At 63.1% G+C, this 115,343-nt stretch carries 97 protein-coding genes (1 of these 97 running past the window's edge); 26 read left to right on the top strand and 71 right to left on the bottom strand.

Annotation, left to right across the window (positions count from 1 at the left end; translation table 11 throughout):
• The 4 genes from RMR13_RS12740 to RMR13_RS12725 form a co-directional block, all read left to right on the top strand.
• Positions 1 to 1,030, top strand: partial view of an MFS transporter gene (locus RMR13_RS12740; RefSeq protein WP_310601006.1) — the 3' portion only. It extends 845 nt beyond the left edge of the window; 1,030 of the gene's 1,875 nt are visible here — the last part of the coding sequence; its start codon lies beyond the left edge, outside the window; the stop codon is at positions 1,028 to 1,030.
• 588 nt (positions 1,031 to 1,618) lie between these two features.
• Positions 1,619 to 2,131: a GNAT family N-acetyltransferase gene (locus tag RMR13_RS12735; protein ID WP_310601005.1), complete on the top strand. Its 513-nt coding sequence runs from the start codon at positions 1,619 to 1,621 to the stop codon at positions 2,129 to 2,131.
• 79 nt (positions 2,132 to 2,210) lie between these two features.
• Entirely contained in the window at positions 2,211 to 2,495 is a 285-nt protein-coding gene (locus RMR13_RS12730; protein ID WP_310601004.1) for a DUF5334 family protein, read from the top strand.
• 20 nt (positions 2,496 to 2,515) lie between these two features.
• The gene (locus RMR13_RS12725; RefSeq protein ID WP_409070295.1) at positions 2,516 to 4,267 is read left to right on the top strand and encodes a YgiQ family radical SAM protein; all 1,752 of its coding nucleotides are present in this window, start codon (positions 2,516 to 2,518) and stop codon (positions 4,265 to 4,267) included.
• A gap of 32 nt (positions 4,268 to 4,299) precedes the next feature.
• Here the strand turns inward: RMR13_RS12725 and RMR13_RS12720 are convergent, their stop codons facing one another.
• The gene (locus RMR13_RS12720) at positions 4,300 to 5,013 is read right to left on the bottom strand and encodes a M15 family metallopeptidase (protein WP_310601002.1); all 714 of its coding nucleotides are present in this window, start codon (positions 5,011 to 5,013) and stop codon (positions 4,300 to 4,302) included.
• Positions 5,014 to 5,242: 229 nt separating this feature from the next.
• Here RMR13_RS12720 and RMR13_RS12715 point away from each other — a divergent pair, with 229 nt between their 5' ends.
• Positions 5,243 to 6,325 (top strand): HAD family hydrolase, encoded by a 1,083-nt coding sequence (locus RMR13_RS12715; protein WP_310601001.1) that lies wholly within the window; start codon positions 5,243 to 5,245, stop codon positions 6,323 to 6,325.
• 59 nt (positions 6,326 to 6,384) lie between these two features.
• On the opposite strand, the gene nadA is transcribed toward RMR13_RS12715, so the two are convergent.
• Complete coding sequence (gene nadA, locus RMR13_RS12710) at positions 6,385 to 7,443, bottom strand: quinolinate synthase NadA (protein WP_310601000.1); 1,059 nt, start codon at positions 7,441 to 7,443, stop codon at positions 6,385 to 6,387.
• Between the two features lie 249 nt (positions 7,444 to 7,692).
• Here nadA and RMR13_RS12705 point away from each other — a divergent pair, with 249 nt between their 5' ends.
• Positions 7,693 to 9,021 (top strand): putative sensor domain DACNV-containing protein, encoded by a 1,329-nt coding sequence (locus tag RMR13_RS12705; RefSeq protein ID WP_310600999.1) that lies wholly within the window; start codon positions 7,693 to 7,695, stop codon positions 9,019 to 9,021.
• 24 nt (positions 9,022 to 9,045) lie between these two features.
• Here the strand turns inward: RMR13_RS12705 and RMR13_RS12700 are convergent, their stop codons facing one another.
• From RMR13_RS12700 to recN, 26 genes are all read right to left on the bottom strand, one after another.
• Complete coding sequence (locus tag RMR13_RS12700) at positions 9,046 to 10,239, bottom strand: multidrug effflux MFS transporter (RefSeq protein ID WP_310600998.1); 1,194 nt, start codon at positions 10,237 to 10,239, stop codon at positions 9,046 to 9,048.
• Positions 10,240 to 10,341: 102 nt separating this feature from the next.
• The gene (locus tag RMR13_RS12695) at positions 10,342 to 12,066 is read right to left on the bottom strand and encodes an ATP-binding protein (RefSeq protein WP_310600997.1); all 1,725 of its coding nucleotides are present in this window, start codon (positions 12,064 to 12,066) and stop codon (positions 10,342 to 10,344) included.
• Between the two features lie 249 nt (positions 12,067 to 12,315).
• Positions 12,316 to 14,007 carry an ATP-binding protein gene (locus RMR13_RS12690; RefSeq protein WP_310600996.1) on the bottom strand — a complete coding sequence of 564 codons (1,692 nt, stop codon included), beginning with the start codon at positions 14,005 to 14,007 and terminating at the stop codon, positions 12,316 to 12,318.
• A complete protein-coding gene (locus tag RMR13_RS12685) occupies positions 13,994 to 15,745 on the bottom strand; it encodes a radical SAM protein (RefSeq protein WP_310600995.1) in 1,752 nt (583 codons plus the stop codon). Before RMR13_RS12685 ends, RMR13_RS12690 begins: the two co-directional genes overlap by 14 nt.
• A gap of 153 nt (positions 15,746 to 15,898) precedes the next feature.
• A complete protein-coding gene (gene ftsZ, locus RMR13_RS12680) occupies positions 15,899 to 17,122 on the bottom strand; it encodes a cell division protein FtsZ (protein ID WP_310600994.1) in 1,224 nt (407 codons plus the stop codon).
• Positions 17,123 to 17,207: 85 nt separating this feature from the next.
• Positions 17,208 to 18,443: a cell division protein FtsA gene (gene ftsA, locus RMR13_RS12675; RefSeq protein WP_310600993.1), complete on the bottom strand. Its 1,236-nt coding sequence runs from the start codon at positions 18,441 to 18,443 to the stop codon at positions 17,208 to 17,210.
• Positions 18,436 to 19,380, bottom strand: coding sequence for an FtsQ-type POTRA domain-containing protein (locus RMR13_RS12670; RefSeq protein ID WP_310600992.1), 945 nt, complete (start codon positions 19,378 to 19,380; stop codon positions 18,436 to 18,438). Before RMR13_RS12670 ends, ftsA begins: the two co-directional genes overlap by 8 nt.
• 18 nt (positions 19,381 to 19,398) lie before the next feature.
• Positions 19,399 to 20,316 carry a UDP-N-acetylmuramate dehydrogenase gene (murB, locus tag RMR13_RS12665; protein WP_310600991.1) on the bottom strand — a complete coding sequence of 306 codons (918 nt, stop codon included), beginning with the start codon at positions 20,314 to 20,316 and terminating at the stop codon, positions 19,399 to 19,401.
• On the bottom strand, positions 20,313 to 21,731 hold the full coding sequence (murC, locus tag RMR13_RS12660) for a UDP-N-acetylmuramate--L-alanine ligase (RefSeq protein ID WP_310600990.1): 1,419 nt from the start codon (positions 21,729 to 21,731) through the stop codon (positions 20,313 to 20,315). Before murC ends, murB begins: the two co-directional genes overlap by 4 nt.
• A gap of 27 nt (positions 21,732 to 21,758) precedes the next feature.
• Complete coding sequence (murG, locus tag RMR13_RS12655) at positions 21,759 to 22,850, bottom strand: undecaprenyldiphospho-muramoylpentapeptide beta-N-acetylglucosaminyltransferase (protein WP_310600989.1); 1,092 nt, start codon at positions 22,848 to 22,850, stop codon at positions 21,759 to 21,761.
• Entirely contained in the window at positions 22,850 to 23,062 is a 213-nt protein-coding gene (locus RMR13_RS12650; RefSeq protein WP_310600988.1) for a hypothetical protein, read from the bottom strand. The genes murG and RMR13_RS12650 overlap by 1 nt, the downstream gene beginning before the upstream one ends.
• Positions 23,063 to 23,069: 7 nt before the next feature.
• Positions 23,070 to 24,449, bottom strand: coding sequence for a UDP-N-acetylmuramoyl-L-alanine--D-glutamate ligase (gene murD, locus RMR13_RS12645; RefSeq protein ID WP_310600987.1), 1,380 nt, complete (start codon positions 24,447 to 24,449; stop codon positions 23,070 to 23,072).
• 2 nt (positions 24,450 to 24,451) lie between these two features.
• Entirely contained in the window at positions 24,452 to 25,531 is a 1,080-nt protein-coding gene (gene mraY, locus RMR13_RS12640) for a phospho-N-acetylmuramoyl-pentapeptide-transferase (protein ID WP_310600986.1), read from the bottom strand.
• Positions 25,532 to 25,541: 10 nt separating this feature from the next.
• Positions 25,542 to 28,559, bottom strand: coding sequence for a UDP-N-acetylmuramoyl-L-alanyl-D-glutamate--2,6-diaminopimelate ligase (locus RMR13_RS12635; RefSeq protein ID WP_310600985.1), 3,018 nt, complete (start codon positions 28,557 to 28,559; stop codon positions 25,542 to 25,544).
• A 13-nt stretch (positions 28,560 to 28,572) separates the two neighbouring features.
• A complete protein-coding gene (locus RMR13_RS12630) occupies positions 28,573 to 30,396 on the bottom strand; it encodes a PASTA domain-containing protein (RefSeq protein ID WP_310600984.1) in 1,824 nt (607 codons plus the stop codon).
• A gap of 7 nt (positions 30,397 to 30,403) precedes the next feature.
• Entirely contained in the window at positions 30,404 to 30,724 is a 321-nt protein-coding gene (locus RMR13_RS12625) for a hypothetical protein (RefSeq protein ID WP_310600983.1), read from the bottom strand.
• Positions 30,725 to 30,817: 93 nt separating this feature from the next.
• On the bottom strand, positions 30,818 to 31,711 hold the full coding sequence (rsmH, locus tag RMR13_RS12620) for a 16S rRNA (cytosine(1402)-N(4))-methyltransferase RsmH (protein WP_310600982.1): 894 nt from the start codon (positions 31,709 to 31,711) through the stop codon (positions 30,818 to 30,820).
• Between the two features lie 13 nt (positions 31,712 to 31,724).
• On the bottom strand, positions 31,725 to 32,177 hold the full coding sequence (gene mraZ / locus RMR13_RS12615) for a division/cell wall cluster transcriptional repressor MraZ (RefSeq protein WP_310600981.1): 453 nt from the start codon (positions 32,175 to 32,177) through the stop codon (positions 31,725 to 31,727).
• 359 nt (positions 32,178 to 32,536) lie between these two features.
• On the bottom strand, positions 32,537 to 33,604 hold the full coding sequence (gene ruvB, locus RMR13_RS12610; protein ID WP_310600980.1) for a Holliday junction branch migration DNA helicase RuvB: 1,068 nt from the start codon (positions 33,602 to 33,604) through the stop codon (positions 32,537 to 32,539).
• 33 nt (positions 33,605 to 33,637) lie between these two features.
• On the bottom strand, positions 33,638 to 34,267 hold the full coding sequence (gene ruvA / locus RMR13_RS12605) for a Holliday junction branch migration protein RuvA (RefSeq protein ID WP_310600979.1): 630 nt from the start codon (positions 34,265 to 34,267) through the stop codon (positions 33,638 to 33,640).
• A gap of 51 nt (positions 34,268 to 34,318) precedes the next feature.
• Positions 34,319 to 34,813, bottom strand: coding sequence for a crossover junction endodeoxyribonuclease RuvC (gene ruvC, locus RMR13_RS12600; RefSeq protein ID WP_409070294.1), 495 nt, complete (start codon positions 34,811 to 34,813; stop codon positions 34,319 to 34,321).
• 21 nt (positions 34,814 to 34,834) lie between these two features.
• Positions 34,835 to 35,584, bottom strand: coding sequence for a YebC/PmpR family DNA-binding transcriptional regulator (locus tag RMR13_RS12595; RefSeq protein ID WP_310600977.1), 750 nt, complete (start codon positions 35,582 to 35,584; stop codon positions 34,835 to 34,837).
• Positions 35,585 to 35,619: 35 nt separating this feature from the next.
• Positions 35,620 to 36,222 carry an RlmE family RNA methyltransferase gene (locus RMR13_RS12590; RefSeq protein ID WP_310600976.1) on the bottom strand — a complete coding sequence of 201 codons (603 nt, stop codon included), beginning with the start codon at positions 36,220 to 36,222 and terminating at the stop codon, positions 35,620 to 35,622.
• 2 nt (positions 36,223 to 36,224) lie between these two features.
• Positions 36,225 to 37,742 carry an HD domain-containing protein gene (locus RMR13_RS12585; protein ID WP_310600975.1) on the bottom strand — a complete coding sequence of 506 codons (1,518 nt, stop codon included), beginning with the start codon at positions 37,740 to 37,742 and terminating at the stop codon, positions 36,225 to 36,227.
• Between the two features lies 1 nt (position 37,743).
• A complete protein-coding gene (locus tag RMR13_RS12580; protein WP_310600974.1) occupies positions 37,744 to 38,787 on the bottom strand; it encodes a thiamine biosynthesis protein in 1,044 nt (347 codons plus the stop codon).
• Positions 38,784 to 40,478, bottom strand: coding sequence for a DNA repair protein RecN (gene recN / locus RMR13_RS12575; protein ID WP_310600973.1), 1,695 nt, complete (start codon positions 40,476 to 40,478; stop codon positions 38,784 to 38,786). The genes RMR13_RS12580 and recN overlap by 4 nt, the downstream gene beginning before the upstream one ends.
• Positions 40,479 to 40,593: 115 nt before the next feature.
• Between recN and RMR13_RS12570 the strand changes: the two genes are divergently transcribed.
• On the top strand, positions 40,594 to 41,106 hold the full coding sequence (locus RMR13_RS12570; protein WP_310600972.1) for a metal-dependent transcriptional regulator: 513 nt from the start codon (positions 40,594 to 40,596) through the stop codon (positions 41,104 to 41,106).
• A 115-nt stretch (positions 41,107 to 41,221) separates the two neighbouring features.
• A complete protein-coding gene (gspF, locus tag RMR13_RS12565) occupies positions 41,222 to 42,445 on the top strand; it encodes a type II secretion system inner membrane protein GspF (protein ID WP_310600971.1) in 1,224 nt (407 codons plus the stop codon).
• Here the strand turns inward: gspF and gspE are convergent.
• The 13 genes from gspE to RMR13_RS12500 form a co-directional block, all read right to left on the bottom strand.
• On the bottom strand, positions 42,438 to 44,129 hold the full coding sequence (gene gspE, locus RMR13_RS12560) for a type II secretion system ATPase GspE (protein WP_310600970.1): 1,692 nt from the start codon (positions 44,127 to 44,129) through the stop codon (positions 42,438 to 42,440). The genes gspF and gspE overlap by 8 nt on opposite strands.
• Positions 44,130 to 44,206: 77 nt before the next feature.
• The gene (gene gspD / locus RMR13_RS12555) at positions 44,207 to 46,432 is read right to left on the bottom strand and encodes a type II secretion system secretin GspD (protein WP_310600969.1); all 2,226 of its coding nucleotides are present in this window, start codon (positions 46,430 to 46,432) and stop codon (positions 44,207 to 44,209) included.
• Between the two features lie 90 nt (positions 46,433 to 46,522).
• Positions 46,523 to 47,338 carry a type II secretion system protein N gene (locus RMR13_RS12550; RefSeq protein ID WP_310600968.1) on the bottom strand — a complete coding sequence of 272 codons (816 nt, stop codon included), beginning with the start codon at positions 47,336 to 47,338 and terminating at the stop codon, positions 46,523 to 46,525.
• A gap of 2 nt (positions 47,339 to 47,340) precedes the next feature.
• Complete coding sequence (gene gspN / locus RMR13_RS12545; protein WP_310600967.1) at positions 47,341 to 48,252, bottom strand: type II secretion system protein GspN; 912 nt, start codon at positions 48,250 to 48,252, stop codon at positions 47,341 to 47,343.
• 45 nt (positions 48,253 to 48,297) lie between these two features.
• Positions 48,298 to 48,846: a type 4a pilus biogenesis protein PilO gene (gene pilO, locus RMR13_RS12540; RefSeq protein WP_310600966.1), complete on the bottom strand. Its 549-nt coding sequence runs from the start codon at positions 48,844 to 48,846 to the stop codon at positions 48,298 to 48,300.
• Entirely contained in the window at positions 48,843 to 50,366 is a 1,524-nt protein-coding gene (gene gspL, locus RMR13_RS12535; protein ID WP_310600965.1) for a type II secretion system protein GspL, read from the bottom strand. Before gspL ends, pilO begins: the two co-directional genes overlap by 4 nt.
• A 43-nt stretch (positions 50,367 to 50,409) precedes the next feature.
• Positions 50,410 to 51,396: a type II secretion system minor pseudopilin GspK gene (gene gspK, locus RMR13_RS12530; RefSeq protein WP_310600964.1), complete on the bottom strand. Its 987-nt coding sequence runs from the start codon at positions 51,394 to 51,396 to the stop codon at positions 50,410 to 50,412.
• Positions 51,386 to 52,207 (bottom strand): type II secretion system protein, encoded by an 822-nt coding sequence (locus RMR13_RS12525; RefSeq protein ID WP_310600963.1) that lies wholly within the window; start codon positions 52,205 to 52,207, stop codon positions 51,386 to 51,388. Before RMR13_RS12525 ends, gspK begins: the two co-directional genes overlap by 11 nt.
• Positions 52,204 to 52,758 (bottom strand): prepilin-type N-terminal cleavage/methylation domain-containing protein, encoded by a 555-nt coding sequence (locus RMR13_RS12520; protein WP_310600962.1) that lies wholly within the window; start codon positions 52,756 to 52,758, stop codon positions 52,204 to 52,206. Before RMR13_RS12520 ends, RMR13_RS12525 begins: the two co-directional genes overlap by 4 nt.
• Entirely contained in the window at positions 52,724 to 53,284 is a 561-nt protein-coding gene (locus tag RMR13_RS12515) for a prepilin-type N-terminal cleavage/methylation domain-containing protein (RefSeq protein WP_310600961.1), read from the bottom strand. Before RMR13_RS12515 ends, RMR13_RS12520 begins: the two co-directional genes overlap by 35 nt.
• Positions 53,285 to 53,292: 8 nt before the next feature.
• Positions 53,293 to 53,754 carry a type II secretion system major pseudopilin GspG gene (gspG, locus tag RMR13_RS12510; RefSeq protein ID WP_310600960.1) on the bottom strand — a complete coding sequence of 154 codons (462 nt, stop codon included), beginning with the start codon at positions 53,752 to 53,754 and terminating at the stop codon, positions 53,293 to 53,295.
• Between the two features lie 51 nt (positions 53,755 to 53,805).
• Complete coding sequence (locus RMR13_RS12505; protein ID WP_310600959.1) at positions 53,806 to 56,160, bottom strand: delta-60 repeat domain-containing protein; 2,355 nt, start codon at positions 56,158 to 56,160, stop codon at positions 53,806 to 53,808.
• Between the two features lie 509 nt (positions 56,161 to 56,669).
• A complete protein-coding gene (locus RMR13_RS12500) occupies positions 56,670 to 57,713 on the bottom strand; it encodes a molybdopterin-binding protein (RefSeq protein WP_310600958.1) in 1,044 nt (347 codons plus the stop codon).
• Between the two features lie 361 nt (positions 57,714 to 58,074).
• Here RMR13_RS12500 and RMR13_RS12495 point away from each other — a divergent pair, with 361 nt between their 5' ends.
• The gene (locus RMR13_RS12495) at positions 58,075 to 59,772 is read left to right on the top strand and encodes a carbon starvation protein A (RefSeq protein WP_310600957.1); all 1,698 of its coding nucleotides are present in this window, start codon (positions 58,075 to 58,077) and stop codon (positions 59,770 to 59,772) included.
• A 155-nt stretch (positions 59,773 to 59,927) separates the two neighbouring features.
• A complete protein-coding gene (locus tag RMR13_RS12490) occupies positions 59,928 to 60,107 on the top strand; it encodes a Trm112 family protein (RefSeq protein WP_310600956.1) in 180 nt (59 codons plus the stop codon).
• Between the two features lie 104 nt (positions 60,108 to 60,211).
• Here the strand turns inward: RMR13_RS12490 and ppsA are convergent, their stop codons facing one another.
• Positions 60,212 to 62,662, bottom strand: a complete 2,451-nt coding sequence (ppsA, locus tag RMR13_RS12485) for a phosphoenolpyruvate synthase (protein ID WP_310600955.1) — start codon at positions 62,660 to 62,662, stop codon at positions 60,212 to 60,214.
• A 264-nt stretch (positions 62,663 to 62,926) separates the two neighbouring features.
• On the opposite strand from ppsA, the gene RMR13_RS12480 reads away from it, so the two are divergent.
• From RMR13_RS12480 to RMR13_RS12455, 6 genes are all read left to right on the top strand, one after another.
• The gene (locus tag RMR13_RS12480; RefSeq protein ID WP_310600954.1) at positions 62,927 to 64,684 is read left to right on the top strand and encodes a phosphoglucomutase; all 1,758 of its coding nucleotides are present in this window, start codon (positions 62,927 to 62,929) and stop codon (positions 64,682 to 64,684) included.
• Positions 64,685 to 64,765: 81 nt separating this feature from the next.
• Positions 64,766 to 65,602 carry a Fe-S cluster assembly protein NifU gene (gene nifU / locus RMR13_RS12475; protein WP_310600953.1) on the top strand — a complete coding sequence of 279 codons (837 nt, stop codon included), beginning with the start codon at positions 64,766 to 64,768 and terminating at the stop codon, positions 65,600 to 65,602.
• On the top strand, positions 65,602 to 66,786 hold the full coding sequence (gene nifS, locus RMR13_RS12470; RefSeq protein ID WP_310600952.1) for a cysteine desulfurase NifS: 1,185 nt from the start codon (positions 65,602 to 65,604) through the stop codon (positions 66,784 to 66,786). Before nifU ends, nifS begins: the two co-directional genes overlap by 1 nt.
• A gap of 72 nt (positions 66,787 to 66,858) precedes the next feature.
• Positions 66,859 to 67,794: an FAD-dependent thymidylate synthase gene (locus RMR13_RS12465; protein WP_310600951.1), complete on the top strand. Its 936-nt coding sequence runs from the start codon at positions 66,859 to 66,861 to the stop codon at positions 67,792 to 67,794.
• A gap of 232 nt (positions 67,795 to 68,026) precedes the next feature.
• A complete protein-coding gene (gene pilB, locus RMR13_RS12460) occupies positions 68,027 to 70,225 on the top strand; it encodes a type IV-A pilus assembly ATPase PilB (RefSeq protein ID WP_310600950.1) in 2,199 nt (732 codons plus the stop codon).
• Positions 70,222 to 71,025 carry a glycosyltransferase family 2 protein gene (locus tag RMR13_RS12455; RefSeq protein ID WP_310600949.1) on the top strand — a complete coding sequence of 268 codons (804 nt, stop codon included), beginning with the start codon at positions 70,222 to 70,224 and terminating at the stop codon, positions 71,023 to 71,025. The genes pilB and RMR13_RS12455 overlap by 4 nt, the downstream gene beginning before the upstream one ends.
• Here RMR13_RS12455 and RMR13_RS12450 read toward each other — a convergent pair.
• The 9 genes from RMR13_RS12450 to RMR13_RS12410 form a co-directional block, all read right to left on the bottom strand.
• Complete coding sequence (locus RMR13_RS12450) at positions 71,012 to 72,097, bottom strand: glycosyltransferase family 9 protein (protein ID WP_310600948.1); 1,086 nt, start codon at positions 72,095 to 72,097, stop codon at positions 71,012 to 71,014. The genes RMR13_RS12455 and RMR13_RS12450 overlap by 14 nt on opposite strands.
• A 45-nt stretch (positions 72,098 to 72,142) precedes the next feature.
• The gene (locus RMR13_RS12445; RefSeq protein WP_310601074.1) at positions 72,143 to 73,375 is read right to left on the bottom strand and encodes an O-antigen ligase family protein; all 1,233 of its coding nucleotides are present in this window, start codon (positions 73,373 to 73,375) and stop codon (positions 72,143 to 72,145) included.
• Positions 73,375 to 75,126: a lipid A export permease/ATP-binding protein MsbA gene (gene msbA / locus RMR13_RS12440; RefSeq protein WP_310600947.1), complete on the bottom strand. Its 1,752-nt coding sequence runs from the start codon at positions 75,124 to 75,126 to the stop codon at positions 73,375 to 73,377. The genes RMR13_RS12445 and msbA overlap by 1 nt, the downstream gene beginning before the upstream one ends.
• A 199-nt stretch (positions 75,127 to 75,325) precedes the next feature.
• Positions 75,326 to 77,620, bottom strand: coding sequence for a peptidase U32 family protein (locus tag RMR13_RS12435; protein ID WP_310600946.1), 2,295 nt, complete (start codon positions 77,618 to 77,620; stop codon positions 75,326 to 75,328).
• 83 nt (positions 77,621 to 77,703) lie between these two features.
• Positions 77,704 to 79,164, bottom strand: coding sequence for a HAMP domain-containing sensor histidine kinase (locus RMR13_RS12430; RefSeq protein ID WP_310600945.1), 1,461 nt, complete (start codon positions 79,162 to 79,164; stop codon positions 77,704 to 77,706).
• 50 nt (positions 79,165 to 79,214) lie between these two features.
• A complete protein-coding gene (pyrR, locus tag RMR13_RS12425) occupies positions 79,215 to 79,748 on the bottom strand; it encodes a bifunctional pyr operon transcriptional regulator/uracil phosphoribosyltransferase PyrR (protein WP_310600944.1) in 534 nt (177 codons plus the stop codon).
• Positions 79,745 to 80,326, bottom strand: a complete 582-nt coding sequence (locus tag RMR13_RS12420) for a formyltransferase family protein (protein WP_310600943.1) — start codon at positions 80,324 to 80,326, stop codon at positions 79,745 to 79,747. The genes pyrR and RMR13_RS12420 overlap by 4 nt, the downstream gene beginning before the upstream one ends.
• Positions 80,319 to 80,948: an IMP cyclohydrolase gene (locus RMR13_RS12415; protein ID WP_310600942.1), complete on the bottom strand. Its 630-nt coding sequence runs from the start codon at positions 80,946 to 80,948 to the stop codon at positions 80,319 to 80,321. The genes RMR13_RS12420 and RMR13_RS12415 overlap by 8 nt, the downstream gene beginning before the upstream one ends.
• A gap of 17 nt (positions 80,949 to 80,965) precedes the next feature.
• Positions 80,966 to 81,355, bottom strand: coding sequence for a S4 domain-containing protein (locus RMR13_RS12410; protein WP_310600941.1), 390 nt, complete (start codon positions 81,353 to 81,355; stop codon positions 80,966 to 80,968).
• A gap of 203 nt (positions 81,356 to 81,558) precedes the next feature.
• On the opposite strand from RMR13_RS12410, the gene RMR13_RS12405 reads away from it, so the two are divergent.
• Positions 81,559 to 82,314: a GTP cyclohydrolase, FolE2/MptA family gene (locus RMR13_RS12405; RefSeq protein WP_309410816.1), complete on the top strand. Its 756-nt coding sequence runs from the start codon at positions 81,559 to 81,561 to the stop codon at positions 82,312 to 82,314.
• 7 nt (positions 82,315 to 82,321) lie between these two features.
• Here RMR13_RS12405 and RMR13_RS12400 read toward each other — a convergent pair whose 3' ends face one another.
• The gene (locus tag RMR13_RS12400) at positions 82,322 to 83,785 is read right to left on the bottom strand and encodes an NAD-dependent succinate-semialdehyde dehydrogenase (RefSeq protein WP_310600940.1); all 1,464 of its coding nucleotides are present in this window, start codon (positions 83,783 to 83,785) and stop codon (positions 82,322 to 82,324) included.
• Between the two features lie 190 nt (positions 83,786 to 83,975).
• On the opposite strand from RMR13_RS12400, the gene RMR13_RS12395 reads away from it, so the two are divergent.
• Positions 83,976 to 84,419, top strand: coding sequence for a PilZ domain-containing protein (locus RMR13_RS12395; protein WP_310600939.1), 444 nt, complete (start codon positions 83,976 to 83,978; stop codon positions 84,417 to 84,419).
• Positions 84,420 to 84,452: 33 nt separating this feature from the next.
• Here RMR13_RS12395 and RMR13_RS12390 read toward each other — a convergent pair whose 3' ends face one another.
• The gene (locus tag RMR13_RS12390; protein WP_310600938.1) at positions 84,453 to 86,006 is read right to left on the bottom strand and encodes a GAF domain-containing protein; all 1,554 of its coding nucleotides are present in this window, start codon (positions 86,004 to 86,006) and stop codon (positions 84,453 to 84,455) included.
• Positions 86,007 to 86,151: 145 nt separating this feature from the next.
• Here RMR13_RS12390 and RMR13_RS12385 point away from each other — a divergent pair, with 145 nt between their 5' ends.
• From RMR13_RS12385 to RMR13_RS12375, 3 genes are read left to right on the top strand one after another with little or no spacing between them, the layout of a single operon-like run.
• The gene (locus tag RMR13_RS12385; RefSeq protein WP_310600937.1) at positions 86,152 to 87,510 is read left to right on the top strand and encodes a replication-associated recombination protein A; all 1,359 of its coding nucleotides are present in this window, start codon (positions 86,152 to 86,154) and stop codon (positions 87,508 to 87,510) included.
• Positions 87,485 to 87,634, top strand: coding sequence for a hypothetical protein (locus RMR13_RS12380; protein WP_309410821.1), 150 nt, complete (start codon positions 87,485 to 87,487; stop codon positions 87,632 to 87,634). The genes RMR13_RS12385 and RMR13_RS12380 overlap by 26 nt, the downstream gene beginning before the upstream one ends.
• A gap of 39 nt (positions 87,635 to 87,673) precedes the next feature.
• Positions 87,674 to 88,492 (top strand): hypothetical protein, encoded by an 819-nt coding sequence (locus RMR13_RS12375; protein WP_310600936.1) that lies wholly within the window; start codon positions 87,674 to 87,676, stop codon positions 88,490 to 88,492.
• Positions 88,493 to 88,573: 81 nt separating this feature from the next.
• Here RMR13_RS12375 and RMR13_RS12370 read toward each other — a convergent pair whose 3' ends face one another.
• From RMR13_RS12370 to RMR13_RS12345, 6 genes are all read right to left on the bottom strand, one after another.
• On the bottom strand, positions 88,574 to 89,494 hold the full coding sequence (locus RMR13_RS12370) for a manganese-dependent inorganic pyrophosphatase (protein WP_310600935.1): 921 nt from the start codon (positions 89,492 to 89,494) through the stop codon (positions 88,574 to 88,576).
• Between the two features lie 229 nt (positions 89,495 to 89,723).
• On the bottom strand, positions 89,724 to 90,437 hold the full coding sequence (locus tag RMR13_RS12365) for a Bax inhibitor-1/YccA family protein (protein ID WP_310600934.1): 714 nt from the start codon (positions 90,435 to 90,437) through the stop codon (positions 89,724 to 89,726).
• 278 nt (positions 90,438 to 90,715) lie between these two features.
• Positions 90,716 to 92,773, bottom strand: a complete 2,058-nt coding sequence (locus RMR13_RS12360) for a response regulator (protein WP_310600933.1) — start codon at positions 92,771 to 92,773, stop codon at positions 90,716 to 90,718.
• Positions 92,745 to 93,155: a response regulator gene (locus tag RMR13_RS12355; protein WP_310600932.1), complete on the bottom strand. Its 411-nt coding sequence runs from the start codon at positions 93,153 to 93,155 to the stop codon at positions 92,745 to 92,747. The genes RMR13_RS12360 and RMR13_RS12355 overlap by 29 nt, the downstream gene beginning before the upstream one ends.
• Positions 93,152 to 96,070 carry a PAS domain S-box protein gene (locus tag RMR13_RS12350; RefSeq protein ID WP_310600931.1) on the bottom strand — a complete coding sequence of 973 codons (2,919 nt, stop codon included), beginning with the start codon at positions 96,068 to 96,070 and terminating at the stop codon, positions 93,152 to 93,154. The genes RMR13_RS12355 and RMR13_RS12350 overlap by 4 nt, the downstream gene beginning before the upstream one ends.
• 624 nt (positions 96,071 to 96,694) lie before the next feature.
• Positions 96,695 to 97,915, bottom strand: coding sequence for an MFS transporter (locus RMR13_RS12345; RefSeq protein ID WP_310600930.1), 1,221 nt, complete (start codon positions 97,913 to 97,915; stop codon positions 96,695 to 96,697).
• A 132-nt stretch (positions 97,916 to 98,047) separates the two neighbouring features.
• On the opposite strand from RMR13_RS12345, the gene RMR13_RS12340 reads away from it, so the two are divergent.
• From RMR13_RS12340 to RMR13_RS12330, 3 genes are all read left to right on the top strand, one after another.
• On the top strand, positions 98,048 to 98,941 hold the full coding sequence (locus tag RMR13_RS12340; RefSeq protein WP_310600929.1) for a LysR family transcriptional regulator: 894 nt from the start codon (positions 98,048 to 98,050) through the stop codon (positions 98,939 to 98,941).
• A gap of 173 nt (positions 98,942 to 99,114) precedes the next feature.
• On the top strand, positions 99,115 to 100,236 hold the full coding sequence (locus tag RMR13_RS12335) for a metallophosphoesterase (RefSeq protein WP_310600928.1): 1,122 nt from the start codon (positions 99,115 to 99,117) through the stop codon (positions 100,234 to 100,236).
• A 297-nt stretch (positions 100,237 to 100,533) separates the two neighbouring features.
• Entirely contained in the window at positions 100,534 to 101,064 is a 531-nt protein-coding gene (locus RMR13_RS12330) for an acyloxyacyl hydrolase (RefSeq protein WP_310600927.1), read from the top strand.
• A 28-nt stretch (positions 101,065 to 101,092) separates the two neighbouring features.
• Here the strand turns inward: RMR13_RS12330 and RMR13_RS12325 are convergent, their stop codons facing one another.
• The 12 genes from RMR13_RS12325 to RMR13_RS12270 all read right to left on the bottom strand — a co-directional run bounded on the left by RMR13_RS12325 (position 101,093) and on the right by RMR13_RS12270 (position 113,387).
• Positions 101,093 to 102,166, bottom strand: a complete 1,074-nt coding sequence (locus RMR13_RS12325) for a radical SAM/SPASM domain-containing protein (RefSeq protein ID WP_310600926.1) — start codon at positions 102,164 to 102,166, stop codon at positions 101,093 to 101,095.
• 2 nt (positions 102,167 to 102,168) lie between these two features.
• Positions 102,169 to 103,659 carry a B12-binding domain-containing radical SAM protein gene (locus RMR13_RS12320; protein ID WP_310600925.1) on the bottom strand — a complete coding sequence of 497 codons (1,491 nt, stop codon included), beginning with the start codon at positions 103,657 to 103,659 and terminating at the stop codon, positions 102,169 to 102,171.
• Positions 103,656 to 104,477, bottom strand: coding sequence for a lysophospholipid acyltransferase family protein (locus tag RMR13_RS12315; RefSeq protein ID WP_310600924.1), 822 nt, complete (start codon positions 104,475 to 104,477; stop codon positions 103,656 to 103,658). The genes RMR13_RS12320 and RMR13_RS12315 overlap by 4 nt, the downstream gene beginning before the upstream one ends.
• Before the next feature lie 2 nt (positions 104,478 to 104,479).
• Positions 104,480 to 105,724, bottom strand: coding sequence for a beta-ketoacyl synthase N-terminal-like domain-containing protein (locus RMR13_RS12310; RefSeq protein ID WP_310600923.1), 1,245 nt, complete (start codon positions 105,722 to 105,724; stop codon positions 104,480 to 104,482).
• Between the two features lie 18 nt (positions 105,725 to 105,742).
• Positions 105,743 to 106,000 (bottom strand): phosphopantetheine-binding protein, encoded by a 258-nt coding sequence (locus tag RMR13_RS12305; protein ID WP_310600922.1) that lies wholly within the window; start codon positions 105,998 to 106,000, stop codon positions 105,743 to 105,745.
• A 129-nt stretch (positions 106,001 to 106,129) separates the two neighbouring features.
• Positions 106,130 to 107,017 carry a lysophospholipid acyltransferase family protein gene (locus RMR13_RS12300; RefSeq protein ID WP_310600921.1) on the bottom strand — a complete coding sequence of 296 codons (888 nt, stop codon included), beginning with the start codon at positions 107,015 to 107,017 and terminating at the stop codon, positions 106,130 to 106,132.
• On the bottom strand, positions 107,014 to 107,721 hold the full coding sequence (locus RMR13_RS12295; protein WP_310600920.1) for a glycosyltransferase family 2 protein: 708 nt from the start codon (positions 107,719 to 107,721) through the stop codon (positions 107,014 to 107,016). Before RMR13_RS12295 ends, RMR13_RS12300 begins: the two co-directional genes overlap by 4 nt.
• 1 nt (position 107,722) lies before the next feature.
• Positions 107,723 to 109,438, bottom strand: coding sequence for a DegV family protein (locus RMR13_RS12290; protein ID WP_310600919.1), 1,716 nt, complete (start codon positions 109,436 to 109,438; stop codon positions 107,723 to 107,725).
• The gene (locus tag RMR13_RS12285) at positions 109,435 to 110,799 is read right to left on the bottom strand and encodes a fatty acid--CoA ligase family protein (RefSeq protein ID WP_310600918.1); all 1,365 of its coding nucleotides are present in this window, start codon (positions 110,797 to 110,799) and stop codon (positions 109,435 to 109,437) included. Before RMR13_RS12285 ends, RMR13_RS12290 begins: the two co-directional genes overlap by 4 nt.
• Positions 110,796 to 112,064: a cobalamin-dependent protein gene (locus RMR13_RS12280; RefSeq protein WP_310600917.1), complete on the bottom strand. Its 1,269-nt coding sequence runs from the start codon at positions 112,062 to 112,064 to the stop codon at positions 110,796 to 110,798. The genes RMR13_RS12285 and RMR13_RS12280 overlap by 4 nt, the downstream gene beginning before the upstream one ends.
• A gap of 18 nt (positions 112,065 to 112,082) precedes the next feature.
• The gene (locus tag RMR13_RS12275) at positions 112,083 to 112,838 is read right to left on the bottom strand and encodes a hypothetical protein (RefSeq protein WP_310600916.1); all 756 of its coding nucleotides are present in this window, start codon (positions 112,836 to 112,838) and stop codon (positions 112,083 to 112,085) included.
• Positions 112,839 to 112,841: 3 nt separating this feature from the next.
• Positions 112,842 to 113,387 (bottom strand): ankyrin repeat domain-containing protein, encoded by a 546-nt coding sequence (locus RMR13_RS12270; protein WP_310600915.1) that lies wholly within the window; start codon positions 113,385 to 113,387, stop codon positions 112,842 to 112,844.
• A gap of 350 nt (positions 113,388 to 113,737) precedes the next feature.
• Between RMR13_RS12270 and RMR13_RS12265 the strand changes: the two genes are divergently transcribed.
• Positions 113,738 to 114,769: a hypothetical protein gene (locus tag RMR13_RS12265; RefSeq protein WP_310600914.1), complete on the top strand. Its 1,032-nt coding sequence runs from the start codon at positions 113,738 to 113,740 to the stop codon at positions 114,767 to 114,769.
• Positions 114,770 to 115,048: 279 nt separating this feature from the next.
• The coding region (locus RMR13_RS15400) for a hypothetical protein (RefSeq protein ID WP_409070292.1) at positions 115,049 to 115,343 on the top strand (295 nt) is incomplete at its 3' end.

Below are 115,343 nucleotides of genomic sequence, written 5' to 3'. Positions count from 1 at the left end.
GCGGATGGCGGGCAAACGCATAGAAATCGGCCTGGTCCCCTTCGGTTCCATCGGCCTGACCCTGTTCGCCCTGGACCTTGCGCTGGCCTCTCCCGCGAATCCGGTGATCGGCGCCCACCTTGGCCTCTGGGCGCTGCTTGGCCAATTCTCGACCTGGCGCCTGCTGATCGACTTGCTTTTGATCGGCATGTTCGGAGGTTTTTTCATCGTTCCTCTTTACGCCCTGGTCCAGGTGCGCAGCGATAGCGGACACCGGGCTCGGATCATCGCCGCCAACAATATCCTCAACGCCTTGTTTATGGTCGTGGGGTCGATCGCGGCGGCGGCCATGTTGAGCGCGGGTTTGACCATTCCATGGTTGTTTGCCGTTGCCGCCGCCTGCAATGCCGCCGTCGCCTGTTACATTTACGGGCTGGTGCCGGAATTTCTCCTCCGCTTCCTGGCCTGGTTGCTGGCACATTGCCTTTATCGGCTGGACACGCAAGGCACGGAACATCTTCCCGAGGAAGGAGCGGCAATGCTGGCCTGCAATCATGTCAGTTTTGCCGATATTCCGATCATTTTGGCCGCCTCCCCACGGCCGGTCCGCTTTCTCGTGGAGCGTCGTTACGTGCAGCAGCCGCTGATCGGCTCTCTTTTGCGCCGCAGCGGGGCTATCGCTTTCCTCCATGGCGACGAACAGGAAGTACGGACCCAGGTGCTCGACCAAGCGGCAGAGGCCCTGGCCAAGGGCGAATTGTTGGCGCTGTTTCCGGAGATAACCCATACGCCGGACGGTGAAATACAGCCGTTCCAACCACTGGCCAGCCACATCCTGGCGCGTTGCCCCGTACCGGTCATTCCCATGGCTTTGCAGGGATTATGGGGCAGTGTTTTCTCGCGGATCGGCAAAAAAGCCCAGCGTTTCCTCGGCCGACGCGGCCTGTTCTCGCACATCGCCTTGACGGTCGGCGAGGCAATCCTTCCGGCCGACGCCACTCCGGAACACCTGCGAGCCGAGGTGATTCGACTGCGGGGCGAGCGTCGCTGACCGGAGTGTCTGCCGCAGGCAGGCAATCTCTCCGGCACACCTCTGTCAACGCAAGACGGAAGAAGGTGTGGCGGACATGCTGGAAACCGATTGTCACTCACATTCAGTCGATTGCATCCTGGAGGGTCTTCTGCCGATACTTCTGAGATCTCTCCGCACTGCGCTCGTCGAAACGACCAACAAAGGACGTCGAAACAAGGAGAACGTTGACACACGATCATCTCGAACGCAGCGAAAGATCTCGTTTGCTCGACCGGCCTCCCGGAGCGTCAAGAACACCGCCGATTGCCGGCAAACGAGCTTGGCTGAGGTTCGATGGTCATCAGATACTAAAAAAGGGATATCGTCCGGTCCTCAATTGAAGGACCAAGAATGTCCGCTGCACGTTTACCCAAGGACGTAACTCGGCTTTGCGGTTATAGAAAAATTCTATCCCCTTGCAGGGCAAACAAGATTATATTCGCCGAAGGGCTCCGCGGTCGCGAGCCATGGACCCTGGCCGCACCTGCCCTGCTTTCCCGGCCCCAGGAGGTGCCGAGGGCTTGCCCGGCCCGAACTCCACCGGGCCGGGCAAAACTTTGGGGGACGATGAACAAAGAGAAAGAGAGCTTCTCCGAACAGCGCATGCGCATAGTAACAGCAACTGAAAGGCCGCCTTCACTCACCAAGGCCCTTCTTGATATTTGGGAGGCCTCGGTTACGGCCACGCATCATTTTCTCTCATCCGACAACATTCAATCCATCAAACCTGTCGTTGCAACCGCGTTGGAGGCAATACCCTTGCTTGCCTATGCGGTGGATGCGGATAATATGCCGCTCGGTTTCATGGGTATCGACGGCAAGAAGATCGAAATGCTGTTCATCGGGCCGGAGCACAGGGGCCTGGGGCTTGGCCGCCTCTTCATTCATCATGCAGTCACAGGCCTTGGCGCGCAGTATGTCGACGTCAACGAGGAAAACGTTCAAGGAACGGCATTTTATCAGCACATGGGATTCCAGGTATGCAAACGCTCGGAGCATGACAGCCAAGGCAATCCCTTTCCCATTCTGCATATGAAGATGGAAATCCCGCCCGAGCATGCAAGCGGGCAAGGTCCTTGAATGCTCATCGCTCAGGAACCGAGCCAACAGGCATCGATCTTCCCTCCGGATTTTCATCAAAATTTGAATGCGCAATGAAATGAAATTATTTCCTGGCTCGACCACAGCAATCTGCACCATGCTCGCCTTCGCATCTCCCGCCGCGGCGTGGGAAGGCTACGACCGCAAGACCGGCACCTACATTGAAATCGAGGAAGGCCAAACCGTGCACTCGAGGCGGGAAATCGAGTATTACGATTTCGGCCGACGCGAATATCGCCGGGGAAGCGTCGAATCCGTCCACGATGACGGCGCATCCGTGGAGATCGAGGTGTACGACCGGCACTCGGGGGAATACCGAACCTTCGAGATGGAAAGCGAGTGAAACCGCAGCCGCCCCCTCCCCTGTTCCTGCCCTGCACCCGTGAAGAGATGGCCGAGTTGGGCTGGGAAACGCTCGACGTCATCCTGGTCACCGGCGATGCCTACATCGACTCGCCCTTCATCGGGGTGGCGGTGATCGGCAAGCTTTTGCTCCAACACGGCTTCAAGGTGGGGATCGTCGCCCAGCCCGACTGCCGTTCGGCCGAGGATATCTGCCGGCTCGGCCAGCCCCGCCTTTTTTGGGGGATCACCGGCGGCTCCATCGATTCCATGGTCGCCAACCGCACCGCTTCCGGCCGCAAGCGCCACACCGACGACTACACCCCCGGCGGCGACAACACCCGCCGGCCGGACCGGGCGGTGATTGCCTACGCCAACCTGATCCGCCAGCATTGCAAGCGCACCGCGCCCCTGGTGCTGGGCGGCATCGAGGCCAGCCTGCGGCGCCTGGCCCATTACGACGCCTGGGACCGGCGGGTACGGCGCTCGATTCTCGTCGACGCCAAGGCCGATTACCTGCTCTACGGCATGGCCGAGCGCAGCGTGGTCGAGCTGGCCCGGGCCCTGGCGGCCGGGCAATCGCCAACCGCCATCCGCGGCCTGTGCCACCTTGCCCAAGAGCCGCCGGCCGAGGCCCTGCTTTTACCCTCGCACCAGGAGACCGCCACCGACCACCAGGCCTTTGCCGCCATGTTCCGCGCCTTCTACGACCACAACGATCCGCTCACCGCCCGGCCCCTGGCCCAGCAGCAGGACAGCCGCTACCTCGTCCACAACCCGCCGCAGCCGGTGCTGACCACGGCGGAACTCGACGCGATCCACGAACTGGAATTCGCCCGCGATCTCCACCCCTGCCATCGCCAGGACGGGCCGGTCCGGGCGCTCGACACCATCCGCTTTGCCTTGACCACCCACCGGGGCTGCTACGGCGAGTGCAATTTCTGCGCGATTGCCGTGCACCAGGGCCGCACCGTCCAGAGCCGGAGCATCGATTCCCTGGTGCGGGAAGCGACCCGCCTTGCCGCCCATCCGGCATTCAAGGGAGTGATCGCCGATGTCGGCGGCCCGACCGCCAACATGTACGGTTTCGAGTGCGCCAAGAAACTGGCCAAGGGCGCCTGCCGCGACCGGCGCTGTCTGTTCCCCGAGGTCTGCCCGAGCCTCAAGCCGAACCACGGGCCGCTGATCGAACTGCTCCGCCGGCTGCGCGCCATCGCCAAGATCAAAAAGATCGCCGTGGCCTCGGGCCTGCGCCACGACCTGATCCTCGCCGACCGGACCCACGGCCTCGCCTATCTGCGCGAGATCGTCCGCCACCACGTCTCGGGGCAGCTGAAAATCGCGCCGGAACATAGCAGCGATGCCGTGCTGGCGGCCATGGGCAAGCCGGGCACCGAGGCGCTGCTGCGCTTCCGGAGCCTGTTCAACCGCCTGACCAGGGAAGAGGGGCTTGAGCAATACCTCACCTACTATCTGATCGCCGCCCACCCCGGCTGCACCCAGGCGGACATGGAGGAGCTGCGGGCCTTTTGCCTGCGCCGGCTGCATCTGCTGCCTCGCCAAGTGCAGCTGTTCACCCCCACGCCCTGCACCTGGTCCACCCTCATGTACTGGACCGGGATCGATCCGTTCACCGGCGAGGCCTGTTTCGTCGAAAAGAGTGAGGCCGGCCGGGAGCGGCAGAAGGCGGCCATCACCGGCCAAGCGCAGCAGCGGCCAAGCCGCCGGCCGCCGGGTCCGGCTGCGCCCCCCCGCCGAAAACGATCCTCCTGACCGGGCATTTCCGCCGCCACGCCACAGCCGCCCTAGTGCACCGGAAAATCGAAAAAGGTTGTCGGAAAGGGCTCGTTGTCGAGGGTGAAGTGCCACCACTCCCTGGCATACGGCGCAAAACCGTGCTTTTGCATGAGCTGTCGCAACAGCAGGCGGTGCGCCCGGGCCGCGGCGGGCACCGAGGGGCTGTCCGGCCAGGACTTGGGAGCAAACAGGTCAAACCCTGACCCCATGTCCAAACCGGGGTCGGAGGGACCGGCGGCACTGGCGGTGAGGGTCACGTCCACCGTGCTGCCGCGGCTGTGGCTCGACTTTGCGGCGATGTACCCCTCCTTGAACAGGTTTTCCTTGCCCAGCTCCGGATAGAATTCCCCTTGCATGCGCGTATCGCGCGGATCTTCGGCCCAACGGACGAAATGCTCCACCGCCCGCTGAGGCCGGTAGCCGTCGAACACCTTCAGGCTAAGACCGAAGGGACGCAACTCGTCCTGGACCGCCTTGAGCGCCAGGGCCGCCTTTTCGGTGAGGATGCAGCGGGGACGCAGGTAGCCGTCGATGGGCCTTCCCACGAAATTGTGGGCGGTGGCATAGCGAAGCTCGATCTTGATGTCGGGTATCACCCGGTCCAGATAGACGAATCCGGTCGGCAGGCCCGGTTCCTGTCCGCCCCCCCACGCAGTCGTCCCGAACAGGCAGGCGAGCGCGAAGCAGAGCCTGCGGAGAAAAAGAGTTTTTTTGATTTCCATGTCACGCTTCCTGGCGGACCGGTTGTCCGGGCATGGCTCGATTGCGGGCGCGGGCGGCCAGGCCGGAATCGAGACCGCCGGATCGAGGTTGCTGCCAGGCAGGCACAAAAAAGAAGAGAGCACAAACACCGCTTTGAAAATTCGCTCATTTATCGTATATAAGCCGACACAATCGGCCGGCTGCCCGATGCGGCCCGCCCGCTCGTCGATACTCTCCGTAACCGAAGCGATGCCCACTTCCTCCTCCTCATCGGCGGCCCAGTCCGCCGTCAACGTCGACGATGCCGGCGACTGGTTTCCGGAAAACCTGGCGCGGATCAACGCGCGGCTGATGCAGCTTGCCGCCCATTCTTCCGTTGCCAGGCCGGCGGCGGTGTTTGATTTCGACAACACCTGCATTTTCCGCGATGTGGGCCAGGCCGTATTCTGCTATCAACTGCAACATCTCCACTATCGCCTTGCCCCGGAGCAACTGGCCGCGATCCTGCCCCGGCCCGAGGGCCAACTGGCCGGCCGGCCGTTGGCCGCCATCGTCGCCACCCTGGTTCAAGCCTACCGGACGCTTTTTCCGCTGCTGCTCGCCGGCCGCACGGCAAAGGCCCTGAGCCTGCCCGAGGCCCGGATTTTTGCCGCCCTGCTGCTCTGGTTCACCATCCAGGCCCGCAAGGACGAACGGCTGGGACCGCTCTACGTGCTGCCGTTCATGGCCAAGCTGCTGGCCGGGTTCACCACCGTTGAATTGCGATTCCTGGCCATGGACGTGGTGCAGGCGGCAGGCCTGGAGCCGCTCGACGAGGCCACCCTGAGCGCAGAGGCGCCGGCCCCGATCGGCCGCATCGAGGCGAGCTATCCCCGCGGGCTGCACCCCTATCCGGAAATGCTGGCACTGATGCGGCGATTGGCTGGGCTGGGCATCGAACGGTACGTTATTTCGGCGAGCGCCGAATGGCTGGTGGAGGGGGCGGCGAGCTGGCTGGGCTTTCCGGTGGAGGCGGAGCGGGTATTCGGCATCCGGGTCGGCCTGGATGCGGGCGAAGTGCTCACCATCAGCGATCCCCTCGATTATCCGGTCACCTACCGCGAGGGCAAAACCGAAGTCATCCGCCGCTGGATCGGCTCCCGCCCGATGCTCGTGGCCGGGGACGCCGACACCGACTACGAGATGCTAACCCTGCCCGAGGTCGATCTCCGCCTGCTGCTCAACCGGCGGCAACGCGGTCTAATCGCCACCCTGTACGAGGAGCGGCACGTCCTGGTGCAAGGGCTGGACCTGGCCACCGGCCGCTTCCGGCCAGCGCGGGAGTCGATCTAGACCGAAAAGACCGTGCCCCGGCGCCGGATTTCCCGGACAACACGACCCTTGGACTTGCCTTATTTCTTCAAGGCCGCGGCGAAATCGAGCATCCGCTGGATCGGGATGCGGGCCCGGGCCGCCAGTTCCGGCGCCACCTGGATCTCGCCCTCGCCGGTTTCCAGCACCCGCGCCAATTTCTGCAAGCTATTCATCTCCATCCAGGGGCAGCGGGCGCAACTCTCGCAAGTGGCGCCCTCGCCGGCGGTCGGCGCGCCCAGCAGGATCTTGTCCGGCGCCAGTTGCCGCATCTTGTTGAAGATGCCGGCGTCGGTGGCCACGATGAATTCCCGGTTGGGCAAATCCCGCACCGCCTGGATCAGGGCGGTGGTGGAGCCGACCACATCCGCCTGCGCCACCACCTCTTCCGGCGATTCCGGATGCACCAGCACCGCGGCCTGGGGATGGAGCGCGCGCAGGCGCGTCAGCCCCTCGGCCTTGAAATCCTCGTGCACCACGCAGGAACCCGGCCAAAGAATCATCTCCACCCCGGTCAGACGCTGGACGTACCGGCCGAGGTGCCGGTCCGGCCCCCAGAGGATTTTTTCCCCCTTCTCGGCCAGGTGCTTGACCACCGACAGGGCGATGCCCGAAGTCACCACCCAATGGGAGCGGGCCTTGACCTCGGCGCTGGTATTGGCATAGACCACGACGGTGTGGTCGGGATGACGGTCGCAGAAGTCGGTGAACAGATCGATCGGGCACCCCTCGTCAAGGGAGCAAGTGGCCTCGGGCGCGGGCATCAGCACCCGCTTTTCGTTGCTGAGGATCTTGGAGGTCTCGCCCATGAACCGGACTCCGGCCACCACCAGGGTTTGGGCCGGATGGGCGGCGGCGAACCGGGCCATTTCCAAGGAGTCGGCCACGCAGCCGCCGGTGGCCTCGGCCAGATCCTGCAGATCCCCGTCGGTATAGTAATGGGCCACCAGGACCGCATTCTGTTGGCGCAGCATGGCCGCGATCCGCTCCTTCAGCGCCTCCTTGTCCGCGGCGGGCAGCTCGGGCTTGAAAGGATGCGGCGGGACCGCGATCCGGGGAAGGATGACATCCGCCAGGGTTTCTCGTGCTCCGTTCTTCATGGCAAGTTCCAGGGTCGTAAGTTCGATCAAAAAACCGGGGCATTCCCGCCGCCGGGCGCAACGCGAGGCTCCCTACTACCGCAAAATACCGCGCCCGACAACCATTTTCACCGCAGCCTCCGACCACTTTCCTCCTCGGTCCGGAAAGCGTTGCCGGCGGATGCACAAAGTCGAATTCCGTGGTTCCCTGTCGGCGCATCGTACGTTATACTATCGACATCCAGGCAACCCGTTTCCCCGTGATTAGCCATGCATGTCTACCCCTCAGAACTCGTCGCGCTCATCACTCAGCGTTGGGAAGCCATGTCCGCGGCGGCCGAAGGCGGCGGCGAACCGGGCACCGGCGTGCTGCCGGGCAAGGAAGCACTGGAGCGGCTGATCTCCACCTGCTATCAGGTCAGCATGATGCGCGAGGAGGACCGGCCGGTGACCCTGCGCCTGATCCTGGCGCCCTCCACCCTCTTTCCACCCGACCAGGGGCCGCCCAAGGGCTTTCTCCGCCTGCTCTTCTCCAGCCCCCGCCCCTTCCACGAATACGAGCTGCGGCGGCTTTCCCCGGCCATCGATTTCGAACGCTCCCTGATCGCGGTCGAGCCGCATCCGGAAAGGACCTTCCAGATCTGGGGGGTGGTCAACTCGGGCATCCGCTGGCTCCAGGAGGAGCGCGGCGGCAACAAGAAGACCAAGCAGCTGCCCGATGTCTTTGTGGTCCATGTCACCGGGCCGGGCATGCTCACCCTCTGCCGGGGGCTCAAGATCATCGCCACCCTCAACGGCGGCAGGATCATCGATTCCACCGCCAATGCCTTCCATTCCATGTGGATGAACAAGCTGTTCACCAAGGAACGGAACCTCCTGCTGCAATTGCACGAGCAGTTCCGGGCCAGCGTGCTCTATCCGGTGGCCCGGATTCAGGACGACTTCATCGAGAACCTGCAGTTTCAAATCCTGAAGCGGGTGCTGAGCGTCAGCCGGATGTCGCGCCACGGCGGCACCTTCATCGTCTTTGCCGATGAGCATCCACTCGAATGGGCCACCGGCGACAATCCCTACCTCCTGATCAAGTACCGTTTCCGGCAGGACGAGGCCATCCAGCGCCAGCAGAACCTGATGATCCGGACCATCCGCCTGGCCACCACCGCCCTGGGCGACATCAAGGATCCGGACAAGGTCATCACCTGGAAGGATTACGTGGATCTCCGCCATGAATCGTCGGTCTATGACCTCGAGGAAGCCTTGTACGAGCACGCCCAGTTCGTGGCCAACCTGGCCGCGGTCGACGGCGCGGTGGTGATCAGCAACAGGGGGCCGATCGGCTTCGGGGCCATGATCGTCGGCTCGCTCGACAAACTGACCGAAGTCGCCATCGCCAGCGACGCCGAAGGCAAGATGGTCAGCCTGGTCAAGATCGAAGGCTACGGCTCACGGCATCGTTCCGTCTACCACCTGTGCAACACCCTCCACCAGGTGATGGCCATCGTCGTCTCCCAGGACGGCAACATCCAGCTGGCCAAGTGGCGCAACGGCATCGTCACCTGCTGGGATTTGACCACCCAGATGTTCATCGGCGATACCTGACCGCCCACCTCTCACCCCGCCGTCTCAATCGACCACCTGCCGCAGCCGCCGTTTCGCCACCGGCCACAGGGCCAGGGTGCAGCCGACCGCCGCCACCCCCATCCAGCCCAGCATCCGGATCTTGTCCGGCCATTCGAGCGAGAACAGCCACATGGACAGGGCGCCGACCATGAAATAGAAGAAGACCATCAGCGACGAGGCCGCGCCGGTATCCCGATCGACCTGTTCGAGGATCAGGTTGTTGCTCGCCGGCCGGCAGAAGGAAAAGGCAAAGGTGAGGCCGAACATCGGCAGGGTCAGCCGCCAGGGCAGGGGGATCCAGGGGCAGAGCAGCAGCAGCGAGGCCGCGAGCATGCCGGTGAAGGCCCAGGGCAGTAGCCGGGTGACCGAGGTATACCGAGCCACCCGGGAAAAGGTCAGGGGCGCCAGGACGAAGGCCAGGGCGTTGAAGCCGAAAAAGTAGCTGAACTGGCGCTCGCTAAACCCCAGCCGGGTGATGTAGAGATCGGGCGAGCCGCCGATGAAGGCAAAAACCGGCACGCAGGTGAAGGAAAGGGTCAGCAGCAGGAGCATGTAGCGGCGGTTGGCAAAGAGGCGCAGGTAGCTGGCCGCCACCTGGATCAGGCTGGGAGCCAGACGCTGCCGCAGGGATTCGTCCATGCGCCACACCCCGACCAGGGCCACGCCCCCCAGCAAGGCCTGGAGCAGGAAAATCCAGCGCCAGGAAAACAGGGTGAGGGTCCAACCGCCGAGGATCGGGGCGATCATCGGCGCGGCGGCGACAATGGCCCCGATCTGGACAAAAACCCGCTGCCGCTGCAGGCCGGAGAACCGGTCCTTGCTGACCGCGAACACGATGGCCGAGGCGGCCGCCGCTCCCGCCCCCTGGAGAATCCGGCCCCAGATGAGCATGGCCGGGCTTTGCGCCACCGAGCAGAGCAGGCAGGCAACGATGAACACCGCCACCCCGACGAGCAGGGGCGGCCGGCGGCCATAGCGGTCGGAAAGCGGGCCGTACAGCAACAGAAAGGCGCAGTAGGTCACGAAAAAGGCGACCAGGGTCAGGTTGATCGTCACCAGCGGCGCCTGCCATTCGTGCTGCAGCAGGGGCAGGGCCGGCAGATACATGTCGGTGGCCAGCGGCGGAAAGGCCGACAGCAGCGCCAACAGCAAAATGATCGGAGGAAAATGCTTCCTGAGCATACCGAGAAGTCCCATCCGGCCTGTTTCCTTTCTCGTGCAATGGGCAGGGCGAAACGGGAAACCGGAACCTCCGGGATGGTTTCCCTCCCGGCTTCTGCTTTCGCCCAATAAGAGGAATCAGTGGGGCGCGGCTGCGAAAAGCTCGTCCAACGACTCCTGCAGGTTGGTCATGGCATAGGGCTTGGCCAGCACGCCGGCAAAGCCGTGGGCCTGGTATTCTTCCATCACCGGATCGTGAGAATAGCCGCTGGACACGATCAGGCGGGCATCGGCATCCAGGGCCAGGATTTGGTTCGCGGCCTCCAGCCCTCCCATGCTGCCGGGAACGGTCAGGTCCATCAGCACCGCCGAATAGGGCGTCCCCTGTGCCATGGCCTCCGCATACAGGCGGACGGCCTCGCCACCGTCGGCACAGGCGCGAGCCTCGTACCCCAGGTGTTTCAGCATGGTCGCGGCCAGGTTGCGGATGATCACCTCGTCGTCCATGACCAGGATTGAGTGTTTCCGCTGGTCGTGGGCCGCGCGATCATCGGTCGGGGGCAGGGAGGCGCCCTCCGGCAGGATCTTGTCGGTGGCCGGCAGCAGAATGGTGCAGACGGCGCCCTTGCCGGCCGCCGACTCGACGCCGATATGGCCGCCGTGCCGGTTGACGATCGAGTAGGCCGCCGCCAGTCCCAAGCCGCTGGCCGTTGCCTTGGTGGTGAAGAACGGATCGAAGATACGCCCCATGATCGACTCGGGAATGCCGTCGCCCTCGTCGGCGACCGCAATCCGCACATAATCGCCTGTGGGCAGGGCCAGGGTGTTGTCGGCCTCGAGCCGGGCGTTGTCGGCACTGATGCGGATCGCGCCGCCGTTCGGCATCGCCTGGACCGCATTGGCGATGACGTTGTTGAGTACCTGGGCCATCTGGCCGGCATCGGCCTTGATCGACCGCACCGCCCCTTGTACCTGGATTTCGGCCCGGACATCCTTTTTCCGCAGCATCATTGCCGCCGCCTCGTCGATCAGCGGCCGGACCGCCATCACGTTTTTGACCGGGCCGCCGCCCTGGGCAAAGGTCAACAACTGGCGGGTCAATTCGGTCGCCCGCCTGGTGGCGTCCTCGGCCATATCCAGGGTGGGCCGGGCCGCGTGCGCCGGGTCGAGCAGGGTCCGGGCATAGGACAGATTGCCCATGATCCCTGTCAGAATGTTGTTGAAATCGTGGGCGATACCCCCGGCCAACGCCCCGATGGATTCCAATTTCTGCACCTTGACCAACTCGTTGTGCAGGTGTTCCCGCTCGGTGATATCGGTAAAGATGATCATGATCCGGTTATTGATCAACTGGGTGTTGGCGATGACATGGCGGATCTGGCCGTTCTTGCAGGCCACCTTGACCTCGTAAGGACGGGCCGGCTCGCCGCCCTGCTCGAGGCGTTTGACCGCGTTCCGCCAGAGAGAAAGCACTTCCTTGCGGTAGTCGGGATCGGGATAGGCCAGCAGAAACCACTGGTCGTCGGTGGGGATTTCGTCGAGGCTGTAGCCGAACCGTTCGGAGAAATTGACATTGATATATTCGACGGTGCGGCCGCTGGTCAGGCCGACTCCCACCGGCATGGCATCGAGGATGTCGAGGAGTTCCTGCCGGCTTTTGCGCAGATGGTCCATGGTTTCCCGGCTGGCGCCGATTTCCCGTTTCAGCGTCAGATACAACAGCCAGGCGGTCACCAGCACGAACAACCAGTCTTTGAAGATATCCGCCGCGGCGTGGAGTACCGGTCTGTCGATAAGCAAGTCGACGGCCAGGTCAGAAAAAAAGGTCCAGGGTATGGCAACGGTCAGATACAGGGCGACCATGGACAGCGGCCTTTGAATCCGACCTGCTAACGCATTTATTTCCATGTGTTTTGGTGGTTGCGACCAAGCAAAGGCAAGACTGAAAACGAAGCGTTCTTCCTGCGAAGGACGCCGGGGTGGACATTTTATTGTAGCAAGGAACAGGGGACGGGACAATCGCTTCCCGCACCTGATCCGGAAAGATTCCTACCGAATTACCTCTTCATCTTGCCCGCGGCGGCAGGCCCGGATGTGGCGCGGCGACGCCGGTCAGGCATCCAACGGCAAAATGACCCTAAAGACGCTGCCCTCGCCGACGCGGCTGCTGACCGTGATGCTGCCCTGGTGTTTTTCGACGATGTTTTTGGCAATGGGCAGGCCCAGGCCGGTTCCCCGGTTCTTGTCGGTGTAGAAGGGCGCGAAGACCTGTTCGAGTTTCTCCGGTGGAATGCCGAGCCCGGTATCGGCCACCTCCAGCATCACCGCGTTTTCCGCCACCAGGAAGGCGGTCTCCAGATACAGATCGCCGCCCTCGGGCATGGCCTGGATGGCGTTGAACGCCATGTTGAGGGCCACCTGATACATTTGTTCGGCATCGAACAGAATATCGGGCAGGTCATCGGCCAGGGCGGTGTGCACCCGCACGCCCTTGTGCTGGAACTCGGATTCCATGAACGACACCAGCCGTTCGACCACCGAATTGAGCGAGCCGGAGGAACGGTACAGATCCCTGGGGCGGGCGAAATCGAGGAACTGGCGGACAATGCCGTCCAGCCGCGAGGTCTCCTGGACGATGATGTCCGCCAATTTTTCGTTTCCCGGCGCCACCTTGCCGATCCGGTTGCCGAGGATTTCCGCGGTCGAGCGGACGATGCCCAGCGGATTCTTGATCTCGTGGGAAACCGCCGCCACCATCTTGCCCAGGGTGGCAAGGCGTTGGGCCTCGCCCAACTGCTCTTCCAGCCGCAGCCGTTCCTCGGCGCGCTCGGCCATGATCCGGTTGGCCCGGACCACGATCAGGCTGAGGATGGTGAACAGCACGGACATGATCACCAGCGACAGCACGATAACCCGGGACTGGAGCATGATGATGGCCTCGAAGTCCTCGGACAGGTCCTGAACGACCTCGATCACCCCCATGATCTCGCCGGTGCGCTCGCCCAGCTTGTTTTCCTGGCGAAAGGGCACGTAGGTCTTCAGGGTGCAGAACACCTCGGCATTGCCCGGCAGCAGGTTGAGCAGGCTGCCGCCGGTGATCAGCATCGAATTGCTCTCGCCCCTGGCCGCCTTCTGGTATTCCAGGCCGCCCATGTCGCGCTTGCCCATCAACGCGGTGACGGTGGAATAGGCGATCCTGTTCTGCTCCGGTTCGTAAATGGTGACCGATTCGATCCGCATGCCGCGGGTGATGTTGGTGATGATCTGATCCAGGCGTTCGAACTGGTCTTTCTCGGACAGCGATATTTTGCCGGAACGCACCACGGTGGGCAGGACGAACTGCAAAAACACCTGCCGGTTGACATAGTCGGCAAACAGGCGGGAATAGGCTTCGCTCCGCTGAAGCAGCACGCTCTTGGCGTTGGCGGCGATCATCCAGGACAGGAGGAAGGAGGCGATCAGGATCAGCACCAGCGAGGTGAAGGCGAAGTACTTGACCAGTTCGAACGGCAGGAGCGTGTCGCTCTTGTCGCGGCGCCGGATGGTGCGCCAGATTTTGCACACCACCGGAATCCGCAGCCGCTTGCGCAGGTTTTTCAGCCAAAATACCCGCAGCAGCCGCCACCAACGCGACGGATCCGGCCATTGCCACCCCTGCCAAAGTCGGGAGACGTCGGGGAGTTTCGGAACGTTCGTCCGTTGCGGCAATTTCAACCATTGCGGCAGCCGAGGCCACTTGAGGAGCTGCCGCAAGCGCAACAGCTTGCCCTTTCTGGGCTTTTGCGAGCGCCTACGGACGTGCATGGCAGACTCCGCAGCGGCTGCAGATCGCCGGTTCGCACGGGCCGGTCGCGCGTCCGTGCAAGGCCCGTTGATACTCCTCCCAGAGATAGCCGGGCCGGATGCCCTGGTCGATCACCTCCCAGCACATCCGTTCTTCCCGGCCCCGTGGCCGGATCGCGAACTGCCAGGGATCGAGTCGGTTGTGCTTGCAGGCCTGCTTGAACCCCTGGCCGGTGCCGATGGCCAGCAAGACCGGACCGATCCTGCGATCGGCCCTGGCGTACACCGCCTGGTGCAGGGCCTGCTCGGGATGGTCGAATTTGAGGCGGAGATTGGCTTTGGCGCTCAGCATCCGGCGAAGATACCTGATTTTTTCCTTCAGCGCCAGCAGGGCCGTAGCCTCGGTGGCCGTGGCGGCCTCGGCCGCGGTCAGGCCGCCGAAAGCACAGTACTGGAACGGGGTCCACGGTTTGGGGACAAAGCAGTTGATCGACAGGGTCAACACCGACACCCGGCCCCGATTCCGGCCGATCGGCAGGATGCCGGCCTGCAACCGTTCGACCAGACGGACCAGCTCCTCCAGGTCGGCGGGGGTCTCGGAGGGCAGGCCGATCATCACGTAGAGCTTGAGATGGAGGATGCCAGCCCGCACCAGGCGTTCGGCTGCGGCCAGGAGGTCGTCTTCGCCCAGTCCCTTGTTGATCAGCAACCGCAGCCGCTCCGAGGCCCCGTCCGCGGCGATGGCCACGCTTTTCAGGTTCGAGGCGGCAAGCAGCTCCAGGGTTTGGTCGGAGATGCGGTCGGCCCGGAGCGACGAAAAGGAAAGGGAGCAGTTGTGCTCCTTGAGATAGCCGGCGATCCGGTCGACGGTCTCGCCACCGGCCATCTCCATGCCCAGAAGCCCGATGCGGTCGACCGCCGGGGGCCGCTCCTCCAAGCCGTTGAGGATGGCCTCGGCCGACCAGAGCCGGGGCGGCCGGTAAATGAAGCCGGCGGCGCAAAACCGGCAGCCCCGGCTGCAGCCCCGCCCCAACTCCACCATGTACATGCCCAGCTCCGCCTCGGGCGACAACAGGGTCGAGTGGGCGGCCCGTTCCGGCTCCGAAGCAATGACCTTGCTCACCCGTGGCGGCAGTTCCGCCGGCGCCTCGATCGCCGTGACCGCGCCATCGGCCGACCAGGTGAAGCGATAGCTGCCCGGCGCATAGCAGCCCGGTAGGCTGGAGGCGATCGCAAGCAGCAGCCGGTCGCGGGGCGTGTCGCCATATCCGGCCAGGGCCTGCATCAGGGGCTTCAGGATGGGTTCGGCCTCGCCGATCACCATCAAATCGGCGAACAGGGCCAGGGGCTCGGGATTGAGGAAGACCCCGACCCCGCCCAGCACCACCAGGGGATTGCCCGGCCCCACGGTCTGGCCGCGGTCGGCGGCATAGGCCGGCAAGCCGCCCGCGGCCAGCATGGCGGCCAGTCGGGGATAGTCGTGCTCGAAACTGATCGAGCCGAACACCAGGGGGAAATCGTGCAGCGGCCGGGAGGACTCCAAGGAGCGCAGGGGCTGGTGGTCGGCGGGATAGACAAAGCGTTCGCACACCACGCCTTCGTCGCGGTTGAGCAGGCTGTAGACCAACTGGAAACCGAGATTGGAGACCGCCACCGGATAGGTGTTGGGGTAGAGCAGCGCCACCGGCATCCGGTCCTTCCATTTCTTGCGGACCGTGCCCGTTTCGGCGGCAAGGGGTGATGGGGCGCTGGCAATCATGGATCCGAGGGTCGATGGCGAAAAAGCATGGATAAACGAGGGGCAAGCGGCAAGTCGCGGCCGGTCAAGACAAAACGGGGGAATATCCCGCGGACATTCCCCCGTTGCAAACCAAGATGGCGCCGGCGTCGATCCCCCGGCCCGCTCCCGTTTTCAGTTGGCCTTCTTGCGGAGATAGGCAGGCTCGTCGTAGTCGTTGTTGATGTCGTGCTCATCGAAGATCGGTTTGGGCATGCGCGGCAGCCCTTTGGGCAGAAGATTGGGCTTGGCGATGCTGACCGGTGTAGTCTCGGAGAGAACGGCCTCCTCGTCGAAGATCCGGGGCAAGCGACTCCTGCTGCTGCCGGCTGCCGGGGCCTGCTGCTGCCCTCCCTGCCGGGGCCGCTTCACCTCGATCTGCGACACCTCGGGCTCCTCGATGCTGGAGATGCCGGTGGCGATCACCGTGACCCGCAATTCCTCGCCCAACGACTCGTCGAACAGGGCGCCGATGATAATGTTGGCGTCGTCGTGCGCCTTCTCCTGGATCAGGGCCGACGCCTCCATGAACTCGTTCATGGTCAGGGTTTCCTTGGCCGCCGAGATGTTGATCAGGATGCCGCGGGCCCCGTCGATGCCCACGTCCTCGAGCAGCTGGTTGTCGATGGCGCGCTTGGCCGCCTCGGTGGCGCGGTTGTCGCCCACCGCCGAGCCGGTGCCCATGATCGCCGGCCCGACCTCCTTCATGACCGTCTTGAGGTCGGCGAAGTCGACGTTGATGTGCCCCGGCAGATTGATCAGGTCGGTGATGCCCTTGACCGCCTGCAGCAGGACATTGTCCACCATCTGCATCATGTCGACCAGGGTGGAATTCTTGTTCATCAGGCTCAGGAGCCGGTCGTTGGGCACGGTGATGATGGTATCCGAGAATTCCTTCAGCCGCTCCCAGCCGGACTCGGCGTTGCGCATCCGCTTTTTCGCCTCGAAATAAAACGGCTTGGTGACAACCGAAACCGTCAACGCACCGGATTCCTTGCTTAATTTGGCGATAACCGGTGCCGCGCCAGTGCCGGTGCCACCGCCCAGGCCGGCGGTGATGAAGACCATGTCCGCCCCCTTGAGCACGGCCTGCAGGTCTTCGTAGCTTTCCTGGGCAGCCTCCCGGCCCATTTCCGGTTCGGCCCCGGCCCCCATTCCCTTGGTGATTCCCGGCCCCAACTGCAGCCGGATATCGGCACGGGATTTTTCAAGGGCCTGCATATCCGTGTTAGCCGCAATGAACTGCACGCCCGCCAACCGGCTCTCGACCATGGTATTGATGGCGTTGCCACCACCGCCGCCGACTCCGATCACCTTGATTACAGCTACAGTTTCCTCTTCGGCCATCCTGAAAGCCATGAGTCTCTCCCAAGAAAAATTTCCGATAAAATTCCCTGAAATATACCACCGGTCCCGGTGATGCTAAAGGGAAAACACCGTTGGTTCAGACGATATTCTTCATCCACTTTTTCAGCTTGGTGACCATGTTGCCGGCTTCCTTCGGCACATAGGTCTTGGCCTTGCTGCCATACAACACCAGCCCGACCCCGGTGGTACATCGGGGCGAGCGGATATCCTCGATCCGGCCGGACACTCCCTGCGGGTAGCCGATCCGGACCGGTAAGTCGAAAATCTGTTCCGCCATCTCGACAATATTGGCCAGGAGCGCGGTGCCGCCGGTGATGACGATGCCGGCGTTGATCCGGTTCCGGTATCCGGAGGCACAGATGTTCTTGTTGACCATCTGCAGGATCTCCTCCATCCTGGCCTCGAGGATTTCCACCATGATCCGCTGCGAAACCTTGCGCGGCTTGCGGTCGCCGACCGTGGGCACCTCGATGATGTGGTTCTCCTTGATCATCGAGGAGAGCGCCCCACCGTACAGGTATTTCAGCTCTTCCGCCTCCTGCAGCGGCGTGCGCAGCCCCACCGACAGGTCGCTGGTGAGGTTGTTGCCGCCCAGGGCCAGCTCCCAGGTGTGCTTGATGGTGCCGTTGCAGAAGATGGCCAGGTCGGTGGTGCCGCCGCCGATGTCGATCAGGGCCACGCCCAACTCCATTTCGTCCTTGCCGAGCACGGTCAGGGACGAGGCCACCGACTCGAGCACGATTTCGGCCACGTTGAGGCTGGCCCGGTTGCAGCTGGTCACCACATTGTGTAGCGCGGTGACATCGGCGGTGACGATATGGACGTTGGTCACCAGGCGAACCCCGGTCATGCCCAGGGGGTTCTGGATGCCGGTGTGGTCGTCCACCATGTACTCCTGCGGCAGGACGTGGATGATCTGCTGGTTATCCGATATCTTGACCGTCTGGGCCGCCTGGATGACGGCCTCGATGTCCTTTTCCTTGATTTCCTGGTTGTTGATGGCAATGATGCCCGGCGAATTGAAGCCCTTGATGTGGTTGCCGGCGATGCCGACATACACCGACTCGATGTCGCAGCCGGCCATGTCCGAGGCGGCTTCCACGGCCTGGCGGATCGACTTGACCGTGGATTCGATATTGACCACCACCCCCTTCTTCATGCCCGACGAAGCGGCGGTGCCGACACCGATGACTTCCACCCGGTCCTCGAAGACCTCGCCGATCATGGCGCAGACCTTGGTCGTGCCTATATCCAGGCCTGCGACCAGTTCTCCGGGCTCACGCGGTTCGTGCTCCTCAAACTCCTCATCCATCAATTTGGACTCCGGTAACCAAGACTTTATCATCTAAATAATCCATTCGAATTTCTTTAACGCCATCCACCTGCTTCTTCGCGTACAACTGCTCCAGCACCTTGATCAGCCGGCTGTATTTCAGCTGGAACCGGTCCACCCCGAAGTAGACGGGAAAGGGACGGTCGACCAGGTACAGGATCAAACCCTGCTTTTGGTCGACATGGATCTCGGAAATCGCCTGGATGGGCAAAATGGCGTTTCCCCTGGCCGCCAATGCCAGCAGGCTGCACGCCGCCTCGGCCAGCGTGCCCCGGGCCAGACGGCCCGCTTCCACATCCTTGTCGGCCCGGATGCCGGTGATCACCGGAAAATCCAACTCCTGCCCCTGGCCGGCCTCGGCGAACAGGTGGCCGGAGCGGTTGACATAGTACAGGCGGCGTTCCTTGGCCTCTTCCAGATTCACCAGGGCAAAGGGTTGATGCTCAACGACCGCGATCTCCATCGACGAAGGCCAGTTGGTCTTGATCTCCGCCCGTTCCACCCAGGGATGGGCTTCGATCCGGGCCGCCGCCGCCTTGGCGTCGAACCGCAGCAGGCTGCCCCCTTGCTGCAATCCGGCGAGATCGAGAATCTGCCGCTGGGTGGCGACGCGGGCGCCGGTCACCTTGATGTCGGTCAGCCGGAAAATGGTCGACCGGAACAGCAGCTGGGTCGCCCCCCAGATCCCCACACTCACGACGGCCGCCAGCAGCCCGACCAGGACCGTTCCCCGGAACAGCCGTTTCCATTTCCACAGCCGTTGCGCCCCGGCCACCATCACCTGGGGTCGGAGCGATTTACCGGGCCCGCTCTTCTTCCGCCGGAACAGCCAGGAAAAAAAACCGCTCTTTTTGCCGGACTTCGTTCCTCCCTTACGGGAACGGGACGGGGTCTTCCGGGGAGTGTAGATCGCCATCGGCCCGCACGTCCCCGCCTAGTAAATGCGCACTTCGGGTTCCAGCAGGACGCCCGAATGCTCGAAAACCTTCTGCCGGACTTCCTCCATCAGCCCGACGATATCCTCGGGCACCGCGCCGCCGGTATTGACGATGAAGTTGGCATGTTGGGGCGACACCATCGCCCTGCCGATGGTCCTGCCCTTCAATCCCGCCTGCTCGATGAGGCGGCCGGCAAAGTCGCCTTGCGGATTCTTGAAAAACGAGCCCGCCGACCCCACTCCCTGGGGCTGCTTGCTCCGCCGCTGGGCGATGATCTCCCGGCACTGGGCGGTCACCCGGAAGCCGTCGGCCGCCTGCAGGCGAAACACGCCTTCGGTGATCACCATCCGCACCTGGGGTTCCGCGGGCAAACGGGTGAAACGATAGGAAAAAACCGCCTCGTCCCGAGTCACCGTCACGGGCTCGCCCCGTTCGTTCAAACACTGGATCGCAGCCAGGGCATCGCCGATGGCGTGGCCGAAAGCTCCGGCGTTCATGCGAATGGCGCCGCCGACGCTGCCGGGAATGCCGGCCATGAATTCCAGGCCGCCAAGATTGCCGCGGGCGCACCAACCCAGCAGGGCGGCCAGGTTGCACCCGGCCGAGACCCGCACCAGAAACGAGTCGCCGTCCCGCTCGTATCGGTTGGTCCGCACCGTGCCGCGCAGTCTGATGAACACCCCTTCGCGGTACCGACCGGTCACCAGGATGTTGGAACCGCCGCCGACCACATGCCAGGGAATGCGTTCCCGGTGCAGCCATCGCAGCAGGGCCGCCAACTCCTCCACGCTTTCGGTCTCGACCATGGCCTCGACAATGCCGCCGGCGCGGAAGGTGGAGTGGGCCGCCATGTCGACATCCCAGCGCACGGTGCGGCAGAGGGAGCCGAGTTCGAGTTGCTGTTGCCCGTTCATCGCGTCTCTCCCGCGGGCTGAGCCTGCCCGGCCGCATCCGGCGGCGCCAACAGGGTCAGCAGATGTTCGCCGACGCGGACGATGTTGCCGGCCCCCAGGGTCAGCACCAGGTCGCCGGGGGCGATCAGCGGCAGCAGGCTCTGGGCCTGCTGCACCAGTTCGGGAATATAGTGGACCTGCCGCTGGCCGTGCTGCTTGATGGCCTCCTGCAGCCGCTCCGAGGTGACCCCCTCGATCGGTTGTTCGCTGGCCGCGTAGATGTCGGTGAGCACCAGCAGGTCGGCGCGGCGGAAGGCGGTGACGAAATCGGCGAACAGCCCCTGGGTCCGGGTGTAGCGGTGGGGCTGGAAGAGCACCGCCACTCGCCGGTCCGGCCAGCCTTCGCGCACCGCGTCGAGGGTGGCCCGGATTTCGGTGGGGTGATGGCCGTAATCGTCCACAACCAGGACCCCGCCGGCTTCTCCCTTCACCTGGAGCCTACGCTGCACGCCCTGGAATTTCTCCAGGGCGCGGGCAATCACCGGAAAATCGATTTCCAACTCCAGGCCGACGCTGACGGCGGCCAGGCTGTTGTAGATCAGGTGTCGTCCGGGCCGATTGAGGCGGATGCTGCCCAACTCGCCGGCGCGGCTGCGCACCGTGAAGGTGGAGGTACCGTTGCCGGTGACGATCTTGATAGCCTGGAGATCGGCCTGCTCGGTCAGGCCATAGGTGAAGATGCGCTTCTGGATGCGGGGCAGGATCTGGGCGACATGGTCGTTGTCGATGCAGACCACGGCCACCCCGTAAAAGGGCAGACGGTCGATGAACTCCAGGAAGATATCCTTGATGTGCTCGATGTCGCGGTAATAATCGAGGTGTTCGAGATCGATGTTGGTCACCACCTCGATCACCGGCGACAGCTTGAGGAACGAACCGTCGCTCTCGTCGGCCTCGGCAACCAGAAATTCGCCCTCGCCCAGCTTGGCGTTGCTGCCCAGCCCGTGCACCTTGCCGCCGACCACCACCGTGGGATCGAGGCCGGCCTCGGCCAGAACGGCGGCCACCATCGACGTCGTCGAGGTCTTGCCATGGCTGCCGGCCACGGCGATGCCGTACTTCTTCAGCCGCATCAACTCGGCCAGCATTTCGGCGCGCTGCACCACCGGCACATACGCCTCCTTGGCGGCCAGCACCTCTGGGTTGTCGGCCGGGATGGCCGTGGAGGTCACCACCACGTCCGCCCCGGCTACCCAGGCCGCCTCATGGCCCTGATACACCACCCCGCCCAGCTGTTCCAGCCGTCTGGTGGTGTCGGTGGCCCGCAGGTCGGAGCCGCTGACCTTGTACCCCAGGCTCAACAGCAGCTCGGCGATGCCCGACATGCCGATACCGCCGATGCCGACAAAGTGGATATGCTTGGTTTTTCTGTACATGAAGGCCCTATATCGCTGAGTAGAAGGTCATGTTCGCCGCCCCCGGCGAGCAATGAGCCGAATGCATGCATCCACGATTTGTTCCGTGGCATCCGGCATGGCCATGGCCTTCATGTCGGCCGCCATTGTATGTAACTCTGCCCTGTTCTGCAAGTACTCGCTGATGGCGCCGGCAAGAATTTCACCGGTCAAACCCGATTCGCGCAACAGCCGGCACCCACCTCCTTTTACATAATATTCCCCGTTAGTTACCTGATGATCGTCGGCCGCGAACGGATAGGGGATCAACAGGGCCGGCAGCCCCATGGCCGCCAGCTCGGCGCAGGTGGTGGCCCCGGCCCGGGAGACCGCCAGATCGGCCTGGCCGTAGATGCCGGCCATGTCCCGGATAAAAGCCGAAACCTCGGCCTCGATCCCGAGCTGGGCGTAGCAGTTGGCCACCTGCTCGCGGTCGGCCTCGCCGGTCTGGTGGATCAGGCGAAAGGGGATCTGCTGCGCCTGCAACCGTTCCACGGCCGCCATCATCAGTACATTGACCCGATGCGCCCCCTGGCTGCCACCGAGGACCAGCACGGTCGGCACGGCCGCCGCCTCCTTTTCCCGGCTGGCCGCGGCCAGGATTTCCCGCCGCAGGGGATTGCCGGTCTGCATGGTTTTGTGCGCCGGAAACGGCGGCGTGCACGGCAACGAGATCAGGACCAGATCCGCCAGTTTGCCGGCCAATCGGTTGGCCATTCCCGGCACCGAGTTTTGCTCGTGGATGGCAATGGGGATCCGCAGCAGCTTGGCGGCCAGCAAAACCGGACCGGTCACGTAGCCGCCGACGCCGAACACCAGATCCGGCTGGAAGCGGCGCAACATCCTCAGGGCGGCGACCACCGCCTTGGGCATCAGCGCCAGGCTGCGCAGCCGGGTGGCCCAGGCCAGCCCCTTGACGCCGCCGCACTCCAAAGCCGCCAATTCGAAGCCGAGCCCGGCCAGGGCCTGTTGATCCAGCAGGCGCGAGGTACCGATGAACAGGACCTGCGACTCGGGCAACCGCTCGCGCACCGCCGTGGCCACGGCAATGCCGGGGAAGAGATGTCCGCCGGTTCCGCCGCCGGCCACGATCAGGCGCATCAGCCTCGCTGCCCCCCCACAGTGGACCGGGATTCGACGCCCAAGGTCCTCTGCGCCGCAATCCCGCAAAATTCCTCGATTTCGGCCATGGCCTCGGCGAAACAATCCGGGCAATAGCCATGGGTCAGCCGCTGGTGCTCGGCCAGGAAAAGGCCCGCGTGCCACGTTCCTTGCCGCTCGACTCGATGACAGACGCAACAGATCCGAATCATGATGCCATCACCCGTTCGTTGTCCGTTCCCGGCCAAGCAGCAGGACCTGTTCGGCAAAAACCCGGCCCCGTTCCGCATACCCGGAAAACATGTCGAAACTGGCACAACCCGGCGCCAGCAACACCAGATCGCCGCTGACCGCGGCAGCCATGGCCCTGCGCACCGCCTCGGCCATGGAGCCCACCGTTTCGGTCGGCACCACCGTCTCCAGGGCGGCCCGCATGATCCCGGCCGCCTCGCCCAACAAGACCAGGTGCTTAACCCTGCGCCCGACCACCTTTCGCAGCAGGGTATAGTCGCTGCCCTTGTCGCGGCCGCCGGCAATGAGCACCACCGGGGCCTCGCATCCGCCCAGGGCCGCCTCCAGGGCGCCGATATTGGTGGCCTTGGAATCGTCGATGAAACGGACCCCGTCGATGGTGGCCACCTCGGCCATGCGATGGGGCGGCGGCTCGAAACCCAGCAGGCCGCGCGCAATCGCTTCGGGCGCGCAGCCGAGCTGCGCCACCGCCAGCACCGCGGCGGCGGCATTCAGCTGGTTGACCGAGGAGTGCAGCCGGGTCGGACCGAGATCGAATTGCGCCCGGCCCTCCGCTTTGTCCATGCCCACGTGCAGCTCCACCCGGCCGGCAACAATCCGGGCGGAGCATGCCTCGCCCCGCCCGAAGGTGTGACGCCGGACCTCCGGCCTAGTCGGGGTGGCATCGGCCAGCGGATCGTCGGTGCCGAGAATGGCGCAATCGCCCGCCACCTGGTGCGCGAACAGTTTCATTTTGGCGCCGGCATAGGCGTCGAAGCTGCCATGGCGATCCAGATGGTCCGGCGACAGGTTGAGCAGCAGGCCGACATCGGGCCGGAAGGAACCGGCCAAATCGAGCTGGAAACTGGACAATTCCAGCACCACGCAATCGTAGCGGTCCGGCTCGGCGAAATAGTCCAGCAGCGGCGTGCCGATGTTGCCACCGACAAAGGGCTTTTTGTCCGCCGCCCGCAGCAGGTGGCCGATCAGGCTGGTGACCGTGGTCTTGCCGTTGGAGCCGGTTATCGCGATCACCGGCACCCGGTACTGCCCGGCGGCCAGCGCCAGCTCGCCCCAAATCGGCAGCCCCTGCTCCCGGGCCGCCTGGAGCACCGGCAGATTCAGCGGCACCCCCGGGCCGGGAATGACCGCCTCGGCACCGGCTAGAAAGGCTGCGGTGTGGCCTCCGTGCTCCAGCGACACGCCGTGTTCCCGCAGCCAGGCCACGGTGGCCGGCTCGATCTGGTCCAGTCCGCGCTGGTCGGAAACCCGTACCCGCGCCCCCCTGGCCACCAGATAGCGCACCGTGGACAGCCCCGCCGCTCCCAATCCGATCACCGCTGCCTGTAAACCGTCGCGTATCCGCATGGCTATCTCAACTTGAGGGTTGCCAAGGCCATCAGCCCCAGAATGATGGAGACGATCCAGAAACGGACCACCACCTTGGGTTCCAACCAGCCCTTTTTTTCGAAATGGTGGTGAAAGGGCGCCATGAGAAAGATTCGCTTGCCACCAGTCATCTTGAAGTATCCGACCTGGAGGATGACCGACACCGCTTCCATGACGAAGATGCCGCCGACCAGGACCAACAGGAATTCCTGCTTGGTGATCACCGAAACCACGCCCAGGGTGCCGCCCAGGGCAAGGGAGCCGACATCGCCCATGAAGATCTCCGCCGGGTAGCAGTTGAACCACAGGAAGCCCAGGCAGGCGCCGACAATGGCGCCGCAATACACCGTGACCTCGCCGGCGCCGGACACGAAGGGAATCTGGAGATAGCTGGCCACCACCGCGTTGCCGGCCACATATGAGAAGATGAGGTAGGTCGAGGCGGTGATGACGATCGGTCCGCAGGCCAGGCCGTCGAGGCCGTCGGTGAGGTTGACCGCGTTGGAGGCGCCCACGATCACCAGCACGGCAAAGGGCAGATACCACCAGTTGAGATCGGGGTGGAAGGTTTTGAAGAACGGCACGTTGAGCACGCCGTCGTGCCCCTTGGTCCACAACAAAAAGGCGCCGACCGCCAAGGCGCCGCCGATCTGGAGCACCAGCTTTTCCCTGGCGGTCAAGCCCCGGGAATTGTTCTTGCGGATTTTCTTGATGTCGTCGGCCGCGCCGATGGCGCCGAAAAACAGGCTAATGCCGATCAACATCCAGACCAGCGAACTCCGCAGATCGGTCCACAGCAGGGCCGAGGCGGTCATGGCGAACAGGATCAACACCCCACCCATGGTCGGCACCCCTTTCTTGGAGAAATGGGTTTCCGGTCCGTCGTCCCGAATCACCTGGCCGATCTGCCTTTGCTGGAGCCAGGCGATCAGGCGGGGCCCGATGATCACCACCAGCAGAAAGGCGGTCACCGCGCTGCCGATGGAGCGGAAGGTGATATACCGAAAAACGTTGAGCCAGCTCAACTCGGTATGGAAGGGATAGAGCAGATTGTAAAACATGTGGCCCCGGTTATTGGTTGGTTTGCAGTCGTTGCTCCAACTGGTCGAGGAGCCGTTCCATGCGCATGCCGCGCGATCCTTTGATGAAAAGCCAGTCGCCCCGGCCCAGCCCGCCGTTCGTCAGCAATTGGCAGAGGGTTGCGGCCATGTCGTCCAGGTTGGGGCAGATCCGCACCTGTTCCGGCCGCATACCGCCCGCAAGCGCGGCCTCGATCGTGTGGGGCGCCTGGGTGCCGATGGCGAACAGATAGTCGTATTGCAGCTGGGCGGCCAGGGCGCCGATGCCGGCATGGAGCTGTGCCGAGGCCTCGCCCAGTTCCAGCATGTCGCCCAGGGCGGCCACGTGGCGGCAGGTGCCGCCAAAGGCGGCGACGGTCCGCAGGCCGGCGGCCATGGAGGCGGGATTGGCGTTATAGGCGTCGTTGACCACCTTGAGTCCGCCGGGCAGCCCACCGATCGCCAGCCGCTTGTCCACGGCGGGCGCGTAGCCCTCCAATCCGGCGGCAATGATCTCCGAGCCGATGGCGGCGGCATGGGCGATGGCGGCGGCGGCGGCGCAATTGCTCACATTGTGGCCGCCAAAGACCGGCACGGTCAACCGACGGCGCCACGAGCCGATGTGCAGGGTGAAGCGCATACCCAACTCGCCGAGATTTTCCTGGCGGGTGACCTGGATCAGGGGCCGGTGCCGCCGGCCGGCCGCGGTGACCGCGAAACCGATCTGCGCGCCGCCGGACTTTGCCGCCTGGGCCAGCACCTGGGGATCGTCGCAGTTGACCACCCGGACGGCATCGGCCCGCATGCCGGCAAAAAGCTCGCCCTTGGCCGCGGCCACTCCGGCCACGCTGCCCAAGCCCTGCAGATGCGCCGGATGGACATTGTTGATGCAACCCACATCCGGATCGGCAATGGCGGTCAACCGGGCGATTTCTCCAGGCACGTTCATCCCCATCTCGACAATCGCCAGCCGGTGGCCCGCATCGATGGGCAGCAGGGAAAGCGGCAGCCCGACCAGGTTGTTGAAGTTGCCCCGGGTCTTCAGCAGCGGGTCGATACCGGCGTGGGCCGACGCCAGGGCTTGGGCGAAGATGGCGGCCACCATTTCCTTGACCGTGGTCTTGCCGGAGCTGCCGGTGACTGCCGCCACTTTGACCGCGCCGCTCAACAGACGGCGGCGGTAGGCGGCCAGGTCGCCGAGAGCGCGCAAACTGTCCGCCACCGTGATGTAGAGGACGTCCTCGCGCATCGCCACCGGCATTCGTTCGGCGATCACCGCCGCTGCGCCGCGCTCCACCGCGGTCTCGATGTAGGCATGCCCGTCGAAGGTTTCGCCGGTCAGAGCCACGAACACATCGCCCGGCTCCAGGGTCCGGGTGTCGGTCGAAATATCGTGCAGTACGGCTTGCTGCGACCCGGCCGCGACCCGGCCGCCGGTGGCGGCCAGCAGGTGGCGTTCGTTCCAGCGCAACAGTCCGTTGGCCGCTTCGAGGCCGTCATCGAAAAAATGCTTGGTGGTGCCGAGGATCTGGTAATTTTCGTGGCCCTTGCCGGCGATGAGCGCGGTGTCGCCGGGCGCGGCCAGGCTGCAAGCGGCGGCAATCGCCTTCCGCCGGTTCTCGATCACCGCAAATCCCTTGGCCGTGGACGTCCCGCACAGCAAAGCGGCCGCCGGCAGCGGCTTCAATTGTTCGGTGGCCATGCCCGCAACGATCTCGTCGATGATGGCCCCCGGTTGTTCGGTGCGCGGATTGTCGGAGGTGACGATCGCCACCTGGGCATGCCGAAGGGCAATCGCGCCCATCTGGGGCCGTTTGCCCCGGTCGCGGTCGCCGCCGCAGCCGAAGACGCAAATCAGGCGGCCAGCGGTCAACTCGCCCAGGGTTGCCAGCACGTTGTCGAGGGCGTCGGGGGTATGGGCGTAATCCACGAACACCGCCGGTTCGGAACCGGCCGGTGCCCCCGGCAGCCGCACCCGCTCCAATCGGCCGGGGATGTTCCGCACCGCGGCCAAGCCCTCGCCGATCTGTTGCTCCGACAAACCAAGGGCCATGCCGGCGCCGGCCGCGGCCAGCACGTTGAGCAGGTTGTACCGCCCGGCCAGGTGGGACGAAAACGCCATGGACCGGCCCTTGAGATCGAGCCGGCACCGCACGCCCTCCACGCTCTGAACCACTTCGTCGGCGCGCACCTCGCACTCCGGCCCGAGGCCGCAGCGGAGTACCTCCCGATCGGTGATCGTCCGGCAGAGGGCCGCGCCCCAGTCAATGCCTTCGAATTCCGGACTCGACACCACCACCGCGGTGCCGTCCGGCTGGAGGTGGTGGCGGAACAGCCGGTTCTTGGCGGCAAAGTACTCGTCCACGGTGCGGTGATAATCGAGATGATCGCGGCTGAGGTTGGTGAACAGGGCCACCGCGAAGGAGGTCCGGCCGAGCCGTTGCTGGTCAAGGGCGTGGGAGGAGACCTCCATGATCACATGGGTGACCCCGGCATCGGCCATGACCCGAAGCATCCTTTGCAGAGTCAGCGGATCGGGCGTGGTCAGGGGCGCGTCCTGCAGGATGTGGATATCCTTGCCATCGTGGTAGCGGTAGTTGACCGTGCCGATCACCCCGGGCCGGTAGCCGGCGGCCGCCAGCATGCCCTCGATCAGCCAACTGCAGGTGGTTTTGCCGTTGGTGCCGGTGATGCCGACCAACTGCATTCGCTCCGCCGGAAATCCATACCAGGCGGCCGCCAGATCACTCAACGCCGCCCGGCAATCGGTCACCCGCACCAGGGGAATCGGCCATTCGTCTTTGTCAGCGTTGCCTTCGACCACCACGGCCAGGCACCCCCTGGCGATGGCCTCGGGGATGAACCGGCGGCCGTCCGCCTTTGCTCCGGGCACGGCCACAAACACGCTGCCAGGCACCACCTGTCGGGAATCGACGGCGATCTGGGCGACTTCGCTCGCCAACACGGCCGGGGACAAATGCTCGGTATCCGCGGTGGGAATGGCTTGCAGCAGGTGCGCCAAGGTGCTCATCCGGTGACCCCGCTCATTTGGTATCCAGCGTGAGGATGCATTCGTCGATTCCGAGCAAAGACTGGCCCGGCAACGGATATTGGGCGATAATCCGGCCGCTGCCGTTCACTCGGACCTTCATCTTATACTTGTCGAGTTGTTGCAGCCCTTTTCGCAAACTCATCCCCCGCATCTGCGGCATGGTGCCGACCGGTTCGTTGACCTTGCCCGGCGCCTCGCGGTAATTCAGGCGTTTGCTGATGAAGAACTGGCGCAGGTTTTCCTTGCTCCGCTCCGGAGCCACGTCGGCCACGGCCTCGGAGCTCTGGTTTTTGACAAACCCGGTCAGCAGTTCCTTGCCCATGGCTTCCAGGGCGCCAAGACCGCTCCCCTTGTCGTTGGTCTTCGGATAGAGGTGGTCTTGCTCGATTGCCATCAAGAGCAAGAATTTCGGCTGCTTGGCCGGCACGAATCCGGCGAACAACTCCTGGATGGAAAAGCTGGAAAATTGCTTTTCCCGCCGCATCTGGACGCTGTCGGCGGTGAAGGCGACCAGGTTGTCCCGTTCCTGGAGCCAGTTGGTGAACAGGTCCCGCCGAATCATGACTCCAAGGGCCGGGTCGAGCACATGGATTTTCTCCGTGGCCTCGTTGCTGCGCTCATAGCGCTTTTTGCTCCGATGATCGTACAACGAATCGACCACATAGGGGGTTATTCGCCAGCCGCCGTTGACCAGGCTGGCCAGGGTGACGCCGACCTGCACGCCGGTGACCACCGGTTCGGCCTCGCCTTGCTCCGGTGCGCCAGGCCCGGATTCCCAGTTGCCGAACACCGAGCCGTACAATTGGATCTGCCGCTCGAAGGCATTGAGCTTTTCCTGGCCAAACCCGTAGTCGGGCGCGGCCACCGTGGGAGGCAGCAAGGCCGGACCTTCCAGTCCTCCCCGCTCGATGGCGGCTGCCCGGGCCAGGATGGGACGGATCAATTCCTTGTTGAGCACATGGTTGTACATGCGGTTGACCCGGTTGCTTTCGCTGGCCTTCCAGAAATAGTTGGGGTTGAAGGAGGGCTGGTTGACCAGGGCCAGAATCCGCCCGCTGCCCGGCTCGATCACCATCCCCATGCCCTTGTCCGCCCCCTGGGCGGCAAGATAGCTGCGAAAGCGGTTTTCCACCTGTCTTTGCATGTCCAGATCCAAGGTCAACATCAGGTCGGCGCCATCGACGCCCAGGCTTTCCTGGCCCTTGAAATCGATATCCGGGATATTGGCCTTACTGAAACCGTTTCCCTGCAGGACGGTGTCGTATTTACCTTCCACTCCGGCCAGCCCCACGCCATCGCCCATGAAGCCCAACACGTGGGACGCGGCGGTGTGGCCGGGATAAAAGCGGACATTTTCGACCTTGCAGGTCACGCCCCTGAGACGCAAGTTCCTGATCTCCTCGGCTTCCTTGTCGTCGAGGTCCTCGGCCAGCACCATGGAATCCTGCGAATTCTTCAGCTTCGCTTCCAGCCGCTCCGGCTGCTCGTCGATGTACCTGGCCACCTGCTGCGCGACCTCGTGCCGATCGACGATTTCAGCGGGGTTGACCGCCAGGGTGTACAACCGATACGAAACCGCCATTTCCCGCCATTTCCGGTCGTAGACCGTGCCCCTTAAAACAGGTTCAGCGGGCGATTGGCCCGCTGAATGAGAGGAAATTTTGCCGACAGCAGACTGTAGTATCCTGCCGATATCCTGGAGGGAGGGATGGATTCTATACAGAACTGAGCCAGCTGCTGTCAGCAAAATAACCAAAAGAAGGAGAGGGAAAAACCATCGTCTTTTATTCTTTCTGGACCTGAGGGAGCGTGTCATCGCCAAACTACATCCGACGCACCTGTCCTTGGTCAGGCTCAAATAATTTCAACTTGGTCTTGGCCAGTGCCGCGACCTGGGTTTTCGAAGCCACCTGGGCCCGCGCCGCCAGCAACCGGACATTTTCATTGGCAATGGCCGTGTTTCTGGCCTGCAACTGCCCGGCCTTGGCCCGCATGTCCACCACCTGGCCATGGAAGACCTGGGTCAACGCCAAGCCAAGCACCAGAGCCACCCCCACCATGGCGGCCAGCATCTTGCCCTGCTCCCCCGGAAGACGGAACGCAATCTCCGGTTGTTTGCGAGCTTTGGCCTTTGACACCACCATTTGACGGGGCCTGTATGTCCGGACGCGCATGCTCGATGACATTTCAGATCCTCCTGTTTTCTTCTTCGTTCCCCGGGAATGCCCGGAAATCCTTCATGTTCGTGCCGCGACCCTGAGCTTCGCGCTCCTGGCCCGCGGATTGTTTTCGATCTCTTCCCCGGTCGGTTCGACCGGCCGCCGGCTGATTGCCGCGTATGCGGAATTGCCCGCAAACGCCTGCTTCACAATCCGATCCTCCAAGGAGTGGAAAGTGATTATGCAGATCCGCGCGCCCGGCAACATCGCGGCAGGGGCCTCGGCCAGCAACCGGGTTACATTGTCCAACTCGCCGTTGACCGCTATCCGCAAGGCCTGGAACACCTTGGTGGCCACGTGCACTTTCGGCGGATGGTACTTCCGGGGCACCGCCGCGGCCACCACCGCGGCCAGCCGGCCGGTGGTCGCCACCGACTCTTCCTCCCTGGCCTGAACCAGGAACCTGGCAATCCGCCGCGCCTGCCGCTCTTCCCCGTAATAGTAAAAAATGTCGGCCAGCGCCTCTTCGGACAGTTCGGCCACCAGCCTGGCAGCGGTCAGCGGCCGGGAGCGATCCATCCGCATGTCGAGTGGATTGTCGCTCCTGAAACTGAAGCCCCGGTCGGCTCGATCCAGCTGCAACGAAGAAACACCGAGATCGGCGACCAATCCATCGATCCCCTTAACGCCCAGCCGGTCGAGTTCCGGGATCAGATCGGCATAGGAGGCGCGCACCAACGCAAACCGTCTGCCAAACCCTGCCAACCGCCGTGCGGCCATCTCCGCCGCCTCGGCATCCCACTCGAAACCGATCAGTCGCCCCACGGGCGGCGTGGCCCGCAGGATTGCCTCGGCATGGCCGCCCAGGCCGAGGGTGGCATCCACGTAGATGCCGCCGGGCCGTAGCCCGAGATACGTGAGCACCGCATCGCGCAAGACCGGGACATGCACCTCGTTTTGATCGTGCGCCATCGGGCTTCCCGGACTACATGATGCCCAATTTGGCCAGGCCCGCCCGGTAGTTGCCGAAATTCTGCCGCGTTCTGCTGGCTTCCTCGTCCCAGAGCTGTTTGTCCCAGATCTCGAAATGCCGGAGCATGCCGACCACCGCCACATCCTTGTCGATCCGCATCTCGCTTCTCAGGATCGGCGGCAGCAGGATGCGCCCCTGCTTGTCCAGCGGGCACTCGTTGACGCCGGCGATGATGTAGCGGACCAACTCGTCGAAATCCGGTTGGCTTCCTTCCTGGGCCAGGAGCTTTTCCTCCAGGGCTTCCCATTCGGCAACGGGATAGGCCCGCAGATTCTTGTCCCAATGGGTGACGATCAGCATTTCGGAGTCGTACTGCTCCCGCAACACGTCGCGGAAACGGGTCGGTATGTTCAGCCGTCCCTTGGGATCAAGGGTATGTTCCGAGTGACTTCGAAATCGCTGCACAGCGCCTTGTTTCCTTTTTCCCATTCCCAACTGGGCCGGACCACCACTTTCAACCCTTTTGGACCACTTTTCACCACCTCTTGGCTCATTAGTAAACGAACCGACCACGAGAGTCAAGAAAAATCACATCAAGGCACCGAGGTGCGCGGCACGGGTCCGCACGCAGAAAGCGACAAAAGAACAGAGCAAAAACAGACCGATACCATCTGTCGACAACGGCTGTCGCCGGCAGCGCGGCAAGACGTGGTGGCGACATGCGGCCGCAAAGCGGGAATGGCTCCCATTTGGAAACAAAGGGGACAAAAAGAGGCGGGCCAGAGGAAAGAAAGGGGAAATACGGACAGCCGCAGGGGAAGGGCTCAGCTTTTCCGGTCCGGATCGTCGAACAGGCCGGGCTGCTGCATGGAGCCGGTACGGACCGGCAAGTCGAAGTGTTCGTAGGCGGCCACCGTGGCCATGCGGCCGCGGGGAGTCCGGATCAGGAAGCCGGATTGGATCAAAAAGGGCTCATACACGTCTTCCAGGGTGTTTTTTTCCTCGCACACGGCGGTGGACAAGGTTTCCAGCCCGATGGGGCCGCCCTGGAATTTTTCTATCAGGGTCAGGAGGATGCGGCGGTCCATCTCGTCGAGACCGAGGGGATCGACGTTGAGCATGGTCAGGGCCGCATCGGCGACCTCCCGGGAAATGACCGCATGGCCGCCCACCTCGGAAAAGTCGCGGACCCGCCGCAACAGCCGGTTGGCGATGCGGGGGGTACCCCGCGAGCGCCGGCCCAGCTCCATGGCGCCCTCGGCGTCGATGCCGATGTTGAACAGCCGGGCCGACCGCTGGATGATGGTCACCAGTTGTTCGGGACTGTAGTAATCGAGCCGGAGGATAACCCCGAACCGGTCCCGCAACGGCGGGGTCAGCAGGCCGGTCCGGGTCGTGGCGCCCACCAGGGTGAACCGGGGCAGATCCATCTTCACCGACCGCGCTCCGGGTCCCTGGCCGATCACCAGGTCGAGCTGGAAATCCTCCATGGCCGGGTAGAGGATCTCCTCCACCACATGGTTGAGCCGGTGGATCTCGTCGATGAACAGCACGTCCCCGGCCTGTAGGCTGGTGAGGATGGCCGCCAGGTCGCCGGGGCGCTCGATGACCGGCCCGGAGGTCACCTTGATCCCCGCCCCCATCTCATTGGCGATGATGTAGGCGAGCGTGGTCTTGCCCAAGCCCGGAAAACCGTGAAACAGCACATGATCCAGCGCCTCGCCCCGCTGGCGGGCGGCCTGGATGAAAACCCGCAGGCTCTGCTTGACCTGCTCCTGTCCGATGTACTCGTCCAGGCTGCGCGGCCGGATCTCGCCGCCCGCCTGCAGGTCCTCGGGCAGCGATGCGCCGGCGACCAGCCGTTTGCCGGTTAACTGTTCCTCGTGTTTCATCGCGCTCTCCCGCCGCTCCGTCGTTGTGGCCCCTTACCGGGCCGCCAAAAACCGCAGGGCCTGGCGAAGCAACGCCTCAACCTTGAGCGGTGCCGCTCCTTCGTCGAGCTGCTGTTCGACCGCCCGCAGGGCCTGCCAGGCCGTGGCCTGGGGATAGCCGAGATTGACCAGGGCCGACACCGCATCGCTCATGGCATCGGCTTCGCCGGCCGGAACCGGCAGGGGCCGCGCCCCGGCCGCGTCGGCCGGAAAACCGCCCAGGCCGCCGACCTTTTCCGCCAAATCGACGCAAATCCGCTGCGCCGTCTTCTTGCCGATACCGGGCAGGGCGGTCAGCCGCGACAAATCCTTGCCGGTGATCGCCCGGCACAACTCGTCGACCCCGATCCCCGACAGGATGGTCAGGGCCAGCCGCGGGCCGATGCCGGAAACCGTGATCAGCAACAGGAACAGGTCCTTCTCCTCCTTGGCGTGGAAGCCGAACAGATGGATGGCATCCTCACGCACCACCGTCTGGACATGGAGAAAGCAGGCATGCCCGGTTTCCGGCAGGGCATCGTAGGTCCGGCCGGAGACAAAGGCCTCGTACCCCACCCCGCCGACATCGACGATGACGGCGTTCGGACTTTTGACCTGGAGCAATCCACTGAGCGAGGCAATCATCGGTAACGGGCGACAGGAAACATGGTTGAAAAAGAGGGATTATTGCGCGGCTCAACGGCGAAAGGCGGCGACACGGTGCATCGCCAGATGATGCGCGTGGCAGATGGCCACGGCCAGGGCGTCGGCGGCGTCCTTCGAGGGCACCGCGTCCAGCCCCAGCAGGGCCCGGACCATCTGCTGCACCTGGCCCTTTTCGGCCTGGCCATAGCCCGCCACCGACTGCTTCACCAGCCGGGCCGGGTAATCGTACACCGGCAGTTGGTTGTGGAGGGCGGCCACCACCGCCGCACCCCGCGCCTGGCCGAGTTTGAGGGCCGAGCGTGGGTTGCGGTCGACGAACATGTCCTCGACCGCCGCCACCTCCGGCCGATGGACCTGGATCACCTCGGACAGATCCTGGAAAATGGTCAGCAACCGGCGCGAGAAATCGCTTTCCTGGCCGGTGCGAATGGTGCCGCAGGCGACAAAGCCGAGGCGATGGCCGCTGACGGCGATCACGCCGTAGCCGGTGATCCGCGAACCGGGATCGATACCCAGGATGCGCATCCCGGCCAGGACAACCATGTCTTAGGACAACTGCTCCATCAGGTCGTCGGCGATGTCGAAATTGGCGTGCACCTTTTGGACATCGTCGTGATCCTCGAGGTTTTCCAGCAGGCGCAGCAGCGATTTGGCCGTCTTCTCCTCGGTGACCTCGATGCTGTTCTTGGGCACCATGACCAGGCTGGCGTCGGAGAACTTGATGTCGTTCTTTTCCAGCTGGTCCACCACGTCGTTGAAGGCCTCGGGCGCGGTGACGATCTGGTAGCTGTCCTCCTCCTCGACCACATCCTCGGCCCCGGCCTCCAGGGCCATGTCCATCAATTCGTCCTCGGCCACGCCCTCCTTGGCCACCGACAAGGTTCCCTTCTTGTCGAACATCCAGGCCACGCAGCCGAACTCGCCGAGATTGCCGCCGCTTTTGGCGAAGAAATGCCTGATATCGGCCACGGTCCTGTTTTTGTTGTCGGTCATGGTCTCGACCAGGACCGCAACTCCGCCGGGACCGTAGCCCTCGTACATGATCTCCTCGTAGATCGCACCACCCAAGTCGCCGGTCCCCTTCTTGATGGCCCGGTCGATATTCTCCTTGGGCATGTTCTCGCCCTTGGCCGCGGTGACGGCGCTTCGGAGGCGGGGGTTGCCTTCGATATCGCCGCCGCCCATCCGGGCGGCAATGGTGATCTCCTTGATCAGTTTGGTGAAAATCTTGCCGCGCTTGGCGTCATTGGCCCCTTTCTTGCGCTTGATCGTGCTCCATTTCGAATGTCCCGACACGGTCCGACTCCTTCTTACGTTTTATTGCTGACAATTCATCCCGTCCGGCGGAACCCTCGGCCAAGCACAAAGACCTCCCGGCTCTCCAGGCGTGAACTTTTGGGCTTCACCACCTTGACGGTCGTAAATAGCGGTTTGCATTCATTGAGGAATTCGGGAAAATCTTCGCCCTGGAAGACCTTGCAATACAAGGTACCGTTTTCATGAAGAAACAGGGCTGCCAATTCGAGCACGCTCCGCGCCAGGCGAAGCGATTGCTGATGATCGGCATACTGGCTGCCGGTGGTACGGGGGGCCATGTCGCTCAGGACCACATGGAAACCCGGCCAGTGCTGCCGCAGATACTCGACGAACTCCCGAGAGGTGACATCATAACAGAGCCAATGGATTTCGGCATGGGGTTTTTGCACCGCGATATCGGTGCGCTGGAGGTCGGCCGCCACTACCAGGCCGCCCGCGCCGACGATGCCGGCGGCATACAGGCTCCAGCTGCCGGGGTGGCAGCCGAGGTCGAGCACCCGTTGGCCGGACTTGAGAAATTTGTACTTGAGCTGCGCCTCTTCCAGCTTATAGACCGACCGCGCCGGGTAGTTGTCCTGCTTCGCCTTCTTGAAATAATAGTCCTGAATCTTGCGCATGGTTACCTCGGCACATCTGGGGCGGCGCCCTCTTGGGCCGCCATCGTTTTCGCCAGCCGCAGGGCACCTTCCGCATCGCCCACCTCGCCGGTCATGTGGGCCTCCTCAATGGCGGCAAGAATCCGTTTGAACAGCGGCCCTGGTGGTAAATGCAGCCGGTCGATCAGGTCCCGGCCAGTCAAAAGCGGAGGGGTGGAGCGCACCGGAGTCACGTGTTCGGCCTTGATCCGTTGCAAATGACGGTACAGTTCCGCCAACTCACCCTCCATGCCCTCGATCCGCTCGGTGCCTTGGCCGGCCAGGCTGTCAGCCATGGCAAGGAGGAAGAGCCCCTCCAGGGTGTCGCCGGCGGCACGGAGCATCCGGATGGCGGCTCGCAGGGTCAGACTGCCGGTCCGGGCGACATTGGCCAGGTGAAAGGGCCGCATATGGCCTTCGATCAGGCGGCTCACCCAGGCGCGGGCCTCGTTGCTCCAGCGCAGCCGCAGCGCCAGTTCGGCGAACATCCGCGCCCCCACCCGGTCATGGTTGTAAAAGGTGATGCGCCCCCCCTTGTCCTCGCGCAGCCCCATAGTGGCCGGCTTGCCGAGGTCGTGAAGCAGGGCGGCCCATTTCAACCGCAGCCGCTGCCGGGGGTCTTGCAGCGAGGCGATCATTTCCTCGCCGCAGGCGGGAAAGAAGGCGTCCGGCGTGGCAACGATCCGTTCCATCTGCCGCAGGGCTTCCAGGCTGTGCTCCCAGACATCGAGATGATGGCTTTTGGGCTGGGCCATGCCGATGCCGGCCGCCAACTCCGGAATGACCGCCCACAACAGTCCGCTCGCCGCCATGGCCTCCATTGTGGTGGCGGCGACGTTCGTGGCCATGATCAGATCCAGCTCATAGGCAACCCGTTCCGGGGCGACCGTTTTCACCAGGTGCCCCTGGCGGCCGACCTGGGCCAGGGTTTCGGTCTCGATCGCGAATCCCAACAGCGCGGCAAAACGGAAAACCCGCAGCAGCCGCAGGGGATCGCTGCTCAGACTCTCCACGCCGGTCACTCGGATCAGGCCCAGGTTTAGGTCGTCGCCGCCACCGGTGGGATCGAGCACGGCCAAGGGTGCCGCCGACAGCGGCGGCGGATCGGCCAGCAGCGGATCGATCCTGCAGGCCAGGGCATTGACGGTCAGGTCGCGCCGCATCAGGTCCTCGGCAATGGTCCGGGCGCCTTCGCGGAAGGAGGCGATATCGATGGTCACGCCCCGGCTGACCACCCGGGCGGCATCCTCTTCCCGGCCCAGGGGAACCAGGGCTCCCTGGGTCAGCGTTGCCAGCCGGCCGGCCCAGGTCCGGGCGCCGGCGGCCACGGTCAGGTCGATATCGGTCGGTTCCTGCCCCCGCAGCAGATCGCGCACCACCCCGCCGGAGAGATAGAGCTCTCCGCCGAACTCCGCCCGTACCGCAGCCAGCGCGGCCCGCAGCCAGTCCGGCAAAAGGGCCAGCACCTGCTCGGCATCGATACTTCGGGCGCCCTGCTGCATTTCAAATCCGCCAGGCAGCGAATTCGTCGTCCGCCAGCGGAGCAAACCGCGCCTGGACACTGGCGCTCCCCTGGTCGATCCGCACCTCGGCCGGCGAGGGGCCTCCTTCCTCCTTGCGGCCATAGCGGACCACCAGACCGGCCGCCCGTCGGATGGCCGCCTCTTCCCGGTCCGTGCCGGCGAGCGCGGAACGGGCGTGGCGGAGCAGGCCGAGCGGGCCGGGCCGGGTGGTCATGCGCAGCAACCAGTCGTCCGGGCCGCGCATGGCCAGGAGGCGGGCGTTCTCCCGCTCGCTTCGGCCGAGGATGAGCCAGGTGTCGTCGTCCAGCTTGAACTGGCGACCGACGGTCAGCATGCGGATGTCGTCCACCGCCCGCTGCCCGCCAAAGGAAAAGAGGCCCTGGTAGAAATGTTTGATCCGGGCGGCCAGATTGGGGTCGGTGAGCAGGCAGCCGCCGGCCGGGGTGGGATAGTCGGCGATGCCGAGCCGGGCCGCCAGCTGCTTCTGCTCCTTGCGGCCCCGGCCCGAAAAGCCGTGCAAGCGCTCCCGATCCACCAGTCCGTCCAGTTCCGCCTGGGTGGGCGGCATCAGCTTGGCACAGAGCGGTCGCAGCAGCAGGCCGGTGCAGCCGGAATCGCGTTCGATCACCCGCAGGGTGTCCCGCCGCTGGGACATCGGCCGCTGTCCCAGCACCTCGCCGGTGAGGAGGAAGGAGGCACCGTGGGCGGGCATCAATTCGCGCGCCCTGGTCAACATCAGAATCTTGCAGTCGATGCAGGGATTGAAATGCTTGCCAAAACCGTGGGCCGGGTTGTCCAACAGGCGCAGATACCCTTCACTGATATCGATCACCTCGACTTCCAGGCCGTACTTGCGCCGCATGGCGTCTCCATATTCCTGTTTTTTCGCCAGCAGGTCGTGATCGAAGAAAGGGGTGACGAACTTGAGCGCCACCACCCGCACCCCCTGGTCGGCCACGGTCCGGCAGGCCAGAATCGAATCCAGGCCACCGGAAAAAAGCCCCAATGCCACCGGCTCGCTCATGGCGCGGCCTTCCTGCCCTTGCGCTCGATCAATTCGCCGGCAAAGGCCAGGGTTTGCGGGGTGGGATGGTCGCCGCCCAGCATCCGCGCCAGCTCGGCGACGCGCTCTTCCCGCGTCAAGGGGTTGATCACGGTCCGGGTCCGGCCGGCCTCGACCTTTTTTTCCACCTTGAAATGGAGATCGGCGCAGGCGGCGATCTGGGCCAGGTGGGTGATGCACAGCACCTGGTGGTGGCCCGACAGCTCGACGATCTTGCCGGCCACCGCCTCGGCGGCCTGCCCGCCGATGCCGGCGTCGACTTCGTCGAAGATCACCGTGTCGACCTGGTCGCGCCGGGCCAGCAAACACTTCATCGCCAGCATCAACCGCGACAGCTCGCCGCCGGAAACGATTTTCGCCAGCGGCTTGGGCGGCTCGCCGGGATTGGCGGAAAACAAAAATTCCACCACATCGCGGCCGGTGGACTGCATGCCGACCATGCCCATGCCTTCCGGCTCGGTCAGCGCCACCCGGAAAAGCGCCTGCGAAAACCCGAGCGTTGCCAACTCCCGCTCCATGTTCCGTTCCAGCTTCCGCGCGGCCTCCTTGCGGCCCTGGCTCAGCTCGGCGGCCTTGAGCAGGGCCTCGGTGGCCACCTCCTCCAACCGCAACTCGAGCTGGCCGATTTCCTGCTCCAGGCTTTCCAGCAGGGCCAGGGTGGCTTCGGCCCGTTCGGCAAAGGCGAGCACCTCCGCCAGGGTCGGACCGTACTTGCGCTGGAGCTGCTTCAGCTCGGCCAGCCGCTCGGAAATGGCATCGAGGCGGAGCGGATCGGCGGACAAGCCATCCCGGTATTTCTGCATGCTTGCCGCCAGGTCGTCCAGTTCGTAGCCGGCGGAGGCAAGCCGCTCGGCCAGGGGTTCCAGGCCGGGATCGAGCCCCGCGGCCTGTTCCAGCTGTTTCCTGATCTCCACCAGATCGCCGGCGGCCAGCTCCGTCAATCGCCGGCTGGAGGATCCGACCAGACGATGCAGCGCATCCGCGCTCTTGAGCTGCTCGCGCTCCCGGGCAAGGTTCTCATCCTCCCCTTCCACCGGTTTTGCCGTGTGGATCTCGTCCAGCTGGAAGCGGAGGAAATCGCGCTGCTGCTCCTTGTCCTGCTCTTTTTCCATCAACTGCCGCAGCTCCGAGGACGTCTGCTGCCACCGCTGAAAAAGCCGGGTGAACTGCTGCCGCAGGCCGTGGAGTTCGCCGAAGGTATCGAGGAATTCGAGGTGGTGGCGGCCGTTGAGCAGCTGCTGCTGGTCGTGCTGGCTGGCAATGTTGATCAGGCCCGCGGCCAGCTCGCCGGACAGGCGGCCAGTGATACCCTGGTCGTTGACGTAGGCCCGCGACCGGCCGTCCTTGCCCAGCACCCTGCGGACAATGCAGATCGTCCCGTCCTTGAGGGAATGTTCGGCCAGCAGGGCATGCATCTCGGCATGGTCCGGCCGCAGGGCGAACACCGCCTCGATGCCCGCCTGGTCGCAGTCGCTGCGCACCCAGGAGGCCGCCCCCCGCCCCCCGGCCAGCAGGTTGATCGCCTGGAGGATGATGGACTTGCCGGCCCCGGTCTCGCCGGTGAGGACGATCAGGCCGGTTTTGTACGCAGAAAGATCGAGATGCAAGGCATCGATCAAGGCGAGATTGCGAACTCGAAGTTCTTGTAACATCGTTCTTTTCTGCCTTTTATTTTCTCACTGCGGGGCGACATTCCCCTTGACGCCCTGGCTGCAAGAATGTATCGTCCCGAAGATACAAGTAAAATCAACCAACCGGAGAGGACAGATGACGGAATTGCCACATCTAAGCGCCAGCCTGGAAGATTACATAGAAACCATCTATCACATCATTACCGAGAAGCAGGTGGCCCGGGGCAAGGACATTTCCGCCCGTCTGTCCGTGAGCGGGGCGTCGGTGACCGAGGCGCTGCGGGCTCTGTCGAAAAGGGGCCTGATCAACTATGCCCCGTACGAAGTCATCACCCTGACCGCCGAAGGCCGCAGCATCGCCGAGGATGTCATCCGCCGCCACAACTCGCTCAAGCAGTTTTTCACCAGCGTCCTCGCCCTCGACGAACCCCTTGCCGAGGAAGGCGCCTGCAAGATCGAGCACACCGCCCCGCCGGAAATCATTGCCCGCATGGTCGATTTCATCAAGTTTCTGGAGGTCTGTCCCCGGGGCGGCAAGGATCTGATCGCCGGTTTCGCCAATTTCTGCCAAAAAGGGCAATCCGCCGAATCGTGCGCCACCTGCATTTCCCACTGCATGGAGAATCAGGCCGGCAAGCGGCTGGGCTGAACGACCGGGGAATGGATTCGCCGGCCGCCGCGTTCCCTGCTTCTCGGCCGCTATCTTAGCATACCCTTCAACCGGTGCAAGGGATACCTCTGATCCCGGAAGGTGAAGAACGACGATGCCTGTATATGAATTCATCGCCCTGACCGGCGCCGGCAAGCGATTCAAGGGCGTCATCGACGCCGATTCCCTGGCCGCGGCAAGGCAAAAAATCCGTAGCCAGGGCCACTACCCGGTGGAATGTAAGGAAACCTCGGCCAAGTCTTCCGCCACCTCTCTGTTTTCGCGGCAAATGCACCTGGGCCAGCCCATCAAGCAGCAGGAGGTCCATATCGCCACCCGGCAGCTGGCCACCCTGCTCGGGGCCGGCATCCCCCTGGTACCGGCCCTCAACGGCCTGATTGAGCAGACCGGCAACCGGGTGTTCAAGACCGTGCTCGCCCAAATCAAAGAGGCGGTCAACGAGGGCAACTCCCTGACCACCGCCCTGGCCGACCATCCCCGCCTGTTCTCCAAGATCTATGTCAACATGGTGCGGGCGGGCGAAGCCTCGGGCTCGCTCGACGTGGTGCTCGAGCGCCTGGCCGAGTTCGGCGAGAACCAGCACGCCATCCGCTCCCGGGTCAAGGCCGCCCTGCTCTATCCGCTGTTCATGGCCATCGTCGGCGTCATCGTGCTCTTTTTGCTGATCGCCTTCATCGTCCCCAGCATCACCTCGGTGTTCGAAGGCACCAAGCAGGCCCTGCCGACCCCGACCATCATCCTCATCGCCCTCAGCGCCCTGTTCAAAAAATTCTGGTGGCTGGTGCTGATCGGGACGATCGGGGCGATAGCGGCCGGCCGCTGGTTCATCTCCACCCCCCCCGGCAGGCGGCGCTGGGACCGGCTCAAGCTGACCGCGCCGGGAATCCGCGACCTCAGCATCAAGACCACCTCCGCCCGCTTCAGCCGGACCCTGTCCAGCCTGCTCGAATCCGGCGTCTCCCTGATCACCTCCTTGCAGATCGTCAAGAATATCGTCGACAACGTGCTGGTGGCCGAACTGATCAACGCGGCCTGCGACGAGCTGGAGAAAGGCGCCAGCCTGTCCCAGTTTTTCAGGGGCAACGAGTGGTTTCCGCCGATGCTGGTGCAGATGATGGCGGTGGGGGAGCAGAGCGGCACCCTGGACAAGATGCTCGCCAAGGCGGCGGATGCCTACGAGAAGGAAGTGGAAGCCAAAATTCTGGCGCTGACCTCGATGATCGAACCGATCATGATCCTGTCCATGGGCGTGGTGGTCAGCTTCATCGTCGTCTCGATCCTGCTGCCCATCTTCGAGATGAACCAGTTGATCAGGTGACCCGGAAGACCTCCTCCAAGGTGGTCAATCCGGCCAGAACCTTGCGCAGGCCGTCCTGCCGCAGGGTCATCATGCCCGTTTCCCGCGAGGCCAGCGCCTCTCGCTTGATCTGGCCGGCATCCGAGGTGGTCAGGATCAGGTTCTTCATCTCCGCCGTCAGGCTCATCAGCTCGTAAATCCCGATCCGTCCCTTGTAGCCGGTCTCCAAGCATTGGGGGCAACCGACGCCCCGATACAGTTCCTGGCCGGCGAACTCGTCCGGCGACAGGCCCGCCCTTTCCAGAAAAGCGGCCGGCGGGGTGTAGGTCTCGCGGCAATGCGGGCAGATCTTCCGCACCAGCCGCTGGGCCAGGATGGCGTTGACCGCCGAGGACACCAAAAAGGGCTCGACCCCCATGTCGGTCAGGCGGGTGATGGCGCTGGCGGCGTCGTTGGTGTGGAGGGTGGAGAACACCAGGTGGCCGGTAAGGGCGGCCTGGATGGCGATCTCGGCGGTTTCCAGGTCGCGGATCTCGCCCACCAGGATCACGTCCGGGTCCTGGCGGACGATGGTCCGCAGGCCGCTGGCAAAGGTAAGCCCGATCTTGGGGTTGACCTGCACCTGGCTGACGCCCTGCATCTGGTACTCGATCGGGTCCTCGACCGTGATCATGTTGATGTCCGGCTTGTTGATGATGCCCAGGGCCGAATAAAGAGTGGTGGTCTTGCCGCTGCCGGTCGGCCCGGTGACCAGGACGATCCCGTGCGGGGCTTTGATCAGCTTGAGAAAATGGTCGAGGTCGCGCTCGGAGAAGCCCAGATCGGTCAGCGGCACCAGGGAGCTCGATTTGTCGAGCAGGCGCATGACCACCCGCTCGCCAAAGGAGGTCGGCAGGGTGGACACCCGGAGATCGACGTTCTTGTCGGCGATGCGGATCTCGATCCGCCCGTCCTGGGGCAGCCGTTTTTCGGCGATGTCCATCTTGGCCATGATCTTGACGCGCGAGATCAGCTTACCCTGGACATGGCGGGGCGGCGAATACATGTCGTAGAGAATGCCGTCCACCCGCTTGCGGATCTTGACCCGGTCCTTGTAGGACTCGATGTGAATGTCGCTGGCGCTGTCCCGCACCGCCTGGGACAGGACCAGGTTGACCAGCTTGATCACCGGGGCGTCGCTGGTGTCGTCCAGCAAATCGGAGGTTTCCTCGATCTCCGACAGGATCGACTCCGGATTTTGCTCGTCCATGTCCTGCATGACCTGGTCGGCAACCTCCTTGCGGGTCATGTCGTAGGCCGAATGGATGGCCACGAACACCTCGTTCTGGGAGGTCAGCACGGTCTTGATGCCTTCCCACTCGATCCGGCGCTGCAGGTCGTCCAGTTGCTGGTAATGGAAGGGCTCGGCCATGGCGATGAAGGAACCGGTGGGGGCCGCGATCGGCACCATCTTGAATTTCTTGAGAAAACCGATGGGTACCTGGGGCACGAAAAAGGGCTCGAAGTCGGTGGGAAGGGCATGGACCACCTCCATCCCGCATTGCAGGCTGCGGGCGCTGAGCAGATCGTTGTCATTGATCTTGCGCAGCTGGAGGAGGACCTCCCCGATCCGGCCGCCTTTTTCCCTCTGCACGGCCAGGGCGGCCTCGATGCTCTCGGCCGAGATGCCGAAGTTTTCCTGAAGGATTTCACCGAGCAGGCGCATGTCCCCTCCCCTCTTGTTCCGGGAATAACCGTTTCATTGCCCTGAATGCCGCCGCCAAGACCTGCCGCCCGATTCGCTCATTTCTTGTACTGCACCCGCTGCAGCCCGGCCTCGGCTGCCCCGCGCAGCGGATCGTTGGCCGCCAGGCCGCCGCCGCCCTCTTGCTTCGGGACCGGCAGGGCCAGAATCCGCCGGTACAGGCTTTCCGCCTCGCGCCATTTCCCCTCGCGTTCGCAGACCTGCGCCAGGTTGAGCAGGGCGGCGGCGTTGTCGGGATCGATCTTCAGCGCCTGGGTGAAATATTCCCGGGCCCGCAGCAGATCGTTCTGCTGGAGCTTGGCGAAGCCGATATCCGTCAGGGCCACGCTGTGGGCAGGGTTTTCCTTCGGGTGGAAGAACTGGTCGGCCGCGTCGCCCGGAATCCGGTGCACGCTTTCCATCGTGTCCCGCTTCTTCTGGTACAAGGCGGCCAGTTCGGCCGGATTCTCGACGATGTGCGGAGTGATGAAGATGTAGAGGTTGGTTTTCTCCTGCTTATTGCCGTGCGACTTGAACAGCCAGCCGAACAGGGGAATGTCGCCGAGCAGCGGCACCTTGTATTCGCCGGTGGTGCTGTCCTGGCCGATCATGCCGCCAATCACCACGGTCTGCTCGTTATGGACCACCACCGTGGTTTCCGCGGTCCGCTTGAAGGTGGTGGGGGCGTCGTTGTTCGCATCCTTGAGCTTGATCACCTCGACCCCGATCTCCAGCCGCATCACTTCCGCCTGGTTGACCTGGGGGGTGATGGTCAGGCTGGTGGCCACGTCCTTGTAGTCGTAGTTGGTATAGTCCTGCTGGGTGCCGGAGGTGGTGTTCTTGCTGGTGATGTAGGGCACATTCTCGCCGACCTTGATCGTGGCCTTCTTGTTGTCGGTGGTCAGGATCTGCGGGGTGGCGATGACGTTGACGTCGTCGTCGCTCTTATAGGCGTTGACCACGGCCCCGAGGTTCTCGAAGGTGACGCCGCCGATATTGATCCCCTTGTCCAGGACGCCCAGGGTGACACCGGCCGGCAGGTGCCCGGTGCCCAAGGTCCTTAAGTTCGAAAAGGAATTGGCACCGGAACCGCCGCTGAAGCCGCCGATCACCGAGCCGTCGCCGCCGGCCCATTCGACGCCGATCTGGAAATCCTTGGTGACCTTGACCTCCATGATCAGGGCCTCGAGGTACACCATCCGCCTTGGAATATCGAGTTTCTTGACGATCTCCTCCAGCGCCTCGTACTCCTCCTGGGGGCCGGTGACGATCAGGGCGTTGGTCGAGGTGTCGGCGACCAGCTTGACCTCCTTGGAAACGGCCGAGCCGCCGGGGGCGGAGCCGCCCATGCCGCCGCCTTTCGTACCGGACAGATCGCCGGGCAGATTCATCAGCACCTTGACCAACTCCTCCGCCTTGGCGTGTTGCAGGTAAATCAGCCGCAGATTGCCTTTCCGGGGCGCGTCTTCGTCCAATTTGGCGATCAGGGCCCGAATCCGCTGCATGGACGCCTTGGAGGCCATCACGATCAGGGCGTTGGTGCGGTCGAAGGGAATCACCTTGACGGTCTCGGCCCGCATGCCTTTCTGGGCGGGCCCGGCCGCAAACAGCTGGCTGACCGCCTTGGACACGCTGTCCGCCGAGGTCCGGTGCAGGGGGATGACCACCATCTCATCCGCGTCCGACGGCACGTCCACCGCCCGGACGATCTCCAGCAGCCGGGCGATGTTCGCCTGGTAATCGGTCAAGATGAGCATGCTCGAACTGGCATGGGAAATCAGCACGCTGTTTTTCGACACCAGGGGCGCGAGCAGGTTCCGCACCTCGTCGGCGGCGGCGTATTTGAGGGACACGATCTGGGTGACGATCCGGTCGTCCTGCGTAAGCGGATCGCCGTCGTGCAGGGTGAGGATATTCTTGGTTCGCGCCGTCACCGAGGGCACGATCTTGGTCACCGAGCCGCTCGGCACCGCGGCATAGCCGTGCACCTCGAGCACCGACTCGAACACCCGCCAGGCATCCTCCTCGGAGATCCTGGTGGGCGAGATCACCGTCACCTTGCCCTTGACATCGCGATCCACCACGAAGTTCTTCTGGGTCAGTTCGCTGATGTACTTGATGAACACGTTGATATCGACATCGTTGAAATCGATGGTGACGAACCGCTGTCCGCCGCCGCTCTGTTGGGCGATCTTCGGACTGGCCGCCTCCAGCCGTGGCGCCGAGGGAGCCAGGGAAAGAAGAAGCGCCAACAGAATGCCGACAAACCAGAAGGATGTTCTCATAATCGTTCACATAACAGATGGGCGACCGCTGTCCGGCCCCCTGCAGATTCATTGTTCCGCTCGAACCGGGTCCGAGCCGACAGCCGCATCCTATTGCCCCGGAGGGGGCGCTTCCACCGGTTTTTCCCCGCCCAGGTCCGGATGCGGAACCTCGCCGTTCTGCGGCAGGGGCGGGCTCTCGCCCGGCGCCGGTTGGACCGGCTGCTCGGCCGCCGGGGGAGGCGGCGGCGCATTGCGAAAACTGATACGCCGCCGGGGCTGCGCTTCAGGCACCTTGTTCTCGATCTCTCCGCCGGGCGCGGCAACCGCCTCCGGCGAAGGAACCGGTTCCATTCTCCGGCTGCCGGCCTGCGGCACGGTCACCCCGCCGCCCTGGTCGTCGCTGCCGGGATCCTTGATGGTCAGGACCTCCTCGCGGCCGTTGACCGACAAAATCACCTTGCCCCTGCTGATCCGGTTGATGCGCGCGCCCTGGATCTCGCTGCCGGTGCGGTAGAGGTCTTCCAGCTTGGTTTGTTCGTCGCGGATGATCGCCCGGGCGTCGTCCGAGTCGCCGGTCACCGTGCCGAGCAGCACCAGGCGCAGCTTGGTTTGCTCCAGTCCGTCCTCTTCGTGGGCGGGAGACGAGCCTCCGTGTTCGGCCGAACCCTGCCCGGCCTGGAAGATGTTCCGGCTCACGATGACGCCGTAGTCGTCGGAAGCCGGGACCGATTCTGCTTCCCCCTGGGGCTGGGCGGCCGGGTCCGGCGGCTCTGCCGCCTCTTGCCGCTGCACGGGCGCCTCCTGCTGTTTTGCAGGCGGGGCAGGCCGCTCCTGCAAACGCTCCTCCACCCTGCCGTACCAGAAGAAAACACCGGCATACACGAGAAGAGCGATGACCGCCAGACGGAGCACAAGGGATCTCAACGTTATCTCAGCTCCTGTTCCAGGGTTTGCATCAGCATGGCGTATTCTCCGTAATGGATGGCCGGGCCGGTCAGGTCGCCCGTTATGCTGAACGACAGCGGCTTGTCCTTGAGTTGCAGACGGAAGGCCTGCAGATTCACGGTGTTGTCCAATCCTTTGAAAAATTTGTCCTTGGGATCGACCACGCCCTGCACCTCGATTTGCCCTTGTCCCGGATCGGGGCGCAGGGCCACTTTGCCGGCAAAACGGCCGTCGAACAGGGGCGAGGCGATCGCGCCCCGGTCCAGTTCGTACCGCAAGCCCTGGCCGCGCACCCGGGCCGTGGCCTTGGTGAACGGCAACTCCCGGTGGCCGAGGATCGGACGCTGCAGCCCCACCCGCCCGTCGGCCAGCTCGATTTGGGCCTCCAGGACGGGCTCCGGGGACGATGCCGGCCGCAGCTCGACGGCGAAGGTGCCGGACATCGCTCCCTGCAGGGTGCGGCCCAGCCAGCGGTTGATCAAGGGAACGGCGGCCAGGCCGATTTCCCGGATCGTGCCCTCGATCCGGCCGCCGTCGCGTTCGCCCTGCCAGCGCGCCACTCCCGCGACGCTGCCCTTGCCGACCTCCAGCCGGTAGCCGGCCTGCAACGCGCGGGACGACACCGAGGCCGGCAGATCCGGCTGGACCATCAACCGTTCCACCCGGACCAGGGGGGCCTCGGTCTCCTGCCCGCCATAGCCGTTGATGGCGCGAACGGTCAGGTTGAACGGCAATTTCAGGGCCACTCCCTCCACCCGCCAATGCAAATCCGGCCAGGCGCGTCCCAGCCGCTCCTCCAAGGTGCGGCGCACCGTTTCCGCGGGAAACAACAGCCACAGCCCCAGCACCAGTATGCCGGTGCCATAGAACGCATACCCGAGAATCGTCGCCAACCGCCTCCCGACGGACTTGCCACTGTCCACGCCTTCCCCCTTGCCTCAGGGCGCGGTCTCGCCGCCGGCCCGATCGATGCTCACCATCGTCAGGGTGACATCAAGCGTTCCTTCCTCCTTGCTGTTGTCCTGGATGGCGATCTTGTCGATGCCGACCAACTGGTCCGGTGCCTCGATCTGTTCGAGAAAGGCGACCAGCTTGGCCAGCCCCACGCCCTGAAGTCGCATTTCGACCTGGCTCTGCTTGAACTGGCCGTGCTCGGTCGATTCGGACGGCTTCATGTAGGCGATCAATTCCTTGACCTCGCTGGCGGCGGACTTCTCCTCCAGAAAGGAGAACAGGCTGAACTCCGGATTCCGCTCGGCGAGCAAGGTGGACAGGGAGCCCGTCTGCTGGCCGATCTGCCGGTACTGCTCCTGCAAAAGCCGCATCTCGGCCACGGCCTTTTCCCGCGCGGCCAGCCGCTTGGCCAGCTTGGCCCGACCGTCGAACAACGGGAAGACGATGAATTGCAACAGCACGAACAGCACCAGCGCGCCGCCGCCGAACCCCACCGCCATCTTTTCGCGCTGGTTCAGTTTGAGTTGCTTCATAGACCCTCGAGCTGCAACTGGACCTCGAACCGGACAGCCCCTTTCTTCTTGTCCTTGTCCGCGGTGGCGGAAACGATCTGCACCGATTTGAATTTCGAGGAGGCGGCCAGCGCGCTTTTAATCGCCTGCACGGCGTTGAAGGTATCGGTCGTTCCTTTCAGGGTGACCGATTCGCGATCGATGTTCAAACGGTTGACCCGCAGAGAGATGGCCTCGGGAATCCGGGCGGAAATGTCGGCCAGCAGACCGAGCACCCGTTTCTCGCCGTGCGCGAACAGGACGGGCGAGGCCGGTCCTTGGGCCGCCTTCATCTTGGCCTGCATTTCCGCCAACGGGTCGTGGACCTTGGTCACTCCCGGAAAGGTCTGTTTGTACAGCGTGACCATGGTCGCCAGCAGGTCCGCATCCCGCCGCTGCAGCCGGTGGTAATCGTAGCCCAGATAGCCGACCGTCCCCACCATGAGCGCCGCTCCGGCGGCCACCGCCCCCAGCAGCTGTTTTCTGGAGGAGAACAGCGATCTTCTGGGGGCGAGCTCGCCCTTGCGGAAATTGATCCCCGTCCGCTTGAACCCTTGCAGCGCCAGGGCCAGCGCCCGATCGCCGAAGGGCCCCAACCATTGCTCCCGCACCGCTTGCGTGCAGGCGATGCCGTTGGCGGCCAAGAGATCGACGCATTCGACCGGCAGCTCGAAATCCGCCCAAACGACCTCGGAAACAAAGGTGCCCTGGGCCAAGGGACCGGTGAGCACGATCCGATCCGGCTGGCCGTTTTCCAGCCCGCTGCCCCGGCTCCCTTCCTTGTTCTCCATCCGGAAATAGTCCAGGCTCCGCTCGATCGACCGGCAGAGCTGGCGAATGCACTCGGTGGCCGCCTCCGGATCGACGATCTCGACCTGGCCTTGCTCGCAGCGAAACGGCGGTTTGAGGATCATTTCCTCGGGGTAGGCGAGCCGCCTGAACAAGGCTGGCCGGCCATTCGCCACCAGCACCAGCGAGCTGGCATGGAGATCGACATGCACCAGGAGAAAATTCGGCCGGGTCTTGTCCTGGCGGGCCAGGTGCAGGGCCAGGGAGGCCATCGCGGGCGTGACCACGGCCGGATCGACCACCTCGTGCAGGCCGGCCAACAGGTCCTGCAGCCAGCTTTTTTCCAGCGAGAAGGACACGACTGCCGCCCCGGCCTCGCCCTTGCCGGCAAAGGAAAAATCGGTGACCACGGTCTCGGCCGGGGCCAGCAGCTGCTCCTCCAGTTCGAAGGGGAGCACCTGCGTTATTTTTTTGGCATCGGCAAAAGGCAGGCTCAGATTCCGCACGCTGAGCAGGGAGAGCGACAGGCCGCACACGCATCCCCCTTCCTTCCAGCCGAGTTCCCGGCACAGCCGGCCGATCGCCTCGGCGGGATCGGCCCGGTAGGGCGTGGGCAGGCTGAGGCAGCCGACCATGGCCAACTGCCGGCGCCGCTGCTCAAGCACCACCCCGGTGATGTGGCTGTCGCCTATGTCGATGCCCAGCGATTGCATGCCTGTTATCCTTGCGCCGGCTGGCTGCGCCGCCGCGTCGTCGTCATTCCAGTTTCCAGGACAAAAGCGTCTGCCGTCCGTCGTCTCCGCGATGCAGGATGCCGATCCCGGTCCGGCTGAACTGGTTGAGGGCGGCGTGCACCCGCACCTCGAAATATTGTCCGGCCACCACCAGCTGTTCGTTGCTGAACTCGATCGCGGCCGGGAAGCCGCTCACCCCCCGGTACCATCCGGGTTGAGCCAACAATTCGACATGCTGCTTATCCTGCCGGTAATCAATCAATTCCTGTGCCAATTTCGGTGTCATTTCGGGGGACAAGGCCTGAAGGACCGGCAGCGGCGCGGTATTCAGGTTGATCGCGCCGTTGTCGCCCAGCACGGTGATGTAGTCGGCGATCCCCTCGTGGTCGGCATCGCCGAACAAAAGCGCCCTGGTCATGCCCTTGACCAGCAGCAACTCCTCCACCGTGGCCAGGGGGGCGTTGCGACAGACATACGGCGGCTGCAATCCCTGGTAATAGGGGCTTTCCGCCCCGCCGTGCCGTTCCTCGTCGTCCTCGTCGATCCAGTCGGCAATGGCATCGAGCAGATCCTCGGCCGCCTCGCCGCCGGCGATGGCAAAACGACCGGAGGTGAGAAACCGCAGCCAAACCTGGCGATAGGCCTCCTTGACGCCCGTTTTCAGGGCATTGACCTGCAGGCGGCCGCTCAAGTCGCTCACCGCCACCTCGAGGTCCACCTCGTCGCTGACGGACTTGAACTGTTTCGGTTCCAAGGTGGCCCAGGCATCCTGGGGCGAGTCGAAGGTATTGTTCCGCTGGTCCACCGCCAACGCCGCCCGTGCCAGGCACAGGCCCGCCTGCACCATGCCGTCGAGGCGGACCTGCTCGCGCTGCGCGGCCGAAATCGTGATCTGCCGGTCAACCGTGATCATCAGTTGCAGGGTCACGGCCACCAGGAAACTGATCGTCAGCAGGGTCAGCACCAGGGCAATGCCCGACTGCTTGTCCGGGCGGCGCTCACTGGGCATCTTCAGGCTCCACCGGAATCAGGACCCGGGTGGTGAAAGTCTGGAAGCCCTCCTTGTCCGGATCGGTCCAGAACTCCAGGGTGCACTGCACCGCGGCGGGCAGCTTGCCAGCCTTGGCCGGAGCCAGGTTCTTCGCCGCCTTGGCCTGGGCTTGGGCCTGGCCCTCGTCCTTGCCGGTCGCGGCCTGCTCCTGGTTTTTTCCCGTCAATGCCTGGTCTTCGTCTTTCCCTGTTTTCGGCTGGCCGCCGCTTTCCTCCACTTCCCGCCAACTGTCAAACTCTTGACCTTCCCGGTCGTAATAACGGAATTCCACCGCCCGCAGGGAATCGGCCAGGAGAAAGGCCGGTTCGGCGCCTTCGTCGCTTGCCGCCTCGCCGGCGGCCGTGGAATTGGGCAGGATAAGGGTCTCCGACCGCAACAGCTTCCAGATCCGTTCGTCGTCGCGGTCGGCCAGCAATTGGTAGCGGATGCGCGCGATGCCGGCTTTTTGCTTGTCCGGGTTGAGGATCAACCGGGCCTGGGAGGCGAAATCGAGGCTGTCCGCCCGCCGGTCGCGCACCGTATTGTTCTGGCCGATGAACAGGGCCTGGGGGTTGGAAATCGCCGAGGCCAGATCCTCGGTGATCCGGCGCATGGCGGTCTGGGCCTGGAAGTAGACTTCTTCCTCTTTCTCGGTGGCCTCGACCACCCGCATGGTGCTGGCCAGCGACAGCCCGAGCATGGCCATGACCACCCCCAGCACGGTGATCGCCAGCAGCAGTTCCAGCAAGGTGAAGCCCCGATTCCGCATGGCCATCGCGCCGTACTTCATCGCTCGGTATGGGGCCCCGAATCCCGGATGCCGTCCGTCCCGGTTTCCTTGCCGGCGGCCGCCTTGGCCTTGTCCGTCCCGGTCCCGGCCTTGCCCGCATCCGCCTTGCCCTGCTGCTGCTTGAACACCATGGTGCGGGCGGTATAGGAGCGGGCCGCATCGCCTTCGACCAGAATCGTCACGTCGATGGTCTTCAGCATCTCGCCGCTGCCCTTGATGCCGATGTCACCCTCGTTGACCGTCTCCACTTCCGCCTTCCAGGAGAAATGGGGATAGGCCTCGCCGAAGTCGCCGCTGGTGCCGGTGAGCTGCTCGAAATCCTGGAGACTCAGCTCGGCCAGCTTCCATTGCGCCAGCATGGAGGCCATGGCGTCGAACTGCGAGCCGGTGGCGATGGCCACGCTCCGCGCCTGGGCGCCGATCAGGGTCACCAGGGCGATAGCGATCAGGGCCACGGCGATCATCACCTCCAGGAGGGTGAAGCCCGGCGAGAAACGCCCCGGCGCCGTGCCGGGCTCATTGGAACAGGGCTTGTGTCTCCGGGGGGGCATACCCCTCCTCCACCTTCACTTTGCCGAGAAACGGGGTCAGAATCACCGACATCTCCTGGCCATCTTCCTGGCGGAGATGGATGATCGTCGGCTCGACGTACCCGTTTTTGCTGAAGCGGATGTTCATGGCATCGCCGGCCTGGAGGCCGCCGAACCAGGACCACATGTCCCGGATCGTCACCGTGTCGGCGAGACTCAGCCGCTCTTCCCGACCGGCCGCAGCCTCCTTTTTCTCGCCCCGCGCCGGCACTTCCGGCGCGACCACGAACAGCCGCTCGCCGGGCTTGTAGGTCAGCAGGTAGGGCACCTGGTCCTGCCGGGCCATCTGCGCCGAACGATGGATCAGCCCCACCAGCTTGCGGACCGTCGTCTTCAACCGGTCGGCATAGATGAAGTCGCCGATCCGGGGCACGGCGAACGAGGCGATCACCCCCATCAGCACCATCACCACCAGCAGCTCGACCAAGGTGAAGCCCCCGCGGTTTGCCGCACGGCAGCGGGTGGCGGCGGCCGCGAAAACCGGCATGGCCGCCGCTATTGCAGCTCCCAGCTGTTGATGTCCGCGTCCTTGTCCTCGCCTCCGGCCTGGCCGTCCGGGCCGTAGGAGATGAGGTCGTAGTCGCCGTGCAGGCCGGGGCTGATGTAGATAAAATCGTTGTCCCAGGGATCCTTGGGCAGGGTACTCTTCTCCAGATAGCCGCCGGTCCGCCACTTTTTGGCCAGGCTGCCGGTGGTGGGCGGCTCGACCAAGGCCCGCAGCCCCTGTTCGGTGGTCGGGTATTTCCCGTTGTCGAGCTTGTACAGCTTCAGCGCCTGTTCGATCGACTGGATCTGGACAGCGGCCTTGGTCCGCCGGGCCTCCTCCGGCCGGTCCATGATCCTGGGGACAATGAGTCCGGCCAGGATGCCGAGGATCACCATCACCACCATCAGTTCGATCAGGGTGAAGCCCTGGTCGCCGAATACGACCCCTTGATTATTGCGTTGCGATTTCATTTTCTTCTCTCGTGTGGAAAAACACTCCGACAAACGCCCGGTCCAGGCGTGTCACCGTAAGGGGCGCGACCGCAGCCAGCGGGCCGCGAGTCCGCCCAACAACGCCGCGCCCGCCAGGGTCGCTCCCAATCCCAGGTGCAGGGCCAGCCAGGAAAAACCGATCCAGGGCAGGAGCAGAACCCGGCCGGCAAAGCGCAGCGGGGCGCTGGCCGCGACCGTTTCGGCCAGAGGCGGCGACACCCGGTAGTAGAGCTCGACCAGCCACCTGCCGCACCGGTTGCCGAGCAGGAAGGTGTCGCGGAAATCCCTGAGGGTATCGACCGAAGGGTTCAGGAAGGAGCCGAACGAGGCGGTGGCGATGAAACAGGCGTCCGCGGTCCGGACGTTGACCTGATTGCCGTAGTAGACATCCCCGCCGGCGGTGAGCGCATAGGCGCGGATGTAATACAGGGTTCCGGGCAGGAGGTGGTCGATCACCGCGCGGAAGCCACCGGGCCCGCTGCCGCCGGCAACCACCTCGCCCGTGGCCAGCAGACGGCCGGCCAGGGCTTGTTGGCGGTTGTTCTGCCGGCTGTCCTGGCCCGAACCGGGCGGGGCCGGCGTCGCGGCCACGGCCTCGGGCAGGAAGAAGGCCGCCAGCGCGTCCGCTCCCCGGCGGTACAATGGCGGGTCTTCCAAGGCCAGGCCCTGGCCGGTGTACAGCGGGCCGGGGTGGATGCCGAAGACCACCCCCCGGCGGACGATATCCTGGCCGAAGGCGGCGGCGATCTCGCAGTCCACGGTGACCGAATCCCTGGTGATCGCGGCCGGGGCGGCGGTGGCGATGTGGCTGCTGCGGTGGCCCGGCCGGTCCAGGATGCGATCGATCATCTCCTCGGCCATGAAACGGGCGGCGACCATCGAACTGGCGTCGCTGCCGTCGGCGGTCCCGACCACCACCCGGTTGCCCTGACGGTCCGAGGCCAGGGCATAGCTGACCGATTCTCCCTCGCTGAAGCTGGTGGCCAGGATCTGCGGCAACAGCGCCTTGGCCCCGGCTGCGCTTTGGGCGTCGGCCGGAAAAAGCGAGGCGAGGCGGCCGTTGTCGCCCGCCGGCCCGTGGGCGGCGGAGACGGCCGCCTCGGCCGATGCCGGCGGCGGAATGTCGGCGGCCAGGGAGTCCGCGGTTTGCAGTTCCCGGATCCGGATGTCGTTGCCCCACAGCTGCAGACGCCCGAGCTGCACCTTGGTACCGCCGCCCAGCAGCATCTCCTGGACCGGCGCGGTCCCGGAGGAGAGGCCGACCTGCCCCCGGGAGACCGCCGCGTCGTGGTCCGCGGGATAGGTCAGGAGCAGAAACTGCCGGGTGCCGGCGTCGGTGGTGAAGCCGCTGGCCGCCAGGTCGTCGGCACCGACATCGACGCTGTAAAGCACATCGTCCTCCCGGCTGACCGAGGTGACCGTGACGCCATGCTCGCCAAAGGAGACATCGGCCTCGCCGTGGGCGGTGAAGCAGAACAGGGCGGCGTCGCGCCGGCCGGCCGGGCCCACCGAACCGGCGAGATAGAGCCGGCCGTCGCGATCCGCCGCGATGCCGTAGCCCTCGCTGGCCGCAAAAGAGCCCGAGGGAATCGCGACCCCATGTTCGCCGAAGGCGGGATCGACGCTGCCGTCGGAGCGCAATCCCACCAGCATGGCCGAGTCGGTCTTTTTTTCCGAATAGGAGCCGGACAGGACAAAGCTGCCGTCCGGACGTTCGAGAATGCCCTCGACCGAGGCGTCCTCGCCCACCGCGACCAGGCTGACGCCCTGTTCGCCGAATCCGTCGTCCGGCACGCCCCTGGGGGTAAAACGGGCCACCACCAGAATCCTGCCCGCGGTTCCCTCGGTCGAGCCGGCCACGGTGATCATGTCGGACGGGCTGATCGCCAGGGCGGTGATCTCCTCGTTGCCGTTACCGATCGAAGTCAGCACCACCCCTTCGTCGCCGAAGCTCCTGTCCAGCTTGCCGTCCGGACGAAAGCAGATCATGGCCAGATCCCGGTCCCGGCCGTTGTGGGCATAGCCGGCGGCAACGATCCTGCCGTCCGAGAGCAGGCCCAGGGCCAGGGCCTCGTCATCGACCGGCGACAGCGAGGCGATCGCGGTGCCGTCGCCGTTGAAGCCGGGATCGAGGGAGCCGTCGGCATGGAACCGGAGCAGGGAAAAGTTGAGGGCATGGTTCTGCGACGAGGAACCGGCAACCAGGATCTTGCCGTCCGGCTGCACCAGGACCGCGTGCCCGCTGCTCCTGCCACCGAGTTCGACCGCCACCCTACCGTTCAAACCGAAGGAAGCATCGAGCCGGGGAAAGGCCCATGCACCCTGTCCGCCCCCACCGGCGATCACAGCCCACAGGACCAAAAACACAAGAATTCGACACACCATCGCCATGCCTCGAAAAAAACGAAATCCCATTGCTATCCAACCGGAATCAATAGTGCTATCGATATCGACTTTACGGAAATTCTCAAGGGAAAATCCATCGCCGGGGGCCTTGCCCTCACTTTTTTGTCATTTTTCCGACAACCCACCTTCTTTACGACAAAAAAACTGATTCCCACTCAAACTCAGCCGATTGCTTCCTGGCCGGTATTCTGCTGCAACTTCTTGAGATTTCTCCTCACTACGTTTGTCGAAACGACCAACAGAGGACGTTCGGGACAAGGATAACACTGGCCACCTGGTCATCTCGGACGCAGCGAGAGATCTCGTTTGCTCGACCGACTTGCCGGAGCGTTATGAACACCGCCGATTGCCGGCGGACGAGCGAACACCCAGGAAAACTCTCGGCTACCGGCCGGGGAGGCCGGCAAGGCTTGAAAATCGAGATACGAGGAGGGAGTGGGAGGTTGCCCCGGAAGCGGGTTCCGGGGCAACAAAAGGAAAAAAATCGATCAGCTCTTGCCGAAGCCGCAGACCGGATACTGGCAGCGGGCGCATTGGCGGCACAGACCGCCGTGCCCCAGAGCCGCCAATTGCTCGCGGCCGATCCGCTCGCCGATCAGGATGCGCGGCAGCACCAGATCCAGCACCGTGATGGCGTGAAACATTCCGCAGGCCGGAACCCCCAGTACCGGCACCGACCCGATCTGCCCGATCAACAACATCGCCCCCGGCAAAACCGGGGTGCCGTACACCACCGATTCCGCCCCGGCCAGCGCGATCCCCAATCGGGTGACATCGTCCGGGTCCACCGACATCCCCCCGGAGGTGACGACCAACTCCGCCCCTTCCGCAAGACAGGAAGCGATCGCCTCGGCGATCAGCGCCGCGTCGTCCGGCGCAAAACGCACCGGCCCCACCGTCGAGCCCAAACCGGCCAGCTTCTCCCGTAGGACTCCCTCGAACCGGTCCTCGATCCGTCCGTGGTACACCTCGTTGCCGGTGATCACCAAACCGGCCCGGACCTTGGCCAGCGGCGCCACTCGCACCACCGGCGGACCGGACCTGGCGATGGACACCGCCTCCTCCACCACCCGTCGGGCCGCCACCAGGGGAATCAGGCGCAGGCCCGCCACCGGTTCGCCCCGCTTGACCGGCGTGTTGTCCTGGAGGGTGGCGCACATCACCTCGCCCAGCAGGTTGAAGCGGTACAGGCTTTCGCGGTCGATCTTCAGCAACCCGTCGAGCGACGCCGCAAGGTTGATCTTGCCCTCGACCACCTCCTCGGAATATTCCACCCCCGGACCGGCGAGCGCCTCGGCCATCAGCAGGGCCGCCTCGTTCTCGTGGATTTCCTCCGGCCCCAACTCCAGCACGTAGATGTGCTCCTTGCCCAAACGCCGCAGATGCTCCACGTCCTCGGCTCGGATGATGTGTCCTTTCCGGAAGGCCCGGCCCTTGAACCGGTCCTTCACGATCTCGGTGATGTCGTGCGGCAGCACCATCCCCACCGACGCCTCCACCGGCACGGTATTTTTTCGCAATTTTTCAGTCATACCCAGCTGTTTCCCTTGTCAGTCACACCCTTGATCCGGCGACCTCGCAACCGGACGTAAGGCAGTTATTATAGGCATCTTCCCGGGTTCCCGCCACGGGAATCGAGGGTGAGTTGCAAGCGCAGGCGGACCGGTGCCGGCACCTCGTCGATGGCGCGCTGCCTGCATCCGCTTGGATTGGCGGCCCATTCGTGCTACAAAAGATAGAGTGGTGCTGCTGACCGGCCGTTGTCCACGGCCACGGAGGCGCTGCAACAACGGGGCGCGGCTTTCGCCCTTGGCCGTTGGCCGCGATTGTGCGTTTTACTTGCCGGGTGCGCCGGTTCCCTCTTCGGAATCGGACCCGGCGGAAGGAGTGAGGATGAACGGTTTGACCATGCTGATGGGGTCTTTTGCGGTCTTGCTGGCCGCCTATTTCATTTATGGCCGTTTTCTGGAGCGGAAGTGGGGCACGGATGAACAGGCCCGCACCCCTGCCCACGAATTCAACGACGGCGTGGACTACGTGCCGGCACGCCGCAGCGTGGTATTCGGGCACGAATTCGCCTCCATCGCCGGCGCCGGACCGATCAACGGACCGATCATCGCCGCCATGTTCGGCTGGATGCCGGCCTTGATCTGGATTCTGGTGGGTGGCATCTTTTTCGGCGCGGTGCAGGACTTTGCCGCCCTGTACGCCTCGGTCAAGAACAAGGGCCGGACCATCGGCTACATCATCGAACTCTACATCGGCAAGACCGGCAAGCGCCTGTTTCTCCTCTTTGTCTGGCTGTTTTCCATCCTGGTGATCGCGGCCTTCGCCGACATCGTGGCCGGCACCTTCGACGGTTTCGGCAGCAATGCGGCCCAGAACGAGGCCAACGCCGCCGTGGCCAGCACCTCCATCCTGTTCATGCTCGCGGCCGTCGGCCTGGGGTTCTACCTCTTCCACCGACAACCGGGAGGCGGCACCAGCGCGCTGGTGGCAATCGTCCTGCTGACCGCCTGCATCGCCGCCGGCCTGACCTGCCCGCTCTACATGAGCAAGGGCTTCTGGCTGCACTTTGTCTTCGCCTATATCTTTGTCGCCTCGATCACCCCGGTCTGGGCCCTGCTGCAACCCAGGGACTACCTGAATTCCTTCCTGCTGGTGGCGCTGATCGCCGGGGCGTTTATCGGCATAGTCGTCAGCAATCCGACCATGCACATCGTTCCGTTCGCCGGCTTCACCGTCAACGACCAGCAGTTGTTCCCGATCCTGTTCGTCACCATCGCCTGCGGCGCGGTTTCCGGCTTCCACAGCCTGGTCGCCTCGGGCACGGCCTCCAAGCAGGTCGACAACGAACGGGACATGCTGCCCATCTCCTTCGGCGCCATGCTACTGGAAAGCCTGCTCGCGGTCATCTCCCTGGTCGCGGTGGGGGCCCTGGCGGTCGGCGGCGTTCTGCCCTCCGGCACCCCGCCGGTGGTCTTCGCCACCGCCGTGGCCGGCTTTCTGGCCGCCATCGGCATTCCCCAGCACATGACCTACACCGTCATCACCCTGGCAGTGGCCGCCTTTGCCCTGACTTCGCTGGACTCGGTGGCCCGGGTGGGGCGCCTGGCCTTCCAGGAAGTGTTCTCCGATTCCCAGGCCGACACCGTCCCGATGGGCCCGCTGCGCCGTTTCTGCGCCAATCGTTACCTCGCCACCGCCGTTACCCTGTTGATGGGTTATCTGCTGTCGCTGCGCGGCTATATGGATATCTGGCCCTTGTTCGGCTCGGCCAACCAGTTGCTGGCTGCCCTGTCCCTGATCGCCTGCGCGGTGTTCCTGAAAAAGACCAACCGGGCGGGCGCCATGCTCTACCTGCCCATGGTCAGCATGCTGGCGATCACCTTCACCGCCTTGGGGTTGACCATCGACAAACTCCTGGGCAAGATGTCGGTGGACGGCGCCTTCCAGGTCGCCTCGGACGGCATCCAGCTGCTGTTCGCCGTGCTGCTCCTGGCCCTGGGGATTCTGGTCGCGGCCGCCGGGATCGGCAAATTGCGCGGCAAGCCGGAAGGAGGCCGGACAGTGGCGGTCGACCCGGCGTAACCGGCAACGGCCCAACGCCGGGGTTGGGTTGTGGCGAATCCCGGCGAATGCGGATGAAAAAAAAACGGGAACAGGCTACAACGTCATCCAAGGCGTCGGGTGAACCCGCCCTGCGGCGCGCCCGCCCTTTTTCATCCACAATTTGGGAGAGATCGATGATCAAGAAAGAACTGCTGGAGATCCTGGCCTGCCCCCAGTGCAAGGGGCCGGTGGAGCTGGCCGCCGACGAGAACGGCATTGTCTGCCGTGCCTGCAGGCTCCTTTATGCCATCCGCGACGGCATCCCGATCATGCTGATCGACGAGGCCAAGCCGCTGCCGGCAAACCAACCGTAACAACCATCCGTAACAACTCACTCTAACGAAAAAGGCCGGCGGAACCGCATGAGGTTCCGCCGGCCTTGCCGTGCCCATCCGCCCACTTCCGAGCCGCTCAAGCCTTACGGGGCGATGCCCAGCTCGCGCTCCTTGGCCGCGATGGCCAGGCGGGTCTTGACCACCGTATCCGACACCAGGCTGATCGAATCGATCCCCTCCTCCACCAGGAAGGTGGCGAAATCCGGGAAATCCGACGGCGCCTGGCCGCAGATGCCGATCTTGCGGCCGCGCCGCTTGGCCGTGGCGATCACCATCTTGATCAGGGACTTAACCGCCTCGTTGCGCTCGTTGTAGATGTGCGCCACCAAATCGGAGTCGCGGTCCAGGCCGAGCGTCAGCTGGGTCAGGTCGTTGGAGCCGATGGAAAAGCCGTCGAACACGTCGCAGAAGGCGTCGGCGGCAATGACGTTGGACGGAATCTCGCACATCACGTAGACCTCCAGCCCATTTTCCCCCTGCACCAGCCCGTTCTCCCGCATCACCCCAATGACCTTGCGCCCCTCTTCCGGGGTGCGGCAAAAGGGCACCATCAGCTTGATGTTGGTCATCCCCATGTCGCCCCGCGCCTTCAGCAGGGCCGCGCATTCCAGATCGAAGGCCGCCCGGTAGCGCGGATCGTAGTAGCGCGACGCCCCGCGCCAGCCGATCATCGGGTTGGATTCCTCGGGTTCGTAGAGATGGCCGCCGATCAGGTTGGCGTACTCGTTGGACTTGAAGTCCGACAGGCGGACGATCACGTCCTTGGGATAGAAACCGGCGGCGATCCTGGCCACGCCTTCGGCGAGCTTGTCGATGAAGTACTGCCGCTTGTTGTCCGGATAGGCGCTAGTGCGCTCGTCGATGGCCTCGACGATATCGAAGATTTCGTCGTCGTCGGTGATCCGCTCCCGCAGCTTTTCATAGTTGATCAGGGCCAGCGGATGGATGCCGATGTGCGAGTTGATGATGAATTCCTCCCGCGCCAGGCCGACGCCCTCGTTGGGCAGCTGCCCCTCGACAAAGGCCTTTTCCGGCAGGCCGACGTTCATCATCACCCGGGTGCGGGTGGCCGGGATATTGTCGAGGTCGAGGACTTCGATCTCGAACTTGAGCAGGCCGTCGTAGATGTGGCCGGTCTCGCCCTCGGCGCAGCAGACCGTCACCTGCTGGCCGTTCTTGATGACCTTGGTGCCATCCGTGGTGCCGATGACGCAGGGGATCCCGAGTTCGCGGGAAATGATCGCCGCGTGACAGGTGCGGCCGCCCCGGTTGGTGACGATGGCGCCGGCGGTCTTCATGATCGGTTCCCAGTCGGGGTCGGTCATGTCGGTGACCAGCACCTCGCCGGCCTTGAAGTCATGAATTTGGCTGACATCGTTGAGAATCCGGGTCACGCCCTGGCCGATCTTGGCCCCCACCGCCTGGCCGCTGGCCAGCAACTTGCCCTTCTCCTTGAGCACGTAGGTCTCCATGGTCCGCTTCGTGGCCTGGGAATGGACGGTCTCCGGCCGGGCCTGGACGATGAACAGCGTGCCGGTGCCCACGGCCGCGCCGTCGCCGTCCTTGGCCCATTCGATGTCCATGGGCCGGCCGTAATGCTCCTCGATGATGCAGGCCCAACGCGCCAACTGGAGGATCTCGTCGTCGCTGAGGATGTAGGCGCCGCGCTCCTCGGCGGTGGTCGCGATGTTCTTCACCGGCTCCTCGGCGCCGGGCGCGGTGTTGTAGACCATCTTGATTTCCTTGCTGCCCACCCGCTTGCCGACGATGGGCCGCTTGCCCGCCTTGAGGGTCGGCTTGAACACGTAGTACTCGTCGGGATTGACCGCGCCCTGCACCACGTTCTCGCCCAGGCCCCAGGCGCCGGTGAGGAAGACCGCGTCCTTGAAGCCCGATTCGGTGTCGATGGAGAACATCACGCCCGAGCAGGCGGAATCGGAGCGGACCATCTTCTGCACCACGATGGAAAGATAGACGTCGAACTGGCCGAAGCCCTTGTCGTGGCGGTAGGAGATGGCGCGGTCGGTGAACAGGGAGGCGAAGCAGCGCTTGCAGGCGTCGATCAGGGCCTCCGGGCCGCGAATGTTGAGGTAGGTGTCCTGCTGGCCGGCAAAGGAGGCGTCGGGCAGGTCCTCGGCGGTGGCCGACGAACGGACCGCCACATCGACACCGGGGCCGTAGTCCGCCTCCATCTTTTGGTAGGCGCTGAGAATTTCCTGGCGCAGGTCGGCCGGAAACTCGGCGTTGCGGATAATCTCGCGGACCTTGGCGCCGCGCTCCTGCAGGTTGTACAGATCATGGGTATCCAGCCCGGCCAACGCGGCGCGGATGGCCGATTCGACCCCGGCTTCCTTGAGCAGGTACTGATAGGCATAGGCGGTAATGGCAAAACCGTTGGGCACCGCCACTCCCTTGGAAGTCAGTTTCTGGTGCATCTCGCCCAGGGAGGCGTTCTTGCCGCCCACCCGGGGGACGTCCTCGATGCCGATCTCGTCGAACCAGAGAATGAGCGCTGTTTCGTGTGCGTTGTTCATCACTACCCCCTCAAAAAAAAGAGCGTCGGCCGGCACGGGCCCGCCTGGCAACCCTGTGTTGTCGGCAACCGACGCATGATCTGCGAGGTGTTGATTGTAGAAAAAAAACGTATCCCGGTCAACCGAAACGTCCCCCCGCGTCCGGAGCGCCACGACCGGGCCGGGTACTGCCGCCAAGGCTTGCCAAGATTGGCCTAACAAGCTATACTAACGAAATATATTTATTTTTTTCTCATCAAGCAGGTGTACCGAAACGGAGCCGCCATGACCATTGCCAACGAGATCCTCGCCATCAGCGCCGACAGCATTGTCACCGGAAACCATGAGCAAAGCCGTTATTTCGAGGCGATCAAACGCCTGGTCGCGGGCCGGAACGCGGCGACGTCGACCGCGGACCGCCAGCAATGGCAGGCCGGCATCGACTGCATCTACCGGCTGATCGAGGACGAGATCCGCACCCGGACCGGCAAGCCGAGCAAGGCCGTCGCCTTCGGCACCTCGGGCTGGCGGGGCACATTGGGCAAGGATCTGTTCGCACGCTCGGTGGCGGTGGTCACCGCCGCCATCCTCGGCATGTACCGGGAGGCGGCCGGCAACCAGGCGCTGCGGCAAGCCCTGGGCGTGGCGGATTTCGCCGAGATGCGGCAACGCGGCTGCGTGGTCGGCTTTGACAACCGTTTCGGCGGCCCCCTGCTGGCCAGGGCGGCGGTGGCCGTGCTCCGGGCCAGCGGGGTGAAGATCCATTACGCCGGCGAAGCCACCACCGGCGCGCTCTCGGCCTCGGTGCTCGTCCACCGGGCCGCCTTTTCCATCAACCTCACCCCCAGCCACAATCCCCTGGAATACGGCGGTTTCAAGTACAACGCCGCCGATGCCGGCCCGGCGGCCCCGATCCTCACCGACACCATCACCCGCCTGACCGGGGAATACATGGAGTCGGGCGCTCCCGACCTCATCCCGGCACAGCTCGATCTCGACACGCCGCCGGAAACCCTGCCGGGCGTCGAGCGCGACGACGCCCTGGCCAGCTGGCAGCAACTGGTCCGCGCCAACGCAGCTCTCCACGGCATCGATTACGACCGTTTGCTGGCCGACCTGGCGCGCAACGACCAGGCGGTCGTCTGCGTCGACGCGGTCCACGGTGCCGCCCGCGGTTATCTCGGCCGCCTGCTGAACAATCCCCCGGCCGAAAGGCTGGTACTGCTCCGGGCCGATGCCGATCCCACCTTCGGCGGGATTGCGCCCGAACCCTCCTCGGCCAACATGCAACCGGTGCTGGCAACGCTGTCGGCCCGGCCCGAGCCGCTCAAGCTCGGGGCGATCATCGATCCCGACGGCGACCGCATCCGCTTCACCGACGGCATGGTCGAGATTTCGATGAACCAGTTCGGGGCGATGGCCTACCATTTCCTCCATGAGATCAAGGGCAAGCGGGGCATGGTCGCCAAAACCGTGGCCTCGAGCAACCTGGCCAATGCCCTGGCCGTCCAGCTGGGCGAGGCGGTGTTCGAACCCAAGGTCGGCTTCAAGGAATTCAAGCCGGTGATCGACAAGGCCCTGGTCTTTTTCGAGGAATCCGACGGCATTTCCGTCATCGGCCACACCCCGGAAAAGGACGCCTTCATCGGCCTGATCCTGGCGATCGACATGACCCTTTCCCTGAACAAGCCGCTGGGCCAGTATCTTGCCGAAATCGAGGACCAATTCGGCCACTACTATCCCGACCGCGACGGGGTCGCCGTTTCCCAGCAAGGGGAAACCCTGTTGCGCAGCCTGGACCAATTGCGCGCCTACGGCCCCGGCAGCGAGGTCCGGGTCGGCGAGGGGGTGCGGACCATTGTCGAGGTGATCGATATCGACGGCCGGAAGATGATTTTGGACGACGGCTCCTGGATCATGATCCGCCCTTCGGGCACCGAGCCCAAGGTCCGTTTCTACGTCGAGGCCAGAAGTCCGGAAGAAACCGCCCTGCTGGTGAAAAGTGCCAAATCGATGCTTGCCGAAATAGGACTCTTGCCCTAATGTAGCAGGGGATTCCCTCCCTGTTCCTATGAACAACAAGGGATTTGCACGCCTCAACAACCATCACTACCGAGAATTGTCATGTGGGAATATACCGATAAAGTCCAGGATCATTTCATCAACCCCAGAAATGTCGGCGAAATCGAGAATGCCGACGGTGTGGGCAACGTCGGCTCCATTGCCTGCGGCGACGCCCTGCGCCTGACCATCAGGGTCGATGAAAACCAGGTGATCACCGACGCCAAGTTCAAGACCTTCGGCTGCGCCTCGGCCATCGCCTCTTCCTCGATGCTCACCGAAATGCTCAAGGGCATGAAGCTGGAAGACGCCAAGAAGCTGACCAACGACGACATCGCCAAGGCGCTGGGCGGCCTGCCCAAGGAAAAGATGCACTGCTCGGTCATGGGCCGCGAGGCCTTGGAAGCGGCCATCGCCGATTATACCGGCGCCATCCTGCCCATGGCGCAGGGCGAGGTGGTGTGCGAATGCTTCGGGGTCACCGATCTGGAAATTATCCGGGCGATCCGCGAAAACGCGCTGACTTCGGTGGAGGACATCACCCATTTCACCAAGGCGGGCGGCGGCTGCGGCAAGTGCGAGGGCAAGCTGCGGGCCCTGCTGGCCGAGACGGTCGAGGGCGCGGCCGGCGAGCCAACCGGCGCGCCCAAGAAGAAGCGCATGACCACTTTGGAGAAAATCAAGAAGATTGAAGAGGTCATCGAGCGGGAGATCAAGCCCACCTTGAAAAAGGACGGCGGTGACATCCAGCTGGTCGACGTGGACGGCGATTTCGTCACCGTGTCGTTGCGGGGGGCCTGCGCCAACTGTTATTCTTCTCGGACGACCCTGAAGGAATATGTGGAAAGGAAATTGCGCGAACAGGTTCTGGAAAGCCTGATCGTCGAGGAGGACAAGTAATGGCTGTGCTACCCGAACAGGTCATCTACATGGACAATAACGCCACCACCCGGATCGCGCCCGAGGTGGTGGATGCCATGATGCCCTATCTGACCCAGTTCTACGGCAATCCCTCCTCCATGTACACCTTTGGCGGCCAGGTCGGCCAGGCGCTCAACAAGGCCCGCCAGGAAATCGCCGACCTGCTCGGCGCCGAGCCCGGCGAAATCGTGTTTACCAGTTGCGGCACCGAGAGCGACTCCACCGCCATTCTCTCCGCCCTCCAGACCAATCCGGGCAAGAACCACCTGGTGACCACCAAGGTCGAGCATCCGGCGGTCAAGAACCTGTGCGACAACCTGGAGAGCTTTACCGGCCGCAAACACCACGTCACCCGTCTGCCGGTCGCCGCCGACGGCACCCTGGACCTGCAGCGGTTCAAGGAAAGCCTCACCGACGATACCGCCATTGTCAGCGTGATGTGGGCCAACAATGAGACCGGGGTGCTCTTCCCGGTGGAGGAGATGGCGGAGATCGCCCGGGAGCGGGGCATCCTCTTCCATACCGACGCGGTGCAGGCGGTGGGCAAAATCCCGATCAAGCTCAAGGAAACGGCCATCGATTTCCTCTCCCTTTCCGGCCACAAGCTCCATGCCCCCAAGGGAGTGGGTGTACTCTACGTTCGCAAGGGCACGCCCTACATCCCGTTCATGAACGGCGGCCACCAGGAGCACGGCCGCCGGGGCGGCACCGAAAACGTCGCCTCGATCGTCGGCCTGGGCCGGGCCTGCGCCCTGGCGGCCGAAAAAATGGCCGAGGAAAACACCAGGGTGCGGGCGCTGCGGGACAAGCTCGAACAGGGGCTGCTGGGCACCATTCCCAAATCGCTGCTCAACGGGCATTCGAGCCAACGCCTGCCCAACACCGCCAACATCAGTTTCGAGTATGTCGAGGGCGAGGCCATTTTGCTGCACATGAACCAGCACAACATCTGCGCCTCCTCCGGTTCGGCCTGCACCTCCGGCTCCCTGGAGCCCTCCCATGTCCTCCGGGCCATGGGCGTGCCGTTCACCGCGGCGCACGGCTCGATCCGGTTCAGCCTCTCCATCTACAATACCGAACAGGAAGTCGATTTCGTCCTGGCGACCTTGCCCGGCATCATCGCCAAGTTGCGCGCCCTGTCCCCCTTCTGGGAGGGCAACTAGCGCGCCATTTCCAGGCGCCGCCGCGTTCCGGCCGGCGGCGCCTTTTTCCACCCCCATTGCCATCGAGCCGCCATGCGTATTATTGCACCAAGCTTCGCCATCCTTGATGAACTTGACCGGCAGTCCCTCCCGGTCCGGATCGAATACTGCGGCCGGATCTGCTATAAAAGCGAGGAGCGAATCGACAGCGACTCGGCCATCCCTTTTGTCAAGAAGATGGCGATCAACGGCCACAACTCCGTGTTGGAGATGGGGGTGGCCACGCTGGTCGCCACCTGCGCCACCCCGGAACCAATCCAGGCCCTTTTTTTCCGCCAGCCGAAATTCCTGCACATCGACCGGCTGCAAGACGATCGCTTACTGATCACCGGTTCCATTCGCGCCTTTCGCGAGATGCGGCTCTTCCATCCCGAGGACGCTATCTGCCGGGCCATTGTGCAATTTCTTGGCCACCGCCACCCCTACTTTTTCGAAACGCCGGCAACGCCCAAGGATGAGGCGGCGCCCACGGGCGTGCGCATCGACAAGCTGGAACTTAACGAGGTGGAACGGCTTGCCCCGCCGCTCTGCGCCCGGCATCGATTCCTGGCCGTCAAATTTATCGTCAACCGCGCGGTCACCCACGAACTGGTCCGCCATCGCCCCTGCTCGTTTCTCCAGGAAAGCCAGCGCTATTGCCGCTATTCCGCCGACAAGTTCGGCAACGAAGTCACCTTTATCAAACCAGTCTTTTTTGCGGAAGACAGCGCGGAATTCACGATGTGGCAACAGGCGATGGAGGCCATGGAAGCTCAATACCTCCGGCTGCTGCAGACCTCCTCGCCGCAAGCGGCCCGGACCGTGCTGCCCAACTCCTGCAAGACCGAAATCATCGTCTACGCCAATCTCGCCGAGTGGAAGCACATGTGTGCCCTCCGCACCCCGCCAGCGGCCGAGCCGTCGATGCGCGAGGTCATGATTCCCTTGGCCCAGGAGTTGGAGCGCCGCTACCCGACCATATTTTCCTGATCCGCAACGAAGAGGGGAAGCCAGATCCGTCCGGTCGAGCCATCTTTTAAAGATGGCCCCTCGCTTTTCCTGCCTTCCACTTCTTTTTTGAAAATATTTCTTCTTTTTGACTCATCCGTGCATGTATTGTACAATGCTGAAAAAACATCACATTCCACTTTTATTGCAGGGATAAGACGCACATATGGCTCTCAAATCAGGACAATCCGCACCCGACGCCTCCAGAGGCTCGATGAAAAGGACGGTCAAGGATCAATCCGGCGCCGGCAGGCTCAAGATCGGCGAGCTGCTGAGCAAGGCCGGCTACATCACTTTGACCCAATTTGAAGAGGCCAAGACAACCCAGAGGAAAAGCGGAGAACGGCTGGGCCGGATTCTGCTGGAAAATGGTGCCATCGAGCGGGATACCATCGCCAACTTCCTCAGCCGCATGCACAACTACACCCTGGTCTCGCTCGACCAGGAGGCGCCGAGTAAGGAAGCCCTGGAGCTCGTTCCCTACGAAACCGCCAAGCAGTTCATGTGCCTGCCCTTAAGGCTCGCCGGCAACACCCTCCAGGTGACCATGGCGGAGCCCACCGACAGCAACGAGGTCGAGCAGCTCCAGGATATTGTCCAGAAAAATCTCAATCTCTGCGTCTCGACCGCCCGGGACATCATCGACGGGTACAAAAAATTCTATCAGATCAGTGACGAGGAATATCAGAGCTTCTTCAAGTTCGAACCCGAACACGAGGATGTGTCGGTCACCCAGGTGGACGACTTCGGCGCCCTGGTGTCCGATGCGGCCGAGGATTTCGAATTCGACAGCGGCGGGATCGAGGAATCCAACTTCGAGCAGTTTTCCGCCTCGGACGCGCCCATCATCAAGCTGGTGAACGGCATCCTGGTCAAGGCGGTACAGGAAGGGGTCAGCGACATCCACATCGAACCCTTCGAGAAGACCATGCAGGTCCGCTACCGCAAGGACGGCTCGCTGTTCAAGTCGATGAACCTGCCGCTGACCATCAAAAACGCCATGGCCGCCCGCATGAAGATCCTGGCCGGCCTCAACATCACCGAACGGCGGGTGCCCCAGGACGGCCGCATCAAGATCCGCCTGGGCCGCAACCGGGCGGTCGACTTCCGCGTTTCCACCCTGCCGCTCCTCCACGGCGAAGGCATCGTTCTCCGTATTCTGGACAAGGATTCCCTCAATGTCGACCTGACCAAGCTCGGCTTCACCGTCGACACCTTTGCCGCCCTGCGGCGGTGTCTCAACCGGCCGCAGGGGCTGCTGCTGGTCACCGGGCCGACCGGTTCCGGCAAGACCGTCACCCTCTACTCGGCCCTGAACTCGCTCAACAACGAGGACATCAAGATCCTGACCGCGGAAGACCCGGTGGAATTCAACTTCAAGGGCATCAATCAGGTCAACGTCAACGCCGAGGTCGGCATGACCTTTGCCGCGGCCCTGAAGGCCTTTCTCCGCCAGGACCCGGACATCATCATGGTCGGCGAGATCCGCGACATCGAAACCGCGGAGATCGCGATGAAGGCGGCCATGACCGGCCACCTGGTGTTCTCCACCCTGCATACCAACGACGCGCCGGCCACGGTCAGCCGTATGGTGGACATCGGTATCCCGCCCTATGCCCTGGCCTCCTCGCTCACCATGGTCCTGGCCCAGCGGCTGGGACGACGGCTCTGCCAGAAATGCAAGACCCCGGCCGAATACGACCGGATGACGCTGTTGAACGCCGGGTTCAAGGAGAGCGAGCTGGATGAGCTCAAGCTGTTCAAGGCCAAGGGCTGCGCGGACTGCAACGGCCGCGGCTACAGGGGCCGGGTCGGCTTCTTCGAGCTGCTGGAAGTGACGGAGCCGGTGGCCCAGGCCATCCAGGCCGAGGTGTCCGAGGAGCAGCTGCGCAAGGTGGCGGTGCAGGAAGGCATGTTTACTCTCCGCGAGGCTGGCCTGCAGAAGGCCCGAGAAGGCGTCACCAGCCTGGAAGAGGTTTTGAAGCGGACGGTGGCCCACGAGGACAGCCTGCCCGCGTATCTGGTCAACCCCGATGTGGAAAATTACGAAGACGGCGACGTGGTGATCCAGGAAGGCAACAAGGACAAGGACTTCTTCAAGCTGATCAGGGGCAAGGTGGCGGTGCTCCGCTCGGGCAAGAAGATCGCGGAAATCAGCGAGCCGGGTGAATACTTCGGCGAGATGGCCGCCATCCTCGAAGAGCCGCGCTCGGCTTCGATCATCTCGGTGGGCCGGTGCAGCATCAAGCGCTACCCCGGCGACAAGCTGTCGGAATTGATCGAGAAGTACCCGGACGTCTCCAAACACCTGTTCAAGACCCTGGTGGAACGGCTCCAGAAGACCGACCGGATCGTGGTGCAACTCGCCAGCGCCACCAAGGTCCGGCCGCCGCAGGTGGTGCGTCAGGCATGAACAAGGTTTCCGTCTACATCATTGCCTACAACGAGGCCGACAAGATCCAGGACGCCATCCGCTCGGTGCTCTGGGCCGACGAAATCGTGGTGGCCGATTCCCACAGCCAGGACAACACCGCCGCCCTGGCCGAGGAGATGGGCGCCCGGGTGGTGCAGATTCCCTTCCAGGGGTTCGGCGACCTGCGCAACCGGGCCATGGCCGCCTGTACCCACGACTGGATTTTCTCGCTCGATTCCGACGAACGCTGCACCCCCGAGGCGCGGGACGAGATACTGGACTGCCTGCGCGCCCCCCAGGCCGATGCCTATTACGTTCCCCGCCGGAATTTCTTCATGGGCCGCTGGATCCGCTATTCCGGGTTCTATCCGGATTACCGCCAACCCCAGCTCTTCAAAAAAGGTGCTCTGGTCTTCAAGGAAGACGATCCGGTCCACGAGGAATTCACCGTGGTTTCCGGCCGACCGGTGGGGTATCTGCGCCATGCGATCTGGCAGTATCCCTTCAAAGGGCTGGGCGAGATCATGCACAAGGCCAACAAATACTCCACCCTCGGCGCCGACAAGCTGGCCCTGACCAGACGCGGCAACTGCTCGCTGTGGACCGCCCTGGCCCACGGGGCCTGGTCGTTCTGCCACATGTATTTCCTCAAGCGGGGCATGCTCGACGGCTGGCCGGGATTCATCATCGCCCTCTACAACTTCGAGGGCACCTTCTACAAGTACGCCAAATTCCACGAACTCCGCTCCCAGTGGAGTCCGCCGCCCTCGCCGCCGCTACCGCGCATCACCCCGGAGTGATGGGCGCGATCAAGGCCATGGTCCTGTCGTAGACCATGTCGACGGTGATGCCTTCCATGCACCGTTGATGGCCGCAATCCCTTTTCCGACAGCAGAGGCAGTCCAGCCCTTCCGCCCGGACCACCGCATTGTTCACGCCATACGGTCCCACCCGCTCGGGATGGGTGGGGCCGAACACGGCCACCACCGGCGTGCCCACCATGGCGGCGATGTGCATGGGGCCGGTATCGACCCCGACATAGGCCGACGCCGCCTTCATCAGGGCCACCGAGGCCATCAGGCTCAGGCGGCCGGCGGCGATGCGTGCGCCTCCATGGCCCATGGCGGCCACGATGGGTTCGATGTGGACGAGATCGTCGGGACTGCCGCCAAAGACCGTCCTGACCCCGGCCACCTCCAATCGGTCGCAAAGTGCGCTCCACCGCGCCGGAATCCAGAATTTCGATTGCCACCTCGCCGCCGGATTGAGGTAGACGAAGCGCTGCCCCGGCGCGATCCCGGATGCCTTCAGAAAGTCCGCGGCCTGCTGTTCGTCGGCCGGGCCGGTGGCCAGGTAGAAGTCCTCCTTCCGGGGCGCACAGCCAAGAAAGTGGCAAAAGAGCAGGTTTTTCTCCACCGCATGCATCGAGCGGGAGGCCTCCTTGAGCAGGTGGTGCTGAAACAGGGGGTTCAACTCCCTGGCATCGCCGAACCCGATCCGCGTGCCACCGGGATTCATCAGGGCAAAGAGACCGCTGCGGAAGGAAGCGTGAAGGTCGAGAATCAGATCGTAGGGCTCTGAGCGAAATCTGCGGCGCAGGCCGCGCAGGACAGCGGCCGTGGCCGAAAGGGCCCGGAAATAGACCGGCCACCGGACGCCCGGCTCGCTGGTCGAGGGAATGTGGATGGGATGGATGCGCTCGATCGCCGGGTCACGCTCCAAAATCGTCTCCAGACCGCGCTCGACGATCCACCCGAGGTGGCACTCGGGGAAGCATCGCTTGAGGGCATGCGCCACCGGCAGGGCATGGACAATATCGCCAAGCGAGCTCTGCTTGATGAACAGGATGTGTTTGCCGTCAAGATTGTCCATGCGGTATCCTCGGGACCGGTGGGCACACCGCCAGTCTCGCATCTCTCAGGCCATCGGGATCGAGGGGGCGATCTCTTCCCGGGTGAAGGGAATGGCGGCCGGCTGAGGTTTCTTGAAAAGAATCGCGCTCATCAAGGAAAAAAGGAAACCGGTGCCGACGAGATTGAGATAGGATTCGAAACACATGATCACCATAAAAAAGACGGGAAAAGCTATGCGAATCCGTTCCCAGCCGTCGGTGACGCGAACGGCCTGGTACAAGTGGGCGAACACAAGCCCCAGCAGGCTCAACAGGCCCAATATACCGAGTTGAGTCGCAAGAAAAACATACTGGTTGTGCGGGTTGTTGGTTGGAGGCATATCGGGCGACAACCTCTCGTTCATTTTGTGGTATTCACGCTCAAAATCCCCTGTTCCCACTCCCAGCCAGGGGGACTGTTTGATCAGCTGCCATGAGATCGTCCAGTAATGCAGGCGCAACCCTACAGAAGTATTGGAATTTTCATGGAAGGTGCGCACATTGTCGACAATCGCGTCCATCCGCGCCTGGAACACCGGGCTCAACCGATAGGCAGCCACAAAGACGAGCGGAAAAATGACTGCGGCAAGCAGGAAGGCCTTGAGCAGATTCTTCCGGTAATATTGAAACAACAGGACAAACATCAGCGCAAAAAAGGCGCAATGGCCCGCCCGGCCCATGGTCGTGAACAGATGGACAACCAGGAGCCCGGTAAACGCCAACATGCTCCACCATTGCCACCCGCCTTTCCACTTCCACAGAAGCTGATGCACCAGGAGATAAATGGCAAAAGCCAGCATCGGCGTATATTGCAATTGGACGGTCTGGGTGTGAAAAAAGAGCTGAGCGTCGGAGAGCCCCCTCTGCAACAGACCGAACTGATCCAAGGTGATGACGAGCATGGTGGCGGCCACGCCGGCGATGAACGCGCCGACACAGCGCCAGCGCCATTCCCAGCGGATGGTTGCGAGGAACAGCGGTGCCACCAGCACCTTCCACTGCTTGCGGATGACCGCCAATCCGTCGGGCAGGGATTCGGTCCAGCACAAACCGATCAGCAGCACACAGGCATAGACGATGATGGCGATGACGAGCGGGCTGGTGCGGATCTCTCGCAGCTTCTCGCCGTACCGGCCTTCGGCCAATCCGCAAAGCACAAGGAGACAGGCCGCCGCACTGGCAGCCGAGGTCGAAAGGGGGAGAAAAAATGCCAGGGCCATGCACAACCACAGACATACCGGCTCGACACGTCGCTGCATCACGGATGTTCCTTCTCGGCGTCGCCGCTGAACTGGAGGCGATAGAGATAGCTGTACTCGCCGCCGAGCACGAGCAATTCTCCGTGCTTTCCTTCTTCCGCCAGCTGTCCATCCTTGAGCACGATAATCCGGTCGGCGTTCTGGATGGTGGACAGGCGATGGGCGATGACGAGCGTGGTCCGGTTGTGCATCAAGTTCTCCAGGGCTTGCTGGACCTCGCGTTCCGATTCGTTATCCAGCGCCGAGGTGGCCTCGTCGAGGATGAGGATGGGCGCATCCTTGAGCAGCGCCCGGGCAATCGAAAGCCGCTGTCGCTGCCCGCCCGAGAGCCGCGCCCCGGATTCGCCGATCACGGTGTCGAATCCCTGGGGCAATGCGGTGATGAAATCGAGCGCATTGGCAGCCCGCGTCGCGGCCAGGAGCGCCTCCTGCGAGCAGTCGCCGCTGCCGTAGGCGATGTTGTTTCGCACCGTGTCGTTGAACAGCACGGTTTGCTGGGTCACCACCGCGATCTGGTGGCGCAGGGATGCCAGGGTGTAGCCTCTAATATCGGCACCGTCGACCAACAGCCGCCCTTGGTCGGCATCGTAGAAGCGGAGCAGCAGATTGGTCAGGGTGGTTTTGCCACCGCCGCTGGGCCCGACCACCGCCAGTACCTCTCCCCGATTCACCCGAAACGAGAGTTGCTTGAGCACCGGCGTGGCCGGGTCGTAGCCGAAGGTGACCCGGTCGAACTCGATGTGCTTACCAAACGGGGGCATGGCCGTGGCATCGGGCGCTTCGCTGATGTCGGGGCGGACATCCAGCAAGGTGAAGATGCGATGGGCCGCGGCCACGCCCTGCTGGATATTGGAATTGACCTTGCTCACTCCCTTGATCGGCTCGTACAGCATCAACAGCGCGGTAAAAAAGGCCATGAAGGCCCCTGGTGTCGAGTGTCCGGCGAGGACCTGGCTGCCGCCGAACCAGATGATGACCGCCATGCCGAGGCCGGCGAGCATTTCGATGCAAGGATGGGACAGGCTGTTGTACCAGGTTTCGGAGAGCAGGATATTCATGATGTTCTGCATCCGGCCGGCAAACCGTTTTTTCTCGAACGGCTCCATGCAGAATGCCTTGACGATGCTCACCCCGGCGATGGTTTCGTGCAGCTGGCTGGTCGCCTCTCCCAACCTCTCCTGGTAATTGGTGCTGATTTTCCTGAATTTCCGCCCGAAAACAACGAGCGGCACGCCGGCCATGGGCAAAAAGACCAGGGAAATGAGGGCCAGGCGCCAATCCATGTAGAAAATCACCCCCAGCAGCCCGAAGACGGAGCAGAAATCCCGCAGGGAGCGGATCAGGGTATAGGAAACCGAACCCTGGACGATACTGACATCGTTGATGATCCTGGAAATCAATTCGCCGGTCGAGGTCTTGTGAAAAAAACTCAGGGGCTGCGCCATGACATGGGCATAGACCATGGTCCGCAGATCGCGGATGACGCACTGCCCGACCAGCTCCAGAAAATAGGAGTAGAGGAAATAAAAAAATCCCTTGATGAAAAAAACCAGCAGCAGGGCCAGGGGCAGCAGATTGAGCAGGTGCGCGTCCTGCTTGAAAAAAATCTCGTCCAGCAGCGGCTTGACCAGATAGGCCTGGAGCGCGTTGAATCCTCCGACCGCGATCATCGCCACCATGGCGACCACAAGCTTGGTCCTGTGGGGTTTGAGCACCGCCATCAGGCGGACAACGATCTCTTTATTCGTCATGTTCGGGCAAGAAAGAATTAGGGAACGGGCCGGACGGAGGCGGGCGGACGAAAAAAACACAACCCGGCTGAGCCGGGATTCGCATCTCCATGCGGCCGTAGCCGTTCCACTCCTCCGCCTCGATGGAGCGGGGCGCGCTTCCCGCGTTCCGAGCCCGCTTGTGCGGCTCGAAGGTATCGGGTTCTGCCTTTACCCCATTTTACGAAAGGATGCCAGCATAGTTCCCTGAAAAGTACGGCGGCAGTTCGCCCCGGCCGCTGAGCAGGGCGGTCAGCTCGGCGGCGTTTTTCTTCGGCTGGCCGTGGCTGACATCGACCACGAGATAGTCGACGCCCAGCCGCGCCAGTTCGTCCGCATGCGGCAGCAGGGAAAAAACGGTGTGGGCATGCGCATAGACGGCCTCGTCGCGACGATCGAGGTAGAACCGTTCGCCCCGTGGACTGGCAAAGGATCTCTGGCCTTGAAAATGGGGAGCGTCGAGGCGGGCGGTGAAGAGCGGCGGCCGGCCATGCACGGTGAGCCCCACCTGCATGGGCCGGGCTCCCGGCGCGGACAACGGGCGGGAAAAACCGGCCAAGGCCGCGGCCAGGGTGGCGCGGTCGGTTTCCAGGGAAAATTGTACGCCCGCCAGGCCGCGGGCGGCATACAGGCGCAGGGCGGCACTGTTGAGCACATTGCAGCTGTAATCGCCGTAGAGTTCGAGCCGGCCGCCATCGGCCGCCGGACCGTCGGTCTCGGCAAACAGCCCGAGCTGGCCGATATGGGCGATTTGGAAGCATTGAGCCCCCTGGCGCCGCAGTTGGCCGATGGCGTCGCGGTACCAGGACAGCTGCCCGTGGCCGAGCACCGCCGGCAGCGTCCAGACCAACGGCCTCTGTTCCGGCTTTCGCCGCATGGCCAGCATCCCCCATTCCCAGGTGCGGCGGCTGAGTTCGACCAATACCCTGGCGACCTTGAAGGGATAGCGCAGGGCCATCGCCTCGGGAGTACCGACCTTGAGCCACCATTCCGGCGATGCCGACCGGCCGCGGCCCCCTGTTCCATGACCGACCTGCCCGCCATGGCCGCTCCGGCGGCCCTCGCCCGCCTGCCGGTCCGCCGCCGGCTCGGCGTAGAGTTCGGCCAGCAGCCGTTCCAGATCCGCAGACGCGGGCAGGGGCACGGCCAGGCGCGCGGCCGTCCGCGCCAGGGTCGAATGTTTTTTGTCGTCGCGGCCGCTCACATCCACCCGGAACAGGATCCCGTGAAAAGGCTGCCGCAGCCGTCCCGATTCGATGCCGGCCAGGCCGACGGTCACGGTCTGCCCCGCCTCGGCCCGCTCCGCTCTCTTACCCTTGATCGCCAGGTCGTGCAGAGTGAAGCTGATCCGGTCGCCGCTCCGCTCCTCGTACAGGCGCAAACGGTCGCCCAGCCGGAGCGGGGCCTGCAGCACCACCTGCGCCTGTGCCGCCCGGTCCCCTTTCCGCCCTTTGGGCGTCTCCACCCGGATGACCTTGCCGACCACCTCGCCGGTGCTGCCGGACAGCCGGGGCACGATCAACCGCTCTTCCTGCCCGGCCAGCAGAAACCCGGCGGCACGCTTGCGCCCCATGGACGCGTCCAGCAGCCGGTGCGCCTCGGCCAGCATCCCGGTCCGACGATCCGGGGAGGCATCGAGCGCGTCCAGGGCAAGGCGGTAGGCCCGGACCGTGTTGCGGACATAGGCAACCGACCGGAGCCGGCCCTCGATTTTGAGGCTGACCACCCCGGCGTCCCTGGCCCCGGCCAGGTGCTCGATGCCGCAGAGATCGTTCATGGAAAAGAGATAGCCGCCACCCTTGCTCCCCTTGCCGGACTGGCCGCCCTGGCCCGGACACGCCCGCTTGCCGGAGGGCAGCCAGTCGTAGCGGCGGCGGCAGGGCTGCACGCACTGCCCGCGCAGGCTCGACTTGCCACCGTGCAGGCTGGAAAAACGGCAGAGTCCGGAATAGCTGAAGCACATGGCGCCGTGAATGAACATTTCCAGCTCCACCGCGCCCTGGCGATGGATGGCGCCAATCTCCTCCAAGCTCAATTCGCGGGCCAGCACCACCCGTTCGAAACCCAACTCCTTGAAATAATGGGCCGCCATGGCGTGGTTGACCGTCGTCAGGGTCGAGGCATGCACCGCCAGGCCGGGGAAGAACCGCTGCACCAGATACAGGAGGCCGAGGTCCTGGATGATCAGTGCATCGGGCCCGATCCCGGCCAGGACGGACAAGGTTTCCAGGGCCAGCGGAATCTCGCTCTCCTTGACCAGGCTGTTCATGGCCACATACAGCTTTTTCTTGCGCTCATGGGCATGGGCAACCATGGCCGCGATCTCCGCGAAGGTGAAATCGCGCGCCAGGGCGCGGGCATTCAGGCCGGGTGCGCCGACATACACCGCGTCCGCGCCCGCCTCGAGGGCGGCCTCGAAGGCGGCCATCGTCCCGGCGGGGGCCAGTAATTCCATGGCAACGGCAGGATGGGTCATGATTGGGCGGGTCCGGTTGGAATCGGAAACGAACGGAAGCTGGAAATCACGGGGACGGCGGCTGATGCGGCGGGCCGAAACGCCTATTCCGGCCGGCGGTACGGCGCCACCGGGTAATCGACCGGGGGCAGAGGCAGGATAAAATAAAAATTGTTGCCCTCCGGTGTCGATTCGTAGCCAACGCTGCCGCCGTGCATCTCGACCACCAGGCGGATGAACGACAGGCCGTGGCCGGTGCCGGGAATATTCGGATTATCGTCGCCGCGCATCCCCTCCTGGAACAGGCGGTTGCCCTGCTCCACCGTCATACCGGGCCCGGTGGTAAAGACGTTGAACTTGACGCCCTTCTTGCCGGCTACCGGAAAATTGTCGACGATTTCGCGGCCATAGGCCATGGCCTTCCGCGATTGTCCCCGATGGTCGACCACCTCTTTGGTATACTTGGCGGCGTTGGAAAAAAGGTTGGCATAGACCTGCGACAGCAGGCCGATGTCGACCATCAGTGGGAATTCTTCCTCGTACATGTTCTGTGGCCGGTCCACCATGACGTTAGCCGCCTGCAGCCGGCTGGCATAATGGTCCAATTGGGGCAGGATCACCTCTTTTTCGACAAAACACCGTTTGGGATGGAGAACGAGATGGCCGCGCTCGAAATGTTCCCGCCGAAACAGGCTCTCGATGAACAGGCTCATGTTGGCGTGGTGCTTGACGATTTCCTGGTGGTACTTGACCAGGTCGTCCTGCAGGGCCCGCAGTCGGCCGTTGCAGAAGCTGCACCGGAGCGGAGCGCCGTCCCGGTTCGCGTCCATTTCCCGCCGCAGTTCCTCGATCAGCCCGATCCTCTTCTTCAGCTGGTTGAACAGGTGGCGGAAATACATGTTGGGCACGATGATGTTGTGCTCAATGTCGATCACCAGGGTGTTGATGAACTTCAACCGCTCGATATTCTGCCGGGCGATCAGCCGGTTGTCGAGGTTGTAGCCGATCCGGTTGGTGTATTTGGCGAAGAAAAATTTGTCGGCCTCGGTCAGCCCGGCCTTACGCCGGACCTCGAACATCCCCAGAATCCGGCCGCTGCCGCACAGTCCATGCAAGTCGTCCCACAGCTGCATCTGCCGCTCGGCGTTGCGGTCCTCTATTTTCCGGGGAAAAGGCTGTTTGCTGAAGATGGGAATGACATAGGAGCCGCCCAGGTCGTACGGTGTCTCCTGCATCTGGACCGGATAGTCCGCCCGCCTCGGTTCGCTCAGCACGCCTTCCTCGCTGGAGCACACCAACTGCAGGCCGTGCTCGCAATCCTCGCACAGATAGAGGCTGCTGGCGACACCGACCAGAGCCAGGGGCACGGAAACGCAGATCCGGTAGAAATCGTCCAGGGAATCGTATTCCTGGGCCAGATCGAAGAACGCCTTGAGGAAGTCGTTGCGGCCCCGGGAAAAGTTGTACTGCTCGTAACTCTCCGCCTTTTCCCGGACCCGCAGGCAAACCGCTTCCAGATCGGGCGGAATACAGGGAGGCTGCGGATTGGTCGGTTGGCCGGTCATGGGCATCTGCATGGAAAATTTTCTACGGGCGGCGCTGTCGCGGCCGATTCTTACCGCTTGGTGACGACCACGGCGTCGTGGTTATCCTTTTCCAGCAGCAGGACGTCCACCCGTTCGTGGGGCGACGGGTCGACGGTCATGCCGACATAGTCGGGTTGGATCGGCAATTCCCGGCCGCCCCGGTCGATCAGGACCGCCAGCTGGATCGACCGGGGCCGGCCGTAATCCATGATCGCGTCCATGGCGGCCCGGATGGTCCGGCCGGTGAAAACGACGTCGTCGACCAGCACCACCCGTTTGTCTTCGAGCAGAAAGCCGATATCCGACTTCTTGACGATCGGATTCTGGGAGATGAGACTCCAATCGTCGCGATACAGCGTGATGTCGAGAGTGCCGGCCGGCAGCTCGACCTCTTCCTGCAGCTCGATCCGCTGCTTGATGCGCTGGGCCAGATGAACCCCGCCGGTATGGATGCCGACGATCGAAAGATCGCCCACGCCGTGGTTGCGTTCCACAATCTCCAGACTGATGCGGTCCAGGCTGCGTTCGATGTCTCTGCCGATCATGATGGTTCTGATACTCATTGGCCCACTCGCTCCCAAAAATAGTTCTCGCCCTTGGCATCGACCAGATTGATCGCCTCGGGGTAGGTTTCGCATTCCACCGCAAACACCCGGGCGGCGATGTCGTCCGGGGTGTCGTCGTCGTCCAGGGCCACGCAGCGCTGGAGCACGATCGGCCCCTGGTCGTACAGTTCGTTGGCAAAATGGACGGTGCAGCCGCTCACCGTGCAGCCCCGCGCCTTGACCGCCTCGTGGACGTGGTGGCCGTAGAAACCCGCCCCGCAAAAGGAGGGGATGAGCGCCGGATGGATGTTGAGGACCGAGCGGCGCAGGTGTTGGGGCGGGGTGTAGAGTTTGAGATAGCCGGCCAGGACGACCAGGTCGACCCCGTAGTCGGCCATGATCCGGTTGATTTCGTCGTTGCTGGCGGCGTGGAAGGCGGGATATCCGTACCGCCTGGCCTTTTCCAGTCCCAGGGCACCGGCCACGTTGGAGATGACCACCGGGATTTGGGCGTGCAGGGTGCCGGCCACGATCCGCTCGTGGAAATTGTCCAGCGTTCTGCCGCTGCCGGACAGCAGCACCGCCATCTTACGCATGTTGCGCTCCCGTGAAATAGGGGTTGGCGTCCGGGTCGATGCCGCGCAGCCATTGGGCGATGGCGGCATCGTAGGCGGCGGTCAGCTCGAACACCTTGCGAGCCAGACGAAAACGGGTGGCCAGGGTGGTATTGCCCTGGGCCTGCAATTCGGCCACGACCTGCGGATAATCGGCCGGATCGACGATCACGGTCACATCGTGAAAATTCTTGGCCGAAGCCCGCAGCAGGGTCGGGCCGCCGATGTCGATGTTTTCGATGGCGTCTGCCAGGGTGCAATTGGGCGCGGCCACGGTCCGGGCAAAGGCGTAGAGGTTGACGGCCACGATATCGATGGGCTTGATGCCGTGCCGTTGGCACTGCTCACGGTGTTCGGCGTTGTCGCGCTGGTTGAGGATGCCGCCATGGACCAGGGGGTGGAGAGTTTTCACCCGGCCGTCCAGCATTTCGGGAAAGCCGGTGAACGCCGACACATCCGTCACGGTCAGGCCGCCGGCGCGCAGCTTTTGGGCCGTGCCGCCCGTGGACAGAATTTCAATCCCCATGGCGGCCAGGGTGCTTGCGAATTCCTCGCATCCGGATTTATCGGTCAGGCTGATCAGCGCCCGCTCCACTCGTCTCATCTCTGCGTATCCCCTGCTTATTCTTTTTTCAGGAATTGGCGGATCTTCCGCCGTTCGTGTTTATCGGGCCGCCGCTCGGGCTGGCCGGAGGGCGGCCGCATGGCCTTGCGCTCGGCCAGCAGGTGTTCCCGCCGAGCCAGCGATTCCTCGGTTTCCTCGTACAAGGTCCGGGCAACCACCGCCGGCCCGCGCTGCTCGCTGAGCAACTGAATTCGGACCGAGGTTTCGACAAATCCCTGGCGGATGGTCAGCAGGTCGCCCGCGCGGACCATCCGGGCCGGCTTGACCTTGGCGCCGTTGACCGCCACATGGCCGGCTCCCACCTCCTTGGCGGCCAGAGAGCGGGTCTTGAAAAACCGTGCCGCCCAAAGCCATTTGTCGATCCGCACCTGCTCCATCTCCGCCATCGCTCTCTCCATCTATCCCGGCAAAATACCACCTATTCCGGCAAAATGCCACGGTTGTCCGGATCGGGCCGACAAAGAAGCCGCCCCTGGAGCAGCCTCCAGCGTCTCTCCCAAAAATCCCTTCCGCGGCAGCGCCAAGAACGTTGCCGAAGCGATGAAAATGGGGTAAGGGGCATGCTCATCCACAATAAAGAATGTTTCCCATGTCCCTGCACACCGTCGGCATCAACCAATTCACCTGCCCGGTCCGCATTCCCGAAAAGGGCGGCGGCATCCAGCACACCGTGGCCACCATCGATCTGCAGGCCAGGGTCCCCCGGGGCCGGCTCGAATCCTGCGTCAGCACCATGCGCACCCTGCTGGCCCGCTTCCTGCCCGACATCCACGCCGGCATCTTTCCGGAGCTGCTGGCCGAGGTGTGCCGCCAGCTGCAGGCCGCCGAGGCCTGGCTGACCATGCGCTTTCCCTATTTCATCGCCAAGAGGGCACCGGTCAGCGGCACGGCCAGCCTGATGGAATACCAGTGCACCTTCACCGCCTCGTCGGCCGCCAGCGGCGAACCGCTGCTGACCGTGGTGGTGCCGGTCACCACCCTCTGCCCCTGCTCCAAGGAGATCAGCGAGGCCGGGGCTCACAACCAGCGGGCCGAAATCACCCTCGCGGTCCGGCCCCTGGCGCTGATCTGGCTGGAGGACCTGATCGCCATGGCCGAGTCCTGCGGCTCTTCCGAAGTCTACGCCCTCTTGAAACGGCCCGATGAAAAATACGTGACCGAGCGCGCCTACGCCCAGCCGATGTTTGTCGAGGACGTGGCCCGCAAGGTGGCCCAGAAGGCCATGGCCCATGCCGACATCGCCTGGTTTTCGGTGGGGGTCGAGAGCTTCGAGTCCATCCACAACCACAGCGCCTACGCCCTGGTCGACAGCCGCGACCTCAGCGTGGCCGATCCCCGCGGTTGACCGCTTCTCAGGGCCGTTCCCCCAGCCCGCCCAGACAGAGATATTTCAGCTCAAGGTATTCCTCGATCCCGTACTTCGAGCCTTCCCGGCCGATCCCCGACTCCTTGACCCCGCCGAACGGGGCCGCCTCGGAGGACATACGGCCGGTGTTGATGCCGACCATGCCGTACTCCAGGGCCTCGGCGGTGCGCCAGATCCGACCGATATCTCGGCTGTAGAAGTAGGCGGCCAGACCGTAGGGGGTGTCGTTGGCCAATGCGACCGCCTCCCGGTCTTCCCGAAAGACGAAGAGCGGCGCCACCGGGCCGAAGGTTTCGTCGCGGGCGATCTGCATCGCGGTGGTGGCGCCGAGCAGCACGGTGGGCTCGAAGAAGAAGCCGGTACCGCCCAGCCGCTTGCCGCCCAAGGCAATGCGAGCCCCCTTGGCCACCGCATCGGCGATCTGCTCCTCGACCTTGCGGATAGCGTCGAGGTCGATCAGCGGCCCCTGCTGCATCCCCGCCTCGAAGCCGTTGCCGACCCTGAGTCCCCGAACCGCCGCAACCAGTTTGGCGGCGAATTGTTCATAGACCCCTTCCTGGATGAAAAAGCGGTTGGCACAGACGCAGGTCTGTCCGGAATTGCGATACTTCGAGGCCACGGCCCCGCGCACCGCCGCATCGAGGTCGGCATCGTCGAACACGATGAAGGGGGCATGGCCGCCCAGTTCGAGCGAAACCTTTTTCACGGTGGCGGCGCAATCGCGCATCAACAGCTTGCCCACCGCGGTCGAGCCGGTGAAACTGAGCTTGCGGACCAGGGGGTTGGCGGTCATTTCGGCGCCGATCTCGGCCGCCGGGCCGGTGATCACATTGAAAACGCCCGGAGGGAGGCCGGCCTCTTCGGCGAGCGCGGCCAGGGCCAGGGCGGACAGGGGGGTCTGGCTGGCCGGCTTGACCACCACCGGGCAGCCGGCCGCCAGCGCCGGTGCCGCCTTGCGGGCGATCATCGACGAGGGGAAATTCCAGGGCGTGATGGCGGCGCAGACCCCAACCGGTTCCTTGAGGACGATGATCCGCTTGCCCGGCTGCCCCATGGGGATGGTGTCGCCGTAGACCCGTTTGGCCTCCTCGGCATACCATTCGATATAGCCGGCGCCGTACACGATCTCTTCCTGGGCGTCGGCCAAGGGCTTGCCCTGCTCCATGGTCATGATCACGGCCAGGTCCCGGCGATGGGCGATAAGCAAGTCGTACCAGCGGCGCAGCAAGCGGGCCCGCTCCCTGGCGGTCAGGGCCCGCCAGGCCGGCCAGGCGCGATGGGCCGCCTCGATGGCGGCGGCGGTTTCCTTGCTTCCCAGCGCCGGCACCGTGCCGACGGCCGCGCCGGTGGCCGGATCGAAAACAGTGATCCGCCCCTCGCCGGTACCGCCGATCCACTTGCCGTTGACATAACACTGGGAGCGTAGCAGCTCCTGTCGACCGAGTTTCATCCCTCCACTCCCGAACGCACAAAAGCAAACAGGCAGCGCGTCGGAAAAAGACCGTTGCTGCCTGTTTGCGTAAAAATATTGTTCAATCTCCCGGTGTTATGTGCTACGCTACCGGAATGCGGCCATCATACACCGGGATGCGCTTTTTTTCATCCCCGATTCCAATCGCTCGTCAACAGACCAAAATGTCATGGCTATCGAACAACGAAGATCCGAACGGATTGACGACTTCATACCCCTTGAAATCCGAGTGGTGCACGCCTCGGACGGCCAGGAACTCGCCGGTCCGTTCTCCGGCAGGATCATCGATATCTCGGACCACGGAGTCTGCCTGCTCATGACCCAGATCATGGTCCGCGCCTTTCACGTTTTCCACTCGACCCGCGACGCCGAGGATGCGGTGCTCCAGCTGGTCATCGACCAGCCGCCGGAATTCGGCCGCCATGTCCTGACCGCCCGGCCGGTGTGGATGCACCTCTTCCGGCAGGACGAAATCCGGGCCTTCAAAATGGGGGTGGAATTTGCCGAAACGCCGGAAGTGGAGCAGATGCGGGAATCGCTGGCGGATTTGTGCAAGGACCGGGAAACGCGAAGCGCCTGGTGGCAACAACACAGCCAGGCCCGAGACTCCTGAAGTGTTCGTCCCCATCGGTTGCGAAGAGCCGTTTCAGATGTGCCGCTCCTGCCCTTCGAGCAGGCTGAAGGCACGGGTTTTTTTCTCCACCCCGCGCAGTTCGATCTCGCCCAGCTCCTCCACCTCGAAGCTGCCGCCGATCTCGCGGCGCACCGCCTCGGTGATGTAGATCCGGCAGGCCGTGGCCTCGGCCGCCAATCGCTGCGCAATGTTGACCTCGTTGCCGATTACCGTGTAATCGAGCCGCCGGTTCGAGCCGAGGTTGCCGAGGAACACCGTGCCCTTGGTAACGGCGATGCCCAGATCGACCCCCAAAAACGTCTCGTCGCGCTGGCCCCACTGCCGCCGCAGTTCCGTGAATCTCTTCTTGATCGCCATTGCGGTGCGCGTAGCCGCCAGGCAGGGGTGATCCAGCTTGACCGGCGCTCCGAACACCGCCAGCACCGCATCGCCCATGAATTTGTCGACCGTGCCCTGGTGGCTGAACACTTCCTCGGTGAAAAAATGGAAAAATTCATTGAGGAAGGCGCGCAGCGACCAGAGATCGATCTGCTGCACCAGCCGGGTGAAGTTGCGGATATCGGCAAAGAGCACGGTGGCCGGCTTGATCTCGCCCAATTCCATCAGGTCGGCACTCTGCGCCATGAGCAACTCCGCCACCTCTGGGGCCACGTACTGCTCGAACAGGGTCCGCATGCGGATCGTTTCGGTCAGCTGCTGGCGGGCGCGCAGGTTTTCCAAGGCCACGGCCGCCTGGCTGCACAGGATGGACAGCATTTCGTTGTCGGCCTCGGAAAAGCGCTCCTCGGTTTCCCGCTGGCTGATATTGAGCACGCCGATGTTCTGCTCGCAGATCCGCAGGGGAAAGGAGATGGACGAGACGATCTCCGGCTGCCGCAGCAAGGAGGAAAAGATGGATTCGCCCTGGTCTTCCTTGTTGAGCAGAACCGGCTTGCCCTGCTGGAACACCCAGCCGGCGATCTGGTCGCCGGGCTGCAGGCGGAGAGAGCGGACCAGGGCGGGGTACAGCCCGCGGGCGGAGGCGATGCGGAGGCATTGCTCCTTCTGGTCGTACAGCATCACCGAACAGCGGCTGGCCTTGGTCTGCTGCTGGACCGCGTCGAGCAACCGCTCGAGGATACCCTCCTCGCTGGTGGCGGCGGCCAACTGCTCACCCAGGCGGTAGAGGGGGATCAGGGTGCGCAGCCTGGTGTTTTCCTGTTGCAGCCGGTACCGCTCCAGGGCCTGGTGCACCACCCGGTTCACCTGCAAAACATTGACCGGCAGCTCGACCACCCCGGAGAATCCCGCTTCCAGGGCGCCGTGGAGCAACGCGGTGTCCGCAACCGCGGAAAGCAGCACCCCGGCAAGGCCGGGCTGATGGGCGCTCAACTCGGCGAACAGGTGGCAGGCATCGATCCGGGCCGGTTCGTCCGCGATCAAGACCAGCCGCACCTCTTGATCCTGGCAGGCATCGCGCGCCGATTCCCCGTCGAAACAGCGAAGCACCCGCAACCACGGCAGCGCCGCCGCGATGGCTTCGGCCTGGCGGTCGTCGGTGGTACACAAAACTGCTGCCGTATGCATAAGGGTGCCCATGTAATCGCCTCAAGATAGTAGCATTTGTTTACATTACCATTCCGAAAGAGGCAAGGCAAGAAATAGGCCGAACCCGGAGGAAAGGCCTTCACATATCTGTTTATTTTCACAGGAGTAGAGTATATTTCCTCCCATGATTGCCCGCACCCCGCGCCCCAGTCCGCTCGCCGAACGGATGCGCCCCCAACGCCTGGATGATTTCGTCGGCCAGCAACACCTGGTCGGCGAAGGAAAGTTTCTCCGCCAACTGATCGAAGGCGGAACCATTCCCTCCCTGGTATTCTGGGGGCCGCCGGGTTCCGGCAAGACCACGCTTGCCACCATTCTCGCCCGCGCCGTTGCCGCCCGTTTCGTCTTCTTTTCCGCCGTACTTTCCGGGGTCAAGGAGATCAGGCAGATCGTCGAGCAGGCCAAAATCCAGCGCGACCAGGGGGGCCAGCCCACCATCCTGTTCGTCGACGAGATCCACCGGTTCAACAAGAGCCAGCAGGACGCCTTCCTGCCCCATGTGGAGAGCGGCCTGCTCACCTTGATCGGGGCCACCACCGAAAATCCGTCCTTTGAAATCACCGCTCCCCTGCTCTCCCGCTGCCAGGTGCTGCTGCTGGCGCCTTTACAGCCGGAGGACATCGCCCAGGTCATCCGCCGGGCCTTGGCCGACGAGGCCGACGGACTGGGCGAACATCGCTTGCGCATCGAGGAGGAGGCCCTTGGCCTGCTCGCGGAAGCGGCGGACGGCGACTGCCGCCGGGCCCTGAATTACCTGGAAACCGCGGCCAACCTCACCCTGGACGCCCGTCCGGATTCGGCGAGCGGGCAGGCGCCGACCATCACCGCGGCCTGCGTCGGCGAAACCCTGCAGCAGAAAACCCTGCGCTACGATGCGAGCGGCGAGGAGCATTACAATCTCATCTCCGCCCTGCACAAAAGCCTGCGGGACAGCGACCCCGACGGGGCGATGTACTGGCTGGCGCGGATGCTGGCCGGCGGCGAGGATCCCATGTATCTTGCCCGGCGGATGATCCGTTTTGCCTCCGAGGATATCGGCAATGCCGATCCCCAGGCCCTCCGGGTCGCCCTCGACTGCCGCGACGCCTATCACATGCTCGGCTCGCCGGAGGGCGACCTGGCCTTGATCCAGGCCGCGGCCTATCTGGCCACCGCCCCGAAAAGCAATGCCCTGTACGCCGGTTTCGCCAAGGTGCGGGCCGACATCCAACGCACCGGCTCCCTGCCGGTACCCCTTCACCTGCGCAACGCCCCCACCGCGCTGATGAAGGACTTCGGCTACGGCCGGGGCTACCAGTACGCCCACGACGACCGCGACGCACTGGTCCTCCAGGAGCACCTGCCGCCGGAACTGGCGGGCACCGTCTACTACGAACCGACCAATCGCGGCTATGAAGCGGTGATCAAGGATCGGCTCACCAAATGGAAACAAATCCTCAAACAAAGAGCCCAACACCATGCGCACAAAAAAAACACCGACTAGACCGGCGGCCCTGCTTCTGCTGCTGCCGCTGCTGGCCTTGCTCGCCGCCACCGGCGCCGAGGCCGCCACCTTCCGGCTGATTTACGGCAACGACAATCTCGGGGAACTCGACGGCTGCGGCTGACTCAACAGCAGACTGGGCGGTCTGTCCAGAAAAGCCTTGGTGATCCGGGAACAGAGCAACGATCCCCACTGGCCGACGCTGATCGTTACCGGGGGCAATCTGCTGTTCGAGCGGGAACAGTTGACACCCAGCAGCGCGGGAACGGCGAAAATCGCCGCCAGCGGCGTGCTCCAGGCCAGCCAGAAAATGGGCGCCACCTTTGCCGGGGTCGGCAGCCGCGACCTGGCCGCGGGCATCGGCCTGCTCAAGGCCTCCCACCGGCCGCCCGCCTTCAGCTGGCTCTCCCTCAACCTGGTCGATCCCGCAACCCATAAGCCGTTGTTCGCACCCATGGTCCAGCGCCAAGCGGGCGCCACCAAAATCGCAGTGCTGGCCCTGACCGACCATACCGCCCTGCCCAACGATGCCAAGGAATTCCAGGCCCTGGATTGGCAGACCGCGCTGCCTCCGGTTCTGGCCAAGGCGGAACAGGAAGCCGATTTCATCCTGCTCTTGTCCAACTATTCCTTCAGCGAGAATCAGGAGATAGCGAGAAAATTCGGCACAATCGACCTGATTCTTCAAACCGGCCATGTTGCCGGCAACATGGCTCCCGTTCCGATCAACAAGTCGCTGCTGGCCCAAACCGAGATCCGGGGCAAGTACGTGGGGATCATGGACATCGATTGGCACGGCCGTGCGGCCTGGAGCGAAGCGGGGCAGCCCGGGCCGGATAAGGACAGGGACCAGCCTGTTTCCACCTATGCCAACCAGTTCGTTCCTCTCTCTCAAACCCTGGCCGTTGCCCCCGATATCGAAGCGGTGATCAAGCAGACCAAGCAGCAGATCGAACGTCTGCGCCAAGGGCAGACGCCTTAAAGGGCCGCCACGGCTTCGTACAACAAAAAAAGGCCGCCCAATGGGCGGCCTTTTTTACGCTACACTTGGAAGTTCGGCAAATCAGCAGCCGAAAGCCTTCTGCAAGTTGGGGATGGTCTGCTTCTTGCGGCTCATCATGCCGTCGATCCACATGGAGTTGCCGGACAGTTTGGCCCCGAAGGCACCTTCGATCAGGGCCGGATCGTCGGAAAGAACCATCAAATCGGTGCCTTCCTTGACCACGTCGGTGAGCATCAGCAGTACCGAATGACGCTCGCTGCCTTTCTGCTCCTTCATGGCATTGTACAGAGCGTCGCGCATATCGGCGACCTGATCCAAGGTGGCGAGCTCGAGCTGGCCAACGCCGACCTTCTTGCCCTTCATGTCGAAATCCTTGTAATCGCGATGGAGCAACTCCATCGGCGGAACGCCGGCCACGGCGCTCTTAGCCTTGAGCATTCCCATGAACAGGCCGTCGGTGTCGGAAACGCCGGCGATGGCGGCCAGCTCTTTCACGGCTTTCTTGTCGGCGTCGGTGCAGGTCGGGGACTTGAAGTTGACGGTGTCGCTCAGGATGGCGGCCAGCATCAAACCGGCGACCTTGGGCTGAACGGCGACGCCTTCCATATCGTAGAGGATCTTGAGCACGGTCCCGGTACAGCCGACCGGCATGTTGCAGAAGAAAATCGGCTGGTTGGTGGTGACATCGCCAATCTTGTGATGGTCGACCACGGCCACGACCTCGCCGGCGCTGAGATTGTCGGGAGCCTGGGCCAGATCGCTGTGGTCAACCAGGGCGATTTGCTTGCCGGTGGCATCGGTCAGGATCTCGGGTGCGGCAAAACCGAACTGTTTGAGCACCATCTCGGATTCGGGATTCAACTTGCCCGATACGGCGGGAACATAATCCTGGCCTTTGGCCTTCATCAATTCGGCATAGGCAATGGCGGCGGTGACAGAATCGGTATCCGGACTTTTGTGGCCTACAACATAAACAGACATAGCGTAATACCTCCCAGAGCTTGTTCAATGACACATGAAATGTGCGCTTCTCTTTCCCCCCGGACCGCTCAACGGACCGGAAACAATAAAATTGAACGACATTATAATGTTCACTGATAAGCGTCAAGCAGAAAAAGGAAAAATACCCGTCATGCTTGGCTTTTCAGTAAAAACAAGGGGATCGATATACTCGATCCCCTTGGATGTGAAGTGAAAAAAGAGAGGAAGATCAATCGCGGCTGCCGCCGAAAAAGCGCAGCAGCATCAGGAAGAGATTGATGAAATCGAGGTAGAGGGCCAGGGCGCCGATGATCGCCCCTTTGCGGATGGCGGCATCGCCCTGGGTCATGATGCCTTCTTCGCCGATATTCTTGATTTTCTGTACGTCATAGGCGGTCAAGCCGACAAAGATCAGCACGCCGATGGCTGAAATCGCCCAGTAAAGCGAGGAACTCTGCAAGAAGAAATTGACGATCGAGGCCAGCAGGATGCCGATCAGGCCCATGAACATGAACGAACCCAGGCCGGAGAGATCGCGCTTGGTGACCATGCCGTACACCGCCATGGCCGCGAACATGCCCGCGGTCACCAGGAAGGTGGCGGCGATCGAGGCCTGGGTATACATCAGGAAGATGGTCGACAAGGTCACGCCGTTCAGGGCCGAATAGCCGATAAAAAGCCCGGTGGCGGTGCCCGGTTGGATGCGGTCGATCCGGGCGGCGAGGAAAAAGACCAGCCCGATTTCGGCCAACACCAGGATGAAAAAGATCGGGCTGGCAGCCAGGACGCGTGCCATGCCGGAAGCGGCGACCAAATACGCGATGACGCCGGTCAAGGTGAGGCCGGCGGCCATCCAGTTGAAGACCTTGGCCAAAAAGACGGTCGAGGCCTGCTGTTTGGCCTGCACCAGGGTGATGTCATGGGTTCCGATCTGTGTTTGCATTGCTGCCTGCTCCTCGATGAATAAAGGGATGAACGTTAGGTTGGCTCAATATTAACCATTTCCTCCGGAAAGGCAACACCGACCGGGACGTTTGCCGCTGAAAGCATCCGTTTATCAGGGGGATGCGAAAGAGGCAGAATGAAAACCCTCGACGGCTCCTGCCGCTAACGGCACGGGAACACGGGATAATTCGGCAAAGGAAGCATCTATGCCAGGGCGGCCGCAGTCAACCGTGATTGTCCGGGCAAGCGGCGGCGAGGTGTCTGCGCACCTCCGTTCTACCCGGCCAGTGCTTCCCTGACCTTGATGGCCAGGTCTCGAACCGAAAAGGGCTTCTTGAGGAAGTGGACGCCTTGACCGGCTTGTTGCTGGTAGATGGCCTCTTGTTCGTCGTAGCCGGATATGTAGAGACATTTCAGGCCGGCCCGCGAATCGCGGAGCAACTCCGCCAACTCGCGGCCGTTCATGACCGGCATGACCACATCGGTGAGCAACAGATCGATCTCGCCGGCATGGTTGTTGGATTTCTCGATCGCCGTCACCGGACTGCTGGCAAGCAGCACCTTGTAGCCCAGGCCGGTCAGCGTGGTGTCGGTCACCTTGAGCACGGACTCTTCGTCCTCGACCATCAGGATGGTTTCCCCCCGGCCGTACGGGATTGCCGCCACCTGTCCCGGCGTGTCTCCGATCTGTCCCTTCCGGACTCGCGGCAGATAGATCTTGAAGCTCGTTCCCTTGCCCGGTGCGCTCTCCACATCGAGCCAACCGTTATTCTGCTTCACGATTCCGTACACCGTCGACAGACCCAGGCCGGTGCCGACCCCCTCTTCCTTGGTGGTGAAAAACGGCTCGAAAATCCTGTGGAGGACATCCTTGCTCATGCCGCAGCCGTTATCGCTCACGGTCAACAGCACATATTCGCCGGGCACCACCCCCGGGCGGCTCACCCAATTATTCGGATCGAAACGGACGTTGGCCGTCTCGATGGCGATCTCGCCGGTACCGGCGATGGCGTCGCGGCTGTTGACCAGCAGATTGGCCAGAATCTGGTCGACCTGGGAGGGATCGATCTCGACCGACCAGAGATTCGCTTCCGGGTGCCAATGCAGCTGGATCTTTTCGCCGATCAGCCGGCTGAGCATCTTGAGCATGCCGGCCACGATTTCGTTAAGATCGAGCACCCTGGGGGCGGCCGCTTGATGGCGGGCAAAGGCCAGCAGCTTCCTGGTCACGCCGGCCGAGCGTTCGCCGGCGTCGAGGATGTCGTGAAAATAGCCGTGCAAGGGCGAGGTGGTGTCGGTCTTGACCAATCCCATTTGGGCATAGCTGAGAATGACACTGAGCATGTTGTTGAAATCGTGCGCCACCCCGCCGGCCAGTCGGCCGATGGACTCCATTTTCTGGGCGTTGTACAGCTGGTCCTGCAACTCTTTTTGTATTCTTGCCGCATTGTTGCGCTCGGAGATATCGCGGACGATGCACCAGATGCCCTCCTGCTCACCGACATCGTCGTACAGCAGGAAAACCTCCATCTCGGCCGGAAAAACGCTGCCGTCCTTGCGCCGGTATTCTTTTTCGTAGACTTCGGAATAGCCACGGGCCATGACCTGATCGCTCAAAATGATCTGCTCCATCACATGCCACTTTTCCGGAGTCAAATCGTTATAGCCAAGCTGCTTCAACTCCTCGCCCGTGTATCCGAGCATCCGCTGAAACGAGGCGTTGCTCTCGCGGATCCGGTCCTGCATGTCGATGGAAAACACGCCTTCCGCCATATTCTCGTACAACTGGCGGAACTTCCACTCGGAGGCCCTGAGCGCCTGTTCCGCGGTTCGCAGCGCCTTGGTTTCCTGTTCCAATGCCAGCATCTTTTCCTCGAGCTTGTGCACCAGCCGCTCGTTGTACAGCTTGAAGGCCTGGGCGTCCGGAACCGGATTGGGAGTGGAAAGGGTCGGCTGCGCCCGCGCCACGATGCTCTCGCGGACCGCGGCGAACAGTTCCTCCGGTTCGCAGGGTTTCACCAGAAAACGGTCGGCGCCGATTTTCTTGACGAAGTTCTCGTCCTCGGCCCCGGTGTAGGTCGCGGTCAGGACCACGAACGGTATCCGATGCAATGCATTGTCTTTCTTGACGATGCGGCACAACTCGAACCCGTCCATCACCGGCATGAGGATATCGCTGAGAATGAGGTCGAACTTCATGGAGCGGAGCTGCCCCAGGGCCTCGGCGCCGTTGCAGGCGGAGTGCACTTCGTAGCCCTTGGTCTTGAGCAGCACCTCGACGAGATAGCGGTTTTCCTCTTTATCGTCAACAACGAGGATGCGGGGTCCAGTCATCGGCGGCCTCCAGCCCTTCCGGCAGATAGCTCTTGATTTCAGCAACAAAGGTTTCGGGATTGATCGGCTTCTCGATATAGCCGGTGGCGCCGGCGGCAAGGATCTGTTCCCGGTCGCCGACCATGGCGTAGGAGGTCACGGCAATGATCGGCACCCGGTCGAGACTGCGATGCCGCCTCAATTCGGCCGCCACGTCAAATCCGTTCATTTTCGGCAGCTGGATGTCCAGAAGAATGGCCAGCGGACGGCACTGCAGGGCCAAATCGAGCCCGGCAATGCCATCCTCGGCCGCCACGACTTCAAACCCGCTCTTCTGCAGTAAAAACTGCATCAGGTACAGATTCTGTTCATTGTCCTCGATGACCAGCAATCGATTGTTCATGCCGTCTCCTCCTGATTGCGGCCGGGCAACCGCACGGTAAAGGTACTTCCCTGCCCCCATTCGCTGGCCACGCCGATGTCGCCGCCCATCATCTCGACGATTTTCTTGCAGATGGACAGACCGAGACCGCTGCCCTCATGCTTGCGGGCCAACCCGGAATCGACCTGGTAAAACGGTTTGAAAAGACGGGGGAGCTCATCGGCCCGCATGCCGATGCCGCTATCGGTGACCGTCAGCAGGTAGCCGTCGCCCTCCTGGCGGCAGGCCATGCTCACCCATCCCTGTTCGGTGAACTTGATCGCGTTGTTGAGCAGGTTCAGCATCACCTGTTCCAGCCGGCGCTGGTCGGTGACGATCTTCCCCACCTCTTCGGCAATGTCCACCCGCAGCTCGACCCCTTTTTCCTCGGCCAGCGGCGCGATCAGCTTGACCGTTTTCTCGATCGACGGCCGCAAGGCGAACTCTCGCTCGACCAACTCCAACTGGCCGGCGTTGATCTTGGAAATATCGAGCACATCGTTGATCAAAGCCAGCAGATGGCGGGCGCTCTTCTGCACCATGCCCAGCTGTTTGTGCTGTTCGGGGTTGAGCGGACCGGCCAGGCCCTGCGACAAGATGCCGGTAAAACCGATGATCGAATTCAGGGGGGTGCGCAGCTCGTGCGACATGGAGGCGAGGAAGATCGTCTTGACCCGGTCGGCCTCTTGGGCGGCTTCCAACGCCTGCCGCAACTGTTCCGTTGCCTCGCGTTCGGCCGTGATATCCTCGATAATGCCGACCACGCCCTTGAACGGGGCATGCGTATCGCTGGCGCACATGCTCAACCGGGCCCAAAATTGCGAGCCGTCCTTGCGGACGAGCCGCTGCTCCAGGCTGCAGGTTTCACCGCTGGCCAAGCGGACGGACATTTCCCGCCCGAAATGGGCGTACACCGCCTCGTCCGGATACAGAATCCGGGCCGATTGCCCGATAAGCTCGCCCGGATCGTATCCGGCCATCGCCTCCAACTTCCGGTTGCAGCGTTGGATAATCCGCTTCTTGGTCAGGAGGATGCCGGCACTCGCCGACTCGAAGATGGCGCGCTGCTCCTCGTTGATGGCCGCCAGCTCCGCCGTCCGTTCCGCCACCCGTTGCTCCAGGGTTTCGGCGTGGCGGCGTAAATCCTCGTTCAGCAGGCGAATTTGTTCCTCGGCCTGGATGCGTTCGGTGATGTCGGAGCCGATGCTGAGGATCTCACGCATTTCGCCCTTGGCATCGGTTACCACCTTGTTGGTCCAGTCGACCCAGACCCGCTCGCCGTTGCGGCGCATGTTCTCGTTGAGGCTGCGCTCGAACCGATGGGGGGCGCGGGTCAACTCTTCCATCATCCCCTTGAGATCCCTGCCATCGGACCCGACCTCCGGCACCAGAGTCCCGATCACGTGGCGGCCGATCAATTCCGACGCGCCATAACCGAAAAAGCGCTGCCCGAATTCGTTGAGAAAGGTGAGCCGGCCATCGGGCTGCCAACGGACGATGATGGAATTGGCCAGCGTGACCAATTCCCGGTATTCCCGCTCGCTGGCCCGCACCGCATCCGCCATATTTCTCTGCTCGCTGATGTCGCGGATGGCTTCAATCGCGCCGCTTCTCCTGCCGTCCTGATCGTAGAGGGGCGAGGCTACCGCCCACAGGTACCGGGTTTGGCCGGTGAGCGGACTGGAGAAAAAGGTTTCGGCGTAGATTCGGTTCTCGCTGCGGTGCAATTGGGTATACGACGTCTCGGCCGGCGGATCGGGCTGATCCAGCAGATCGACCAGGCTCGGGCGCCGATGGCCGAAAAAGGCCTCGGCATAGACATAGTCCCCCTGCCCCATCACCTGCTCCTTCTTGACTCCGGTCATGACCTCGCAGGCTTGGTTCCAGGCAATGACCCGCTTGTGTTCGTCGACGACAAAGGTCGGATCGGGCAAAAATTCGATGATATCCATGAACCGCTGCTGCAGCGCCCTTCGTTCCGCGTTTTCCTGCTGCAGCTCCTGGGTTCGGACATTGACCCGGTGTTTGAGGAACACCCCGATGGCGATGCTCACCAGCAGAAAACCCAGCAAGCCGCCTCCCGCGATCATCAGCCAGGGAGACAGGGGCGAGACGTCGCTTTCATCGGCCAGGCGCTTCAAGGCGGCGTAATAGAGCGAGTCTTGATCCTCCTTCCAGGCAACCAGGTGCCGGTCGATGGCGGGCAACAGGTGTTTGGGATCGCCCTTGGCCGCGGCATAGTACAGCGCGTTGGGCTCGAACAGCACCTCGGTATCGTCGAGACCGTATTGCCTCGCACCCCATTTGCCCTGATAACGATTGGTGATAATCGCATCCGCCTCGCCGTTGGCGATCATGGCGAACATGGTGGGGTAATCGGGCACGGAAAGGAGAATGGGATTCAGTCCGAACCGTTCGGCCAGGCGGGTGAAAGCCTGTTCCTGCACCGACCGCTCCAGTACCAGGATGCGTTTGCCGTCCAACTCCCTGAGGGAATGGATGTTCTGCCGTTTGGAGGCGAATACCTGGAACCAGGAGGATAAAACCGGAACCCGGGGAAAGGCGTAGTGCTGCTTCCGCTCCGTGGTGAGGGCGATGTCGGCGACCAGGTCGATCTCGCCCCGTTCGAGGCGGTCCAGATTATCCGACCACGAGCCGACCACGTACTGCAACCGCCACCCTTCCTGCCTGGCTATCTCGTCAAGCAGTTCGACATAGATGCCGGTGGGATGCCCATAGGCATCGAAGGAAATCTTCGGTGGCGCCTCGTGAACGCCAACGGCCACGACTTGGCCGCTGGCCGCCTGAAGCGTCTGGGCGACAAGCAGGAACCCGAGCGCGAGGACCAACGCGGCGGCACGGCGGACGACGGGAGTCGAACATTGACGGAAGAGCATGCAACAGACCTGTATGGAGAGTGGAATGCCGTTTTTCTAATTCTGCCAGGGGAGGAGGAAGTGCACCGGCTTGGTCGCCTCATGCTTCTCGGGCGCTCGGAGTGCTTGTCAAGGGAAGAGGGAGTGTTTCGCGGATGATGCGAATGGACGACGAGATCCACGGCCCTTCAAACCGGTTCACAAAAGCGGACAAATCCGAAAGTTCAGCCCAACTGCGGGAAGGAATTCACTTTCTATTCTTCTATCATGCCAAATCGGCATTGGCAACGGCACCTCCCAATAAATTTTTGAAAATAAAGAATTTTTTTCGCAGCAGGACCAGAGAATGAGAGATAAGGCCGCTCTCCGGCGAAAAAAACTTTAAGCAGGTAGCACACACAGTGGGACACCTTGCAATTGACTTATTTTACGAAAAAATAAAACAGAGATGACGAATCGGAGCCGGATCGAGGCAACAGGTGGAGAAAACCAGGGAAGGACTTCGGCGGCAGGCGTACCGCACGCTGGCGACGGCGACGCCACCGCCGCCAGCGAACGGGGTGGTAGCGTGCGTTTTTGCTTGCGCCGCAGTGCCGGATGAGTCCCGTCCTGTTTCACCGGTTTTGGATCGGGCTCGCGCCGGGTTCAACCTCTTGCCGGCAGCGGGCCTTTCTCCACCTCGGCGGCCAGCCGGGCCAGGATCGCGGTGAAGGCCAGGGCCGCGAGCAGCAGCAGGCCGATGAATCCCGCCACCCCCGGCCAGCCGGCCCCGGCCCAGCAGAATCCGCCGACCGTGCCGGCAACACTGGCGCCGAGGTAGTAGAAAAAGAGATAGAGCGACGCGGCCTGGGCCTTGGCGGTCTTGGCGTGCCGGCCCACCCAGGTCGAGGCCACGGTATGGGCACCGAAAAAACCGCAGGTGAACACCGCGATCCCCAAGACGACCAGGGGAAGCGGCCTTGCCAGGGTCAGGACAATCCCGGCGAACATGGTCGCCACGCAGGCCCGGACCGTGAGGAAGCGGCCGAAACGGTTGACCAGCCTGCTCACCGTGGAGGAACAGTAGGCCCCCAGAAGGTAGGTGAGGAAGATCAGGCTGACCACGGTCTGGCTCAGGCCATACGCACCGCCGAGCAGCCGGAAGGTGATGTAGTTGAACAAGGTGACGAAACTGCCCATCACCATGAAGGAGATGCCGTACAGGCACAGGAGATGGGGGTCGCGCAACTGCTGCAGCACCGAGGTGAAGAAGTAGCGGTACTCGAAGGGCCGGCGGCGGAAATTGGCCGAAGGCGGCAGGCTGAAGGCAAAGTAGATGCTGAGTCCCAAGGAGATCAGGCCCACCAGGCCCAGGGCCAGGTTCCAGGAAAAAAAGTCGGTCACCGTGGCGGTGAACAGCCGCCCCGACATGCCGCCGATGGCATTGCCGCTGATGTACAGCCCCATGGCCGTGCCGACGGTCGGAGGGTCGATTTCCTCGCTCAGGTACGCCATGGCAACGGGCGGCAGGCCGGCGAGCACCAGCCCCTGGGCAAAACGCAACGCCACCAGGGACGAGAACGAATGGCAGAACGCGGTCAGCAGCGCCAGGATCGAGGTCAGCAACAAGGCGCCCAGCATCACCGGCTTACGGCCCATGGTCTCCGACAGGGTTCCGGCCAGCAGCATGGCCACCGCCAGGGTGAAGCTGGCGGCCGAAAGCGGCAGACTGGCCCAGGCGGGACGGATGCCGAATTCCCGCGCGAATTCCGGCAACAACGGCTGCACGTCGTAAAGGGTGATGAAGGTGACGAAACCGGCGGCGAAAAGTGCCAGATTGACCTTGCGGAAGGCAAGGGTGCCGCTTTGAATGCGTGGACTGTTCATGGGGTCCGGTCTGCTTGGCGTTCTGCCGCAAAAAGGGAGGAGGTGATATTGCGCTTGAATATAGCCACCGGCTCGATATAAATAAAATATATAAAAATTATAATTTCGATAACCACACGTTATTTACACGCCATGGAAATCCGCCAGCTGAAATGCTTCGTCGAGATCGCCCGCCACCACAACTTCACCAAGGCTGCGGAAGCGCTCAACATCGCCCAGCCGGCGATCAGCATGGCGATCCAGAAACTGGAGGGCGAGCTGGAATCGGTTCTGTTCAACCGCCGCAACCGGCGGGTGACCCTGACCGCGGAAGGAGAGATTTTCCTTGCCCATGCCAATCGCATCCTGGAGGCGCTGGAGGCAGCGGGCCAGGAAATGGCCGACCTGAAGGGACTGCAGAAAGGCGAGGTGCGCCTGGGCATCCCGCCGATGATGAGCACCTATTTCTTTCCGGCCATCATCCATGAATTCAAGCGGCTGCATCCCCATTTGCAGCTGGCGGTCTCGGGCGAGGGCGCGGGCAGCATCCAGCGCAAGATCAACCAGGGCGAGCTGGACATGGGAGTCATCGCCGGCGGCCATGTGCCGGAGAACCTGGAAGTCCGCCATATCCTGCGCGAGGAGGTGGTGGCCTGCATCCCGGCCGGCCATCCCTTTGCCGCGCGGGACGCGATCACCCTTCGGGAATTCGCCGCCCAGCCCCTGATCATGTTCAAGCAGGGCTATTACCAACGGGAAATGCTGCTCGAGTTGCTGCACGAACTCCCCGATGTCCAGCCCCGGGTGGTGTTTGAAACCAACCTCTTTTCCCTGGTCAAATCCCTGGTCAAGCGGGGCCTGGGCCTTGCCACCCTGTTGAGGATGGTGGCCGAGGACGACCGCGATCTCCAGGCCGTCTCCTTCGATCCGCCGCTCTATCTCGACCTGATGCTGGCCTGGAAAAAAGGGGCCTATCTCTCCCACGCCAACAAGGCCTTCGTCGACTTTCTCATGGCCCAACTGCAACTGTATGGCGGCCGGCGGTAGCGGCTGCCGCGGGCGCGGCCGCAGGGCATGCGGTTCCGGTTGCCTCGCGCCCCGACCATGGTACAATAATCGGGCACTCATCGGAAAAGAACGGCCGGACCGGAACGACGCCCTTGGTCGATCACGGGCACCGTACCGCCGGCGGCTTTCCATTACCCACGGCTTGATATCCTATGCGTCTTGCATTCCCCACCCTTGCGATCGTCCTCTATATTTGCGTCAGCCTGATCTGGCGGCTGCCCTGCCGGCCCTGGCTGAAGATGGCCGCCGGCTGCGCCCTGGTCGCGGTCGGCTCGAAATACATTATCTACGAGAAAATCGGGGGTTCGTTCATTGCCCCGGATTTCCCGCCCGCACTGCTGTTGACCATGGAATTTCTCTACAGCGCCATGGTCCTCCTCGCCTTCCTGCTGCTGGTCAGGGACGCTTTGGCCTTGCTGCTGCTCGTCAGCCGTTGGTTGGGCAGCTCCTGGCACCTGCCGTTTACGCCGGCCAAGCAGGCGGCCGGGCTGCTCGGCGCGGCGTTCGTTCTGGCCCTGGTCGGCAGCTGGCAGGCAACGCGGGTGCCCGAGGTGCGGACCGTCGAGATTGCCCTGCCCGGCCTGCCCGCGGAATTGGACGGCTTGTCCCTGGTGCAGTTGACCGACCTGCATGTCGGCCTGCTGCTGAAAGGCCCGTGGCTTGAAGAAGTGGTGCGGAAGACCAATGCGCTGAACCCCGACCTGATCGTGCTGACCGGCGACATGGTCGACGGCTCGCCGGAGGCGCTGGCCCACGACATTGCGCCCCTGCGGAACCTGCACGCCCGATACGGGGTCTACGGCATTACCGGCAACCACGAATACTATTTCGGGGTGCGGCAATGGCTGCCGGTTTTCGGGCAATTGGGAATCGTCATGCTGCAGAACGACTATCGCGCCCTCGCCATCCGGGGCACGACCCTGGTGCTGGCCGGGGTACCGGATCAGGCGGCCCTGAGGTTCGGCGAGCCCGGCCCGGAGTACGGCTTTCTGCAAACACTGCCCCAGGGCGTCCGGGTACTGCTCCAGCACCGGCCGGCCGGCGCCCCGGCAACAAACCGGGCCGACCTTCAACTGTCCGGCCATACCCACGGCGGCCACCTGTTCTTTCTCAAATGGCTCATCGCCTCCTACAACGGCGGCCTGGTCGGCGGCCTTTTCGATGTCAACGGAGGCAAACTCTACGTCAGTCCGGGAACCGGCGTCTGGGCCGGATTCTCCTGCCGCCTGGGCGTGCCGTCCGAGATCACCCGCATCGTCCTGCGCCGCGGTTAGAGCGCGCCAGCAAGCGCCCGACCCGCCCGGACCGTTATGATGGAGTTGGAGAAGCGGCCTTATCGGCCCGAGCCGCGTCGCGCATTTTCTTGCCTCATCGTTTTTTACGTAGCAAAAGCATGATACACGTACGTTTCGACCATGCGCTCGTGGCCGCCGGACCGCATCAATCGGAAAACGAGAGGAAAAATGACCATTGCCAGCCACCGCTCCCGCGCAGCAGGAACTTCCTTGAACCGGTATCGCCGATATCGTTTCTTGCCGCCTCGGGCGGTGGGCGTGTTGGGGATGCTATGGATGATAGCGCCGGCCTCGACGGCCTTTAGCTGGGAGACATCCAAGGATGCCTGGGCCTTGCTCGGAGGGTACGGCCAGAGCATCTCCGGTTGGGGGCAAACCACCCAACGGGTACGGACCTTCGACCTGGTTCCCCGCTACGACCACATGACCGTCGACAATCTGGGATCGGGTTGGCTCAAGGGCTTCCACTCGACCCTGATCGAACTGCCGGTCCATGTCGTCACCAGTCCGGACAGCTCCCTGATGGTCGGGATCAATCTGCTCGCCTGCTATACCTTTACCGCCGCTGGCGAGTGGCAGCCGTACATTTTCGGCGGCGGCGGCCCGGTGTATAGCTTTGCCGACATCCCCGGCATGGGGGCCAAATGGAATGGCAACTATCAATTTGCCCTCGGTTTGAAGCACCCGCTCGATGCGACCCGGGCCTGGCTGCTGGAGATCCGGTACCACCATATCTCCAATGCCGGCACCGAAGAGCCCAACGAGCCCCTCAATTCGATCAAGTTCCTGGCCGGGATGACCTTTTAAACGCGGCCCGAAGGTGAAGCCGGCCCGATCACGGCCGGGCCAGGCCGCTTGCTTCCGCACCAACCCGTCCCCCATCCGGCTCGGCGTTGCGCCAGCAGGTCGGGTCCGAGGCGAGATAATCGCCGGTCATTTGATAGGCCGCGCCCCGGCAGCCGTAGCATTCCCCGCTTTTCTCGCACGTCCCACAGGGACCCTTGATCATCTCCCGATAATTTTTCAGGTTTCTCACCACTTGGCTGTGCTTGAGGATCTCGGCCAGCCGCCGGTGGCGGATGTTGCCCAGGGCAATGGTCACCCCCACGCAGGGCATGACCTCGCCCCGGGCGGTGACCAGGCAGGAAACCTGGTGCCGCATGCACCGGTTGCCGGCCAGGGGCGGCTGCGGCTCCCATTCCCGGCCGAACCGTTCCCGGTCCAGGAGGGCGAGCCGGGTGAACAGCTCGCGCACTTCGGCGGCCTCGACATTGAGCCACGTGTTGTTCAATGCGTTGGCCTGCGGGGTGAGAACCTCGAAATAAGGTTCGATGCGCCGCGCCCGCAGCCATTGCCACAGCTCGACCAATTCCACCAGGTTCTGCCGGCAGATCACCGTGCTGGCGGCGAGAAAAAGCTCCTGCGAGGGATATCCCGCCCGACGCAACCGTTCCAAGGCCCGATCGATAATCCCGAAGGCGCCTTTTTTTCCGGCGAGGCGGTCCTGGATCGCCGCATCGCGGGAGTTCATCTTCACCACCACCCGGACCCGCTCCTCGGCCAGGACCCCGGCCAGGTGGTCGGTGATGCCGGTGCCGTTGGTGAACAGCTCGATCTCCAGCCCAAGCCCACCGAGAAAACGGAGCATCTCCACCAGGTGCGGATAGATGGAGGGCTCGCCGCCCAGGATGATGATCTTGCGGGCGCCCAGTTCCCTGGCCTGGAGAAGGACCTCCTTGATCTCCCGCCTCGACATCTCCCCGGCGGCGGCCGTTCGATCCTCCACATAGCAGTAGGCGCAGCGGAAGTTGCATTGCCGGCTGAACTCGATCTCCAGAGACAGCAGCCGGTCGGCCGCGGCGGCGGCACGGATCTCGTCCGCGGTGAATTCCAGGTTGTAGAGCTGCATCCTCAATACCCCTCGAGGTCCTTGAAGGTATTGATCCGTTGCCAGCGCCGCACCTCCCGCTGGTAGCGGCCCTCCCAGCCGCCCTTGCGCATGATCCGCCAGTAGTGCAACTTGAGCAGGGGCTTGAAGGCAAACCGCCAGATCGAGGTCCACAGCCGGCCTTGCCTGCGGGCCGGGTCGGGCGGATTCCACCAGCCGAGCACCTGCTGCCGCTGCAGCCAGAACTGGTACTGCAATTCGGCGCTGCTTAAGTGGTTGGTGCGGACATTGGCCCAGAGGCCGCTGTATTTCTTGTAGTCCGTCCGGTTGGCGATCAATCCCTGTTCGAGCAGCTGCGCCCGCATCCCGGTCTTGGGATAGGGAGTGAGGATCTGGCAGTAGGAGGCATCGGCGCCGATGTCGACAAAAAACTCATAATTCTCGCGGATCGAATCCGCATCGTCCCCGGGAAAGCCGAAGATCAGGCCTCCAATGACCATCATCCCATATTTATGGCAGTTCTCGATCGCTTTTTTCGAGGCGGCCACGATATCGCCCTTGCCGGCCGCGCTCAGATTCTTCTTCGAGCCGTTCTCGATGCCGAGGAAGACGGAACGAAAGCCTGCCCGGGCCATCTTGGCCACCATCGGCTCGTTGGTGGCCATGGAGATGCAGTCGGCCTGGACCACCAGGTTGAGCCCCCGGTAGTTGCGGGCGACGATGGCGTCGCACAGCTCCATCACCCGCGCCGGATTGAGCACCATGTTGTCGTCGGTGATGAACACCCACCGGGTCTTGCGCCGGTAATAGATGTCGTCCAGGTCCGCCAGCACCCGCTCGATCGGATAGGTGCGGAAGGTCCGGCCGTACATGTGCTGCATGCTGCAAAAGTTGCACGAGCGGGTGCAGCCCCGCGAGGTCTCCATCAGCTCGATCTTGGAGTAGATGATGTGGTAGCCCCAGGTGAGGCGGCGCCGGTCGCGGATGGGCAGCTTCAGGGTGGAAAGGTCAAGATTTTCGCCCCTGGGATTGTGGATGAACCGGCCATCCTGCTGATAGGAAAGCGACGGGATCTCGGCGATTAGGTCGCGTCCGGCCAGGGCGTTGACCAGACGGCGGCAGCATTCCTCGCCCTCACCCCGGATGATGAAATCGATCCATTGGGACTCGGGCGCGGCGGCGATCTCCTCGGCCATCAGGGTGGCGTGGTAGCCGCCGATGGCGATCTTGACCCGGGGGCTGAGCTCCTTGAGCAAATGGGCGATCTTGACGCAGGTGTCGTACTGCCAGGCCATGGCCGACAGGCCGACCAGGTCCGGCTGGATGCGGCGCATCGTCTTGGCCAGGTAGTTTTTGATCGAGCGGCGCTTGCGGATCAGGTCGATCAGATAGACCTCGTGGTCGGCGTCGATGTTGCCGCCAACGCAGGCAATGCCATGGTTGGGCATGTGCACCGCCGTCTCGTGGATGATGATCGGCACCACGTCCGGCATGGAGATGAGGACAACCTTCATGGGGTGTGCTCCGGGAAAAAGGGCGGGGATGGCAACGCCTGGTCCGGCCCCTGCGGTTCGGGGCCCGCTTGGCCGCGTTCCATGGCCAGGCGGGCGCGGGTCGCGAGCGCGGCCGGATCGGTCTTGAGATCCCGTACCGGGATCGTTTCGACCAACCGCAGGCGGATGCGGTTGGGCGTGCCGGCGGCGAACAAGAAAACGCCGGGCGTGAACAGCCGCTCCGTGTTCTCCAGGCACAGGACATGGAGCGGCACCCGGCACTGGCGGGCAATCTTGAAGGCCCCCAGGTTGAGGGCGCCGACCCGGCCATCGCGGCTTCTCGTGCCCTCGGGAAAGACGAAAAGATTGCCGCCTGCGGCCAGATAGGTGGGCATCGCCTCCATCCGGGCCAGCATCAAGCCCGCGAGCCGGCCGGTGGCCGTGGCCGGCAGGTAGCCGGCGGTGCGGATCACCCAGCCGAAGATGGGCAGGGTGAAAAAAACGGACTTGACGATGGTCGTGGAGCGTTCGAGCTGGGCGATCAGGAGCAGGGGGTCGAGGAAGGAACGATGGTTGCAGACGATCACCGAGCCGCGAAGGGAGCCGATGCGGTCGTCGATCTCCCAGCGCTGCCGGGGGGCGATAGTCCGCAACAGGAAAAAAAAGCCGCGATAGAAGGCGCGGTTGTACCGCTGGAACGCCGCCTCTTTCCGGGAGGAAAAAAGACCGCTGGCGATGTACAGGGGCGCGAACAGGACGATGAACCCCAGGGTGAAATAGAGCCAGCAGGTCAGGGTGACGCCCAGGTCGAACCATCTGTCCGCGCTCCGTCGCCACACCTCTAGCCCACCTCGCTCCCGTTTTTGACCAGCAGGCAGGTGTTGACCCCGCCGAAGGCGAAGTTCTGGATCGAGGCGATGCGGGTCGTGGCCTCGATCACCCCCGGGGTATGGTTGAGCATGGCGCAACGGGGATCCACCTCTTCCAGGTTGAGGGTGGGCGCAAGGAAGCCCTCGGCCATCATGTAGAGGGTCATGATCAACTCGATCGCGCCGCAGGTGCCCATGGTGTGGCCGGTGTAGCTTTTCAGCGCGGTAACGTGGGGTTTTTGGCCGTAGACCGCCTCGATGGCCTGGGACTCGACGATGTCGCCCATTTTGGTGGCCGTGGCGTGGGCGCTGACGTAATCGACCGCCGCGGGTTCGATCGCCGCATCGGCCAGGGCAAGGCGCAGGGTGGAGGTGATGCCCTTGAGATTGGGCAGGATCAGGTCGCCGCCGTTGTTGTTGCAAGCAAAGCCGATGACCTCGCCCAGGATGGGCGCGCCCCGCTTTTTGGCGGCCTCGTACTCTTCCAGCAGGACCGCGGCCCCGCCCTCGCCGACCACCAGGCCGTCGCGTCTTCGGTCGAAGGGCCGAGGGGTGCGGGCGGGATGATCGTTGTAGCCGACCGAGCAGGCGAGGAGATTGTCGAAGACCGCCACCGTGGTGGTGTCGTACTCGTCGGCGCCGCCGCAGAGCATGGCGTCCTGCATGCCGTATTTGACCATCTCGTAGCCGAAGCCGATGGCCTGGCTGCTGGTGGTGCAGGCGGTCGAGGAGGCGATCACCCGGCCGGTGATGCCGAACATGCGGGTGATGTTGACCGCGGTGGTATGAACCATGGAGCGAAGGTAGTCGACCGCGCCGATGGAGGAAAATTCGGTTTCCAGGTGCTGGAAAAAGGTCTTGTAGATCTCCCGCTGCACCGTCGGGCTGCCATGGGTGGACCCGAAGGCCACGCCGAGCCGTCCGGACTCGATGAAGTCCCGGGAGAGCCCGGAGGCGGCGAGCGTGTCTTTGGCCACCTGGCAGGCGTAATAGGCCACCGGCCCCATGGTTTTGCGCTGCGAGCGGGTGAACTCGTAGGCAATGGGATAGTCGACCGTGCCGAACACCCGGGAGTGGATATGTCCGGTCAAAAGACCGTCGTCGCGCAGGGGCTTGACCCCGGAGAGCCCCCGGCAAAGGCTGTCGACAATGGCCGGCCGGCCGTAGCCGATGGGGGTGATGGCCGAGCAGGCGGTGATGACGACGCGGCGTTTCATCGACGAAACCGTGGCGGCCTATCGGCCGCGGTCCTGCTGTATCCTCTCCAGGTAGTCGAGGATATCGTTGATCGTCCTGATCTCCATCGCCTTTTCCTTTTCCTCCCGGGTCAGGGAGAAGCCGAGGACGCGCTCAATCTTGGCGAGCAGCTCGATGGCGTCGATGCTGTCGAAACCGTGGTCGTCGCGGAGGTTGTCGTTTAAGCCCGGCTGCTGGAATTCGAAGTCCTGGACAAGAATGGTCAGGATCTTCTCTTGCAGTACGTCTCTGGTCATGGCTGGTGGTCCGGGAACGGGAGTCTGGAGCGGGAATCTGGAAAAAACTGAAATACTACCCTTAATCCCCGTGAAAGGAAAAGGAAATCATTCCGGAACAAACCCTGCGCCCCGTGAACAAATGCCGGCTCACGGGCCTTCGACCGGTTCATGGAGGAAGCGGTCGAAATGGTACCACTCGCACGGGTGGGCGCGCAGGGCCGACTCCAGCAGATCGGCGTAGCGCTGGGCCGCCGTGGCAAGGGCCCGCTGCCGATCCCCCCTGCCGCCGCTCCTGACCCAGATCGGCTCGGAAAAGGTAAAGCGATAGCGGTTGCGCCCGGTGCGGAAGGCAAAGAAGACGACGATCGGCGCGCCCGACACCAGGGCCAGGACAAAGGGCGCCTCGGAAACCGAGGCGGCGCGCCCCCGCACGATCACCGGGATCCGGCGCTGATCCTGCCGCCACACCATGTCCCCGGCCATGGAGACCAAGCCGCCTCGTTGCAGCATCCGCAGCCCCTCGACCGCCTGAAACGGCGAGGCCGTTTCCCGGCCGGCCCCGAGGATGGCAATGCCGGCCCGCTGCAATTCCTCCTTCTGGGTGCGCTCCACCCCTTCCTTTTCCTTGACGCCCATGTAGAGCAGCAGCGGCGTCTCGTAGCCCTGGCGCATCAGCAGCCGGGCCGCCATCTCCCAGTTGCCGAGGTGGGACATCAGCAGCAGGGCTCCGCCGTGGCCGATCCGGGCATCCAGCGCCTCGACGCCTTCGCAGGCGAATGCGGGCGGGTAGCCGCAATTGGTGAGGAAGCGGTCGAAATGGATGGTGGTAAAGTTCTGGTATTGCCGGAAGGCGCACCAGAGATGGAACCACCGGCCGCGCTCGGGAAAGAGGATGGCATACAGGCGGCGGCTTTCCTGCACCTTGGAGGAGAACAGGAAATAGCCGCAGGCGATGCCGCGCGCCACCCCGGCAAAGAACCAGGGGCCAGCCAGGCGCGACATCCGCACCAGGATGACGTGGGGATCGATGCTCATCGCCGGCGCCCCAACCGGAACACACGGTCGCAGATCAGCCGACAGAAGGTGCCGGTGTTACGGCAAAAATCAAGCCACGGCCGGAAATGGCTGACCCGGACCCCCTTGGGCTGGTAGACGACCGACACCGGCACCTCGACGATGGCGATGCCGCGCCGCCGAGCCCGCACCAAGACCTCCACCTCGAACTGGTATCTCCGGGCCGCCACCCCCAGTGCCAAGGTTTCGGGGAGGGGGTAGAGCCGAAAGCCGGATTGGGAATCCGCGATCAAGGGGCCGCCGGAGACCCAGACCCAGAAATTGGAGAATCCCCGGCCGAACCGGCTGGTCCACGGCACATGCCCGCCGCGCATGCCCCGGCGCTTGCCCACGACCAGCACCCGGGCATCCTGTCGGGCAGCGGCGGCGGCCAACAGGGCCCGTCCGTCTTCCGGATCGTGCTGGCCGTCCGCGTCGATGGTCAAGATCCAATCGCAGGTGGGAGCGGCGGCGGCAAAACCGGTGAGCAGGGCCGCGCCCTTGCCCCGGTTGGCCGGATGGCGGAGCACGACAATCTCTTCCTGGGCCGCGAGCACGGCGGCCGTGGCATCGGTGGAGCCGTCGTCGACGACAAAGATCGGCAGGCCCAGGGGCCGCGCCGCCGCGATCACCTCCGCCACCTGCGGCCCGTGGTTGTACACCGGGATCACGATTGCCGCCCGCATCTCATGCCTCCTCGGCAAAGGCCAAGGACCAGGTGCCCGGCCCCATGTGGACCCCGGAGGTCAGGGAAAGGGGCACGGTCAGGATCTCCGCCCCGGGGAGGAGCGTGCGCAATTGCGGCTGGACCACTTCCCTTACCCAGGACTCGTTGTCGGAATACTGCAGGAGGAGCACGGCGCGGCCGGACGCGTGGATCTCCGTTTTGGCCTTGTCGAGGGCAAAGGCGAGCTGGCCGGCGCGGCTGCGGACCAGGCCCACCTTCCGCACTCCCTCCGGGGCCGGACTGATCACCGGTTTCAGGTGCAGGAAATCGCCGAACAGGCCGCTGGCCCGCGACACCCGGCCGCCGGCGACGAGATGGCGCAGGGTGTCGATGAACACGTATTCCCGGCAGCTCTCGACCAGGCGCAGGGCATGGGCCCTGACCGCGTCGGCATCCTCCGTGCGCAGGGCCAGGCGGCCGGCGAGCAGGGCGATCAGCCCCAACCGGCCCGAGGCGGCACCGGTGTCGATGGTCTCCAGGCAGTGTTCGCGGTCCTGTTGCCGCTGCCAGGCAAAGGCCACGCCGTGGTTGCCGGTGAAGGCTGAACCGACGCAGAGGTAGAGGGTGCGCCCGAATTCCTGGCAGACGCTTCGAAAGCGCCCGTGCCGCTCGGCCAGCGAGGCCTGGGCCGTGGTCAGGCGGTGGCCCCGGCGCATCAGGGCGTAGATCGTTTCCGGATCGCAGAGGCTTTCCGGCCGGGCAATGTCGCCGTGGACGATGTACCTGTCCACCAGGCTGATACCGTGGCGGCGCGCCAGCCGGCGCGGCAGGGAGCCGGCTGCATCGGTCATGATGTGGAGGCATCCCCGGACAGCCGGAGGCCGCTCCCGCCCCCCGCCTCCGGCGTCGAGGGGTTCGGCCGACCAGCCGGCCACCTCGCCCAGGCCGGCGAGCCGGGCGCGCAGGCCCTGCGGATCGGGGGTGTGGACATGGATTTTCAACCGTGCCTGTTCGGGAACGACCACCAGGCTCTCGCCCAAGCCGGCCATGGCGGCCGGGTCGAGCGGCTTGGTGCCGGCCGGGGTGAGCAGAACATCGACGCAATACTCCCGGCTGGCAGGCGGCCGATACTCGGCGCGCAATGCGAGCCGGCCGGGAAAGAGGGCAAAAAGCGAGGGGCTGTCGCCGGCCATGCCGGTCAGGGTCCGGAAAAAACCGTCGAAAAAGATGTACATGCCCAGGGCCCCGGCATCGACCACCCCGGCCGAGCGGCAGTCGGCCTGGGTCTGGGCGGTGGCCAACACGGTTTGGCGCAGGGCGGCCAGCACGGTCTCGCCTGCGGCCGCATCGCGCGGCGGGCAGCGGCCCAGGGTCTCGGCCAAGGTGTCGAAGACCGTGAGCATGGTGCCGTCCTTGGGGTCCGCGACCGCCTGCCGGGCTCGCGCGCACCCTGCCCCCGCCCGTGCGGCCAGGTCGTCCGCGCCTGCCGCCCCCAGCAAGACGCCGAAAAAGGCGGCGGCGATGTTGCCGGAGTTGCCGGTGGCCGCACGGACGATCCGTTCGGCCGTCCGCTCCGGATCCTGGCCGCAGGCGCGCAGCGGGCCGAGGCTGATGCGGAGGTTGGCGCCGGTGTCCGCGTCGGCCACGGGAAAGACATTGATCCGGTCGAGCAGGTCGGACCAGGCGCTCAAGCCGGCATACCCGGCGGCAAAGGCTTCTTCCAGGGGCGCGGTCATGGGGCAAAGAGCCGAAGAACGGCCTCGCGGTCGACCTTGCCGTTGGCCTTGAGCGGCAGTCGTTCGACCGTCTTGACGGCGCGCGGCAGGGCATGGGGCTCGAACCGGGCGGCCAGAGCGGCACGGATTGCCTCGGCCGTCACCCGCTCCCCTTCCACCAGGACGACGATGCGGTGTTCGCGGCCGCCGGCATCCGGCAGGGCCAGGACCAGGCAGTCGGCAACGCCCGCGAGCTGCCTGATCGCCCCCCGGATCTCCTCCAGATCGACCCGCTTGCCGCCCACCTTGGTGATCGAGTCGGTCCGGCCCTTGAGCTGGAAACCGGTCGCGCCGGCGGGTTCGACCCGGTCGCCGGTGAGGAAAAATCCCTCCGAATCCCGTGGCAGGCCTGGCGAAAGGTAGGGCGAGCGGATCGAAAGCCGTTCGTCCCGAATATGCCAGTCCACGGTGGGATACGGGGTGAAGCCGGTCTCGCCTTGAAAACGGTTACGCAAGCCGATGCCGCCGGTTTCGGTGGAGCCGTACACCTCGACGATGCCCAGGCGGTTGTGACGACAGAACTCGGTGTTATCCTCGGCATCGAGCATGCCGGCGGAGGAAAAGGCCCGGCGCAGCGAGGGGCCCAGGGGGCCTTTGCCCCGCAGCGCTCGGTACTGGGGGGGAACTCCGATCAGAACGGTTGCCTGCCATTTTCGCACGGTACGGGCGATTTCCTCGGGGAACGAAGGACTGTCCGAAACGATGGACGCCCCCGAAACCAGCGGCAGAAGCACGGAATAGAGCAGGCCGTAGATGTGGGCGGGGGAGACGGTGGCGACGATGCGGTCCGCCGGCGAAACGGCGAAACGCTCCTCCAGGAACCAGGCCTCGGACAAAAGATTGGTCCCGGTTTTCGGCCAGAGTTGCGGCGCGCCGGTGGAGCCGCCGGTATACAGGCGCAGTAGCTCCTCGTCCGGCCTGGCATCGAACCGGGGCGAACCGGCCGCGATCTCGCCCCAGGGCAGCCGGACCACCTCCATGTCGGCCACCTCCTCCCGGTCGATGTCGGCCAGGGCCACGGTGCAGTCGGTGGCCCGCCGCATCCCGGCCAGGGTCTGGCCGGAAAAACCGTGCGGCAGCAGCACGACCGGACCGCCGGCCAGCGAGTTCAGCAGCGCGGCGGCGATCGATGCCCGATTGTCGGTCGCCAGGCAGACCGTGCCCCGCTGGCCGGTGCCGCCCAGGCGGGTCCCCAGCCAGGCGGCCATGCCATACACCTCGCCAAGGGTGGCCCCGCCGGCGACGAACTCCCGCCCTGCCTCGAAAGATCCGGCAAGCAAAGACGCGGCCGTCTGTTGAGCGCCAGGGTCTGTGGTCGTCATGTGCCCGTCCGCCCCTTGCCGAAGGTCTGGCCGGCCAGCTCCCGGTTGCGTGGCCTGAAGGTGTTGTCGGCCATCTCCTTCCGCACCACCTGCTGGAAGAGCTTGGCCATCTTGATGGGCTGGGATTCGTCCCGGTAAAAGGCGCTCCAGGCAAAGTCGAGCAGTTCCTGCAAGCGTTCCGGCGACATGTGCCGGGGCCGGTACACGACCCGGTCCGCCGAATAGTCGTCCCAGTCGGTGGAGAGGATGCGGTTCTGGCGCTGGAGTTCGTCGAAGGCCCTGGTGTGCGGGAACGGGGTCAAAACGGTGAACTCGGCCAGGTCCAGCTCGATGTCGAGGAGGAAATCGACCAGCCGCTTGATCGAGTCCTCGGTATGGCTGTCGAGTCCGAGCAGGATCGTGCCCTCGACACCGATGCCATGGTCGTGATAGCGCTTGATCCGCTCCCGGATGTAGTCCGAGGTGTCGAACACCGCCTGGTAAACGTACCAGGCCCCGGCCCGGGCGGCGAGATCGAGCACCTCGGGCTTGTCCTCGATGGGATGGCTGCACCATTTCTTCTTCAGCGGGATCATCTCCCGGAACAGCTCCATCTCCCAGGCGGTATCCTGTGCCAGCGAATTGTCGACTAGAAACAGGCGGTTGTTGTCGATGGCCGCCATCTCGGCGAGGGTCCGCTCGATGGGCCGGGGACGGAATTCCCTGCCGCCCAGATAAGCCACGGCGCAGGGATAGCAGTGAAAGCGACAGCCCCGCGAGGCATGCACCAGATCGACCATCTGCACCCCTTTGTGGTTGTACAGAGGGCGATTGAGGATATCGCGGCGGGCCGTGCCCACCAGGCCGATATCGGGCCGCTGTTCGAGGAAGTTGTAGCAGGGTTCGAGGGCGCCCCGGCGGAAATCGGCAAAGACCCGCTCCATTCGCCCCTCGGCCTCGCCGAGAAACACGGCGTCGGCGTGGGCCATGGTTTCCTCGGCGTGGAGCATGGTGGCGATGCCGCCGAAGATGACCTTGATCCCCTGGGCGCGGTAGGCGTCGGCAATGGCCCAGCCCCGCTTGACCTGGACGGTCAGCATCATCGAGATGCCGACGAAATCGACCGGATCGTCGAAATCGATGGGCTCCAGATTTTCATCGATGAAGTCCACGTCCACGTCATCCGGCAGGGTGGCGGCAAAGACCACCGGCCCGTGCGGCGGCAGGTGGAACTCGGTCTGCCTGGCCAGCTTCGGCCACCGGGGATAGATCAGGCGAAATTTCATGGTGGGTTCATGCCAAATTCATGGCGCGGAAGCCGGAAGGGGCTCGGCCTCAAGCAGGCGCAAGTTCAGGGTGTACGCGGCTGGACCGTGCCCGGTCAGCGTCACTTCGCGGGGCAGGATGCCGCCGCCGACCGGGCCGCAGGCGCGCGCCTCGACGGTGCGGATGCGCACCGGAAACTCGGTGCCGGAGGCGGGCGAGCGTGCGTAGGTGGAGAGCCGGAAACAGCCGTCCGCACCGGGAAGGACGTCGGTAACCGTGCGTTCGGCGGTAAAGCGGCAGAGCGGACTGCCGTCGGCCAGGCGGCCGTGGTCGGCGGTGCCGGCGGGGGGCAGGAACAGGGTCCGGATATCGGCGACCAGCCCCGCGGCAAAGGCTTGGCCGTCGAAGGGGGGAAGCGCCCGCAAGACCTCCAGGGAGCCGTCGGCCGGGGAGCGGGCCTCGAACAGGGTGAGTCCCTCCACGGTCATCAGGGCGCAGCTGAGGCTGTGGCCGTCAAGCATCAGCACCCCCATGGCATTGCCGCCGGTACCATCGGCCAGGTGGAAATCGATGGCATGGAGCATCTGCCAGCGCCCCTGGGGGAAGCAGGCCGCACAGCGGGCGGCGGCGGAATCGGAGGCGGCAGCGACCAACGGCGGCGGCCGCTCCGGACCGGGGCCGGCACAGGCAACGGCCAGGATGGCGGCCACCAGCAGAAGCGCCGGCCATCCCCTGCCCCGAAACCATTCCGCCCCCCGCGATCCACCCCGGCAGCGGGGAACACGGGCCCTCACGGATTATTTCTGCTTCGGGCCGGGTTCGACCGCGCCCGAGGCCCGGAGCAGATTCGCCACCTCTTTGAATTTGAACTCAATGGCGTAGGAGAGGGGGGTGCGGCCCTCCTTGTTGGCGACATCCACCTTGGCGCCATGGTCAAGCAGCAACCTGGTCATATCCGCCATGCCGTAATAGGCCGCAAAACTCAAGGAGGTCCAACCGTCATTGTTCTGACTGTTGACATCCACCCGTTTGGCGAGCAGCAACTTGGCCAAGGGTTCGTTGCCGGCATAGCTTGCGCACAAAAGCGGCGTCATCCCTTCCTTGTTGCGGACATTGACATCGGCGCCCTTGGCCATCAGGTACCGGGCCGACTCCATGTCGCCGTATTGGGAGGCGACCAGCAGCGGCGTGTTGCCGTACTTATCCCGGGATTCGATATCGGCGCCCTTGTCGATGTAGGCCTTGGCCTCGGCCGGCTTCTTGTTGGAGATCGCCGAGTGGATCGTATACTGTTGGCAACCGACGAGGAGCAAACACAATCCTAAAAAAATCCATTTTTTCATCATCATCCTCCTTGCGGAAACGATTTGCTACAAAAAATGAGCGACGCATACCCCCTTTGTCCTTGTGGCGTCACTCCCGGATCTGACACTCAATACTACAAATACTCGCTAGCGGAAGAAGAGAACATAAAAAAGCTGTTTGCAAAACTTGGTTGAAAGTGTCAATCTTAAAAAATATATTAATTTCAGTATCGTTTTAATAGCGCTGACCTTCTCGCATTAATAGCCGCTTTCAACCATTCAACCGAAAAGGTTGATACTATTTTATATAGCAACAACCAGCAGATCTTCGAGACAACAACATTTTAAAACATATCAATCATACAACGACATGAAAAATCAGTGCAGACATGACATCGACAAAAAATGACAACTTGATAGAAAAAAATAATATTAAACATTGGAACCTTGAGAGCATCTTGACCTTATCTACAATTCTCTTGATTCCTCTAATTTTATCAATCTTGCTATTATCTAGCTTTTCAATAGATTTCCCCGAATTCAATAGTTTATCAATAAAAAAAGGAATTTTAGAAAAAGTCGGAAGTGGTCGTTATCAAAAAAATAGCAACTGGATAACTCTTATAATTAATGGAAAGAGAGAAAATATAGATATACCAATTGGCAAAGAATCATCAAACCTTATAAATGAAACTGGAAACTTTATCGAGATTAGATATACATCAAAAAAACCTAAAAAAAATAACATATGGCATATTTCATCAGAAAAACAAATATATTTTAACTATGAAAAAAAACTGAATAAATTAATAGTGTTGAAATCATACACAAGAAATTTATATGCAATATGTTTAATATTTACATTATTTCACTATTCTTTTAGCTACAGATCAATAAAAAAATATATATCAGCAATCAATACAAGTGATACAGAAATTGATTTAATGATATCCAAAAAAATTATTTTTCAACCAAACGGATTCAACATTGGTTCACTCATTTACATACTTTCATTAATTGAAATTGCAATTATATATTTCACTTTAAAAATAGGTTTAATTAATAAAATTTTAAATATCGTATCAATATCAATACTAATCATGATTTTCTTGGGATTCCTAAGGCTTTTAAATATAAAACATTGCCTCGTACTTCACGAAGAAGGAATTGAATACGAACCATTTCGAAAAAAAATAAACACTAACTTTATCAGCTGGTCTGAAATTGAAAATATTACATATCGTTCATCAAAGGGATACACGTTCGTAACAATAAATCTCGCTTGTAGAAAAAGAGCATCATTTTTTGACAAACTATCATTAGTATTATACGACCCACTAAGTATACCAGTTTTCAATTTCGAAAATAGTTACACTTTGCAAAAACTTTTATTAAAACATCACGATTCAAAAAAGAAATAATCATCGTAAATTTTCTATATTTTCAAACAGGAATCAACAATTACATAATTTTTCAAATAATTTTAAAAAAGGATTTCATGCGGCAATTTCACTACACTCATGAGTAAATTATTCTCTCGTATTGATGGTGATGGAGGTTCCGGTTATCCTCTTTCGATTTTTGATATTTCAAAAAAACTTGTGCACCAACTTTCTCCAATCGGCCATAAATAAAGGGAATCTTGAAATTTAGTCCAGTACCCTCCATCAGCATCCACCGGGAAATTTTTCGCAAAGATCATGCTGTTCTGGCTTGTAATTCGATCGGTTTTGCGCCTTAGCGGTGCCTCATTCTGCGCTCAATGGCGTTTTTTTGCCATGTTGCCGCTCTCTGGACGCATTTCACCTGTTGGTAGCCAGAAGCATCCCCATCCGGTCAATGTTGTACGCCAAGTTGCGCAAGCCGATCTTGACCCGAGCCCGGGCTATGCCGATCGTGCGCAACAGCAAATTCCCCGCTCGCTGGGTCTGCACACCAAAGATGTGCTCGACCCGCGAACGGATCCTGGACCTGGTCCTGTTGCCTTCCCGTTCC

It is taken from the genome of Desulfobulbus sp. (assembly GCF_031547805.1).
Classification (GTDB): Bacteria; Desulfobacterota; Desulfobulbia; order Desulfobulbales; family Desulfobulbaceae; genus Desulfobulbus.
This window is presented reverse-complemented; position numbering and strand designations above follow the sequence as displayed.

Bases quoted from the DNA above. Each gene is read 5' to 3' on its own strand.
- RMR13_RS12735 (WP_310601005.1), top strand. From the start codon at position 1,619: ATGAACAAAGAGAAAGAGAGCTTCTCCGAACAGCGCATGCGCATAGTA.
- RMR13_RS12730 (WP_310601004.1), top strand. From the start codon at position 2,211: ATGAAATTATTTCCTGGCTCGACCACAGCAATCTGCACCATGCTCGCC.
- RMR13_RS12720 (WP_310601002.1), bottom strand. From the start codon at position 5,013: ATGGAAATCAAAAAAACTCTTTTTCTCCGCAGGCTCTGCTTCGCGCTC.
- RMR13_RS12715 (WP_310601001.1), top strand. From the start codon at position 5,243: ATGCCCACTTCCTCCTCCTCATCGGCGGCCCAGTCCGCCGTCAACGTC.
- nadA (WP_310601000.1), bottom strand. From the start codon at position 7,443: ATGAAGAACGGAGCACGAGAAACCCTGGCGGATGTCATCCTTCCCCGG.
- RMR13_RS12705 (WP_310600999.1), top strand. From the start codon at position 7,693: ATGCATGTCTACCCCTCAGAACTCGTCGCGCTCATCACTCAGCGTTGG.
- RMR13_RS12700 (WP_310600998.1), bottom strand. From the start codon at position 10,239: ATGGGACTTCTCGGTATGCTCAGGAAGCATTTTCCTCCGATCATTTTG.
- RMR13_RS12695 (WP_310600997.1), bottom strand. From the start codon at position 12,066: ATGGTCGCCCTGTATCTGACCGTTGCCATACCCTGGACCTTTTTTTCT.
- RMR13_RS12690 (WP_310600996.1), bottom strand. From the start codon at position 14,007: ATGCACGTCCGTAGGCGCTCGCAAAAGCCCAGAAAGGGCAAGCTGTTG.
- RMR13_RS12685 (WP_310600995.1), bottom strand. From the start codon at position 15,745: ATGATTGCCAGCGCCCCATCACCCCTTGCCGCCGAAACGGGCACGGTC.
- ftsZ (WP_310600994.1), bottom strand. From the start codon at position 17,122: ATGGCTTTCAGGATGGCCGAAGAGGAAACTGTAGCTGTAATCAAGGTG.
- ftsA (WP_310600993.1), bottom strand. From the start codon at position 18,443: ATGGATGAGGAGTTTGAGGAGCACGAACCGCGTGAGCCCGGAGAACTG.
- RMR13_RS12670 (WP_310600992.1), bottom strand. From the start codon at position 19,380: ATGGCGATCTACACTCCCCGGAAGACCCCGTCCCGTTCCCGTAAGGGA.
- murB (WP_310600991.1), bottom strand. From the start codon at position 20,316: ATGAACGGGCAACAGCAACTCGAACTCGGCTCCCTCTGCCGCACCGTG.
- murC (WP_310600990.1), bottom strand. From the start codon at position 21,731: ATGTACAGAAAAACCAAGCATATCCACTTTGTCGGCATCGGCGGTATC.
- murG (WP_310600989.1), bottom strand. From the start codon at position 22,850: ATGCGCCTGATCGTGGCCGGCGGCGGAACCGGCGGACATCTCTTCCCC.
- RMR13_RS12650 (WP_310600988.1), bottom strand. From the start codon at position 23,062: ATGATTCGGATCTGTTGCGTCTGTCATCGAGTCGAGCGGCAAGGAACG.
- murD (WP_310600987.1), bottom strand. From the start codon at position 24,449: ATGCGGATACGCGACGGTTTACAGGCAGCGGTGATCGGATTGGGAGCG.
- mraY (WP_310600986.1), bottom strand. From the start codon at position 25,531: ATGTTTTACAATCTGCTCTATCCCTTCCATACCGAGTTGAGCTGGCTC.
- RMR13_RS12635 (WP_310600985.1), bottom strand. From the start codon at position 28,559: ATGAGCACCTTGGCGCACCTGCTGCAAGCCATTCCCACCGCGGATACC.
- RMR13_RS12630 (WP_310600984.1), bottom strand. From the start codon at position 30,396: ATGACACGCTCCCTCAGGTCCAGAAAGAATAAAAGACGATGGTTTTTC.
- RMR13_RS12625 (WP_310600983.1), bottom strand. From the start codon at position 30,724: ATGGTGGTGTCAAAGGCCAAAGCTCGCAAACAACCGGAGATTGCGTTC.
- rsmH (WP_310600982.1), bottom strand. From the start codon at position 31,711: ATGGCGCACGATCAAAACGAGGTGCATGTCCCGGTCTTGCGCGATGCG.
- ruvB (WP_310600980.1), bottom strand. From the start codon at position 33,604: ATGAAACACGAGGAACAGTTAACCGGCAAACGGCTGGTCGCCGGCGCA.
- ruvA (WP_310600979.1), bottom strand. From the start codon at position 34,267: ATGATTGCCTCGCTCAGTGGATTGCTCCAGGTCAAAAGTCCGAACGCC.
- ruvC (WP_409070294.1), bottom strand. From the start codon at position 34,813: ATGCGCATCCTGGGTATCGATCCCGGTTCGCGGATCACCGGCTACGGC.
- RMR13_RS12590 (WP_310600976.1), bottom strand. From the start codon at position 36,222: ATGCGCAAGATTCAGGACTATTATTTCAAGAAGGCGAAGCAGGACAAC.
- RMR13_RS12585 (WP_310600975.1), bottom strand. From the start codon at position 37,742: ATGCAGCAGGGCGCCCGAAGTATCGATGCCGAGCAGGTGCTGGCCCTT.
- RMR13_RS12580 (WP_310600974.1), bottom strand. From the start codon at position 38,787: ATGAGCGAGCCGGTGGCATTGGGGCTTTTTTCCGGTGGCCTGGATTCG.
- recN (WP_310600973.1), bottom strand. From the start codon at position 40,478: ATGTTACAAGAACTTCGAGTTCGCAATCTCGCCTTGATCGATGCCTTG.
- RMR13_RS12570 (WP_310600972.1), top strand. From the start codon at position 40,594: ATGACGGAATTGCCACATCTAAGCGCCAGCCTGGAAGATTACATAGAA.
- gspF (WP_310600971.1), top strand. From the start codon at position 41,222: ATGCCTGTATATGAATTCATCGCCCTGACCGGCGCCGGCAAGCGATTC.
- gspE (WP_310600970.1), bottom strand. From the start codon at position 44,129: ATGCGCCTGCTCGGTGAAATCCTTCAGGAAAACTTCGGCATCTCGGCC.
- gspD (WP_310600969.1), bottom strand. From the start codon at position 46,432: ATGAGAACATCCTTCTGGTTTGTCGGCATTCTGTTGGCGCTTCTTCTT.
- pilO (WP_310600966.1), bottom strand. From the start codon at position 48,846: ATGAAGCAACTCAAACTGAACCAGCGCGAAAAGATGGCGGTGGGGTTC.
- gspL (WP_310600965.1), bottom strand. From the start codon at position 50,366: ATGCAATCGCTGGGCATCGACATAGGCGACAGCCACATCACCGGGGTG.
- gspK (WP_310600964.1), bottom strand. From the start codon at position 51,396: ATGCCCAGTGAGCGCCGCCCGGACAAGCAGTCGGGCATTGCCCTGGTG.
- RMR13_RS12525 (WP_310600963.1), bottom strand. From the start codon at position 52,207: ATGAAGTACGGCGCGATGGCCATGCGGAATCGGGGCTTCACCTTGCTG.
- RMR13_RS12520 (WP_310600962.1), bottom strand. From the start codon at position 52,758: ATGCCCCCCCGGAGACACAAGCCCTGTTCCAATGAGCCCGGCACGGCG.
- RMR13_RS12515 (WP_310600961.1), bottom strand. From the start codon at position 53,284: ATGCCGGTTTTCGCGGCCGCCGCCACCCGCTGCCGTGCGGCAAACCGC.
- gspG (WP_310600960.1), bottom strand. From the start codon at position 53,754: ATGAAATCGCAACGCAATAATCAAGGGGTCGTATTCGGCGACCAGGGC.
- RMR13_RS12505 (WP_310600959.1), bottom strand. From the start codon at position 56,160: ATGGTGTGTCGAATTCTTGTGTTTTTGGTCCTGTGGGCTGTGATCGCC.
- RMR13_RS12500 (WP_310600958.1), bottom strand. From the start codon at position 57,713: ATGACTGAAAAATTGCGAAAAAATACCGTGCCGGTGGAGGCGTCGGTG.
- RMR13_RS12495 (WP_310600957.1), top strand. From the start codon at position 58,075: ATGAACGGTTTGACCATGCTGATGGGGTCTTTTGCGGTCTTGCTGGCC.
- RMR13_RS12490 (WP_310600956.1), top strand. From the start codon at position 59,928: ATGATCAAGAAAGAACTGCTGGAGATCCTGGCCTGCCCCCAGTGCAAG.
- ppsA (WP_310600955.1), bottom strand. From the start codon at position 62,662: ATGAACAACGCACACGAAACAGCGCTCATTCTCTGGTTCGACGAGATC.
- RMR13_RS12480 (WP_310600954.1), top strand. From the start codon at position 62,927: ATGACCATTGCCAACGAGATCCTCGCCATCAGCGCCGACAGCATTGTC.
- nifU (WP_310600953.1), top strand. From the start codon at position 64,766: ATGTGGGAATATACCGATAAAGTCCAGGATCATTTCATCAACCCCAGA.
- nifS (WP_310600952.1), top strand. From the start codon at position 65,602: ATGGCTGTGCTACCCGAACAGGTCATCTACATGGACAATAACGCCACC.
- RMR13_RS12465 (WP_310600951.1), top strand. From the start codon at position 66,859: ATGCGTATTATTGCACCAAGCTTCGCCATCCTTGATGAACTTGACCGG.
- pilB (WP_310600950.1), top strand. From the start codon at position 68,027: ATGAAAAGGACGGTCAAGGATCAATCCGGCGCCGGCAGGCTCAAGATC.
- RMR13_RS12455 (WP_310600949.1), top strand. From the start codon at position 70,222: ATGAACAAGGTTTCCGTCTACATCATTGCCTACAACGAGGCCGACAAG.
- RMR13_RS12450 (WP_310600948.1), bottom strand. From the start codon at position 72,097: ATGGACAATCTTGACGGCAAACACATCCTGTTCATCAAGCAGAGCTCG.
- RMR13_RS12445 (WP_310601074.1), bottom strand. From the start codon at position 73,375: ATGCAGCGACGTGTCGAGCCGGTATGTCTGTGGTTGTGCATGGCCCTG.
- msbA (WP_310600947.1), bottom strand. From the start codon at position 75,126: ATGACGAATAAAGAGATCGTTGTCCGCCTGATGGCGGTGCTCAAACCC.
- RMR13_RS12435 (WP_310600946.1), bottom strand. From the start codon at position 77,620: ATGACCCATCCTGCCGTTGCCATGGAATTACTGGCCCCCGCCGGGACG.
- RMR13_RS12430 (WP_310600945.1), bottom strand. From the start codon at position 79,164: ATGACCGGCCAACCGACCAATCCGCAGCCTCCCTGTATTCCGCCCGAT.
- pyrR (WP_310600944.1), bottom strand. From the start codon at position 79,748: ATGAGTATCAGAACCATCATGATCGGCAGAGACATCGAACGCAGCCTG.
- RMR13_RS12420 (WP_310600943.1), bottom strand. From the start codon at position 80,326: ATGCGTAAGATGGCGGTGCTGCTGTCCGGCAGCGGCAGAACGCTGGAC.
- RMR13_RS12415 (WP_310600942.1), bottom strand. From the start codon at position 80,948: ATGAGACGAGTGGAGCGGGCGCTGATCAGCCTGACCGATAAATCCGGA.
- RMR13_RS12410 (WP_310600941.1), bottom strand. From the start codon at position 81,355: ATGGCGGAGATGGAGCAGGTGCGGATCGACAAATGGCTTTGGGCGGCA.
- RMR13_RS12405 (WP_309410816.1), top strand. From the start codon at position 81,559: ATGTCCCTGCACACCGTCGGCATCAACCAATTCACCTGCCCGGTCCGC.
- RMR13_RS12400 (WP_310600940.1), bottom strand. From the start codon at position 83,785: ATGAAACTCGGTCGACAGGAGCTGCTACGCTCCCAGTGTTATGTCAAC.
- RMR13_RS12395 (WP_310600939.1), top strand. From the start codon at position 83,976: ATGGCTATCGAACAACGAAGATCCGAACGGATTGACGACTTCATACCC.
- RMR13_RS12390 (WP_310600938.1), bottom strand. From the start codon at position 86,006: ATGCATACGGCAGCAGTTTTGTGTACCACCGACGACCGCCAGGCCGAA.
- RMR13_RS12385 (WP_310600937.1), top strand. From the start codon at position 86,152: ATGATTGCCCGCACCCCGCGCCCCAGTCCGCTCGCCGAACGGATGCGC.
- RMR13_RS12380 (WP_309410821.1), top strand. From the start codon at position 87,485: ATGCGCACAAAAAAAACACCGACTAGACCGGCGGCCCTGCTTCTGCTG.
- RMR13_RS12370 (WP_310600935.1), bottom strand. From the start codon at position 89,494: ATGTCTGTTTATGTTGTAGGCCACAAAAGTCCGGATACCGATTCTGTC.
- RMR13_RS12365 (WP_310600934.1), bottom strand. From the start codon at position 90,437: ATGCAAACACAGATCGGAACCCATGACATCACCCTGGTGCAGGCCAAA.
- RMR13_RS12360 (WP_310600933.1), bottom strand. From the start codon at position 92,773: ATGACTGGACCCCGCATCCTCGTTGTTGACGATAAAGAGGAAAACCGC.
- RMR13_RS12355 (WP_310600932.1), bottom strand. From the start codon at position 93,155: ATGAACAATCGATTGCTGGTCATCGAGGACAATGAACAGAATCTGTAC.
- RMR13_RS12350 (WP_310600931.1), bottom strand. From the start codon at position 96,070: ATGCTCTTCCGTCAATGTTCGACTCCCGTCGTCCGCCGTGCCGCCGCG.
- RMR13_RS12345 (WP_310600930.1), bottom strand. From the start codon at position 97,915: ATGAACAGTCCACGCATTCAAAGCGGCACCCTTGCCTTCCGCAAGGTC.
- RMR13_RS12340 (WP_310600929.1), top strand. From the start codon at position 98,048: ATGGAAATCCGCCAGCTGAAATGCTTCGTCGAGATCGCCCGCCACCAC.
- RMR13_RS12335 (WP_310600928.1), top strand. From the start codon at position 99,115: ATGCGTCTTGCATTCCCCACCCTTGCGATCGTCCTCTATATTTGCGTC.
- RMR13_RS12330 (WP_310600927.1), top strand. From the start codon at position 100,534: ATGATAGCGCCGGCCTCGACGGCCTTTAGCTGGGAGACATCCAAGGAT.
- RMR13_RS12325 (WP_310600926.1), bottom strand. From the start codon at position 102,166: ATGCAGCTCTACAACCTGGAATTCACCGCGGACGAGATCCGTGCCGCC.
- RMR13_RS12320 (WP_310600925.1), bottom strand. From the start codon at position 103,659: ATGAAGGTTGTCCTCATCTCCATGCCGGACGTGGTGCCGATCATCATC.
- RMR13_RS12310 (WP_310600923.1), bottom strand. From the start codon at position 105,724: ATGAAACGCCGCGTCGTCATCACCGCCTGCTCGGCCATCACCCCCATC.
- RMR13_RS12305 (WP_310600922.1), bottom strand. From the start codon at position 106,000: ATGACCAGAGACGTACTGCAAGAGAAGATCCTGACCATTCTTGTCCAG.
- RMR13_RS12300 (WP_310600921.1), bottom strand. From the start codon at position 107,017: ATGAGCATCGATCCCCACGTCATCCTGGTGCGGATGTCGCGCCTGGCT.
- RMR13_RS12295 (WP_310600920.1), bottom strand. From the start codon at position 107,721: ATGCGGGCGGCAATCGTGATCCCGGTGTACAACCACGGGCCGCAGGTG.
- RMR13_RS12290 (WP_310600919.1), bottom strand. From the start codon at position 109,438: ATGACCGCGCCCCTGGAAGAAGCCTTTGCCGCCGGGTATGCCGGCTTG.
- RMR13_RS12285 (WP_310600918.1), bottom strand. From the start codon at position 110,799: ATGACGACCACAGACCCTGGCGCTCAACAGACGGCCGCGTCTTTGCTT.
- RMR13_RS12280 (WP_310600917.1), bottom strand. From the start codon at position 112,064: ATGAAATTTCGCCTGATCTATCCCCGGTGGCCGAAGCTGGCCAGGCAG.
- RMR13_RS12270 (WP_310600915.1), bottom strand. From the start codon at position 113,387: ATGAAAAAATGGATTTTTTTAGGATTGTGTTTGCTCCTCGTCGGTTGC.
- RMR13_RS12265 (WP_310600914.1), top strand. From the start codon at position 113,738: ATGACATCGACAAAAAATGACAACTTGATAGAAAAAAATAATATTAAA.